Source organism: Streptomyces albus subsp. albus (assembly GCF_000725885.1).
Lineage (GTDB): Bacteria > Actinomycetota > Actinomycetes > Streptomycetales > Streptomycetaceae > Streptomyces > Streptomyces albus.
The window spans coordinates 57672-172381 of sequence record NZ_JODR01000007.1 but is presented as its reverse complement, the minus strand read 5'-3'; the positions used below and the strand labels follow the sequence as shown (position 1 = coordinate 172381).

The following is a 114710-nucleotide window of genomic DNA, read 5'->3' as shown; positions in this document are numbered from 1 at the left end:
GTCGTCCGCCGAGACGGCGGCTCCGCGCGGCTGTGGCATGGCGTCCCTTCGCTGCGTGGTCGAGGTGTCTCGTGGTGCTCGTGGTGTTCGTGCGCGCCGCATCGTGCGTGCTGCGGCGTGCCCGGCCAGTCTTTGAACTGACCGGTCAGTTCAAAGTATGCCGCAGTCCCGGCCCCGGCCGCCAATCGCCCCCGCCCCGTCTGGCCGCCGGTGGCCTTTGCGCAGGTCAGCGCGGATTGTCAGTGGCATGCTCCACGATGTGTGCATACGACCGGTTCGGCCGTACGGCGCCGAACCGGCAACCGCCGACGGGAGGTTGATGCAGCGATGCGACCTTCGACGCGACCCACCGCGGGAGCCCGCCACGCGGCCCCGCAGCCCATGACGCCGTCCAACCCCGCACCCGTCCCCGCGCCCACCCCCGCACCCGTCCCCTCGTCCGGTCCCGCGTCCACCCCGCAGCCCACGACACCGCCCCCGGGTGCCCCCGGCCGGCCCCGCGACCCCCACGACATCCACCCCGTGCTCCGCCGCGCGAGCGCACCGCCGGCCGCCCTCGACCTGCTCGCCCAGGCCCAGCACGGTCTCGACGAGGCCGCCGCCATGGAAACCGCCAACGAGCGGTACGCCACGGCACACCTCGCGGCGCTCCGCACCGCCGCCGCCGTCCTCGCCGTCCGCGGCAGGCCCGAGGCGCGGACCGCCCCCCGGCGCGGCGCCCCCGCCCGCCGTCCCCGCCGCCCCGCCATCCGCAGCGCCTGGGAACTTCTCCCCGAAGTCGCCCCCGAACTCGCCGAATGGAGCGCTCTGTTCGCGGCCGGCGCCGCCCGCAGGGCCCGCGCCGAAGCCGGTATCACGGGCGCCGCCACCTGGGCCCAGGCCGACGAGCTCCTCCACCACGCGGGCATGTTCCACCGCCTGGTGGAGCGCATGCTCGTCACCCAGCCCGCCTTCCCCCACCCACGCACCGCGCCCGGTGACGAGCCCGCGGCCCGCGCCCCGCACCCCGGTGACCGCCGTGCCGGGTGAGCCGGAGCGGCCCGGCCGGCGCACCGGCCGGGACCGGGCCCCGCCCTGGGGCCCCGCCGGGCGAGTGCGCGGGCGAGGAGGCAATAGGCTGGGATCCGCCCGTCACTGAGCCGAGGAGCAGCCGCATGTCCCGCCCGAGCGCATCCCTCCGTACAGCAGTGGTCTGGGACGTCCTGCGAGGAGCCCTCGACCAGCGCGCCAAGCTGTCGGACCGCGCCGAGCTGTCCGTCCTCGACACCGGAGGCGGCACCGGCAACTTCGCCGTGCCCGTGGCCCGTCTCGGCCACCGCGTCACCGTGGTGGACCCCAGCCCCAACGCCCTCTTCGGCCTGGAGCGCCGCGCCGCCGAATCCGGCGTCGCCGAACGGGTACGCGGCGTGCAGGGCGATGTGCGCGGCCTCTTCGACGTGGTCGAGCGCGGCGCCTACGACGTGGTGCTCTGCCACGGCCTCCTGGAGTACGTCGAGGACCCGGCCGACGGGCTGCGCAACACCGTCGCCGCCCTGCGGCCCGAGGGCGGCACCCTCAGCGTGCTCACCTCCGGGCTGGGCGGCGCCGTGCTGGCCCGGGCGCTGGCCGGCCACTTCACCGAGGCACGGCACGCCCTCACCTCGCCCGGCGGCCGGTGGGGCGAGGGCGACCCCATGCCCCGCCGCTTCACCCCGGAACAGCTCACCGCGCTGATCACCAGCACCGGGCTGGAGGTGATCTCCCTGCACGGGGTGCGGGTCTTCGCCGACCTGGTGCCCGGCGCCCTGGTGGACACCGAACCGGACGCGCTGGAAGCCCTGGCCCGGCTGGAGGCGGCTGCCGCGGAGCTGCCCGACTTCCAGTCCGTCGCCAGCCAGCTCCACGTCCTCGCGGAGGTCCCGCCCCGGCCCACCGCCGGCCCCGCCGCCTGACGGCCGCCGGGCCACCGTCCCCGCCCGCCGGGGCAGTGGGCCCGGTCCCGTCCGTCGCGCGCGACGCCGGGCCGCCGGCCGTTTCCGCGGGCGGGGTGCCACCGCCGCGCGCCGGGGAGGACCGTCGTGGCAGGGGCCTTTCTTCGCCGGCCCGTTCCGTGGCTACGCCCCGTATGATCGAGGTACACCGTCCGGCATGGCGGAAAGGGGGCGCGGGAATGTACGGAACACGCCTTCGCCACCCCCGTCCGGCATGTCGGGTGTGGTGGGAGGAACTGGCGGAGAGGGGCGGGTTTCACGGGGGCGATTCCCTGCCTATCCTTGAAGGGTCGCATCCGGTCGCCCCCGCGACCGACGAGTAGGAGGACTCCGTGCCGCTCTCTGAGCACGAGCAGCGGATGCTCGAGCAGATGGAGCGAGCGCTGTACGCCGAAGATCCCAAGTTCGCGACAGCGCTCGAGGGAAGTGAGCTGCGCCGGTACACCCGCAAGCGGGTCTACCAAGCGGCGGCGGGCTTTCTGGTGGGTATCGCCCTCCTCATGGCCGGCATGGTCGCCCAGCAGCCCTGGATCAGCGTCGTCGGCTTCCTCGTGATGCTGGGGTGCGCCGTCCTCGCCGTGACGAGCTGGCGGAAGGCGCCTAAGCAGGGCGAGGGCGCGGGCAGCCCGGGTCCGGCCTCGGGCCGCCGGCAGCAGCCACGGGCCCGCAGGTCGATGATGACCCGCATCGAGGAGCGCTGGCAGCGCCGCCGTGACGAGGGGCACCACTGAGACGCCGCTGAGTCACCGCCGAGCCCGGTGGCGTCACACCCGTCGCGCCCGGCACGCTTCCCGCCGTACGGCGGGACGGCTTTCCCTTCCTCGTTGACTTTCCGCTGACGTCCCCTCCCGTCCCGTGACCGAAGGCGCCGGATTCCGGAGTCCACCGGCGCCCGGTTCACGGTCTCGCAGGGAGGGCCCCGGCGGAGGGAACAGCGTTCACCGGCCCCGGCCGGTTTGAGACAGCCCCCGGTCACCACGACCGGGGGCTGTCTCGTTTCCTCATTTCGCGAAGCGGGGTGTCAGCCGGGACCGGACCGCCCGCAGCCGGCCGGCGGCGGCCCAGCGCAGCCGGGCCGTGGACGGCGGCAGCAGCAGGGCGCGGAGCCGTACCCGGCGGGGCGCCGCGGCCCGCAGCCCGGCGTGCACGCGCCGTACCTCGTCGGCCAGTCCGGGAGTGGCGCGGGGTACCGGGGCGTAGAGCACCTGCTCCACCGCGAGCGCCACCCGGTGCGCCGCGGCCGTCTCCTCCGGGCCCAGTTCACCGATCCGGGCGATCCGGGCGGCGGCGTTCCGCGGGGTGGCCGCCTCCTGCGGGACCACGCCGTAGTCCCAGGCCGTGTCGATCATCTCCTGCCAGGCGTCGCGGACCTGAGCGGTGGCGGCGGCGATCTCGTCGTCGTGCGTGCCGGCCGGGGACCCGTCGGCCGGGGACATGCGGCCCGGCGGCGGTTTCTCCCCGGCGGCGGACGCCCCACGTGCCGGCCGGGCTGCGGGCCGCAGCCGCCGGGCCCGGCTGCGCAGCCGCAGCAGCATCGGCAGTACCAGCAGCAGGAGCAGCACCAGCGCCCCCGCGGCGATGCCCACGGCGGCCGGGAGGGGGAATCCCTTCTCGGAGCCGCCGGAGCCGGGCAGCGGGTTCGCCAGTCCGCACTCGGGGTCGGACCGCTTCTCCTGTGCGGTGCACCGGTCGTCGTCCGACGGGCTCGGCGCGGGCCGGTCGGCCTGGCCCCGGTCGGGCAGCTGCTCGCCGGTGTCGCCGTCGGAGTCCGGGGTGTTCGGCTGGGCGTAGGAGGGGGTGGTGCCCCGGGTCGGGGTCGGCTCGAAACGGGTCCAGCCCACGCCCTCGAAGTACAGCTCCGGCCAGGCGTGCGCGTCCTGGAGGCCGATCTCCATCTTGCCGTCGCCCCGCGCCGTGCCGGGCGTGAAACCGACGGCGACCCGCGCCGGGATGCCCAGGGTGCGCGCCATGGAGGCCATGGCGAAGGAGAAGTGGATGCAGAAGCCCTCCTTCTCCTGGAGGAACTTGGTGATCGCGGCGGTGCCGCTGCCGGCCTGCACCTGGGTGTCGTAGCTGAAGCCGCCCTTGACGGCGAACCAGTCCTGGAGCAGTACCGCCCTGTCGTAGTCGTCCTCCGCGCCCCGCGTGACCCGGCGGGCGGTCTCCCGTACGACATCGGGCAGCGAGTCGGGTACGGCCGTGTACTCGCGGCGCAGCGCCGCGGGCGGCTCGGGTGCGTTCCGCAACTGCTCGGCGGTGGGCCGCACCTGGATGCTCTCCACGTCGTAGCGCACCCCGCGGGTGGTCTGTCCGTCGTAGCCGACCAGGGTGCGGCCCTCGGGCTCGAAGCGCCACTTGCCCTCGATCCGTACCCGGTTCGCCGGGTACGGCATGGGCAGCCAGTCCTGCGCGTACCACTCGCCGGCCTTGACGGTGCTGCGCACCTTGTCGGTCCGCACGCCCGGGGCCAGCCCGCGGGGGGTGGGCATCGGGTCGGGCACCTCGCCGATGCGCCGCTCCGAGGGCTTCCACGCGGAGCCGTCGAACTTGTCGAGGGCGACGATCCGCATGTAGAGGTCCTGGGTCTCCTCGCTGTCGGTCGAGTACACCAGGGCGGTGCGGTTCTCCGGCTGGTTGAGGCTGTCCTGGAGGGCCACCAGCGGATTGACGGCCGAGATCGTCCCGCCGCCCTTCCCGCCCTGGCCGCCCGAGTCACGGGCCGCCTCCAGCAGCCCCCCGCCGAGCGAGGGCAGCGCCGCCGGCACCAGCAGCGACAGCCCCAGTGCGAGCACTCCGATACGGCGTCCGGTCCGCACGGGCACTGTGGCCGCCCCGCGGACGGAGCCGGGCTGGTACGGGGCGGAGCCGGGCCGGGACCTGTCGGTGAAGACGCGGCCCCACTGGGACAGCCGCTCCCGGCCCTCCGCCAGCAGGAGCAGCAAGTAGCCGCCCGCGGCGCACAGGAACCACAGCCAGCGGGCGCCCGACTCGGACAGGCCCGCGGCCACCGAGTAGAGCGCCAGCAGCGGCAGTCCGGCGGGGGCCGCGCTGCGGAAGGTGACGGCCAGCATGTCCACCAGCAGCGCGATGACCAGGACACCGCCCACCAGCATCAGCCGGATGCCGTCGGTGACGGGCGCCGGTATGGCGTACTGGCTCACATCGTCGGCGCCCTGCCGCAGCAGCTCCCCGAACCGTACGAAGACTCCCGGGACGGGCACGAAGCCGCCCGGCGCGTACTGCCGGGCGAAGACGAGTGTGAGCAGCAGCAGGGAGACGACGGCCTGGGCCGCCACCGTGACCGCTCCGGGCAGCGGCACCCGGCGGGCCGCCGCGCCCACCCCCGCCTGGATGCCGACCAGCATCGCCGCCTGGAGCAGCCAGGTGGCCGGGTCCACCAGTGGCAGCAGCGCGCAGGCCGCGGCCAGGGTCGCCAGCGCGGCGCAGACCGCGAGCCGTGCCCGTCCGCTCATCACTCCCGCCCCCTCATGTCACTCCCGTCCGGCTCCGCCGGTGCGGCCGGCCTCCTGCCACAGCGCGGCCACCGAGATGCCGGGGCCGCCCGGCAGCGCCGTCCATCCGGCCTCGCTCAGCGCCCGCAGCGGCCCGTCGGCGCCCGGGTCCGCCGCGCCGCCGGAGCCCAGGCCCGCTGAGGTGCCGCCGGGGCCGGCCGCTTCCGGGGGCCCGGGGGCCGCCAGGAAGGCCACCGCCCGTCCGGCGCGCTGCCGCATCCGGGCCACGGCGAGCGTCTGCTCCTCGTCCAGTCCGCCGAGGAACGCGACGAGCAGCCCCTCGCGTCCCGCCGCCCCGCCGCGCAGCATCTCCCAGGCGCCGGACAGGTCCGGGCGTTCGGAGTGCGCGACCACGGCGAGCGTCTCCAGCAGCAGCCCCGCGGTGTTCGCGGTGTCGGCGATGCCGGCGCGGTCCGCCGAGAAACCTCCGCCGTCCGGGCCTGGCGCTGCGGCACCTGTGTCGGTCAGCAGCCGCACCGAGTAGCCGCGCTCCAGCAGATGGAGGCAGACCGAGGCGGCGCCGGCCACCGCCCATTCGAAGGGCGAGTCGGGTCCGGCCCCCGGGTAGGCGGTGCGGCGGGTGTCCAGCAGCACGGTGCAGCGGGGCTGCTGCGGCTGCTCCTCGCGGCGCACCATCAGCTCGCCGTAGCGGGCCGTCGAGCGCCAGTGGACGCGGCGCAGGTCGTCGCCGTGCCGGTAGCCGCGCGGGATCACGTCGTCGTCACCGGCCAGCGCCGGCGCGCGGCTGCGTCCCTCGCCCAGGCCGCTGGTCTCCCCGGCCGTCCGGCCGGCCGGGAGCGTCTCGGTCGGCGGCACCACGGTGAGGGTGTCGTAGGTGGAGAACGACGAGGTCAGCTCGCACATGCCGAACGGGTCGGTCAGCCGGAGCTGGAGCGGCCCCAGCGGGTAGCGGCCCCGCATGTCGGAGCGCACCCGGTAGGACACCTCGCGCCGCCCGCCCGGCTCGATGCGGTCCAGCATGAAGCGGGGGCGCGGGCCCAGCACGTAGGGCACCCGGTCCTGGAGCATCAGCAGTCCGGTGGGCAGCCGGGAGACGTTCTCGATCCGCAGCCTCACCCGTGCCTCGCTCCGGGCCGGCACCCGCGCGGGCGACAGTCTGCGGTAGGCGGCGACCCGGTAGCGGGTGCGGTGCAGTACCAGGACGCACACCAGGGGCAGCGCCGCCAGCAGGGCGCCCACCCGCAGCAGTTCCTGCTGGCCCAGCGCGTAGGCGCAGACGACCGCCGCGAGGCCCGCCGCCAGGAACGACCGCCCCCGGGTGGTGAGCCCGCCGAGCGCCGCGCGCAGCGATCCGCGCCGCGTCCCCTGCGCGCCGCCCGCGCCCTGCCCGGGGGCGCCGGGTGTGCCGGACACCCCGGCCGGAGCACCGTGCCCGTGCGGGGCCGGGGCCGGGCCGGGCTGCGGGCCCTCGGCGGTGCCGGGGGGTCTGCCGGGCGGAGGCGGGGGAGGGGACTGGGCGGGCATCAGTAGCCCCGGGTGCCGCCGTGCTGCGGCGGCTGCCCGTAGGGCGCGGGCGGCATCCCGGGGGCTGCCGGGGTGCGGCCGACGGCGGGGACCGGCACCCGCTGGACGATCTCCGTCACCACCTGCTCGGCGGTACGCCGGTTCAACTGCGCCTGGGCGGTGGGCAGCAGACGGTGGGCCAGCACCGGGGCGGCCAGCGTCTGGATGTCGTCGGGCAGCGCGAACTCCCGTCCCGCCAGCGCGGCGGCGGCCTTGGCGGCGCGCACCAGGTGCAAGGTGGCGCGCGGCGAGGCGCCCAGCCGCAGCTCAGGGTGTGCGCGGGTGGCGGCCACCAGCTCGACCGCGTAGCGCCGTACGGCGTCCGAGACGTGCACGCCCCGCACGGTCTCGATCAGCTTGACGACGTCGTGCGCGTGCGCCACCGGCCGCAGGTCCTGAAGCGGTGAGGTGCTGCCGTGCACGTCGAGCATCTCCAGTTCGGCGGCCGGGCTGGGGTAGCCGATCGAGACGCGGGCCATGAACCGGTCGCGCTGGGCCTCGGGCAGCGGGTAGGTGCCCTCCATCTCCACCGGGTTCTGGGTGGCCACGACCATGAACGGGTCGGGCAGCTCGTAGGTCTGCCCGTCGATGGTGACCTGTCTCTCCTCCATGGACTCCAGCAGCGCCGACTGGGTCTTGGGCGACGCCCGGTTGATCTCGTCGCCGATGACGACCTGGGCGAAGACCGCGCCGGGCTTGAACTCGAAGTCCTTGCGCTGCTGGTCGTAGACGCTGACCCCGGTGATGTCGGAGGGCAGCAGGTCGGGGGTGAACTGGATGCGCCGCACGGAGCAGTCCACGGAGGCGGCCAGCGCCTTGGCGAGCATCGTCTTGCCGACGCCCGGCACGTCCTCGATCAGCAGGTGGCCCTCGGCCAGCAGCACCGTCAGGGAGAGCCGGACGACCTCGGGTTTTCCCTCGATCACCGACTCGACACAGCGCAGCACCTCGCCCGCCGTGGCGCTCAGCTCACTCAGGTTCGCCCGCTCGTCATAGGTCGTCACCGGCCCTCCTCGGCCCCGTCCCCGTTCATACCGGCCCGCCGCGTACGCCGGCGCGTCCGCACCACCGGGCCCCGCATTGTGCGCTGTTGCTCATTCTTCACGGCGAGGGGGCCTCCCGTCACTCTCCCGGGTTATCCCGCGGGGTCAGCCGACCTCGCGGAGCAGGCCCGTCGTCACGTCGAAGACGAAGCCGCGCACATCGTCCCGGTGCGGCAGGAACGGCGAGGTCCGCACGCGTGCGAGGGACTGCCGCACGTCCTGGTCGATGTCCTTGAAGGACTCCACGGCCCAGGACGGGCGCTGCCCCACCTCCAGCTCCAGCTCGTGGCGGAAGTCCTCGGTCAGGTCGAGCAGCCCGCAGCCGGTGTGGTGGATGAGCACCACCGAGCGGGTGCCCAGGGCCCGCTGGCTGATGGTGAGGGACCGGATGGTGTCGTCGGTGATCACGCCACCGGCGTTGCGGATGGTGTGGCAGTCGCCCAGCCGCAGACCGAGGGCGGCGTGCAGGTCGAGCCGGGCGTCCATGCAGGCGACGACGGCGACGCGGCGCACCGGCCGGGCGTCCATACCGGGGTCGGTGAACTTCCGCGCGTACTCCTGGTTGGCGGTGACGAGCTCGTCGGTCACGGAGCCGGTGGACTCGGGCCGGGGCGCTGTTGTGGACATGGATACGACGGTAGACGCACCCCGGCGGCCCGGCCCGCGCGGAGGGGGTGGAAGTGGAGCGGCCGGAAGGGTGTGAGGTAACCCACAGGGGTCACCCGGAGCTCGTCCGTCCGTACGGCACCACCGGGCGGACCGGGCCGCTGGCCGTTCGCCGCGATCTTCGGCGGATCGTGTGTCAGCCGCGGTCAGGACGCGCCTGGTCCCGTAGTTGACCGAGGGGACGAGTGGACTAAAGTGGCGCGAAGTGGGAGGCGACATCTCTCCCCCAGGACCCCCGAATCCCCTCGCGTGCGCGGGCGCGCACGTGCGGCTCGGCCTCCTCCCGCTCCCGGCCTCCGGCGCTCACCGGCGCGGGCGGGCCACTCCCCTTCGAGCGGGCGGGGACCAAGGAGCATGTGCACGGTGCCCGCCAGATCTGAGAGGGCACAGTGACCACCAACGAGCGGCCCGTCGGCGAACTGCACACCCCGGTCATGCTCCGGCGCACCCTGGACCTGCTCGCCCCCGCGCTCGAAACACCCGGCGCCACCGTCGTGGACTGCACCCTGGGCATGGGCGGTCACAGCGAGGCCCTGCTGTCCGCCTTCCCCGCCGTCCGCCTGATCGGCCTCGACCGGGACCCGGCCGCACTCGAACTCGCGGGCGAACGCCTGGCCCCCTACGCCGACCGGACCAGCCTCGTGCACGCCGTCTACGACGAGCTGCCCGACGTCCTGGCGCGGCTGGGCGTCCCCACGGTCCAGGGCGTCCTCTTCGACCTCGGCGTCTCCTCCCTCCAGCTCGACGAGGCCGACCGGGGCTTCGCCTACGCGCAGGACGCACCGCTGGACATGCGGATGGACCAGACGAAGGGGCTCAGCGCCGCCGAGGTCCTCAACACCTACGCGCCGGGCGACCTCGTACGCATCCTGCGGGCCTACGGGGAGGAGAAGCAGGCCCGCCGCATCGTGGCGGCCGTGGTGCGGGAGCGCGAGAAGGAACCGTTCACCCGCAGCGCCCGGCTGGTCGAGGTGATCCGCGAGGCGCTGCCGCAGGCCGCCAAACGCACCGGCGGCAACCCCGCCAAGCGCACCTTCCAGGCGCTGCGGATCGAGGTCAACGGGGAGCTGGCGGTGCTGGAGCGGGCGCTCCCGGCGGCGCTGGACGCGCTGGCCGTCGGCGGGCGCATGGTGGTGCTGGCCTACCACTCGCTGGAGGACCGGCTGGTCAAGCAGGTCTTCGCGGGCGGCGCCAGCAGCACGGCGCCGCCCGGGCTGCCCGTGGTGCCCGAGCAGTACCAGCCGCGGCTCAAGCTGCTGACCCGCGGTGCGGAGCAGGCGTCCGAGGAGGAGATCGCCCAGAACCGCCGGGCCGCGCCGGTCAGGCTGCGGGCCGCCCAGCGCATCCGGGAGGCGGGTTGACCCCGACGTCCGCGCAGCAGCGTCTCGCCCGCCTGACCGGGCTGGTCCCGGCCAGGAACGCCCGCGTGGCGCGGCGCACCCCCTTCGTGCTGCTGATCGTCCTGCTGCTGGGCGTCGGGCTGCTCGCCCTGCTGCTGCTGAACGCCGCGCTCAACAAGGGCTCGTTCCAGCTGAGCAAGCTGGAGCGGGAGACCGAGGAGCTGACGGACCGGCAGCAGGCGCTCCAGCAGGAGGTGGACGGCTACTCGGCCCCCGACAGGCTGGAGAAGCGCGCCCGTGAGCTGGGCATGGTCCCCAGCGGCAACCCCGTCTTCCTCCGCCCGGACGGAACCGTGCGGGGCATCCCCGACAGCGCACCGGACAGCGGGAGGGTGGGCCCGTGAGCGAACGTTCCCGCGGACAGGGGGAGGGCGGCGGCCGGCGTGACCCGCGCCGTGTGCCGCGTCCCGCACAGCCGGGCCGTACCGCCCGTACGGGCGGCTCCGCGGCGGGCAGGTCCGGCGGCGGACGTCCGGCACCGGGCGGCCGGCCGGCGCGCGGTGCGGGGCAGCGTCCGCCGCAGGGCGGCGCGCTGCGGCTGGCCCGCCCCAGACCCCGGCTGCGGCTGGTCGCGGTCGGCCTGACGCTGGTGATGCTGGTCTTCACCGTCCGGCTGCTCCAGGTGCAGGCCGTGGACGCGAGCGCCTACGCGAGCAAGGCGGCCGTCAACCGCTACATCACCGTCCCGCTGGCCGCCGAGCGCGGCACCATCACCGCGCGGGACGGCTCGGCGCTGGCGACCACGGTGGACGCCTACGACATCACGGCCGACCCGTATCTGTTCACGCCCGAGCAGACGAAGATCAAGGACGCGCCCGAGCGGGCCGCCCGCATCCTCGCCCCGCTGCTGGGCGAGGAGCGTGCCGAGCTGGCCGAGAAGCTCTCCCGGCCCGACACCCGCTACGTGCTGCTCGCCCGCCAGCAGACCCCGCAGACCTGGCGCAAGATCAAGAAGCTCAAGCAGCAGCTCGCCGCCCGCGCCGCGCGCAGCCCGGAGGGTGAGCGGCCCAATGTGCTGGCGGGGGTCTACCAGGAGAAGCACGCCAAGCGCGTCTACCCGAACAAGGAGCTGGCCGCGCCCGTCCTCGGCTTCGTCAACGCCGAGGGCAAGGGCGGCGCCGGCATCGAGGTGATGCTCGACAAGAAGCTGGCCGGCGAGAACGGGAAGATCACCTACGCCCAGTCCGGGGGCCGCCAGGTCCCCACCGCGGGCGTCCGCGAACAGGCGGCCCGGCCGGGCTCCGACATCGAGCTGACCCTGGACCGGGACATCCAGTGGGCGGCCCAGCGGGCCATCGGCGACCAGGTGCGCGACTCGCACGCCGACAGCGGGTACGTCGTCGTCCAGGACACCCGCACCGGGCAGCTCCTCGCCATGGCGAGCGCACCGGGGTTCGACCCGAACGACATCGGCCGGGCCAAGGTGGACTCCTTCGGCGCGGCGGCGGTGCAGGACGCCTACGAGCCGGGGTCCACCAGCAAGGTCATGTCGATGGCCGCCGTGCTGGAGGAGGGCCGGGCGACCCCCAGGACGGCGGTGACCGTCCCCAACCGGCTCAAGCGCGCCGACCGCTACTTCGCCGACGACGTCGACCACCCCACCTGGCACCTGACCCTCAACGGCGTCCTGGCCAAGTCGAGCAACATCGGCACCATCCTGGCCACCGAACAGCTGGGCAGCACCCGCAAGCAGGCCAACAAGGTCCTCTACCACTATCTGCGCGAGTTCGGCATCGGCCGCCCCACCGGCCTGGGCTTCCCCGGCGAGACCGACGGCCTGCTGGAGAAGCCGGAGAAGTGGAGCGCGTCCCAGCAGTACACGATCCCCTTCGGGCAGGGCCTGTCCCTCAACGCCGTCCAGGCCGCCTCCATCTACTCGACGATCGCCAACGGCGGTGAGCGCATCGACCCCACCCTGGTGCGCGGCACCACCGGGCCCGACGGGCGCTACCAGCCCGCCGACCCGCCCGGCAAGCGCCGGGTCGTCAGCGAGAAGACGGCCAGGACACTCGCCCGGATGCTGGAATCCGTCGTCTCCGACATGGAGGGCACCGGCACCACCGCCAAGATCCCCGGCTACCGGGTCGCCGGGAAGACGGGTACGGCCAACCGGGTGGATCCCAAGACGGGCCGCTACCACGGCTACACCGCCTCCTTCGCCGGTTTCGCGCCCGCCGACAAGCCCCGGGTGACCGTCTACTGCGCCGTCCAGAACCCGAAGAAGGGCAGCTACTTCGGCAGCGACGTCTGCGGCCCCGTCTACAAGAAGGTCATGAAGTTCTCCCTCAAGACCCTCCAGATCCCCCCGACGGGGAACAAGCCCGCGCGGCTCCCCGTATCGGCCGGGAAGGACCGGAAGCACTGAGCCATGCGCCACGTGAGAACGATCACTGAGAACGACTGCAACCGCCAGGCGGGGGAAGGCCCGGCGAGCCCCTCGCTTCGCGGCACGGCCGCCCCGCCCGGTACGCTCACCGCCGTGCCACAAGCTGATCAGACCTCCCCCGAGTCCTTCCCCGGGCCGCCCCGCCCCGCGCGGGTCACGCCCGTCCCGCTCGCGGAGCTGGCCCGACTGCTGGATGCCGACGACCCCGGCGCGCCGGTGGGCGGCGCACTGGCCGAGGCGGGCGATGTGAAGGCGGTGTCCGTCACCGGTATCACCCATGACTCCCGTGCCGTCCGCCCCGGCGACGTCTACGCGGCGCTGCCCGGCGCCCGGCTGCACGGCGCCGACTTCGTGGAGCAGGCCCGCACGCTGGGTGCCGCCGCCGTGCTGACCGACCCGGGCGGCACCGAGCGGGCCCGCGCCACCGGGCTGCCGGTGCTCACCGTGCCGGACCCGCGCGGCCGGATGGGGGAGCTGGCCGCCGCCATCTACGGCAGGCCGGGCGAGGACCTGCTCCAGATCGGCATCACCGGTACCTCCGGCAAGACGACGACCGCCTACCTGGTGGAAGGCGGGCTGCGCAAGGCCGCCGAGAAGGAGGGCGGGCTGACCGGGCTGATCGGCACCGTCGAATCGCGGATCGGTGACGAGCGGATCAAGTCCGAGCGCACCACCCCGGAGGCCACGGATCTCCAGGCGCTGTTCGCGGTGATGCGCGAGCGCGGGGTCGGCTCCCTCGCCATGGAGGTCTCCAGCCACGCGCTGGTCCTGGGCCGGGTGGACGGCTGCGTCTTCGACATCGGGGTGTTCAACAACCTCAGCCCCGAGCACCTGGACTTCCACCCGGACATGGAAGACTACTTCCAGGCCAAGCGGCAGCTGTTCACCCCGCGGCGCTCGCGGGCCGCGGTCGTCAACTTCGACGACGAGTACGGCTTCCGGCTGCTGACCGAGCTGAAGGAGGAGGGCTTTCCCGTCGTCTCCTTCTCCGCGGAGGGCCACCCCGACGCCGACTGGCGGGCCGAGGACGTGGAGCTGGGCCCGCTGGGCTCGACCTTCACGGCCGTGGGACCCGACGGTCAGCGGGTGCCCGGCGGGGTGCCGCTGGCCGGGCCGTTCAACGTGTCCAACGCGCTGGCCGCGCTCACCGCGCTGGTGTCCGCCGGGATCGACCCGCACACGGCCGCCGAGGGCATCGCCTCGGTGCCCGGCGTCCCCGGCCGCCTCCAGCGGGTGGACGCCGGCCAGGACTATCTGGCCATCGTCGACTACGCGCACAAGCCCGACGCCGTCGAATCCGTGCTCTACGCCGTGCGCAAGGTCACCGACGGCGCCGTGCACGCCGTCCTCGGCTGCGGCGGCGACCGCGACCCGCACAAGCGCCCCGCGATGGGCGCGGCCCTGGCGCGGCTGTCCGACACGGCGGTGCTCACCTCCGACAACCCCCGCTCCGAGGACCCGCTGGCGATCCTCGCGGCCATGCTCGGCGGCGCCGCCGAGGTCCCGGCCCATGAGCGCGGCACCGTGCTGCTGGAGGAGGACCGGGCCGCCGCCATCCGCGCCGCCGTCGCCCGTGCCGAGCCCGGCGACAGCGTGCTGGTGCTGGGCAAGGGCCACGAGCAGGGCCAGGACATCGCCGGCGTCGTACGGCCGTTCGACGACGTGGAGGTGCTGCGCGAGGCCATCCGCGAGCGGACGCACTCCGCCGTGCCGGCCCCGGCGGCCTCCCCGCCGCCCGCCACCCCCTCGTCCCCCGTCCCTTCGTCTCCCCCTCCCCACCCCGACCTTCCCACCGAGAATCACCGGACAGACGACCAGAACCGATGATCCCCCTCTCCCTCGCAGAGATCGCCGCTCTCACCGGCGGACGGCAGCACGACATAACGGACCCGGACGCGCGGGTCACCGGGCCGGTGGTGATCGACTCCCGCCAGGTGGGCCCCGGTGCCCTCTTCGCGGCGTTCGCCGGTGAGCGCGCCGACGGACACGACTTCGCCGCCGCCGCCGTCGAGGCCGGCGCCGTCGCCGTGCTCGCCTCCCGGCCCGTCGGCGTCCCCGCCGTCGTCGTCGACGACGTCACCCGCGCCCTGGGCGCGCTGGCCCGGCACCTGGTGCAGACCCTCGGCACCCATGTGGTCGCGATGACCGGGTCCAGTGGCAAGACCAGCACCAAGGACCTGATCGCCCAGCTGCTCCAGCGACTGGGGCCCACGGTGTGGCCGGAGGGCTCCCAGAACAACGAGATCGGTCTGCCGCTGACGGCGCTGCGCGCCGACGAGTCCACCCGGCACCTGGTGCTGGAGATGGGCGCCCGCGGCATCGGTCACATCCGCTACCTCACCGAACTGACGCCGCCCCGCATCGGTGTCGTCCTCAACGTCGGCACCGCGCACCTGGGCGAGTTCGGCGGACGTGAGCAGATCGCCCAGGCCAAGGGCGAACTGGTGGAGAACCTGCCGGCCGCGGACGACGGCGGAGTGGCGGTCCTCAACGCGGACGACCCGTACGTACGGGCCATGGCGAGCCGTACCCGGGCCCGCGTCGTCTTCTTCGGCGAGGACCCCGAAGCGGACGTAAGGGCTGAAAACGTACGGCTCTCGGACCGCGGTACCCCGGCTTTCACCCTTCACACACCCACCGGGTGCGGTGATGTGACGATGCGCCTGTACGGTGAGCACCACGTGTCGAACGCGCTCGCCGCGGCGGCCGTCGCCCACCAACTGGGCATGCCCGCTGGGGACATCGCTGACGCGCTCTCCTCGGCGAGCACGCTCTCCCGGTGGCGGATGGAGGTCACCGAGCGCGCCGACGGCGTCACGGTCGTCAACGACGCCTACAACGCCAACCCCGACTCCATGCGGGCCGCGCTCCGTGCCCTGTCCGCCATGGGACAGGCGGTCAAGGCCCGGGGGGGCCGGACCTGGGCGGTGCTGGGCGAGATGGCCGAGCTCGGTGACGATTCGCTCGCCGAGCACGACGCGATCGGACGGCTCGCCGTCCGGCTCAACGTCAGCAAGCTCGTGGCAGTCGGAGGCCGGGAGGCCGCCTGGCTCGACATGGGTGCCAAGAACGAGGGTTCGTGGGGTGAGGAGTCGGTGCACGTGTCCGACACTGAGGCGGCCGTCGACCTGTTGCGCAGTCAACTGCGCGCGGGGGACGTCGTGCTGGTGAAGGCGTCCCGGTCGGTCGGCCTGGAGAAGGTGGCGGCTGCCCTGCTGGAGGGCGGGACCACCTCGGCGCACGAGGCCGGAGGCGCCGCCCGATGAGGCAGATCCTCCTGTCCGGGGTCATCGGACTCTTTCTGTCCCTGATCGGAACCCCGCTGCTGATCAAGCTGCTCGCCTCGCGGGGCTACGGCCAGTTCATCCGGGACGACGGCCCGCAGAACCACCACAGCAAGCGCGGCACCCCCACCATGGGTGGTATCGCCTTCATCCTGGCGACACTGCTCGCCTATGTGCTCACCAAGCTGATCACCGGGGAGGAGCCGTCCTTCTCCGGCGTGCTGGTGCTCTTCCTGTTCGCGGGGATGGGCCTGGTCGGCTTCCTGGACGACTACATCAAGATCGTCAAGCAGCGCAGCCTCGGTCTGCGGGCCAAGGCCAAGATGGCCGGCCAGCTCATCGTCGGTATCGCCTTCGCGCTGCTGGCGCTCAGCTTCGAGGACGCGCGGCAGCTCACCCCGGCCTCCACCAAGCTGTCCTTCACCCAGGACTTCGGCTGGGCCCTGCCGCCCGTGCTGTTCGTCGTCTGGGCGCTGTTCATGATCCTGGCGATGTCCAACGGCGTGAACCTCACCGACGGCCTGGACGGTCTGGCGACCGGCGCCTCGGTGATGGTCTTCGGCGCTTATGTGTTCATCTGCGTATGGGAGTACCAGGAGTCCTGCGCCAACCGGGCCACCGCGGGAGCCAGCTGTTACGAGGTACGCGATCCGCTCGACCTGGCCATCGTCGCGGCGGCCCTGATGGGCGCCTGTTTCGGCTTCCTGTGGTGGAACACCTCGCCGGCCAAGATCTTCATGGGTGACACCGGCTCCCTCGCCCTCGGTGGCGCGCTGGCCGGCCTGGCCATCTGCTCCCGCACCGAACTGCTGCTGGCCATCCTCGGCGGCCTGTTCGTGCTCATCACCATGTCCGTGGTCATCCAGGTCGGCTCCTTCCGGCTCACCGGGAAGCGCGTCTTCAAGATGGCACCGCTCCAGCACCACTTCGAACTGAAGGGGTGGTCCGAAGTCCTTGTGGTGGTCCGGTTCTGGATCATCCAGGGCATGTGCGCCATCGTCGGCGTCGGCATCTTCTACGCGGGCTGGGCGGCGAGCAAGTGAGCACCGGCAGCAGGGCGAACCTCGCGGACCTGACCGCGCAGCTGTCCGGCACGCACGTGACGGTCGCCGGGCTCGGCGTCAGCGGTATGCCCGCCGCCCGCGTCCTGCACCGTCTCGGTGCCCGGGTCACGGTCGTCAACGGCGGCGACGGCGAGGGGCCGCGCCGCCAGGCCGCCGAACTGGAGGAGCTGGGCGTCACCGTGCGGCTCGGTGACGACCGCACCCTGCCCGAGGGCACCGGGCTGGTCGTCACCACCCCCGGCTTCCGGCCGTCCGCGCCGCTCTTCGCGGCGGCGGCCGAGGCCGGGGTGCCGGTGTGGGGCGACGTGGAGCTGGCCTGGCGGCTGCGCGGGCCGGACAGTCCGCCCTGGCTCGCGGTCACCGGCACCAACGGCAAGACCACCACCGTCCAGATGCTCGCCGGGATCCTGCGCGCCGCCGGGCTGCGCACGGCCGCCGTCGGCAACATCGGCGTCTCCCTCATCGACGTCGTGCTGGAGGAGGAGCCGTACAGCGGTCTGGACGTGCTCGCGGTGGAGCTGTCCAGCTACCAGCTGCACTGGGCGCCCAGCCTGCGCCCGCACTCCGGCGCCGTCCTCAACCTGGCCCCCGACCACCTCGACTGGCACGGCTCCATGACGGAGTACGCCGCCGCCAAGGGGCGCATCTACGAGGGCAACCAGGTCGCCTGCGTCTACAACGCCGACGACGCCGAGAGCGCAGCCGCCGCCGGGGCGCCCCGCACCGAGGACCTGGTGCGGGAGGCCGACGTGGTCGAGGGCGCCCGCGCCATCGGCTTCACCCTGGGCGCCCCGGCGCCCTCCCAACTGGGTGTGGTCGAGGGTGTGCTGGTCGACCGGGCCTTCGTCGAGAACCGGCAGCGCCAGGCGCAGGAGCTCGCCGAGGTGAGCGACATCGACCCGCCCGCGCCGCACAACATCGCCAACGCGCTCGCCGCCGCGGCCCTGGCCCGCGCCTTCGGGGTGCCGCCCACCGCGGTACGCGAGGGGCTGCGCGCCTTCCGTCCGGACGCCCACCGCATCACCAGGGTCGCCGAGGTCGGCGGTGTCGGTTACGTGGACGACTCCAAGGCGACCAACACCCACGCGGCTGCGGCCTCGCTGGCCGCCTACGAGAAGATCGTGTGGATCGCCGGGGGACTGGCCAAGGGCGCCACGTTCGACGAGCTGGCCGCCGCCGCGGCCTCCCGGCTGCGCGGCGCCGTGCTGCTGGGCGCCGACCGGCAGCTGATCGCCGACGCCCTGGCGCGACACGCCCCCGATGTGCCGGTGGTGGACCTCGCACGCACCGACACTGGGGCGATGGCGGAGGCGGTCCGGGAAGCGACCGCGCTGGCCCGGCCGGGAGATACCGTACTGCTGGCCCCCGCGTGCGCCTCGATGGACATGTTCGTCAACTACAACGCGCGCGGCGACGCGTTCGCCGAGGCGGTCCGGGCCCTCGCCGCCGCCGAAGGCCACAGCGAGCAGTAACCCCGCGGTCCCGGCCGGCCCAGGGCGCGGGCGAGACGGAGGGGATACGGATGACGGCGCGATCCGCCAAACCGCCCACGGCCCGGCGCGCGGGCACACGCCCCGCGCCCGCGCGCCCGCCGGGGCGCCCCCGTACACCCCAGGGCACGTCCGCCCCGCAACGGCTCTTCCTGCGCGCCAAACGCGCCTGGGACCGGCCGCTGACCGCCTACTACCTGATCCTGGGCGGCAGCGCGCTCATCACCGTGCTCGGACTGGTGATGGTCTTCTCCGCCTCCCAGATCCAGGCCCTCCAGTCCGGCCTCCCCTCCACCTACTACTTCCGCAAACAACTGGTGGCCGCCCTCCTGGGCGCCGTACTGCTGCTGGCGGCCACCCGGATGCCGACGCGGGTGCACCGGGGGCTGGCCTACCCGCTGCTGACCGTCTCCGTCTTCCTGATGTGCCTGGTGCAAATCCCCGGCGTGGGGCAGGAGGTCAACGGCAACCGCAACTGGCTCTCCCTCGGCGGCCCCTTCCAGCTCCAGCCCAGCGAGTTCGCCAAGCTGGCGCTCGTCCTGTGGGGCGCCGACCTGCTGGCGCGCAAGGGCGAGAAGAAGATGCTCACCCAGTGGAAGCACCTGCTGGTGCCGCTGGTGCCCGGCACGCTGCTGCTGCTCGGCCTCATCATGCTCGGCGGCGACATGGGCACCGCCATCATCCTGGGCGCCGTGCTCTTCGGGCTGCTGTGGCTGGCCGGCGCCCCCACCCGGCTGTTCGGCACCGTGCTGGCGGTCGCCGTCGTCGCGAGTGCGTTCCTCATCACATCCAACCCCAACCGGATGTCCCGGCTCGGCTGCATCGCCGCCACCGATCCGGGGCCGCAGGACCAGTGCTGGCAGGCCGTGCACGGCATCTACGCGCTGGCGTCCGGCGGATGGTTCGGTTCCGGCCTCGGGGCGAGTGTGGAAAAATGGGGTCAACTCCCCGAACCGCACACCGACTTCATCTTCGCCGTGACCGGGGAGGAACTCGGTCTGGCGGGGACGCTGTCGGTGCTCGCCCTCTTCGCGGCTCTAGGCTATGCGGGTATCCGCGTGGCCGGACGCACGGAGGACCCGTTCGTGAGGTATGCCGCGGGAGGTGTGACGACGTGGATCACCGTGCAGGCGGTGGTCAACATCGGTGCGGTGCTCGGTCTGCTGCCGATCGCCGGTGTCCCCCTCCCGCTGTTCTCCTACGGTGGGTCCGCCCTGCTGCCGACGATGTTCGCCGTCGGAATGCTGATCGCCTTCGCGCGCAGCGATCCGGCGGCACGAGCAGCGCTGGCCGTGCGGCAGCCCGGCCTGTGGCAGCGCATGCCGCGGGGAGGGCTGGCAGGGCTGCTGCGTCCGGGGACCACCTCCGGCCGGAAGAGAGAGAAGACGATGAGACGGCGCACGAGGCGTGTGCCGTCCGGAGAGCGGTGAAACAGCGTGCACGTCGTACTCGCCGGTGGGGGGACCGCCGGCCACATCGAGCCCGCGCTCGCCCTCGCGGACGCCCTGCGGAGGCAGGACCCGACCGTGGGGATTACGGCCCTCGGTACGGAGCGCGGCCTGGAGACGCGGCTCGTGCCCGAGCGCGGCTACGCGCTTGAGCTGATCCCGGCCGTTCCGCTGCCGCGCAAACCCACGCCCGAACTGATCACCGTGCCCGGCCGGCTGCGCGGCACCATCAAGGCGGCCGAGCAGATCCTGGAGCGCACCAAGGCCGACTGCGTCGTCGGCTTCGGCGGCTACGTGGCGCTGCCCGGCTATCTGGCGGCCAAGCGTGCCGGGGTGCCCATCGTCGTGCACGAGGCCAACGCCCGGCCCGGACTCGCCAACAAGATCGGCTCCCGGTACGCGCACGCCGTGGCCGTCTCCACGCCCGACAGCAAGCTGCGCAACGCGCGGTACGTCGGCATCCCGCTGCGCCGCTCCATCGCGACGCTCAACCGGGCCGCCGTCCGGCCGGAGGCCCGCGCCGCGTTCGGGCTCGCCCCCAACCTGCCCACGCTGCTGGTCTCCGGCGGTTCACAGGGCGCGCGCCGGCTCAACGAGGTCATCCAGCAGGTCGTTCCGCACCTCCAGCGCGCCGGGGTCCAGATCCTGCACGCCGTGGGCCCCAAGAACGAGCTCCCCCACGTGGACCAGATGCCCGGTATGCCGCCCTATGTGCCGGTACCGTATGTGGACCGGATGGACCTCGCATACGCCGCGGCCGACATGATGCTCTGCCGCGCCGGCGCGATGACCGTGGCGGAACTCTCGGCCGTCGGGCTGCCCGCCGCCTATGTGCCGCTGCCCATCGGCAACGGCGAACAGCGGCTCAACGCCCAGCCGGTCGTCAAGGCGGGCGGCGGACTCCTCGTCGACGACGCCGAACTGACACCGGAGTGGATCCAGGGCAACGTGCTCCCGGTCCTCACCGACCCGCAGCGGCTCACCGCCATGTCGCGCGCCGCTGCCGAGTTCGGCCGTCCGGACGCCGACGAACTGCTCGTCGGCATGGTGCACGAGGCGATCGCCGCGGGCCACCGGCGCTGAGCCGTACCGGGGCCCGCAGCCGGCGGCTCGCCGACAACGCAGAAAGCAGGGTGGTCCGGCGTGGTCAGAGCTGCCAGAACGGCCAAGTCCGACAAGGGTGAGAGGACCGGCGGGACGGGCAAGGGCGCCGCGGCCGGCAAAGTGGCCGCGGCGGGCCGCGGGGCCGGCACGGCCCGTCCCGTACGGCCCCGGGGCGCGGCCGGGACGGCCGGCCGCGCGACGCCCCGCCCCGCGGCACCGTCCCGCGGCTCCGGTTCGGGTTCCGGTTCCCGGGGCGGCCGGGGAAACGGAAGCGGTGACGGCGAAACCCGTCCGGGACGGTGGCTGCCGAAACGCCGCACGCTGCTGCTCGTCCTGGCACTCCTCGTCCCACTGTGCGGATTCGGCCTGTGGGCCCTCTACGGCTCCTCGTGGCTGCGCGCCGAGAACGTCTCCGTCGGGGGAACCCGCGTACTGAGCGAGAACGACGTCACCCGCGCCGCGGCCGTTCCGCTCGGCGACCCGCTCATCAGCATCGACAAAGGCGCCGTGCGCGAGCGTGTGCGCCGGGCGCTGCCCCGGGTGCGTGATGTCACCGTCGAACGGAGCTGGCCGCACGACATCACCCTCACGGTGACCGAAAGACGACCTGAACTGGTCATGGAAAGCGCCGGCAAGTATGTGGAAGTGGACGTCGACGGCGTGCGATTCGCCACAGTGGGCAAGCCGCCGAAAGGCGTTCCGGTTCTCGTACTGCAAGGCGGATCACGACCGGCCCGGGAGCACTTCTCGGACACACGGTTGCGCCGCGAAGCCGCCCGGGTCGCCGCGGCACTGCCCGAACCGGTACGCCGGGCCACCCGTGTCGTCCGGGTGCGCTCCTACGACGACATCACTCTGGAACTGACCGGGAAACGCACCGTCGGATGGGGCAGCTCCGAACGAGCCGAGGCGAAGGCCACCGCGCTCACCGCCCTGATGAAAGCCGCCGAGGACGCCACCCACTTCGACGTCTCCGCCCCCAGCGCACCGGCCGCCTCGGACAGTTGACCCGGCGCCGGAGCCGCACCGCCCGGCCCGCGTACCGCCGGCCGGGCGCGGCGAACGGCTGGACTCCCGCCGTGCCGGGCCGCGTCAGTTGACCCGCGGGGTCTCGCGTGACCACGCTGATGCCTGCCCGTTGGCACCCGCCCGTCGGTTGACGGGCGTCGTGGCTGGTGAGCACCCTGGATGGCTACCGCTCAGGCTGATCACATAGGGTGAAAAGAAAAACGGGAGGTTCGGCGTGTTCGTTGAACACCCAGCGCTTGTCGACTTAGTGTCCGTTGCGAAGAGTCCAAGTAAGACAGGCACTGGTAACCCTAAACTTCACACTTAGGGTTCGGGTCGGCGTTCGAACCGCCCCACAGGGATACGTAACTCGAGGCGAGAGGCCTTCGACGTGGCAGCACCGCAGAACTACCTCGCAGTCATCAAAGTCGTCGGTATTGGCGGCGGTGGCGTGAACGCCATCAACCGGATGATCGAGGTCGGTCTCAAGGGCGTCGAGTTCATCGCGATCAACACTGACGCGCAAGCCCTGTTGATGAGCGACGCCGACGTCAAGCTCGATGTGGGCCGCGAACTGACGCGCGGCCTCGGCGCCGGCGCCAACCCGGACGTCGGCCGCAAGGCGGCCGAGGACCACCGCGAGGAGATCGAGGAGGTCCTCAAGGGCGCCGACATGGTCTTCGTGACCGCCGGCGAGGGCGGCGGCACCGGCACCGGTGGCGCACCCGTCGTGGCGAACATCGCCCGCTCGCTCGGCGCGCTCACCATCGGCGTGGTCACCCGCCCCTTCACCTTCGAGGGCCGCCGCCGGGCCAACCAGGCCGAGGACGGCATCGCGGGGCTCCGCGACGAGGTCGACACGCTGATCGTCATTCCGAACGATCGGCTGCTGTCCATCTCGGACCGCCAGGTCAGTGTGCTGGACGCCTTCAAGTCGGCGGACCAGGTGCTGCTCTCCGGCGTCCAGGGCATCACCGACCTGATCACCACCCCGGGCCTGATCAACCTGGACTTCGCGGACGTCAAGTCCGTGATGTCGGAGGCGGGCTCGGCCCTCATGGGCATCGGCTCGGCGCGCGGCGACGACCGCGCGGTGGCCGCCGCCGAGATGGCCATCTCCTCGCCGCTGCTGGAAGCCTCCATCGACGGGGCGCGCGGTGTGCTGCTGTCCATCTCCGGTGGCTCGGACCTGGGCCTGTTCGAGATCAACGAGGCCGCACAGCTGGTGAGCGAGGCCGCGCACCCGGAGGCCAACATCATCTTCGGTGCCGTTATCGACGACGCCCTCGGCGACGAGGTGCGGGTGACGGTCATCGCCGCCGGGTTCGACGGCGGCCAGCCGCCCTCCAAGAAGGGGGAGAAGGCGCTGGGCTCCCCCTCGGTCCCCGCGCCGGCTTCCGCCTCCTCGTACAAGGACGAGCCGTCCTCGGCGGCCGATCCGGAGCCGGAGCGCCCCACCTTCGGCGGCCTCGGCTCGGTCACGCCGCGCGAGGACGACGTACCGGCGGCCCGTCCGGAGCCCTCCCCGGTGGGTGAGGTGCCGCCGCCCCCGCCGACCACCCCGCAGGTGCCGCCGGCCCGTCCGTACCACGACAGTCAGGCGGAAGAGCTGGATGTGCCGGACTTCCTGAAGTGATAACCGCACAAGAGACGGTCCGCGGCGCGCACTTCGCCTTCACCGACAGGTGGGGCGGGGTGAGCGCCGCTCCGTATGAGGAGCTCAATCTCGGCGGCGCGGTGGGCGACGACCCCGAGGCGGTGCGGACCAACCGGGAGCGGGCCGCGCGGGCGCTCGGCCTGTCACCCGACAAGGTGGTCTGGATGCATCAGGTGCACGGGCGCGACGTCGCGGTCGTGGACGCTCCGTTCGGCGCGGACGCGCCTCCGCTCGACGGTGTGGTGACGGCGCGCCGGGGGCTCGCGCTGGCGGTGCTCACCGCCGACTGCACCCCCGTGCTGCTGGCCGACCCGGTCGCCGGGGTCGTCGGAGCGGCGCACGCCGGACGGCCGGGCGTCCAGGCCGGGGTGGCCGAGGCGACCGTCGAGGCGATGAGCCGGCTGGGGGCCGCTCCGGAGCGGATCGTCGCGCGCACCGGGCCCGCGGTGTGCGGCCGGTGCTACGAGGTACCCGCGCGGATGCGGGACGAGGTGGCGGCCGTCGTGCCGGAGGCGTACGCGACGACCCGGTGGGGCACGCCGGCCGTGGACATGGCCGCCGCGGTGCGGGCGCAGCTCGCCCGGGCGGGTGTCACAAGATGGGAACAGTCTTCCGTATGCACCCTGGAATCGGGTGATCACTTCTCGTACCGCAGGGAGAAGACCACGGGAAGGCTTGCGAGTTATGTCTGGATCGAGGCGAGCTGAACAGTGACGGCACAGATGTCCCCGGAGCCCTCCGGCGCCGACGAGGCGGCGCGCAAGGCGGAGCTGGCCGCCAATCTCGCCCGGGTGGAGGAGCGCATCGAGAGCGCTTGCGTCGCGGCGGGGCGTAAGCGGGAGGACGTCACCCTCATCGTCGTCACCAAGACCTACCCGGCCTCGGACGTGCGGCTGCTGGCCGGGCTGGGGGTGCGGAACGTGGCCGAGAACCGCGACCAGGAAGCCGCGCCCAAGGCTGCCGCCTGCGCCGATGCCCCGCTCACCTGGCACTTCGTCGGCCAGCTCCAGACCAACAAGGCCCGCTCCGTTGCCGGTTACGCCGACCGCGTGCACTCGGTGGACCGGGCCCGGCTGGTGACCGCGCTCTCCGGTGCCGCCGTCCGTGCCGAACGTGAGATCGGCTGTCTGATCCAGGTGGCGTTCGACGCGGAGTCCGGCTCGGTCGGCGAGCGGGGCGGAGTGGCACCCGACGGTGTGACCGATCTCGCGGAAGCGGTGACGGCGGCTCAGGGATTGCGGCTCGACGGAGTGATGACCGTCGCACCGTTGACGGGGCCGCTCGCCGGGCAGCCGGAGGCCGCCTTCGAGCGGCTGAGGGAAATCTCAACGAGCCTGCGTGCGGCCCATCCTGCTGCCACGATGGTTTCGGCGGGGATGAGCGCGGACCTGGAGGAAGCCGTGCGCGCGGGTGCGACACATGTGCGCGTCGGCAGCGCGATACTCGGTCAGCGACCCCGGCTCCGGTAACGTCGCCAAACGAGTTGGGCCACAGCAGAATATATGGTCATTTCCGCCGGAAAGGCCGGTCGGAGAGGGCGCGTGGATCATCCCAGGGCCACCGGTGACGGGGGCGGAGTCGATCCACCACAGAGCGGAGGACGCAGAGAATGGCCGGCGCGATGCGCAAGATGGCGGTCTACCTCGGCCTCGTGGAGGACGATGGGTACGACGGCCGGGGGTTCGACCCCGACGACGAGTTCGAGCCCGAGCCCGAGCCCGAACGTGACCGTCGGCGGTACGAGTCGGAAGAATCACATCATTCCCTCCAGAAGGCCGAACCGGACGAACCGGTACGGGTCGTTCACCCGCCGGCGCAGCGGGAACGGGAGCAGGAGCCAACTCCGGCGGTTGCTGCCGAAAGTGGACGACCTGGAAGAATCGCTCCGGTGTCATCCATCACACCTGAACGCCAGAACGTCGAGAAGAGTGCCCCGGTGATCATGCCCAAGGTCGTGTCCGAACGTGAGCCGTACCGGATCACCACGCTGCACCCACGCACCTACAACGAGGCCCGTACCATCGGGGAACACTTCCGTGAGGGCACTCCGGTGATCATGAATCTGACGGAGATGGACGACACCGACGCGAAGCGACTTGTCGACTTTGCGGCTGGTCTGGTCTTCGGTCTGCACGGCAGTATCGAGCGAGTGACGCAGAAGGTGTTCCTGCTGTCTCCTGCTAACGTCGATGTCACGGCGGAGGACAAGGCCCGCATCGCGGAGGGCGGGTTCTTCAACCAGAGCTGAGACAGGCAGAATCCAGGAACGGGCCGCCAGGCCGCACGAGCACCCCAGGGGAGAGGGACGCGTAGATGAGAACCGCATTGGACGTGGTCCAAATCGCGCTCTATGTCTTCCTGCTCGTGCTGATCTTCCGGCTGGTGATGGACTATGTCTTCCAGTTCGCCCGCTCATGGCAACCCGGCAAGGCGATGGTGGTCATCCTGGAGGCCGCCTACACTGTCACCGATCCGCCACTCAAGCTTTTGCGGCGGTTCATCCCACCGCTGCGCTTCGGGGGCGTGGCGCTCGACCTGTCCTTCTTCGTGCTCATGATCATCGTCTACATCCTGATCACCGTCGTGGGCTGGGTGTGAACGATCACATGGTCTTGCCGGTATGCCGACGACTTACGTTGAGGTGAAGAGATGCCCCTGACCCCCGAGGACGTGCGGAACAAGCAGTTCACGACCGTCCGTCTGCGGGAAGGCTATGACGAGGACGAGGTCGACGCCTTCCTCGATGAGGTCGAAGCCGAACTGACCCGACTGCTGCGCGAGAACGAGGACCTGCGCGCCAAGCTGGCAGCCGCCACGCGTGCCGCGGCGCAGAACCAACAACAGGGCGGCATGCGAAAGCCACCCGAACCTCAGGACCGTCAGCAGCAGCAAGGCGGGGCCCCCGTGCCCGCCGCCATATCCGGACCGCAGCCCGTCCCGCCCCAGCAGCAGGGCATGGGCGGTCCGCCGCAGCTTCCCGGCGCACAGGCGCAGCTTCCCGCGGGCCCCGGTGGGCCCGGCGGTCCCGGTGGCCCGGGCCCGCAGGGCGGTCCGATGGGCCCCGGCGGCCCCGGCCCGCAGCAGGGCGGCCCGATGGGCCCCGGCGGTCCGCAGGGCGGCCCGCAGATGCCCGGTCAGAACAACGACAGCGCCGCCCGCGTGCTGTCGCTGGCGCAGCAGACCGCCGACCAGGCGATCGCGGAGGCCCGTTCCGAGGCCAACAAGATCGTCGGTGAGGCGCGCAGCCGCGCCGAGGGTCTGGAGCGGGACGCGCGCGCCAAGGCCGACGCGCTGGAGCGGGACGCGCAGGAGAAGCACCGTGTCGCCATGGGCTCCCTGGAGTCCGCCCGCGCCACGCTGGAGCGCAAGGTCGAGGACCTGCGCGGCTTCGAGCGCGAGTACCGCACGCGTCTGAAGTCGTACCTGGAGAGCCAGCTGCGCCAGCTGGAGAACCAGGCGGACGACTCGCTGGCGCCGCCGCGCACCCCGGCCGCCGCGTCGCTGCCCGCGCCGTCGATGGCCTCGGCCGGTGCTCCCGCGGGTGCGGCCACCAGTGGTGGCGGCTCCATGGGCGGCCACCAGTCGATGGGTGCCAACGGGCACTCCATGGGCGGCCACGCCGGACAGGGCGGCCCGCACACCCAGGGCGGTGCCGGGCACTCGTACGGCGGGCAGCAGCAGATGTCGCCCGCGATGACGCAGCCGATGGCTCCCGTGCGACCGCAGGGCGGGCCGCAGCCGGCGCAGGCGCCGTCGCCCATGAGGGGTTTCCTCATCGACGAGGACGACAGCTGACACGCTGAACCCTTTCACCATCGGGCCGGGCCCGAGAGCGATTCCAGCTCTCGGGCCCGGCCCGTTTCGGTCGGGTTGAGCCCGGCTCGGAAAAGTTCAGGCGCCGGACGGACCTGCGGTGTCGGTCCGTCCGGCGCCTGGGGGGTGCCCGGGATGCCAGGGGGCGCGCGGCCCCCTGGCGGGGTTGTGCGGGGGGGCGCCCCGTCCGTCACGCCTTGCGGAGACGGAAGGTGAGGGCGAGGCCCTCGTCCTCGAAGGAGGGACCCTCCAGCTCGGTCGGGTCGCCCTGGGCGAACTCGGTGGCCAGAACCTCCTCGGCGATGAGGAAGGTGTGCTCGGCGAGGGCGCGGGAGACGTCCTCGTCGGTGGACTGCCAGCGAAGTTCGATCCGGTCGGCGACATCGAGGCCGGAGTTCTTGCGGGCCTCCTGGATGAGCCGGATGGCGTCCCGGGCCAGGCCCGTGCGCCGCAGCTCCGGGGTGATCTCCAGGTCGAGCGCGACCGTGGCGCCCGCGTCGGAGGCCACCGACCAGCCCTCGCGCGGGGTTTCGGTGATGATGACCTCCTCGGGGCTGAGGGCGACGGTCTCGCCGTTGACCTCGACCGAGGCGGTGCCCTCGCGCAGGGCCACGGCCAGGGCGGCGGCGTCGGCCTCCGCGATGGCCCGGGCCACGCTCTGGGTCTCCTTGCCGAAGCGGCGGCCCAGCGCACGGAAGTTGGCCTTCGCCGAGGTGTCGACGAGGGAGCCGCCGACCTCGGAGAGCGAGGCCAGCTCCTCGACGTTCAGCTCCTCGGTGATCTGGGTGCGCATCTCCGGCGACAGCGTCTCGAAGCCCTGCGCGGCGATCAGCGCGCGGGACAGCGGCTGGCGGGTCTTGACGCCGGACTCGGCGCGCGAGGCGCGGCCCAGCTCCACCAGACGCCGCACCAGCAGCATGTCCTGGGACAGCTCCGCGTCGATGCGGGTCAAATCGGCCTCGGGCCAGGCGGACAGGTGGACCGAGTCCGGCGCGCCCGGGGTGACGGGGACGATGAGGTCCTGCCAGACCCGTTCGGTGATGAACGGGGTGATGGGCGCCATCAGCTTGGTGACCGTCTCCACCACCTCGTGCAGGGTGCGCAGCGCGGCGGTGTCGCCCTGCCAGAAGCGGCGGCGGGAGCGGCGGACGTACCAGTTGGACAGGTCGTCGACGAAGGTGGACAGCAGCTTGCCCGCGCGCTGGGTGTCGTAGGCGTCCATGGCGAGGGTGACCTGGTCGACCAGGGCGTGCAGTTCGCTGAGCAGCCAGCGGTCGAGCAGCGGGCGCTGTTCCGGGGCCGGGTCGGTCTCGGAGGGGGCCCAGCCGCTGGTGCGGGCGTACAGCGCCTGGAAGGCGACGGTGTTCCAGTAGGTCAGCAGCGTCTTGCGGACGACTTCCTGGATGGTGCCGTGGCCCACCCGGCGGGCGGCCCAGGGGGAGCCGCCGGCGGCCATGAACCAGCGCACCGCGTCGGCGCCGTGCTGCTCCATGAGCGGGATGGGCTCCAGGATGTTGCCCAGGTGCTTGGACATCTTGCGGCCGTCCTCGGCGAGGATGTGGCCGAGGCAGACGACGTTCTCGTAGGAGGACTTGTCGAAGACGAGGGTGCCGACGGCCATCAGCGTGTAGAACCAGCCGCGGGTCTGGTCGATGGCCTCGGAGATGAACTGGGCCGGGTACCGCTTCTCGAACAGTTCCTTGTTCTTGTACGGGTAGCCCCACTGCGCGAAGGGCATCGAGCCCGAGTCGTACCAGGCGTCGATGACCTCCGGGACGCGGGTGGCGGTGCGCCCGCAGCCCTCGGCGGGGCAGGGGAAGGTGACCGCGTCGATGTAGGGGCGGTGCGGGTCGAGGCCGGACTGGTCGCTGCCGGACAGCTCGCTCAGCTCGGCGAGGGAGCCGACGCAGGTGAGGTGGTCCTCCTCGCAGCGCCAGATGGGGAGCGGGGTGCCCCAGTAGCGGTTGCGGGAGAGGGCCCAGTCGACGTTGTTGTCCAGCCAGTCGCCGAAGCGGCCGTGCTTGACGGACTCGGGGAACCAGTTGGTGGCCTCGTTCTCCCGCAGCAGCGCGTCCTTGATCCGCGTCGTGCGGATGTACCACGACGGCTGCGGGTAGTAGATGAGGGCCGTGTGGCAGCGCCAGCAGTGGGGGTAGCTGTGTTCATAGGCCACGTGCCGGAAGAGGATGCCGCGCTCCGCCATGTCCGCGACCAGGGCTTCGTCGGCCTTCTTGAAGAACTGGCCGCCGACCAGGTCCAGGTCCGGGTCGAAGGTGCCGTCGGCGCGGACGGGGACGACCGGGTCGATGCCGTTGGCGCGGGCCACCCGGAAGTCGTCCTCACCGAAGGGCGCCAGGTGCACCATGCCGGTGCCGTCCTCGGTGGTGACGTAGGTGTCGTTGACGACGAAGTGGGCACCCGGGATGTCCACCAGCTCGAACGGGCGCTGGTAGTGCCAGCCGTTCATCTCGCGGCCCGTGTAGCGCTGGCCGGTGATGTGCCACTCCTCGCCGAGCGCGGAGGCCAGCAGCGGTTCGGCGACGACGACCTTGTCGGTGCCGTTGGAGGCGACGACGTAGGTGACGTCGGGGTGCGCGGCGACCGCGACGTTCGACACCAGCGTCCAGGGCGTGGTCGTCCACACCATCAGCGACGCCTCGCCGGCCAGCGGGCCGGACGTCAGCGGCATCGTGACGTAGACGGACGGGTCGACGACCGTCTCGTAGCCCTGCGCCAGCTCGTGGTCGGACAGGCCGGTTCCGCAGCGCGGGCACCAGGGGGCCACGCGGTGGTCCTGGACCAGCAGGCCCTTCTCGAAGATCTGCTTGAGCGACCACCACACCGACTCGATGTACTCGGGGTTCATCGTGCGGTAGGCGTCGTCCATGTCGACCCAGTAGCCCATGCGGGTCGTCAGCTCGGCGAACGCGTCGGTGTGCCGGGTCACCGACTCGCGGCACTTGGCGTTGAACTCGGCGATGCCGAAGTTCTCGATGTCCTGCTTGCCGTTGAAGCCCAGCTCCTTCTCCACGGCCAGCTCGACGGGCAGGCCGTGGCAGTCCCAGCCGGCCTTGCGGGCCACGTGGTAGCCGCGCATGGTGCGGAACCGGGGGAAGACGTCCTTGAAGACACGGGCCTCGATGTGGTGGGCGCCGGGCATGCCGTTGGCGGTCGGCGGGCCCTCGTAGAAGACCCACTCCGGGCGGCCCTCGGACATCTGGAGGCTGCGGGCGAACACCTTGCTCTCACGCCAGAAGTCGAGCACCGCGCGTTCCATCGCGGGCAGATCGACCTGGGCGGGCACCTGGTTGTACTGCATCGTCGGGTCTTCTTCCTCCGGCGGGCATCGGGAAGGCGTCACGCGCCTTCACTACCGTCGGAGGGACGAGTCCGCCTGCCTGTGCGGCGGTGGGCCCGCGGTACCACCCTCCTTGGCGGCGGGCCACGGTGCGGCCCCCCGCCCCCTCATTGGGGCAGCGCTGCCGGTTCTACTCGCCCCGCGGACCGTGCCGCGGGGGTTTCTTCCGGCGGCTCCGGGGTGATCTTCACGCCGCGCTCGCCTCCGGGCTCCCACCGTCCCCGGATCGCTCTGGGCCGCTCACGGACGCTACTCGTCCCCTTCATCGCCTTTCGCTGCCCCCAGTGTAAGGGGCCCCGCGACGGGCGGCGGAGCGGTTTTCGAGCGGCCGGGCGGGGCACAACGGTTGCAGACCGGCGTGCCCCGTTGCCGTGCCCTTGGGGTCGATTTATCGTTCCGGGCACGTTTCGCGAGCAAGATCACAAAATGTGAAGGGGCCGCGGTCATGGTGGCGGAGGAGAGCGCCGCGAAGAAGACGGCAGCGTCGAAGAAGGCCACACGCAAGGCCGCGGCAACCGACCCGGCCGGTGAGGAGGAGGCACCGGCGAAGAAGACCGCCGCGAAGAAGGCGGCGAAGAAGACGGCGAAGAAGGCGGGGGCGAAGAAGGCGGGGGCGAAGAAGGCACCGGCGAAGGCTCCGGCGAAGAAGGCTCCGGCGAAGAAAGCCGCGGCGGACCAGGCCGCGGGGGAACGGCCCGCGGCACCACAGGCCGCGGCTGACGAGACAGCGGCCGGCGCGGCCGAGGACCGGCAGGACGCCCAGGCGGCGCCCGCCGCGCAGGCCGCGCCAACGACGACGGGAGCAGAGACGGTGGCTGCGAAGAAGACTCCGGCGGCGACGACCGAGGCCGTACCGCCGGCCAGGAACAGCGGGGGCGCGGCCCCCGGGGAACTGCCCGTACGCCCCGGTGAGGACCCCTGGTCCCCCGAGGAGGTCGAGGAGGCCCGCCGGGTGCTGCGGGACGAGGCCGAGCGGCTGCGGGCGGAAATCGTCACGGCCGACGAGGCGCTCAGCGGGCTGATGCGCGACTCGGGCGACGGGGCGGGCGACGACGAGGCCGACACCGGCACCAAGAACATCACCCGCGAGCACGAGATGGCGCTGGCCGCCAACGCCCGCGAGATGCTCTACCAGACCGAGCGGGCCATGGAGCGGCTGGACGCGGGCACCTACGGGCTGTGCGAGAACTGCGGCCGGCCCATCGGCAAGGCCCGGATGCAGGCCTTCCCCCGGGCGACGCTGTGCGTGGAGTGCAAGCAGAAGCAGGAGCGCCGCTGACCGGCGATGAACCACGCCGCCCCCGCGTGTCGTACCCTCAAGGCGTGACTGAGGTGGAGCGGACCGGGGGCAGCCCCGACGACGGCCCGGCCGGTGCGGTCGGCGAAGAGCAGGCCCCGGACCCGCATGACCGGCCGCCGGCTCCCGCCCGCAAGCGCCGGATCCTGGTGCTGATGTCGGTGGCCGCGTTCGCCTTCGTGCTGGACCTGGTCAGCAAGCTGGTGGTGGTCGCCGAGCTGGAGAACCACGAGCCGATCGAGCTGATCGGCACCTGGCTCCAGCTCAGCGTCATCCGCAACCCCGGTGCCGCCTTCGGCATGGGGGAGGCGCTGACGATCGTGCTGACGGCCATCGCGGTGGCCGTCGTCGTGGTGATCGCCCGGATCGCGCGCAAGCTCTACAGCACGCCGTGGGCCATCGCGCTGGGGCTGCTGCTCGGCGGCGCCTGCGGCAACCTGGCCGACCGCATCTTCCGGGCGCCGGGCGTGTTCCAGGGCGCCGTGGTCGACTTCATCGCGCCCAAGCACTTCGCGGTCTTCAACCTCGCCGACTCGGCCATCGTGTGCGGCGGCATCCTGATCGTGCTGCTCTCCTTCCGGGGGCTCGACCCGGACGGCACCGTCCACCGGGACTGACCCTTCCGTCCTGCGCTACCGGTCCGGCTCCCGCGGGACGTGGACGCGTATCCGGTAGCCGTCGCCGGCCTCCCCGGTGACCGTGATCCGCACCCCGTCGCGGAACGTGTGGCCGCGGCCCGGGGTGAAGGGCGCGTCCGACAGTTCGGCCAGTTCGGTGGGGAGCCGGTCGGCGCAGGCCGGGCCGCCGCCGCTGTGCGGCCGGGCGTCCACCACCCGCACCGGGCCCTCCCCGGTGGGCGTGCGGGAGTCGACGGTGTAGAGCAGCACGCCCTCCGCGCAGATGTCCCGGTCCAGCCCCGAACGGGTGCGGGTCTCGGCGACTATCGCCCGGTGCGTCCCGGTGCGGACGACGGTGATGGCCGCGTCACGGGAGCTGAGGGGCGCCAGCGTGTGCTCGGTGGTGCCGGCGGCGGTGACACAGCCGACCCGGGAGCGGTCCAGCCAGCCGAACTTCCACTTGTGCCAGCCCAGCAGGTCGGAGATGCCGGCCATGCTCATGGTGTCCCAGCCGCCGGCGTACTCCACCGAGGCGTTCTCGGCGACGTTGTACAGATCGGGCAGGCCGTAGAGGTGGTTGGCCTCGTGCACGAAGTTGCCGCGCTGCCACAGCGCCGAGTCGGCCGCCCGGCCGAAGATGAGCGCCGCTCCGTGCACCCGGGTGCCGCCCGCCTCCAGGCCGTCGAAGGTGTGGGCCTGCGAGACCGTCGGGGCGGCGGGGACGTTGCTGTCGGCGACGACGAAGACGAGATCGGCGCCGTGCACATCGGTGCCCTGCCGGTGCGCGGCCTCCAGCGCGTCCTGGACGTAGCCGCGCATCAGACTGGTGGGGATGCCGCGGGTGATCCCGTAGGAGGACCACGGCCGCGGCATGCGTATCCAGTCGGCGCTGGGCGAGGTCTCCAGCCGGTACTGGCCGAAGGAGGCGCGGTCGAGGTAGCGGTCCCCGTAGCCGGAGAAGAACCGGGCGCGCTCCCGGGCGGGGGTGGCCGCCGGAAGGTCGGGGAAGTCCACCATCAGCATCAGGGCCCGTTTGTGGCCCCACGGCCGGACGTAGCCCGGCGCCAGCGGGCCCTCGTCGGTGCCGTCCCCGGGCGCTATGGCGCACGGACCGGTGATCCCCTCCGCCGCCGCGGCCGGTACCGGTGCCAGGCACAGACAGGCCGTGGCCAAGGCGGTGGCCAGGGCCATCGCCCGGTGGCGTGCCGGGCGGCGGCGCGGTGGCCGGTCCTGCGGATCGTCGGCCGACCGTCGGCGGGGTATGCCGGGGCCGCCGGGCGGGCCGCCGGATATGCCGGAGCCGTCCTGCCCCGGTCGCGACCGGCGTGCCGGGTGCTTCGGTGTCCTGCGCGGCGTCATCGGGTGGTTCCTCCGCATTCGCTGGCCGGCCCCCGAGGCGCGTCCGGCGCGTCTTCCTCGTAACACGGTCCGCAGCCCGCACCGGCGCCGCACTCCGGGGCGGTCCGCGCGGGTGAGCGGAGCGGAGGAGTGGGCGTGCGGGCCGTACGGGCGCGTCCGGCATACTCGATCAGGTGAGCACGCTTCCTGAGACCCGCACCCTGCCCGTACCCGACGGCCTCGAAGGCGAGCGCGTCGATGCCGCACTCGCCCGGATGTTCGGCTTCTCCCGGACGAAGGCGGCGGAGCTGGCCGCGGGCGGGAAAGTGCTGCTGGACGGGGCCCCGGCGGGCAAGTCGGACCGGGTGCAGGGCGGTGCGTGGCTGGAGGTCGAGATGCCCCAGCAGGCGCAGCCGGTGCAGATCGTCGCCGAGCCGGTCGAGGGCATGGAGATCGTCCACGACGACGAGGACATCGTGGTGATCGTCAAGCCGGTCGGTGTCGCCGCGCACCCGAGCCCCGGCTGGAGCGGTCCCACCGTCATCGGGGGGCTGGCCGCCGCCGGCTACACCATCGCGACCTCCGGTGCGGCCGAGCGCCAGGGCATCGTGCACCGGCTGGACGTGGGCACCTCCGGGCTGATGGTGGTCGCCAAGTCGGAGCGGGCCTACACCCTGCTCAAGCGGCAGTTCAAGGAGCGCACCGTCGACAAGCGGTACAACGCGCTCGTCCAGGGGCACCCCGACCCGCTCAGCGGCACGATCGACGCCCCCATCGGCCGGCACCCGCAGCACGACTACAAGTGGGCGGTCACCTCCGACGGCAAGCCCTCGGTGACCCACTACGACCTGATCGAGGCGTTCCGCGCCGCCAGCCTGCTGGACATCAAGCTGGAGACGGGCCGCACCCACCAGATCCGGGTGCACATGGCCGCGCACCGGCACCCCTGCGTCGGCGACCTGACCTACGGTGCCGACCCGACGCTGGCCAAGCGGCTGAAACTCGAACGCCAATGGCTGCACGCGGTGCGGCTCGGCTTCGAGCACCCGGGCGACGGCCGCTGGGTCGAGTACGAGAGCGCCTACCCGGCCGACCTCCAGGCCGCCCTCGACAAGGTGCGGGCCGAGAGCTCCTGATCCATGGACCAGCTCGCTCTCTTCTTCGCCCTGCTGCTCGCCGCCGTCGTCATGGTCCCGCTGGGGGACAAGCTCAACCTGCCCTCGCCGGTACTGATGACGATCTTCGGCGGGGTGCTCGCGCTCATCCCGTCCATCCCGAACGTCTCGCTGCCGCCCGAGTTCATCCTGCCGCTGGTGCTGCCGCCACTGATCTACGCGGCGGCGCAGCGCACCTCCTGGCGGCAGTTCGCGGCGAACAAACGGCCCATCTTCCTGATGGCGGTCGCCCTGGTGTTCGTGACCACCGCCGCGGTCGCCGCCGTCGCCAACGCACTGGTGCCCGGACTCGGCCTCGCGGGCGCCGTGGCACTGGGCGCCCTGGTGGCCCCGCCCGACCCGGTCGCCGCCACCGCCGTGGCCGGCACCGTCGGGCTGCCCCGCCGGCTGGTCTCCGCGCTGGAGGGCGAGGGCCTCTTCAACGACGTGACGGCCATCACCCTCTACCACGTGGCCATCGCCGCCGCCGTCACCGGCACCTTCTCGCTGCCCGTCGCCGCCGGTGAACTGGTGCTCTCCGGCGTCGTCGCCGTCGTCGTCGGCCTGGCCCTCGGCTGGGTCGCCAGCAAGCTGATGAGCTACCTCGGTGACGCGACCCTCCAGACCGGGCTCACCCTGCTGGTGCCGTTCGCCTCCTACGTGCTGGCCGAGGAGCTGATGGGCTCCGGCGTGCTGGCCGTGCTGATGACGGCCTTGTACCTGGCCTCCGGACGCGCCGTGGACGCGGACGACGTGCAGGGGCGGCTGGCCGGGCAGACCTTCTGGCAGATCGTGGACACCCTCGTCACCGGGGTCGCCTTCGGGCTGATCGGACTGGAGCTGCACACCATCTTCGGCACCGTGCAGGACGAGTGGCGGCAGCTGCTGCCCGCCGCCGGGGCCGTGGTGGGGGTCGTGGTCGTCCTGCGGCTGCTGTGGCTGCTGCCCACCGCGTGGCTGGCGCAGCGGCTCCACCAGCGCAAGGACCTGGACGAGGACATCCCCCGCAACTGGCGGGAGACCGTCGTCGTGTGGTGGTCCGGGATGCGCGGAGTGGCCTCGGTCGCACTGGCGCTCGCCGTACCGCTGAGCGTGTCCGGCGAGGCCGGCGGCGGCGCCTTCCCCGGCCGGGAGGCGATCATCTTCATCGCGTTCGCGGTGGTGCTGGTCACCCTCGTCTTCCAGGGGCTCACCCTGCCCTGGCTGGTCAACCGGCTCAATGTGCAGGCCGACAGCGCCTCCGAGCGGGAGGTGGAGCGGCAGCTCGCGCTGCGGGTCGCCAAGGCGGCCCGCAAGCGCCTCCGCGAGATCGAGGAGGTCGAGGAGCTGCCCGAGGAGGTCTCCGAGGCACTCGCCCGCCGGGCCTACGACCTGGGTGCCCGCATCTCGCCCGACATCGTCGACGAGGAACGCCGCGTCGCCCACCGCAAGCGGGTCGCCCGCGCCCAGAAGATGCGGCGTCTCCAGGGCGAGCTGCTCTCCGCCGCCCGGCACGAGGTGCTCTCGGCGCGGAGCGAGGCCGGGATCGATCCGGAAGTGGTCGACCGCATCCTGCACCAGCTGGACGTCCGCAGCTTCCGCGTCGGCTGACGCGCCGCCCCTCCCTCACCCGGCCTCCCTCGCCGGGGCGCCCGGCCGGACGCGAACGCCCCGGCGAGGGCGCGGGCCGGGCCCGGTGGGCGGGTCCGGCTCAGAGGGCTTTCTCCTGCTGTCCGGTCAGCCGGATGCCCGGCAGCGCCTCCGGGTGGGTCTCCCGCAGCCAGGTCAGCAGGTTCTCGCGGACCGAGCAGCGCAGCGTCCACAGGTCGTCCGAGGAGCGCGCCGTCATCGCGACCCGCACCTCGATCGTGGAGGGCGTGCTGTCGGTGACCACCAGGCTCCAGCTGCGGCCGTCCCACTCGTCGCTCGCCCGTACCAGCTCCTCCGTCTTGGCGCGCAGCTCGGCGATCGGCGCCGAGTGGTCCAGCTGGAGGTAGACGGTGCCGGTCATCTGGGAGCCGCCGCGCGACCAGTTCTCGAACGGTTTGCTGGTGAAGTAGGAGACGGGCATCGTGATGCGGCGCTCGTCCCAGGTGAGGATCACCAGATAGGAGACGGTGATCTCCTCGACGGTGCCCATCCCGCCCTCGACCACGACCTCGTCGCCGATCCGCACCATGTCGCCGAAGGCGATCGACAGCCCCGCGAACAGGTTGCCCAGTGTCGACTGGGCGGCGATACCGGCGACGATGCCCAGCACACCGGCGGAGGCGAGCATCGAGGTGCCGAAGGTCTTCATGCCGGGGAACTGGAGCAGTACCGCGGCCACCGCGATCACCGTCACCACCGCGGTGATCAGCCGCCGGATCAACGTCAGCTGGGTGCGCACCCGCCGGCCCCGTGCCGGATCGTGGGTGGCCCCGGCGTACCGGGTGGCGATCGTCTCCGTTATCGCCGCCACCAGCCGCAGGATCAGCCAGGCCGAGGCCAGTACGAGGATGATCGTCAGCCACAGGTCGACGACTTCTCTGTGGTCCTTGGCCAGGTGCGTGGAGCCGAAGAATCCGCTGACGAGCGCGACGAAGACCACGGCCTGGAACGGGACCCGCCCGCTGCGCAGCAGCCCCCACATCGGGGTCTCCGGGTGCCGGGCGTCGAGGCGTACCATCAGGCGGTCGACGGCCCAGGCGAGCACGTACGAGAGCACGACCGCGCCACCGAAGACGATGACGGGCCGGAGCACGTTCTCCATGGTCGCCTTTCTCCTAGGGAATCCCCGCGGTCTCCGCGCCGGGGGCGGACGGCCGCGCCCGCGGCCGTCCGAGGACCACGGACGACCGTACCTGGCACCATGTGAGGTACCCGGCCCCCGGGCTCTCAGCGAGGGCTCTCTGTGAAGGAAGTGACATCCAGTGGCACCCGTATCGATCGTCCTCTTCCACTCCGTGTGCGGGCTCACCGCGGATGTGCACGCCGCCGCGGACCGGCTCCGTGCCGCGGGGCACGAGGTGATCACCCCCGACCTCTTCGAGGGCCGCACCGCGGCCTCCGTCGAGGAGGGGATGCGGATGCGGGAGAAGGACGAGAGCCCCTCGCGTGACGAACTTCTCAGGCGGGCCATCACCGCGACGGCGCCGCACCTGGACAAGGGGCTGGTGTACGCGGGCTTCTCGCTGGGCGGCTCCGTCGCCCAGAACCTCGCCCTGGCCGACGGGAAGGCACGCGGCCTCGTCCTGTTCTCCGGGACCTCCGACATCCCGGAGGAGGCGGCCGTGGACGAGCTGCCCGTCCAGCTGCACGTCGGCGACCCCGACGCGTTCGAGCCGCACGACTGGCTGACCGCCTGGTACCTGCGCATGCAGCGGGCCGGCGCCGATGTGGAGGTCCACCGCTACCCCGGTGCGGGGCACCTGTACACGCACGCGGGGCTGGAGGACTACGACGAGGACGCGGCGGAGGCCACCTGGCGCACCGTCCTGGGCTTCCTCGACACCCTGTAGGCCCCGCCCGCCGGGGGGAGCGCCCGCGGCGGCGCGCGCACGCTCCCCGCTGTCGCGTCAGCGCACGGGATCGGGGGCCCGCTCGATGCGCTGGGTGCCCGCCAGGGTGCGGTAGGAGCGGCGGTGCGTCGCGGTGGCGTGCTGGTCGCTCTTGTCGGACAGCACGTAGTAGTCCATCTGGGCCCGCTCGGCGGTGACGTCCAGCACACCGAAGCCGTGCGAGTCCATGTCCACCCAGCGCACATGCCGGTTCGCGGCGCGGACGGCGGCCTCGGCGACACCGGAGAGGGTGTCGGGGGCGACGTGCAGGATGTCGTCGAGGTTGTCCGAGGTGACCGAGGTGATGACGAACTCGGTGGCCACCGGCGGCACGCGCGGATGGTCGGCCGCGCGCAGCGGCACCTCGCTGGCCCAGTTCATATGGATGTCGCCGGTGAGGAAGACGGTGTCGGTGATGCCCTTGTCCCGCAGATGGGCGAGGAGTTCGCGGCGGTCGTCGGTGTAGCCGTCCCACTGGTCGGTGTTGACGGCCAGCCCCTCCCTGGGCACGCCCAGGCACTCGGCGAGGGGGCCGAGGAGCTTGGCGGGGACCGAGCCGAAGGCCACGGGGGAGATCATCACCGAGTTGCCGATCAGCTTCCAGCGGGCGGTGGAGGCGGCCAGGCCCTTCTTGAGCCAGTCCAGCTGTGCCCGGCCGGTCAGCGTGCGGTCCGGATCGTCGATGGCGCCGCCGTCACCGACGCGGGGCTGCGCGTCCCGGAAGGAGCGCAGGTCCAGCAGGTGCAGTTCGGCCAGCCGTCCGAAGCCCAGCCGTCTGAAGGTGGTGCCCGCCGTGGAGGGCCGCACCGGCAGCCACTCGAAGTACGCCTGCTTGGCCGCCGCCGACCGCTGCGCCCAGTCGCCCTCGGTGGCGGGGTCGTGGTTGCCGGCCCCGCCCGACCAGGCGTTGTCCGCGAACTCGTGGTCGTCCCAGATGGCGATGAGCGGGTGCGCGGCGTGCAGGGCCCGCAGATCGGGGTCCGTCTTGTAGTGGCCGTGGCGGGCCCGGTAGTCGGCCAGCGAGACGATCTCGTGGGTGGGCTGCACCGTGCGCACCACGTCGTCGCCGGTCGGGTACTCGCCGTGCCCGTACTCGTAGATGTAGTCGCCCAGGTGCAGCACCGCGTCCAGATCGCCGCGCGCCGCCAGGTGCCGGTAGGAGGCGAAGTAGCCGCCCTCGTAGTTGGCGCAGGAGACGACGCCGAAGCGCACCCCCGCCACCTGTGTGTCCTCGGCCGGGGCGGTGCGGGTGCGGCCGGTGGGCGAGTGGACGTCCCCCGCCGTGAACCGGAAGTAGTAGGTGGTGGCCGGGCGCAGTCCCCGTACGTCCGCCTTGACGGTGTGGTCGCCGGCCGCTTCCGCCTTGCTGCTGCCGTGCGCCACCGTCCTGGTGAACTCCCGGTCCTCGGCGACCTCCCAGACCACCTCGACGGGGAGCCCCTTGCCGGAGCCGGGCACCGCGTCGGGCTCGGGCGTCACACGGGTCCATAGCAGTACGCCGTCGGGCAGCGGATCACCGGAGGCGACACCATGCAGGAAGGCGGGGCGGGCCGGGGCGGCGCTCGCGCTGTCGGTCCCCGGCAGCGTGCCGGTGAGCGGCAGCAGCGCGGCGCCGGCCGCTCCGGCGGCGACGACGGCACGGCGGCGCGGCGTGGGTATCGCCCCTTCGGGCAGGGCCTGTTGGGTGCTCGCGGAGTGTGTAGGCGTCACGGGCGGTCATGCTACGCGCGAGTAAGGAAACGGGGCAGGCCCGCGGCCGGATCCCTCCGGCCCGGGCCCGCCCCGTTTCCGGCGGGAGTCACTTCTTCGTGGAGTCGCCACCCGTCTTCAGGCCCACGCCCATGTCCTTCAGCTTGGCGGGCAGGTCCTGCGGCTGCACCTGCTCACCGTCGATCTTGACGGTCGGAGTGCCCTGGATCTCCGCGCCGTTGAAGCTGGCGATCATGTCCTTCGCCCACTTGTTGTACTTCTTGGACTTGACGGCCTTCTCGAACTTCTTGTTGTCCTTCAGCTCCGGAACCGTGTTCGCGACCTCGAGCAGGTAGTCGTTGTCGGCGAACTTGTCGTCCTGCTCCTGCGGGTGCCACTTCTTCGAGTACAGCTGCTGCTTGTACGCGGTGAAGGCGTCCACGCTCACGGCCTTGGCGGCCCCCAGGGCACGGGCGGCGTTCTTCGAGCCGGAGCCGCCCATGTTGTCGTCGATGATCGAGCCCAGGTGGATGCGCAGCTTGTACTTGCCGTCCTCGGCGCCCTTCTGGAGGGACTCGCCCATCGCCTGCTCGAAGCTGGCGCAGGCCGGGCAGCGCAGGTCCTCGTAGACGTCGATCGTCTTCTCCGCCTTGGCGCCGCCGGTGGTCACCGCCATGTCGTCGCCGCTGGAGTCCTTGTCGTTCAGCTTCGCGACGGCGATGCCGATACCGGCCACCACGACCAGGACGCCGACCACGGTCAGGGCGACCAGCAGCTGCCGCCGTGTCCGGGCCTTCTTGGCCTGCCGCTCCCGCTCGATCCGCAGCCGCTCACGGGCCGCACGCTTGGCTTCCGGGCTGTTGCGCTTGCTCATGACTGTCTTCTCTTCTCCGTGTGTCCGTTGCGCGATGAGTAACCGAAAACGCTCACGCCGCCGGTGCGGCGGCCAGGAGCGCGGGCGGTCCGCGACGGGGCACGGAGTGGGTCAGCAGCGGCAGGGCGGGCGGCGCCCAGGCTTCGGGGGCGCGCGGCAGCGGCGCCGGGCCGCTGCCGCCGGCGGCGGTGTGGCAGACGGCCGCCGCGCGGCACAGCGGACGGAAGGCGGTGGCCGCCACGGCGCGCAGCAGCCGGGCGACGGCGGCCTCGCCGCGTCGCAGCCACAGGGCCGCCAGCAGGCCGACGCCCACGTGCGCGGCCAGCAGCAGCCACGGGACGGCCTGGCCGGGGATGCCGTGCAGACCGGGCGGGTAGGCACCGGCGCCGCCGCCGTGCGCGGCCATCCGCGCCAGGGGCGTGCCGACGCTGCCGCCGCCGCACAGCAGATCGACGCCCACCGAGCGCAGCGGGCCGGTCACCGGCCCGCCCGCCTGCCCGTAGCAGGCGTGCTGGCCGGTGGTGAAGACGGTGTCGGCCGCCAGCTCCAGTGGGATCAGCAGGGCGGCGATCCGCCCGAAACCGCGCTCCTGTCCGGCCAGTGCGAAGGCCAGTGAGAAGACGACGGCGGTCACCGCCAGCAGCGGGCGCAGCGGGACGGGGGAGCCGGACAGCAGGACGTGGGCGCCGCAGGACAGCGTGACGCAGAGGGCGGTGAACACCGCCGCCCTCGCCGTTCGTGTGCCTGCTGCTCCCATCGTCCCCGAGTCTGCCATGAGAGCGGGTAAGCGGTCCCTAAAGGGAGCGGAACGATGGCTTTCCGTGCTCCCCGGCCCGTCTCCCCGCCGCTGCCCGGCTCGCCTTCCCGCTGCTGCTCGGACCGTCTTCCCGTCGCTGCCCGGCCCGTCTTCCCGTCGCTGCTCGGCTCGCCTTCCCGCTGCTGCCCGGCCCGTCTTCCCGCCGCTCCCCGGACCGTCTCCCCGCCGCTGCCCGGCTGTCCGGGCCGCCCCACCGCCCTGTCTCTCGCGTCTCTCCAGCCGCTGCCCGGCCCGTCCTCCAGCTGCTGCCCGGCCCGTCCTCCCGCCGCTCCCCGGTCGTCCGGCCCGCCGCGCCGCGGGGGCGGGCCGGTGCCGGTGCGGCCCGGGGTGGTTCACACGCCGGTGATCTCTCCGTTGCGGAACAGGTCGACGAAGATCTGGTGGTCGCGGCGGGCGCGGGCGCCGTAGCTGTGGGCGAAGTCCACCAGCATCTCGCGGAAGCCGTCCTCGTCGGCCGAGACCGCCTCGTCGATGGCGCGCTCGGTGGAGAACGGCACCAGGCTGTGCCCGCTCTCCGCCTCGTCCGCCGCCGCGTGCATCGTCGCCGTCGCCCGGGCCAGGTCGGCGGTGACCTGGGCGATCTCCTTCGGGTCCGACAGGTCCGACCAGTCCAGGTCCACGGCGTACGGCGAGACCTCCGCCACCAGCTGGCCCCTGCCCGCCAGCTCGGTCCAGCCCAGCCACGGGTCGGCGTGTGCCTGGAGGGCGCGCTGCGAGATGACGGTGCGGTGGCCCTCGTGCCGGAAGTAGTCGCGGACCGCCTGGTCGGTGATGTGCCGGGAGACCGCCGGGGTCTGCGCCTGCTTCATGTAGATGACCAGGTCGTTCTCCAGCGCGTCGCTGTGCCCCTCCAGCAGGATGTTGTACGAGGGCAGGCCCGCGCTGCCGATGCCGATGCCCCGCCGGCCCACCACGTCCTTGACGCGGTGCGCGCCGGGGCGCCGTCGGCCCTCGCCCGCCGGCAGGGTCTCCAGATAGGCGTCGAAGGCCTCCAGGACGGCGTCCCGCGTCCCGGCGTCCAGTTCGACGGAGCCGCCGCCCAGGGTGAATCGGCGCTCCCAGCCGCGGATCTCGGTCATGGTGCCCAGCAGCCCGAACCGGGTGTTGGCGCGGGCGGCGCGCAGGGCGTCCAGCACGGGGCCCTGGGCGGTGTCCAGGCCCAGTGCCTCGGGCTCGCCGCGTCCGGCGCCGGCGGCCAGGGTGCGGATGCGGTCGCGGTAGGCGTCGGCGTAGGTGGTCACCAGGGAGGTGATCTGCTCGTCGCTGAGGGCCTTGCTGTAGCCGAGCAGCGCGATGGAGGCCACGAACCGCTTGAGGTCCCAGGTGAAGGGGCCGACGTACGCCTCGTCGAAGTCGTTGACGTTGAACAGCAGGCGGCCTTCGGAGTTCATGTAGGTGCCGAAGTTCTCGGCGTGCAGGTCGCCGTGGATCCACACCCGGCTGGTGCGCTCGTCGAGGAAGGGACCGCCGTCCTTCTCGTGGTGCAGGTCGGCGTAGAAGAGGCAGGCGGTGCCCCGGTAGAAGGCGAAGGCGGAGGCGGCCATCTTGCGGAACTTCGTCTGGAAGGCCGCGGGGTCGGCGGCGAGGAGGTCGCCGAACGCGGTGTCGAAGACCTCCAGGATGGTCCGGCCGCGCTCGTCGGCCTGGCCTGCCTTGGTCATGTGTGCGCTCCGTCGTGTGTTCGGTGGCGGGTGACGTGCTCAACGTACGCCCCGGGGGTGTGGGACCGGCCCGTGCGCCCCTGCTGTGACAGTGGTGGGTCGTAGACTCCTAGGCCGCCCCACAAGTCCCACGCCCCGGAGGTGGCTCTCGCCGTGAGTGACCAGCCGTTCACGCATCTGCATGTGCACACGCAGTATTCGCTCCTGGACGGCGCCGCCCGCCTCAAGGACATGTTCGCCGCGTGCAACGAGATGGGCATGTCGCATATCGCGATGACCGACCACGGCAATCTGCACGGGGCCTACGACTTCTTCCACTCCGCGAAGGACGCGGGCATCACCCCGATCATCGGCATCGAGGCGTACCTGGCTCCCGACCACCGCAGGAACGCCCGCCCGGTCAAGTGGGGCACCCCCCACCAGAAGCGCGACGACGTCTCCGGCAACGGCGCCTACACCCATATGACGATGTGGGCGCGGAACGCGACGGGGCTGCACAACCTCTTCCGTGCCCAGTCGCGGGCCAGCCTGGAGGGTTTCTTCCGCAAGCCCCGGATGGACCGCGAGCTGCTGGCCGAGTACGCCGAGGGCCTGATGGCCACCACCGGCTGCCCCTCCGGGGAGGTGAGCACCAAGATCCGCCTCGACATGGAGGACGAGGCCCTCAAGGCGGCGGGGGAGTTCCAGGACATCTTCGGCAAGGAGAACTTCTTCGTCGAGCTGATGGACCACGGCATCGACATCGACAAGCGGGCCCGGGACGGCCTGGAGCGGATCGCGCGGAAGATCAACGCGCCCTTCATCGTCACCAACGACTCGCACTACACGTACGAGCGCGAGGCGGCGGCGCACGACACGCTGCTGTGCATCCAGACGGGCAGCAACCTCTCCGACCCGGACCGCTTCAAGTTCGACGGCGCCGGCTACTACCTCAAATCGGCCGCCGAGATGTATGGCATCGACTCCTCGGACGCCTGGCAGGAGGGCTGCCGGAACACGCAGCTCCTGGTCGCCGAGCGCATCGAGACCGAGGGCATGTTCGAGCCGAAGAACCTGATGCCCAAGTTCGACGTGCCCGAGGGGTACGACGAGATCTCCTGGTTCCGCGAGGAGGTCCGCCGCGGCATGGCCCGCCGCTACCCGGACGGCGTCCCCCAGGACCGCCAGGAGCTGGCGGACTACGAGATGAAGGTCATCATCGACATGGGCTTCCCGGGGTACTTCCTCGTGGTCGCCGACTTCATCAACTGGGCCAAGGACAACGGCATCGCGGTCGGCCCGGGCCGCGGTTCGGCGGCGGGTTCGATCGTCTCCTACGCGATGGGCATCACCGACCTCGACCCGGTCACCCACGGGCTGATCTTCGAGCGGTTCCTCAACCCCGAGCGCATCACCATGCCGGACGTCGACATCGACTTCGACGAGCGCAGGCGCGGCGATGTGATCCGGTACGTGACGGAGAAGTACGGCGCCGACAAGGTCGCCATGATCGGCACGTACGGCACCATCAAGGCGAAGGCCGCCATCAAGGACGCCTCCCGCGTGCTGGGCTACCCGTACGCGATGGGTGACCGCATCACCAAGGCGATGCCCGCCGACGTGCTCGGCAAGGGCATCCCGCTCTCGGGCATCACCGACCCCAACCACCCCCGCTACAGCGAGGCGGCCGAGGTGCGGTCGATGTACGAGAACGAGCCGGACGTCAAGAAGGTCATCGACGCCGCCATGGGCATCGAGGGCCTGGTCCGCCAGATGGGCATGCACGCGGCGGGCGTGATCATGTCGAGCGAGCCGATCATCGACCACGCGCCGATCTTCTCCCCGAAGAACGACGGCACGGTCGTCACGCAGTGGGACTATCCCAGCTGTGAGGCGCTCGGCCTGCTCAAGATGGACTTCCTGGGGCTGCGCAACCTCACCATCATGGACGACGCGGTCAAGATGATCCGCAAGAACAAGGGTGTGGACCTCAAGCTCCTGGATCTGCCGCTGGACGATCCCAAGACGTTCGAGCTGCTCCAGCGCGGCGACACCCTGGGCGTCTTCCAGTTCGACGGCGGCCCCATGCGCTCCCTGCTGCGCATGATGAAGCCCGACCACTTCGAGGACATCTCCGCCGTCTCCGCGCTGTACCGGCCGGGCCCGATGGGCATGAACAGCCACATCAACTACGCCCTGCGCAAGAACGGCCAGCAGGAGATCACTCCGATCCACCCGGAGCTGGAGGAGCCCCTCAAGGAGGTCCTCGACATCACCTACGGCCTCATCGTCTACCAGGAGCAGGTGCAGAAGGCGGCCCAGGTGCTGGCCGGCTACACGCTGGGCCAGGCCGACCTGCTCCGCCGGGCGATGGGCAAGAAGAAGAAGGAGGTTCTCGACAAGGAGTTCGTGAACTTCCAGAAGGGCATGCGGGACAACGGCTACTCGGACGAGGCCATCCAGGCCGTCTGGGACGTGCTGGTGCCCTTCGCCGGCTACGCCTTCAACAAGGCGCACTCCTCCGCGTACGGTCTGGTCACCTACTGGACCGCCTATCTGAAGGCGAACTACCCGGCCGAGTACATGTCGGCGCTGCTCACCTCGGTGCGCGACGACAAGGACAAGTCGGCGGTCTACCTCAACGAGTGCCGCAAGATGGGCATCAAGGTGCTGCCGCCGAACGTGAACGAGTCGGAGGCCAACTTCACCTCGAAGGACGACTCCACGATCGTCTTCGGTCTCACCGCGGTCCGCAACGTCGGCCAGAACGTGGTCGACTCGATCGTCAAGTGCCGCAAGGCGAAGGGCAAGTACACCTCGTTCCCGGACTTCCTGGACAAGGTCGAGGCCGTCGTCTGCAACAAGCGCACCATCGAGTCGCTGATCAAGGCCGGCGCGTTCGACGAGATGGGCCACACCCGCAAGGGGCTCACCGCACAGTTCGAGCCGATGATCGACAACGTGGTGCAGGTCAAGCGAAAGGAGGCCGAAGGCCAGTTCGACCTCTTCGGCGACCTCGGCGGCGACACCGAGGACTCCGGCCCCGGCTTCGGCCTCGACGTGCAGTTCTCCGACGAAGAGTGGGACAAGACCTATCTCCTCGCCCAGGAGCGCGAGATGCTCGGTCTGTACGTCTCCGACCACCCGCTCTTCGGTCTGGAGCACGTCCTCAACGACAAGGCCGACGCGGCCATCTCCCAGCTGACCGGCGGCGACTACTCCGACGGGTCGATCGTCACCATCGGCGGCATCATCTCCGGCCTCCAGCGCAAGATGACCAAGCAGGGCAACGCCTGGGCCATCGCCACGGTGGAGGACCTGGCCGGCTCCATCGACTGCATGTTCTTCCCCGCGACCTACCAGCTGGTGTCCACGCAGCTGGTGGAGGACGCCATCGTGTTCGTCAAGGGCCGCCTCGACAAGCGGGAGGACGTGCCGCGGCTGGTCGCGATGGAACTGATGGTGCCGGATCTGAGCGAGGCGTCCTCCTCCGCGCCGGTCACCATCACCATCCCCACCGTCAAGGTGACACCGCCGCTGGTGGCGAAGCTGGGCGACGTCCTCACCCAGCACCGCGGCACCAGCGAGGTGCGGGTGCGGCTGCAGGGCACCCGCAAGACGACGGTCCTGCGGCTGGACCGGCACCGGGTGACGCCCGACCCGGCGCTCTTCGGCGACCTCAAGGAACTGCTGGGCCCGTCCTGCCTGGCGGGCTGACCCGCTGCCCGCCCGGCAGCCGGCCGGTGGAAGAGGGCGCCCGTCGCGGGCGCCCTCTTCCGGTGCGGGCCGTGCGCGGACCCCCGTCACCGGACAGGGGGCCGGGCCCGCTAGTTGTGGCCGAAGCGGCGCTCGCGGTTCTTGCGGGGGGTGTCCTCGGAGGTGACCCGCTCTCCCGAGCGGGCCCGCTCCCTCTCCTGCTGCTGCTCTTCCGCCGTCCGGTTCTGGCGGCGGGGCTGTTGGCGGTTCTTGTTCTTGGCCATGCTTGCCTCCTGGGGCTGGGCGTAGCCCCCTCGTTCAGCCTTGCACGACCGGAAAAGCTCTGCATGTCGGACAATTACGAAAAGTGAAACATGCGGCTCGGCGGCGGGCATCCGCGAGCGGCGGCCGTATCGTCGGCGCCACGCCGATGATCGAGACCGGGCAGATAACCCCGGTACGCTCGGGCAGACTCGAAGCAACGCGAAAGGACGGGGAACGGCAGGCACGCGAAGGCACAGCCTCGGCTGTAGAGCATGACCGAGAGTGGGTGGAACGTCGTGGACCGCTGCGTCGTCCTGGTGGACGCGGGTTATCTGCTGGGCGCCGCCGCCAGCCTGCTGGCGGGGGACCCCACCCGGTCCCGGATCAGCGTGGACCACGCCGGACTGATCCAGTCGCTGCGCCGCCAGGCGGAGGCCGACACCCAGTGCGACCTGCTGCGGATCTACTGGTTCGACGGTGCCCCCGACCGGGTGCCGCAGCCCGAACACCGCCGGCTCCGTGTGATGCCGAGAGTGACGGTACGGCTGGGGGCGCTCACCCGCAGTGACGGGCGGTGGGCGCAGAAGGGCGTGGACGCGGCCATGCACGCCGAGTTGACCGAACTCGCCCGCAACCGCGCCTGCTCGGACATCGTGCTGGTCACCGGCGACGGCGATCTGCTGCCGGGCCTGATGTCCGCCAAGGAGCACGGCGTCGCCGTCCACCTGTGGGCCGTCCAGGCCGCGGACGGCGACTACAACCAGTCCGAGGACCTGGTCGCCGAGGCCGACGAGCGGCGCGTGCTGGACCGCAGCTGGATCACCCCCGTCGTCCGTGCCAAGGACCTGACAGGGCCGTGCGCCCCGCAGCCGGCGCCGCGCCCCGAGATCGCCGCCATCCTGGCCGCGCCGCTGCCGGAGCCGGCCAAGAACGCCGACGGCGCCCCCGGCCCCGAGGCCGCCGCGTCCCCGGACGGGCCCGCCCGCCCGGCCGCCCCCGCACCGGCCGTGCCCCAGCCGCCGGTCGCCGGGCCCACCGCCGGGTCCACCACTGGGACGGCCACCGGGACCGCCCCCGGGCCCGCCACGGAAGGGGCGCCCGAGCCGGAGCCCAAGACGGAACCGGAGGCGCCCGGGGCCGCCGGCGGCACGGGTACGCCCCGCAGCGAGGGCGTGCCCACCCCCAAGGACCTGGCGGACCTGGGCCGTCACGGACCGCAGGCGGGCACCGTGACGGGCCCGCCGGGTGCCACGCTGCGCTGGTCCTCGGACCGGGGCTGGGTGGAGCGGGCCGGCCCGCCCGAATCGCCCGAGACGGCGGCACTGCCGACGCTGGCCCAGCTGACCACCGCCGAGCAGCGCTGGGCCGACCGCGAGGAGGACATCACCGCCGTCAGCGGCGACCCCTACGAGGTCGGCCAGGTCTTCGCCCGGCGCTGGATCGAGCGGCTGAGCAACGAGAGCCATCTGGCGCAGCTCTCGGGCGAGTACCCGCGCATCCCGCACCGCATCGACGGGGAACTGCTGCGCTACGCGGCCCGTTTCGGGCTGCTGGCCCACAAGGACGACCAGATCGACGAGCGCGACCGCTACGCGATCCGGGCCGGTTTCTGGCGCGAGGTGGACGCCCACTCCGGCGCCCCCGCCGAACAGGCCCCCACCGGGGACTGAACCCCACCGGGCGGCCCGGGCGTCAACCCGCGGCAGCGCCGCCCACCCGCCACCGGCAGGGCCGGACGGGAGCGGGGGAACCGGGACGCGTACCCTCATAGGTCGTGAGAACGGGCACTCGGCAGGCGGTGGACGGCTCGGTGACAGGAGCGACGACGCGGACCCGGGCCGGTACGCGTGCCGTACGCGTCACCGGTCTGGTCAAGACCTACCCCGCGGTGCGGGCCCGGCGCGGCACCCCGGCGGCCCCCGCCGTACGGGCCACCGACGGGGTGAGCCTGGAGGTGCGCCAGGGCGAGATCTTCGGTCTGCTCGGCCCCAACGGCGCCGGCAAGTCCACCCTCGTACGCCAGCTGACGGGACTGCTGCGGCCCGACGCCGGCTTGGTCGAGGTGCTCGGCCACGATCTGGTGCGGCATCCCGAGCGGGCCGCGCGGCTGCTGGCCTATCTGGGGCAGGAGTCCACCGCGCTGGACGAGCTGACCGTCTCCCTCGCCGCCGAGACCACCGCCCGGCTGCGCGGTATGACCCCGGCGGCGGCCCGCGGCGCACGGGACGAGGTGCTGGCCGAACTGGGCCTGGAGAAGCTGGCGGGCCGGGCGCTGAAGAAGCTGTCCGGCGGCCAGCGGCGGCTGGCCTGTGTGGCGGCTGCCCTGGTGGGGGACCGGCCGCTGCTGGTGCTGGACGAGCCCACCACCGGAATGGACCCGCACGCGCGGCGCGCGGTGTGGTCCGCCGTGGACCGCCGCCGCGCCGAGAGCGGCGCCACGGTGCTGCTGGTGACCCACAACGTGATCGAGGCGGAGACGGTTCTGGACCGGGTGGCCGTGCTGGACCGGGGCCGGGTGATCGCCTGCGACACGCCCGGCGGTCTCAAGGCCACCGTCGGCGACGAGGTACGGCTGGAGCTGGTGTGGCGGGAGCGGGCCCCGGTGGAGCTCCCGGACGTGGCGGCACTCGCCGCCGAGGCGACCGTCTCCGGCCGCCGCTGGACCCTGCGGCTGTCGCCGGAGGGCGCCCGCGAGGCGGTCTCCCTCGTCACCGGCGGCCCCGCCTTCCCGGCCCTGGACGACTTCCGGCTGGCCACCCCGAGCCTGGAGGACGTGTACGTCGCCCTCGGGGGCAGCGCCGCGGGACACAACGGCGCGGAGGGCCTGGTGAAGGCGTGAGGGCGGGCCGGCCCGGGGGCGCGGGGCGCGACGGGGCGGACGGTGGACCGACGGTGCGAGGGCGAGACGTGACGATGCGGCACGAGACGATCAGGCCGGGCGCGGGCCGGGCCCGGACGAGGGGCGGACACGGGTGAGGACCACAGCCCGGGGCCGCACACCGGCCCATGAGACACACGCGCCCGGGACACCCGCTCACGGAGCGCCCGCCCCCGGGGTACTGCCGCACGGGACGTCCGCGCCCGGGGCACCGGCCGATGGGGCACCTGCCCACGGGGCACCGGCTCAGGGAGCGCCCGTCCACGGGGCACTGCCGCACGGGACATCCGAGCCTGGGACGTCGGCCGATGGGGCGCCCGCCCGCAGGACGCCGGACCATGAGGCGCCCGCCCGCAGGACGCCGGCTGCTGGGACACCCGCCAGCGGGGCACAAGCTCACAAGGCACCCGCCCACGATGTGCCCGCCCACGGGGTGCCCGCTGGCGGGGGGTCGGTCCGCACTGCGGTGCGTGAGGCGGCGCCCCGCGACGAGGCGGTGTCTCATGGTGGGCCCGGCGATGAGCCGGCCGCGGACGGCGCCGGTGCCGGGCCGTCCGCCCGGGTGCCGCTGGCTCCCCGTGCGCGGCTGTGGCCGTCGCTGGGTGCCGTCTACCGGGCGCAGCTCTCGCGCGCCCGGGTGGCACGCATCCCGCTGCTGTTCGTGGCGACGTTCCAGTCGCTGGGGATCATGGTGCTGATGCGCGGCGTGGTGGACGGCGGCGCCGAGGCCCGGGCGGTGGTGGCCGGGTCGAGCGTGCTGGTCGTCGCCTTCGTGGCGCTCAACCTGCTGGCGCAGTACTTCGGGCAGCTGCGGGCGGGCGGTGGCCTCGACCATTACGCGACGCTGCCGGTGCCCGCCGCCTCCGTCGTCCTGGGGGCCGCCGCGGCCTACGCCTCGTTCACGGTGCCCGGTGTGCTGGTCACCGCCGTCGCCGGCTCTCTGCTCTACCAGTTGCCGCTGGGCGGGCTGTGGGTGCTGCTCGCCGTGGTGCCGCTGGCCGGTGCCGCGCTGGCCGGTCTCGGTGCGGCGCTGGGGCTGCTGGCGCCCCGCCCCGATCTGGCCACCCTGGGCGGCCAGCTCGGCATGTCGGCGGCGCTGCTGCTGGGCGTGCTGCCGGGCGGGGGGCTGCCGCTGGTGGTGCAGTGGGCGCGGGACCTGCTGCCGTCCACCTACGGCGTCGAAGCTTTCGCCCGTACGTTCGAGCCGCATCCGGACTGGGGGAGTGTCGCCGGGGACCTGGGCGTGTGCGCCGCCGTCGGGGTGCTCTCGCTCGCCGTCGCCACCCGCGCCTACCGCTGGGCCGCCACCCGCTGACCCGCCCGGCCCACGCCGCGGAGGGGTGGGGCGGCCCGCACCGCGCGGGCCTGGCACGATGGCCCGGTGACCGTACCGACGCCCTCTTCGAACAGCCCCGACCCGTCCCGTCCGGCCGCACCCGCGAAGTCCTCCGGTGACCGGCCCGGCACCGAGGCCGAGGCGCCGCCTCCCACGCCGCCGCACGGCTCCGTGCCCGGTTACGGCGGCGAGGGCCGGCCCCTGGTGCGGCGCGAGCTGCGGGACGCCGCCGTGTGCGCGGTGGCGGTCGCGGTGTGCGGTGTGCTGATGGGACTGCTGTGGCTGTGGCTGGCGCCCCGGGTGCCGCTCTACAACAACGGCCAGGCGGTGCTGTTCAAGGACCCGGAGGGCGAGGAGGCCATCGGCGCCGAGGGCGTCTTCGCACTGCTCGGCCTGGGCTTCGGCCTGGTGACGGGCGTCGCCGTCTTCCTGCGCCGGCGCATCGGCGGGGTCGGGCTCGTCATCGGGCTGGCCGTGGGCGGGCTGCTCGGCTCGCTGCTGGCCCAGGGCGTCGGCAAGTGGTTCGGCCCCGACTCCGATCTGGTGGCGGCGGCCCGCGCGGCCGGCAAGGGCGCCACCTTCGACGCCCCACTGGAACTCCACGCCTACGCCGTGCTGCTGGCCTGGCCCTGCGCGGCTGTCCTCGTCCACTTGCTGGCCACGGCGTTCTTCGGCCCCCGCGACGAGACGGCGGCCCAGGCCCCGGTCCCGCACGACTGGGGACGCTGAAGAGCTGGGGGCGCTGGAGGGCTGGAGGACTGGGGCGCTGGAGGACTGGGGCGTTGAGCGGCCCGGCGCCGGTCTCCTAGCCGCGGGCCACCGGGGCCAGCACCGCGCCGGTCAGCGCGGCCAGGTCCGCCGGTGCCAGTTCGATCTCCAGGCCCCGGCGCCCCGCCGAGACGCAGACCGTCGCGTGCTCCTGTGCCGAGGCGTCGATGACGGTCGGCAGCTGCTTGCGCTGGCCCAGCGGGGAGATACCGCCGCGCACGTACCCGGTCGTGCGCTCGGCCGCGGCCGGGTCCGCCATGGTCGCGCGCTTGCCGCCCACCGCCGCCGCCAGCGCCTTGAGGTCCAGCGAGGCGGAGACCGGTACGACGGCGACCGTCAGGTTCCCGTCCACGTCGGCCACCAGCGTCTTGAACACCCGCTCGGGTGCGACGCCCAGTGCCTCGGCCGCCTCCTCGCCGTAGGAGGCGGCGGCCGGGTCGTGCTCGTAGGCGTGGGTCTCGAAGGGGACGCCCGCCCGGGCCGCGGCGGCCAGAGCGGGGGTGCCCGTCGCCGCGCGCTTGTTCTTCTTCGCCATGGTTCCCGCCCCCGCGGTCGTGGTCGTGCTCAGTTGCGGCTGGTCGGCTGCCGGGTCAGGTCCGCGGCCGGCAGCGAGGGCAGCTTGCCGATGACCGCCGTCTCCCGGCGCAGTAGTTTCAGTTCGTCGGCGAGCCGCGTCGCGGTGTCGGGTGCCTGGAGGAGCCGCTGCTTGGCGGGGGTGTCCAGCACCGTCGCCGCCGCGACGAGGTAGGAGACGACGGACGGATCGTCCGGCAGGTCCTGTTCCTGGCCGGCGGCCAGCGTCCGCTCCCGGGCCCCGGCCAGCCGCTTCTGGTAGGCGCGGAAGGCCCGCAGCACCCCGGAGGCCAGCGCGCCCGCCTCGTCGCCCTCCTCCTCCGGCAACTCCTCGATCTGTCCGGTCAGATAAGGCCCGGAGGCGTCCACCGACAGCAGCCGGAAGCGGGTGGTGCCGGTCGCCAGCACCTCGTACCCGGCCGCGTCCGACTCCTCGTCCGCAGCGGCACCGGCCGCCTCCGCGGCGGCGTCGGCCGGGCCCGAGGTGCGTTCGCGGATCGTCGAGGCGTCGGCGACGCACCCGACGGTGTAGAACGACGTGATCGGGTCCGGGCCGAAGCCCGCGGCCGGGTCGGTGCCCTGCGGCGGCGCGGAGTCGGGCATGCCGGTGGCCGCCGGGGCGACCTCGCGGCCGTCCCGGATGGCGACGACACCGAAACGGCGTGGCGCGTCCTCGGGCAGCGCGAGCAGATCACGCATCAGCGCGCGATACCGCGGCTCGAAGATGTTCAGCGGCAGCACCAGCCCCGGGAACAGCACCGAGTTGAGGGGGAAGAGCGGAAGCGCGGTTGTCACAACCGGTAAGCCTAAAGCCTCCAGCGGCTGATGAGGGGGGCGGTGCGCCGTACTCACCTGTCCCGGGCACGCCCGCCCCGCCCTGCGGCGGGTTCGAGCGCCCGGTGCCGCGCCCGCTACTGGCGGCGCAGCAGCCGGGTGGCGCCCGCCGCGACCGTGGTCGCCAGCACCCAGCCCGCCATGATCATGGCCGCGGCGATCCACTGGTAGCCCCCGGCCGGGTCCCAGGCCGTGTCCTGCCCGAAGGAGATGACCGGCAGCAGCAGGTCGAGCGCGTACAGGACGGCGTTCCAGTGCGGGGCCTCGCCGTCCTTGAGCGGCGCCGGCCGGTGCGCCTCGAACAGCAGGGCGCCGGTCAGCCACAGCACCCCCATCCACAGTGCGGCCTGCGCGGGCCGGTACCCGTAGGCGACCGTCCAGTCCTGGAGGACGCCCCACACCTTGCCGGGCAGCGGCAGCGTCTCGCGGCGGCGGCGCTGCTTGGCCAGCAGCACGATGCGGGCGTTGGTGTCCTCGCCGGTGTTGCGGTACATCGCCGCGAGCTGCTCGTAGGGCTCGGGCGCGTACTCGGCGGTCGCCGCGTTGATCCACTGGAGGCGTTCGCGGACGTTGAAGTGGCCTTCCTTGGGGATGGCGTGCTGGTAGGTGAAACCGGCCATCCACAGCCGGTGGTCGGCGGGCCAGCTGGAGGCGCGGTCCATCAGTTTCTCCACCGTCGCGCCGGACAGCACGATCAGTCCGCGCTCGGGCAGTTGCGGGGTGAAGGTCAGCTCCGGGGTGTTGATGCGGCGCAGCGACAGCTCCTGGTCCCGCTGCATCTCCAGCCGGGCGTTCTCGATCACCAGGGAGGAGCCGAACCGTCCGTCGTCCAGCACCATGCCGCCGTGGCACTCGAAGTGCCTGGTGCGGTGCGGGTCCCACGCCGCGCGGCCGAAGCCCGGGGCGGCCGGCGGGGTCTCCGCGGGGGCGGCGAGGGCGTAGCGGGTGCCGGTCGGCGGGGTGGCGCCGTAGATCTGCGGGGCGCTGCCGCGTCCGGCGTCGGCGAAGCTGGCCACCTGCTCGACGGTCAGCTGCGGGGCGTACAGCGCGTAGCGGCCCGTGGGGTTGCGCAGACAGGAGCCGAACATGTGCAGGGAGCTGCCGACGGTGGCACCGCGCAGGCTGACCTGCCCGTCGGTGACCAGCAGACTGGCCTGGAGCTCCTGCGAGACGGTGATCCCGTCGGCGGCCAGCGCGCGGGCCCGCCGGCCGCTGCCGAGGACGGCCTCGTTCAGCAGCAGGTCGGTGCCGATGGTCGCGTCCGTCAGCCGGATGCCCTCGGGGACGGTGCACCGGGGCAGGTGCAGATCGCCCTCCGTGGTCAGCCGGGCCGCCTCCAGCCGGGGCAGCCGGCAGCCGACGAAGCGTGCGGTGTGCACCCGCGCCTCGGGCATCCGCACCTCCTCCGCGAACCGGCAGTGGCGCAGCTCGAAGTACGGTTCGACCGCGCCGCCCGACAGGTCGAGGCAGCCGGTGACGAACGCGCCGGTCAGGTGCAGCGAGGCCACCCGGCCCAGCAGGGGCGGCGGCCCGTGCAGGAGCAGCAGCGCGATGACGCGGGCCCGCACCGAGCGTTCCGGGCCCCAGGTGTGGTCGCCGTCCGGGTCGTCCAGTTCGGGCTCCCCGCTGCGCAGGTCGTGCTCCGTGCCGTTGCGGAACGCCTGCCACAGTCCCCATTCGGCAGTCGTCAGCCGCAGCCCGGCAGGCGGCTCACCGGATTCCGCCGGCTCGCTCACGCCGTTCCCCCTCACTCCCCGTGGTCGGTCACTGGCCCGCACGATGGTCGTACCGCTTCCATTCCCGCTCCGTGACCGGCTGAACGCGGGAGGCGACGATCGCCGGATGTGACCTGTATCAGCCTCTGATACGGGAGACGGACGCGCGTCGCGGGTCTGAGAGACTTGACGGTGTGATCTCCCGAATCGATCTGCGTGGTTCCTTCCCGGGCACCGGCCCGGCGACCGGCACCATCGACCGTGACCTGCTGCCCCGTGCCGAGCTCGACGTCGAGGCCGCCCTGCACAAGGTGCGCCCCATCTGTGACGACGTACGGCATCGTGGCTCGGCGGCGGTGATCGAGTACACGGAGAAGTTCGACGGCGTCCGGCTGGAGCGGCTGCGGGTGCCCGCCGAGGCGCTGGCCGAGGCCCTGGAGGGGCTGGATCCGGCCGTGCGGGCCGCGCTGGAGGAGTCCGTGCGCCGGGCGCGGATCGTCCACCGCGACCAGCGGCGCACCGACTCGACCGTGCAGGTGGTGCCCGGCGGCACCGTCACCGAGCGGTGGGTGCCCGTCGAGCGCGTCGGGCTTTACGTGCCGGGCGGCCGTGCCGTCTACCCGTCGTCCGTCGTGATGAACGTGGTGCCCGCGCAGGAGGCCGGTGTCGGCTCGCTGGCGGTCGCCTCCCCGGCCCAGGCCGAGTTCGGCGGTCTGCCGCACCCCACCATCCTGGCCGCCTGCGCGCTGCTGGGTGTGGACGAGGTGTACGCGGTCGGCGGCGCCCAGGCCGTGGCGATGTTCGCCTACGGCACCGACGAGTGCGCCCCCGTCCAGCTGGTGACCGGCCCCGGCAACATCTATGTGGCCGCGGCCAAGCGGCTGCTCAAGGGGGTCATCGGCATCGACTCCGAGGCCGGCCCCACCGAGATCGCCATCCTCGCCGACGACACCGCCGAGGCCGCGCACGTGGCCGCCGACCTCATCAGCCAGGCCGAGCACGACGTGGTGGCCGCCGCCGTCCTCGTCACCCCCTCCGAGGCGCTGGCCGGGGCCGTCGAGGCGGAGCTCGGCAAGCAGGTGCCCGCCACCAAGCACAGCGAGCGCATCGCGGAGGCGCTGGCCGGGCGGCAGTCGGGCATCGTCCTGGTGGACTCCCTCGACCACGGGCTGGCCGTCGTCAACGCCTACGCCGCCGAGCACCTGGAGATCCAGACCGCCGACGCCGCGGGCTGGGCGGCCCGGGTGGTCAACGCGGGTGCCGTCTTCGTCGGCCCCTACGCGCCCGTCTCGCTGGGCGACTACGCCGCGGGCTCCAACCACGTGCTGCCCACCGGCGGCTGCGCCTGCCACTCCTCGGGCCTGTCGGTGCAGTCCTTCCTGCGCGGCATCCACGTCGTGGACTACACCAAGGACGCGCTCGCCGAGGTCACCCACCATGTGGTCGCCCTCGCGGAGGCGGAGGATCTGCCCGCGCACGGCGCGGCGCTCAAGGCAAGGTTCGACTGGAAGGTCCCGGAGAACTCGTGACCGGCAAGCCCACTGTTTCCTCGCTGGACGACCTGCCCGTCCGGGACGAGCTGCGCGGCAAGTCCCCGTACGGCGCCCCCCAGCTGGACGTGCCCGTACGGCTCAACACCAACGAGAACCCCTACCCGCTCCCCGACGAGCTGGTCGCCCGCATCACGGAACGCGTCACGGAGGCCGCCCGCAGCCTCAACCGCTACCCGGACCGGGACGCGGTCGAGCTGCGCACCCGGCTCGCCCAGTACCTGACCCGCACCGCCGGGCACCCCGTGGACCACCGGCAGGTGTGGGCCGCCAACGGCTCCAACGAGGTGCTCCAGCAGCTCCTCCAGACCTTCGGCGGTCCGGGCCGCACCGCGCTGGGCTTCGAGCCGTCGTACTCCATGCACGCGCTGATCTCCCGGGGCACCGGCACCGGCTGGCTGTCCGGGCCGCGCAACGACGACTTCACCATCGACACCGAGGCCGCCGTGGCCGCCGTGGCCGAGCACAAGCCGGACGTCGTCTTCATCTGCTCGCCCAACAACCCGACCGGCACCGCCGTCGCCGAGGAGACGGTGCTGGCCCTGTACGAGGCGGCGCAGGCGGCCCGGCCCGAGCGTGGCGCGCTGGTGGTGGTGGACGAGGCGTACGGCGAGTTCTCGCACCGGCCCTCGCTGCTGCCGCTGCTCGCGGGCCGCCCGACCCTGGTGCTCTCGCGCACCATGTCCAAGGCGTTCGGCGCCGCCGGGCTGCGGCTGGGCTATCTGGCCGCCGACCCGGCCGTCGTGGACGCGGTGCAGCTCGTGCGGCTGCCCTACCACCTCTCGGCCGTCACCCAGGCCACCGCGCTGGCGGCGCTGGAACACACCGACACGCTGCTGGGCTACGTCGAGCAGCTCAAGTCCGAGCGGGACCGGCTGGTGCGCGAGCTGCGGGCCATGGGCCTGGCCGTCACCGAGTCGGACGCCAACTTCGTGCAGTTCGGCGGCTTCGACGGCGCGGCCGGCTCCCATGCCGTGTGGGAGGCGCTGCTGGCGCACGGTGTGCTGGTCCGGGACAACGGGGTGCCCGGCTGGCTGCGGGTCACGGCGGGCACGCCGGAGGAGAACGACGCGTTCCTCGACGCGGTGCGAGCCGTGACGAAGGAGCTGAAGGAGAAGAGCGAGGCATGACGCGCAAGGGCCGCGTGGAGCGCACCACCAAGGAGACGTCCGTCGTCGTCGAGATCGACCTCGACGGCAAGGGCGTCGTGGACGTGTCGACGGGTGTGGGCTTCTACGACCACATGCTCGACCAGCTCGGCCGCCACGGTCTGTTCGACCTGACGGTCAAGACCGAGGGCGACCTGCACATCGACAGCCACCACACCATCGAGGACACCTCGCTGGCGCTGGGCGCCGCCTTCAAGCAGGCCCTCGGCGACAAGCGCGGCATCGTGCGGTTCGCCAACGCCTCGGTGCCGCTGGACGAGTCGCTGGCCCAGGTGACCGTCGACCTGTCGGGCCGCCCCTACCTGGTGCACACCGAGCCCGAGGGCATGGCGCCGATGATCGGCAGCTACGACACGACGATGACCCGGCACATCCTGGAGTCCTTCGTCGCGCAGGCCCAGATCGCCCTGCACGTCCACGTGCCCTACGGGCGCAACGCGCACCACATCGTCGAGTGCCAGTTCAAGGCACTGGCCCGCGCCCTGCGGTACGCCAGCGAGATCGACCCGCGCCAGACGGGCATCCCCTCGACGAAGGGCGCCCTGTGAACCGGGGACACCGCCCGGCGGCAGCCGGGGGCGGAGAAGCGAACGACAAGGAGTTGCCGTGACAGGGCTGGCGGCTCTGCTGATCTTCGTCGGGCTGTTCCTGGCGGGCGGGGCGATCTCCTTCTGGAAGCAGCAGCTCCCCAAGGGCGTCGTCGTGCTGCTGTCGCTCGCCTCGGCCATGTGCCTGGTGGCGGGCATCCTGCGGCTGGACTGGTGGTCATGATGAGCAACTCCAAGAGCGTCGTGGTCTTCGACTACGGCTTCGGCAACGTCCGCTCGGCCGAACGCGCCCTGGAGCGGGCCGGTGCCCAGGTCGAGATCACCCGCGACTACGACAAGGCCATGAACGCCGACGGTCTGCTGGTGCCCGGCGTCGGCGCGTTCGCCGCGTGCATGGCGGGCCTCAAGGAGGCGCGCGGTCACTGGGTGATCGGCCGGCGGCTGGCGGGCGGCCGGCCCGTCATGGGGATCTGCGTCGGCATGCAGATCCTCTTCTCGCGGGGCATCGAGCACGGCCAGGAGGCCGAGGGCATGGACGAGTGGCCCGGCACCGTCGGGCCGCTGCGCACCGACGCCGAGCACCCGGTGCCGCACATGGGCTGGAACACCGTCGAGACCCCCGCCGACTCGCGCCTGTTCGCCGGGCTGCCGGCCGACGAGCGCTACTACTTCGTGCACTCCTACGCCGTGCACGAGTGGGAGATGGAGACGGCCAACCCCGCCCTCAAGCCGCCCGTCGTCAGCTGGACCACGCACGGCAGCCGCTTCGTCTCCGCCGTGGTGAACGGCCCTCTGTGGGCCACCCAGTTCCACCCGGAGAAGTCCGGCGACGCCGGAGCGCAGCTGCTGAGAAACTGGATCGAAACCCTGTGACCCCCACCTTGCCCGTGAGTCTGGAGAGCGAGAGCGCCGTGAGCAACCGACTGGAGCTGCTGCCCGCCGTCGATGTCCGGGACGGCCAGGCCGTCCGCCTCGTCCACGGCGAGTCCGGCTCCGAGACCTCCTACGGCGATCCGCTGGAGGCCGCCTTGGCCTGGCAGCGGGCCGGCGCCGAGTGGCTGCACCTGGTCGACCTGGACGCCGCCTTCGGCACCGGCGACAACCGGGCGCAGATCGCCGAGGTCGCCGGAGCCATGGACATCAAGGTCGAGCTGTCCGGCGGCATCCGCGACGACGCCTCCCTCGAAGCGGCGCTGGCCACCGGCTGCCGCCGCGTCAACCTGGGCACGGCCGCGCTGGAGAGCCCCGAGTGGGTCGCCAAGGTGATCGCCGAGCACGGGGACAAGATCGCCGTGGGTCTGGACGTCCGCGGCACCACGCTGCGCGGCCGGGGCTGGACCCGCGACGGCGGCGACCTGTACGAGACGCTGGCCCGCCTCGACGCGGAGGGCTGCGCCCGCTACGTGGTCACCGACATCGCCAAGGACGGCACCCTCAAGGGCCCCAACCTGGAGCTGCTGCGCAACGTGTGCGCCCGTACCGACCGCCCCGTGGTGGCCAGCGGCGGCGTCTCCTCCCTCGACGACCTGCGCGCCCTGGCGGCCCTGGTGCCCGAGGGTGTCGAGGGCGCCATCGTGGGAAAGGCGCTCTACGCCAAGGCGTTCACCCTGGAAGAGGCGTTGGAGGCGGTTGCCCGATGACCGGAGTACACCGAGTGGCGTCCGACGCCCCCTGGGAGGAGCGGTTCGGGTACTCCCGCGCCGTGGAACTGCCGAACGGGCTGGTGCTGGTGGCCGGATGCACCTCGGTGATCGACGGCCAGATCGCCGAAGGCGGCCCGTACGACCAGACGGTCAACGCGTTCAACGTCGCCTTCGAAGCGCTCAAGGGGCTCGGTCTGGGCCCCGACAGCGTCGTCCGTACGCGGATGTACCTCGCCCACGCACGGGACGTGGAGGAGGTCGGCCGGGCCCACAAGGAGCTGTTCGGCGAGATCAGGCCCGCCTCCTCCATGCTCATCGTCTCCGGGTTCGTGGACCCGAGCCTCGTGGTCGAGGTGGAGGTCGAGGCCTACCGCGGCGGGCAAGGAACAGAAGGAGCACACACGGCATGACCCTCGCGGTCCGAGTCATCCCCTGCCTTGACGTGGACGCCGGCCGGGTCGTCAAGGGCGTCAACTTCCAGAACCTGCGCGACGCCGGGGACCCCGTCGAGATGGCCAAGGTCTACGACGCCGAGGGCGCCGACGAGCTGACCTTCCTCGACATCACCGCCTCCTCCGGCAACCGGGAGACCACCTACGACGTGGTGCGGCGCACCGCCGAGCAGGTCTTCATCCCGCTGACCGTCGGCGGCGGGGTGCGCACCCCCGAGGACGTGGACAAGCTGCTGCGCGCCGGCGCCGACAAGGTGGGGGTCAACACCGCCGCCATCGCCCGCCCGGAGCTGATCCGCGAGATCGCCGAGCGGTTCGGCCGCCAGGTCCTGGTGCTCTCCGTCGACGCCCGGCGCCGCACCGACGGCGAGGGCTTCGAGGTCACCACGCACGGCGGACGGCGCGGCACCGGCATCGACGCCGTGGAGTGGGCGCACCGCGCCGCGGAACTGGGCGCCGGGGAGATCCTGCTCAACTCGATGGACGCCGACGGCACCAAGGACGGCTACGACACGGAGATGATCTCCGCCGTCCGCAAGCACGTCACCGTCCCCGTCATCGCCTCCGGCGGCGCCGGCCGGCTCGGCCACTTCCCGCCGGCCATCGGCGCCGGAGCCGACGCCGTACTGGCCGCGTCCGTCTTCCACTTCGGCGACCTGCGCATCGGCGAGGTCAAGCAGACGCTGCGGGACGCGGGGCACCCGGTGCGCTGAGAGCTGGCTACGATCGGCGCATGCCACGACCTTCGGTAGGAAAGCTGCTCCAGGTGGTCGCGATCGGTCACGGTGTGATCGGCGCGGTGCAGTACCGCGACACGCTCGCCGGCATGGTGCGCGGCGGCCTGGTGGCCACCGTGCCCGAGCGCGGCGACCGGGCCGCCGCCTTCTGGTTCATGACCGCGGCGCCCGCCCTGTGGATGGGCGGGCGCCTGCTGCGTTCCGCGGAGGAGCACGGCGACCTCGCCGCCCAGCGGGCCACCGGCGCCACCTTGCTGGCCGTGGGCGCGCTGGGCGCCGCGGCGATGCCCAAGGGCGGCTTCCCCGCCTTGGCCGGCCTCGGCGGGGTGCTCCTGCGGAGGGCTTGGCGGGGGTAGGGAGGGCTCCCGAGCAGGCGACGGGACTCAGGGCGCCCCCGGCACCGGCGTCACCACCCCGTGAACAACCCTTTGCATGGCCGCATTGCGCGTCGCTCTCGGCCTCACGTGACGGACGCTCGTCGCTGTCGTGCTCCGTCCGGGCAATGAGAAGCCCCATCGTGTCCCGCACGATGGGGCAGACCCGAACCGGATGGTCAGACGGTCCGGAGCTCGCCGGTTTTGACGCCTGCGACGAAGGTGGCGAAGGCGGTGGCGGGGATGGCGAGGGTGGGGCCGGTGGGGTTTTTGGAGTCGCGGATGGGGACGGTGCCGTGTGTGGGGGCGAGGTTGGTGGCGACCTCGATGCACTGGCCGCCGTTCTCGCTGTAGGAGGACTTGTACCAACGGGGAGATTCGGTGGTCACGGAGTGCCCTTTCGCAACTGGTTGATCAAGGCGACGGATTCGGCCTGGGAGGGGGCTTCGGCCTGTAGTTGATGGTAGGCCGTCAGCATCGGCAGTACGAATTTGCTGTCTTTTTCGAGATGACCCCGCTGTGCCGACTCGGCGTACGACATGAGTGAACGGTCCGACATCGTGAGGACGGTGACCGGCAGGCTGAGCGGGCGGCGAGCCCCCATGCTGAACGGAGCGATCTGGAGCACCGTGCTCGGTAGCTGTGCGAACTCGATCAGCCGTTCCAACTGCGCATTCATGACGGTGGCTTCGCCCACGGGGCGAAGCAAACAGCTCTCGTCCAACGCCGCGAAGACCAACGGCGGGGGTGTCCGGTCGAGTGCGGCCTGCCGCTCCGCCACGAGCGTGACCCGCTCATGTGCCTGCTCCTCGGTGATCGCCCCGCGCCTGACGGCACTGTCCGCCAGGGTCGTTGCGTACTCCGGGGTCTGAAGCAGACCGGGGATGACGCCCACTTCGTACAGCCGGATCTCCACCGCGCGCCCCTCGTAGTCGACGAACTGCGGGAAGCCCTCCAGCAGGCTGCCGTGGCGGATCTCGCGGTACTGGCGCTCGAACGTGTCCGTCGTGTCCGCGATGCCGAAGGCGATGTCCGCACTGCGCGAGAAGCGCAAGGTCGGCATCTTGCGACCGGTTTCGACGGCTGAAATGTGCGTGCTGGAATACCCCGTCTTCTCCGCCAGATCCTCCTGCTTCCAGCCGCGCGCCTCCCGCATGCTGCGTAAGCGTGCTCCGAAAGCTGCCTGGGGAGAGCTGTCCGGGTCCAACTCCTTGCGGTTCAACGGCTGTCACCGACCTTCCGTTCCCGTCTGACACGTTGAACGGTTCCTCACAGTACGCCACGCTGATTCCGCTCGGTAGTCACAGGACTACGGAGAGGAGTAGTCGTGGTCGGTAAGTATGACGCACGAGGCCGGGTCGGGGAGGCCGTGATTTCCACGTCCCCACGCCGGGCCGACATCGACCAGCTTCAGGCCGCGTACCTGTTGCACCGTCAGGAGTGTCACCGCTGTACGCGAGGGCGTTCGTGCGCGATGGCACGGCGGCTGGAGGAGGCGCGGCGCGCACCGGAGGCGGCATCGTGATCACGAAGGGCAGCGCGGCGGCCTGCGCGGAGTGCGCGCGGCTGGAGCGCGAGCGGGAAGCGGCGCGCAGGGTGGGGGACTGGAGCCGGGTCACCGACTGTGCCGTACTGCTGCGGCGGCACCCGTGGCATCCGCGGCACGGTGGCAAGCCGGTGGTGCGCGGGTGACCCGCGCGACCTACCGGTTCCGTGAGTTCCGGCTCGTGCCGGACGCGGAGCCGGACGCCGAGCCGGTGAGCTTCACCATGCAGTGCGCCGTCTGCGGCCGGACCGCCGCCCCGCACACCAGCCGGTCGGTACCCCGGAGCTGGGCCACCCGCCATCTGAAGCGGAACCCGGAGCACTTCACCTTCCGGGAGATCGTCACGCGCCCGTACCGGTTCGTACCGGGGGCGTGGCTGTGAACGGTCCCCGGGGAGTCCGAAGGAAGCATCCCCTTGGCCGGCGAGCCGAAGACGATCAGGAGAGGCCCTGCCGACACGAGGTGCCCCGAGGGGCGAAGCACTGCACGAAGTGCAAGAGGCAGATCTATCTGTAGGGCGCGGTCAGCCGTCGTCGGCGGTCCCCTCGTCCCCGTCCGCGTTCAGCGCTTCGTCGCCAGCAGCAGGCGGCAGCGTGGGGAGCCGTCTTCGCGGCGTCCCAGTTCGCCGAGGGGGTGCAGGGCGACGGCGAAGCCCGCTTCGATCAGATCGCGGTGGACCTCGGCCAGCGGCCAGGTGCGGTAGTACATGACGAAGGGGGGCCGCCGGACGGCGTTGCGCACGCGCATGGCCGCGTCGAATCCGAGCAGCGTCCAGTACGCCGCTGTGCCCGGGCGCGGCGGGGCCGCCATCGGGAACGCGAACGTGCCGCCCTCGCGCAGAACTTCGCGGACCCGCGTGAACAGGCGGGGGCGCTCGGCGGGCAGGAAGTGGCCGAACGCGCCGAAACTCACCACCAGATCGAAGGTGCCCGGGCGGAAGGGCGGTGCCAGAGCGTCGCCCCGTACCCAGTGCGGGCCGAAGCCGGGTGCCGTCGCGTACCGGTATCTGGCCTCGGTCAGCATGCCCGTGCTGAAATCGAGGCCCGCCGTCCTGCCCGAGCACACCTCGCGCAGCACGTGGATGCCGGCGCCGGTGCCGCAGCACAGATCGAGACCGTCGGTGAACGGGCCCAGCGTCTTCAGGGCCCGGGCGGTCGCGTCCAGGACGCTGTCCGGGGTCCGGTACCGCGTGTGGTCGAACTTCGGCGCCAGCAGGTCGTAGCCCCGCTGTACGGAGGAGAGGGCCTGGCGGGCCAGTTCGGGAAGGGTGGGGCGCAGCGGGTCACTCATCGTGGCCCGAGTCTAGGCGCCCCGCTTCCTGGTGGCGGCCCGCAGGTACTCGCGGTTCATCGCGGCGATGGAGGACAGCGGGATGCCCTTGGGGCAGGCCGTGGCGCACTCGCCGGTCAGGGTGCAGCCGCCGAAGCTCTCGGCGTCCATCTGCTCCACCATGCCCAGCACCCGGCTCTCCCGTTCGGGGGCGCCCTGCGGCAGGACGTTGAGGTGGTTGACCTTGGCGGAGGTGAACAGCATGGCGGAGCCGTTGGGGCAGGCGGCCACGCAGGCGCCGCAGCCGATGCACTCGGCGTGGCTGAAAGCCGTGTCGGCGGCGGGTTTCGGTACGGCGGTGGCGTGCGCCTCCGGTGCCGAGCCGGTGGGTGCGGTGATGTAGCCGCCGGCGCCGATGACCCGGTCGAAGGCGCCCCGGTCGACGACGAGATCGCGCACCACGGGGAAGGCCGCGGCCCGCCAGGGCTCGACGTCGATGGTGTCGCCGTCGGAGAAGTGCCGCATGTGCAGCTGGCAGGTGGTGGTGCGTTCGGGGCCGTGTGCCCGGCCGTTGATGACCATGCCGCAGGCGCCGCAGATGCCCTCGCGGCAGTCGTGGTCGAAGGCGACGGGCTCCTCGCCGCGTTCGGTCAGCGTCTCGTTGAGGGTGTCGAGCATCTCCAGGAACGACATGTCGGGGGAGATGCCGGACACCTGGTAGGTGCGCATCTCGCCGTCCGCCGAGGCGTCGGCCTGGCGCCAGATCCGCAGGGTGAGGTTCACGTGTAGCTCCGCTGGGTGGGGTGGACGTACTCGAAGTGGAGGGCCTCCTTGTGCAGCACGGGCGGCTCGCCGACGCCGGTGAACTCCCAGGCGGCGACGTAGGCGAACTCGTCGTCCTTGCGGGCGGCCTCGCCGTCCGGGGTGCGGGACTCCGCACGGAAATGGCCGCCGCACGACTCGGTGCGGTGCAGCGCGTCCAGGCACATCAGCTCGGCCAGCTCCAGGTGGTCGGCGATGCGGTGGGCCTTCTCCAGGGCCTGGTTGAACGCCCGGCCGCGGCCCGGGACCCGTACCCGCCGCCAGAACTCGGCGCGCAGTTCGGGAATGCGCTCCAGCGCTTTGCGCAGCCCTTCCTCGGTGCGGGACATGCCGCACTCGTCCCACATCAGCTGCCCCAGGTCGCGGTGGAAGGACTCGGCGGTGCGGTCGCCGTCCGCGGACAGCAGCGCCTCCAGCCGGCCGGTGACGGCGGACACCGCCTCGTGCACGGCCGGGTGGTCCGGGTCGGCCTCCTGGTGGGGGTGGCGGGCCAGGTAGTCGCCCAGGGTGGCCGGGAGGACGAAGTAGCCGTCGGCCAGGCCCTGCATCAGCGCGGAGGCGCCGAGCCGGTTGGCGCCGTGGTCGGAGAAGTTGGCCTCCCCGATGGCGAACAGGCCGGGGACGGTCGTCATCAGGTCGTAGTCCACCCACAGACCGCCCATCGTGTAGTGGATGGCCGGGTAGATGCGCATGGGGCGGGTGTAGGGGTCCTCGGCGGTGATCCGCGCGTACATCTCGAAGAGGTTGCCGTACTTCTCCTCGACGGCGGCCCGGCCCATGCGGGTGAGGGCGTCGGCGAAGTCGAGGTAGACGCCCTGCCCTCCGGGACCGACGCCGCGCCCCTCGTCGCAGACGTTCTTCGCGGCGCGGGAGGCGATGTCGCGGGGCACGAGGTTGCCGAACGAGGGGTAGAGCCGCTCCAGGTAGTAGTCCCGCTCCTCCTCGGGGATGTCCTGCGGTGCCCGGTCGTCGCCGGGCGCCTTGGGCACCCAGATGCGGCCGTCGTTGCGCAGCGACTCGCTCATCAGCGTCAGCTTGGACTGGTGGTCGCCGGAGCGCGGGATGCAGGTGGGGTGGATCTGCGTGAAGCAGGGGTTGCCGAACCAGGCGCCCCGCCGGTGGGCGCGCCAGACGGCGGTGGCGTTGGAGTTCTTGGCGTTGGTGGACAGATGGAAGACGTTGCCGTAGCCGCCGGTGGCCAGGACCACCGCGTCGGCGAAGTAAGTGTCGATACGGCCGGTCAGCAGGTCGCGGGCGACGATGCCGCGGGCCCGCCCGTCGATGACCACGAGGTCGAGCATCTCGGTGCGCGGGTGCATCTCGACCCGGCCGGCCGCGATCTGCCGGGAGAGGGCCTGGTAGGCGCCGAGCAGCAACTGCTGCCCGGTCTGGCCGCGGGCGTAGAAGGTGCGGGAGACCTGGACGCCGCCGAAGGAGCGGGTGTCGAGCAGTCCGCCGTACTCGCGGGCGAACGGCACGCCCTGGGCGACGCACTGGTCGATGATCTGGGTGGAGATCTCCGCCAGCCGGTGCACGTTGGACTCGCGGGAGCGGAAGTCGCCGCCCTTGACGGTGTCGTAGAAGAGCCGGTGCACGGAGTCGCCGTCGTTGCGGTAGTTCTTCGCGGCGTTGATGCCGCCCTGTGCGGCCACCGAGTGCGCCCGGCGCGGGGAGTCCTGGTAGCAGAACTGCACCACCCGGTAGCCGGCCTCCGCCAGGGTGGCGCCCGCCGAACCGCCGGCCAGCCCGGTGCCGACCACGATGACGGTGTGCTTGCGCCGGTTGGCCGGGTTGACGAGCTTCGCCTCGAACCGCCGCCGGCTCCACCGCTGTTCGACGGGGCCGCCGGGTGCCTTGGTGTCGGCGAGCGGGTCGCCGGTCGTGTAGTCGCTGTACTGCTTCCCGGAGGCGGCCATCAGTCCACCACTCCCGTCATGACGCCGAGGGGTACGGAGAGGAACCCGGCGGTGATGACCAGCGCCAGCGCGGTGGCCCCGCCCCTGAGGAGGCGCACCGCACCGGGCCGGGTCACGCCGAGGGTCTGCGCCGCGCTCCAGAAGCCGTGCCGGATGTGCAGCCCGACGGCGAGCATGGCGACGATGTAGATGACGTTGGCGTACCAGGTGCGGAAGCCGGCCACGATGTTCTCGTAGGGGTGGCCCGCCTGGCCGCGCGGATTGACGGTGCCGGTCGTCAGGTCGAGGACGTGCCAGACGACGAACAGCGCGATGATGACGCCGCCCCAGCGCATGGTGCGGGTCGCGTAACTGCCGCCGCGCCGGCGGTGCCGGTAGCCGACGGGACGTGCGGCGATGTCCCTGCGGCTGAGCTGGTAGGCGGAGACGCCGTGCAGGACGACGGCGGCCAGCAGGACGAAGCGGGCGATCCACAGGAACCACTCGTGGCGCAGCAGCGGCTCCCCGAGGGTGCGCAGCCAGTGCGCGTAGCCGTTCATCTCCTCGGGGCCGAAGAACACCTTCAGGTTCGCGAACATGTGGACGAGCAGATACGCCAGCATGATCAGCCCGCTGACGGCCATGACCGCCTTCTTGCCGATGGTGGAGCCCCACAGCGTGCGCAGGGGCCCGCGGCGTGGCCGGGGGCCCGCGTCCGGGGGCGCGGGGGTGGGGGTGCGGGTTGCCGTCGCCATGGTGGTGAAGGTAGGGACGGTCCCGGGCATCAGTCCAAGACATAGAATGGCTGCGGATGATAGGGGCCGCCTATCATCCGCGCTAGGCTCCCCGTATGCAGCTCCAGCAGCTCCGCTACTTCGTCGCCGTCGCCGACACCCGCCACTTCACCCGCGCCGCCCAGCGCGAGCACGTCGCACAGCCCTCCCTGAGCCAGCAGATCAGGGCCCTGGAGCGGGAACTGGGCGCCGAACTCTTCCACCGCGCCCGCGGGCACATCTCCCTCACCGACGCCGGGCAGGCCCTGCTGCCCCTGGCCCGGCGGGTGCTGGCCGACACCGAGACCGCCCGCCGCGAGGTGCAGGAGGTCGCCCGGCTGCGGCGGGGCCGGGTCCGGCTGGGCGCCACCCCCAGCCTGTGCGCCAGCATCGTCCCCGACGTGCTGCGCGCCTTCCACGACCGCTACCCGGGCGTCGAGCTGTTCGTCCACGAGGACGGCTCCCAGGACCTCGTGCGGGTGCTGGCCGCCGGCGAACTCGATCTGGCCCTGCTCATCACCCCGCTCGCCGGACAGGCCCCCGTGCTGACCACCGAGGAGCTGCTGCACGAGGAACTGGTGGTCGTCTCACCGCCCGACGAGCCCGCGCCGGTGCGCCGCACCCGCATCCGGGTCGCCGACCTGGAGGACCGGCCGCTGGCGATGTTCCGCCGCGGCTACGACCTGCGGGAGCTGACCGTCGCCATCTGCCGCGAGGCCGGTTTCGAGCCCGTCTTCGCCGTCGAGGGCGGCGAGATGGACGCGGTGCTCGGCTTCGTCCGCGCCGGGCTGGGCCTCGCCGTCGTCCCGCGCATGGTCGCCGACCGCTCCGGACTGCGCGTCACCCGCTTCGCCCAGCCCGGACTGCACCGCACCATCTCCGTCGCCCACCGCGGCGACGTCTCACCGACCCGCGCGGCCCGGGAGCTCCAGCACATCCTCACCGAACGCCTGACCGGGCCGGCGGCCTAGCGGCCCCCCGTGTGTCCCGGCCCCGGTGCGGGGCGGTGCCGGGCCGTCAGCGCATCGCGTCCTCGGCCGTGGCGTTCCAGTAGGAGACGGTGGACTCGTCGCTGAGGGCGAGGCCGGCGCCGGACGGTGCGTCGACCCGCGCGGTGGCACCCGTGCCGCGCGATTCGCGGTCGGCCAGCTCGACGGTGAGCTGCTTCTCCCGGTGCACCTCGGCGCCGTCGCCCTCCGCCAGACTGAGCGAGGCGTACGCGGACCCGCCCGGCTTCAGGGAGACCACGGACTGGGGCTTGCCGCCGCCGATCGCGACCGGTGCCTGGGCATCGGGGAAGCCCACCAGCGGATAGCCGTACAGGTCGCAGCGTGTGCTGCCGGTGTTGGTGGCCTTCAGCAGGACGGCGGGGGCGCTGCCGCCGGTCCGCCGGAGCTTCACCGAGACCTTGCCGGCGGTGCAGGTGGAGCCGTCCGCCTTCGGGGCGCCGGTGCCGCTGCGGGTGCCGGTGCCGGCGTCCGCGGAGCCCGGACCGGCCGATCCGGAGTCCGATGTGCCCGCGTCCTTCGTGCCCGCGTCCTTCGACGCACCGCCGGCGGGCGCGGAGCCGGCGGTCCCGTCGTCGCCGCCCACGCTGCCCTCACAGGCGGACAGCGCCAGGGCCGCGGCGGCGGCGACGGCGGTGAGGCAGGCGGCGGGAACGGGCCGGCGGGTACGGCGAGCTGTCTTCACAAGATCCCCCATGGGTGTCCAACGCGGCGTCCCGCTGCCGCGGGGCGCTCCGGCGTACGGGCACTGTGATGGCACCCGGAAGGGGCTTGTTCACCAGTTCGACCGTGACCCGTGTCACTGACCGGTGGTGCCCGTGGCCGCCGCCACGATCCGCTCGGCCATGGGCGAGGGGTCGGCCCCCGGCTCGACGGGGGTGAACGACCAGACCAGCCGGCGCTGTTGGTCACGGGTGGCGAACATCCCGCTCGCGTAACCGTGATGCTGCCCGGTCTTGCCCCAGAAGGTGACGCCGCCCACGGTGGCCGTCTGGAGCCCGGCGCTGTAGCGGGTGGGGGAGCCGTCCAGCATCCGCACATGCGCCGGCGGCAGGGTGAACATCCGGCGCAACTGCCGCTCGGGCAGCAGCGCGCCGGAGAACAGCGCCGCCAGGAAGCGGTGCATGTCGCCCGTGCTCGTGACGATCTCGCCGTCCGCGTACGAGCCGGACATGTCGAACTCGGTGACGTCCTGGAGCGAGCCGTCGCCCATCAGCAGACAGCCGTGCATGTGGGGCCCGTGGATGCGCCGCTCACCGCCCTGCGCGGAGGGGAAGAACGTGTGCCCCAGACGCAGCGGACGCAGGATGCGCTCGCGGATCTCGATGCCGTAGGGCCGTCCCGTCACCTGCTCGATCACCAGCGCGGCCAGCACGTAATTGACGCCCCGGTACTCCTGCGCGCTGCCGGGCCGGAACTTCAGCTCGCCGCCGGTGACGGTCGCCACGATCTGCTGCGGCGTCCACCGGTCGAACCGGTGGCGCAGCACCGCCTCGGGGGTGCTCAGCCCGGGCAGGCCCACGTGGTCGGGCAGCCCGCTGGTGTGGTCGAGCAGCTGGGCCACGGTGACCGCGCCGAACCGCTCGGGCAGCAGCCGGGGCAGATAGTGCCTCACCGGTGCCGTCAGCCGCAGCCGGCCCTCGTCGGCGAGCTGGAGGAGCGCCGTGGCCACGAACGGCTTGGTGATGCTGCCGGCCCGCACCTTGTCGTTCAGCCCGACGGGCCGCCCGGTCGCCGGGTCGGACACCCCGCAGGTGCCGTACCAGCGCCCGGCCGAGCCGGTGACCCGCAGCTGGACTCCGGTGGCACGGGGATGCGCCAGATCGTCGATGGCCGCCCGCAGCGCGGGGGCGTCGGGCGGGGGCAGTGCGGGCCCGCCGTCGTCGCGGGGTGCCGCCGCGGCGGCGACGGGCGTGCCCAGCGCGGCCACCGCCGCGCCGGAGGCGACACCGGCCAGGAGGGTGCGGCGCCCGGCACCCGCTCGGCGGGCCCGGGAGGCGGGGGCGGGGCAGGAGGGGGAGCCGTGACGGGAGGCGGAACCGGAGCGGGAGGGGCGGGCCTGGAAGAGGTGCGCGAAGGGGGACGTCATACCCCAACCCTCCCGCCGTCCGGCCGCCCCTCCCATCCGGGATGACCCTGAACGGCCCCTGGTACGCCGCGCGTTGGCCTCGGGGCCCGATGGGGGGCGGGCTCCGGCTACAGGCCGAGCCGGGCGGTGCGGACCCGGTCGACGGCGGCCTGCTCGCCGTCCAGGTCCACCTTGGCCTGCTCCTGGCGGCCGGAGGCGAACAGCAGCAGCTCGGACGGCTCGCCGACCGCGGTCACCACGGGTGTGCCGCGGCGCGCGACGGCGGTCTGCCCGTCGGGGCGCCGCAGGACGAGGCCCGTGGGCGCCTTGCGGCCGTAGAGCCGTGCCGCCGTCTCCAGCCGCCGCCACAGCGTGTCCTGGAAGACGGGGTCCAGCTCGCGCGGTGACCACTCGGGCTGGGCCCGCCGTACGTCCTCGGCGTGGATGAAGAACTCCACCGTGTTGGCCGCCTCGTCCACCTGCTTGAGCGCGAAGGGCGACAGCCGCGGCGGGCCGGTGCGGATCAGCTGGACGAGCTCGTCGTACGGCTTGGCCGCGAACTCGCTCTGGACCCGCTCCAGCCGGGCCGCCAGCGGCTTGATCACCAGCCCGCCGGCGGCGTCACCGCGGCGCTCCCGTACGACGACGTGCGCCGCCAGGTCGCGGGTGCGCCACCCCTCGCACAGGGTGGGGGCCTCGGGGCCGTGGGTCTCCAACAGGTCGGCGAGCAGAAGCCGTTCTCGCTTGGCATGGGTCGACATGCCCGCCAGCGTACGGCGGGCGAGCGGTGGGTGCGCGGCCGTGCGCGGGGTGTGTCCGCGCGGGTGTCCGCCGCGCCGGACGAGGGCCGGGCGCGGTGGGCGACAATGGAGCCATGTCCCAGGAGACCTCCCTCGACCCCGCCGTCGCCGCCCGCCTCAAGCGCAACGCGGACGGACTCGTGCCCGCCATCGCCCAGCAGTACGACACCGGCGAGGTGCTGATGCTGGGATGGATGGACGACGAGGCCCTGCACCGCACCCTCACCACCGGGCGGGCGACCTACTGGAGCCGCAGCCGGCGCGAGTACTGGGTCAAGGGCGACACCTCCGGGCATGTGCAGTGGGTCAAGTCCGTGGCGCTCGACTGCGACGCGGACACCCTTCTGGTGAAGGTGGACCAGGTCGGCGCCGCCTGTCACACGGGCGAGCGCACCTGTTTCGACGCGGATGTGCTGCTGCGCGGCTGAACCGCCGGTTGAAAGCCGCCCGGTGCGGCTCCCTCCGCCCAGTAGGGTGAGGGGCCATGACGGCGCCCGACCTCGAAACGTTCCGCAGGCTCGCCAAGGACCGGCGGGTCATCCCCGTGACCCGCCGCCTGCTCGCGGACGGCGACACCCCCATCGCCCTGTACCGGAAACTCGCCGCGGAGCGGTGCGGCACCTTCCTGCTGGAGTCCGCCGAGAACGGCCGCACCTGGTCGCGGTACTCGTTCATCGGGGTGCGCAGCGACGCCACGCTGACGGTGCGCGACGGACAGGCGCACTGGCAGGGCACCCCGCCGGTGGGCGTCCCCGCCGACGGCGACCCGCTGGCCGCCCTGCGGGAGACGGTCCAGATCCTGCATACCCCGCGCGACCTGCACGAGGACGGCGATCTGCCGCCGTTCACCGGCGGCATGGTCGGCTACCTGGGCTACGACATCGTCCAGCGGCTGGAGAAGGTCGGCCACCACCCCGGCACCGAGGACGACCTGGGCCTGCCCGAGCTGACGATGCTGCTCACCTCCGACCTGGCCGTCCTCGACCACCGCGACGGCACGGTGCTGCTCATCGCCAACGCCATCAACCACAACGACCTCGACACCGGCGTCGAGGAGGCGTACGAGGACGCCGTGCGCCGGCTGGACGCGATGTGCGCCGACCTGGCGCGGCCCGCGCCCGTCGAACCCGTCGCCCTCCCCGAATCCGCCCTCCCCGAGATCACCGCCAGGTCCGGCGGCGCCACCTACCAGGGCTGGGTCGAGGACATCAAGGAGCGCATCCGCGGCGGCGAGGCGTTCCAGGTGGTGCCCTCCCAGCGGTTCGAGGCCCGGTGCACGGCCAGTGCCCTGGACGTCTACCGGGTGCTGCGGGCCACCAACCCGAGCCCGTACATGTACCTGCTGCGCTTCGACGGCTTCGACATCGTCGGCTCCAGCCCCGAGGCGCTGGTCAAGGTGGAGGACGGGCACGCCATGATGCACCCCATCGCCGGGACCCGTCCGCGCGGCGCGACCCCGGGCGAGGACCAGGCTCTCGCGGAGGAGCTGCTGGCCGACCCCAAGGAGCGGGCCGAGCACCTGATGCTCGTCGATCTGGGCCGCAACGACCTGGGCCGGGTGTGCGAGCCGGGCAGCGTCGAGGTCGTCGACTTCATGTCCATCGAGCGCTACAGCCACGTGATGCACATCGTCTCCACGGTCACCGGCCGGCTGGCCGAGGGCCGCACGGCGTTCGACGCGCTCACCGCCTGCTTCCCGGCCGGCACCCTGTCCGGGGCGCCCAAACCCCGCGCGCTGCAGATCATCGAGGAACTGGAGCCGACCAAGCGCGGCGTCTACGGCGGCTGTGTCGGATATCTCGACTTCGCCGGCGACTCCGACACCGCCATCGCCATCCGCACCGCCCTGCTGCGCGACGGCACCGCCTACGTCCAGGCCGGGGCGGGTGTCGTCGCCGACTCGGACCCGGCGGCCGAGGACACCGAGTGCGCCAACAAGGCCGCGGCCGTGCTGAGGGCGGTCCGGACCGCCGAGCGGCTCGGGGGTAGCGTGGAGGGGTGACTTCTCCAACCCCCGCCCCGGACACGGACGGCGCGCAGCCCGGGAACGGCACCGCCGCGACCGCCCGGGACGACGGCCCCGCCACGGCCTCCGGCGGGGCCGCACGCTCACGTGCCTCCCGGGTCGCGCTCGCGGTGGCGCTGCTGGCCGGCGCACTGGGCGCCGCGCTCGCGCTGATCTCCGCCGGGCAGACCTGGAGCACCTCCACGGCCGGCTTCGCCCAGGGCCGGGTACCCGTCAGCGCCGAGGGCGGCGATGTCACGGGCCTGCCCAGCGCGCTCGGGCTGGTCGGCCTGGCCGCGCTGGTGGCCGTCTTCGCCGTCCGCCGCACCGGGCGCTACCTCGTCGCCGGACTGCTCACCCTCTGCGGTGCGGCCGTCGCCGTCTCCGCGCTGCTGGGCGCCGACGACACCGGGGCGCTGGCCGACCAGGCGGCCGAGGCCAGCGGACTGTCCGACAGCGGCATCGGCGCCGTGGACGTCACCGCCTGGCCGTACGTCTCGGCTGCGGGCGGCGCGCTGCTCGTCGTCGCCGGGCTGCTGGCCCTGCGGTACGGGCCGCGCTGGCCCTCCATGTCCGGCAGCGCCCGCTACGAGCGGGTACCGCTGCGCCAGCGGGCCGCACGTCCGCAGCGCGTGGACCCCGACCGGCCCGAGGACCTGTGGAAGGCGCTGGACCGGGGCGAGGACCCCACCACTTCCGGCACCGCCTGACTCCGCGCACCCGGCCGTGCGCTGCCCGTTCGGGCCACCCCCGTGCCGCGCCGTCGGCGGGTAGGAGGGAGAATGGTCTTGAACGGGCCGGTGGCCCCAACTTCATGTTGTGACTCAAGGAGTTTTCATGGCGCACAGCCACGGACACACCCCGGCCGCCTGGACCGGCGTGATCATCGCCTTCGTCGGGTTCTGCGTGGGCTCCGTCTTCACGGTGATGGCCAAGCCCGCCGGTGTGATCGCCGGGCTGGTCCTCCTCGCGGTGGCCGCGGTGGTGGGCGGCATCATGAGCGCGGCGGGGCTCGGACAGAAGAAGTCCAAGGGGCTGACCGCGGAGCAGGCCCGGGCCCACCGGGAGGCGCACCAGGCCCGCCACCCGGAGCGTCGGGACGGCGAGCAGCGGACCCACGCCCAGGCGCACTCCTGAGCGAACGGCAGGAAGCCGCGACCGTGCGGCACCGCCTCCTCGGTGCGGTGCCGCAGCTGGCCGCGCCCCTCGGCTGCGCGGCCGTGGCGGGCGCGGCTTTCGCGTATGTGGCCGCGGTCGACCCCAACCGGCCGGGCCACTATCCGGCCTGCCCCGTCCTGACGGTCACCGGGCTGTACTGCCCCGGCTGCGGTGGGCTGCGCAGCGCGCACGCCCTCGCCCACGGCGATCTGCCGGCCGCGCTGGGCGCCAATGCGATGGCCGTCGTCCTCGCCGTCCTGTTCGCTGCGGGCTGGCTGCACTGGGCCTGGCGCGCGGCCCGGGCCCGCCCCTTCGCGCTGCCGGTGCGCCTCCGCGTCCGGCACGCCTGGGCGGCGGGGGTGCTCGTTGCCGCGTTCACTGTTGTCCGGAATACGCCCCTGGGCGCCGCACTGGCCCCCTGACCGGCGGTGACATCGCATGGACGTGCCGTAACGGAACCTTCGGCGTCACAACGTTTTGTCCGCTATATGGAATCCCGTTCAACCGGATGCGGGCACCGGGCCCGTCGGCGGATACCATCGCAGTGCTCCGTCCGACTCCCTCGTCCGCGCGCGGGGGTCCGGCACCCAGCCAAACCCAGCCAGCAAGGAGGCCGCTCGGTGAGTGTGCTCGACGAGATCATCGAAGGCGTCCGTGAGGACCTCGCCGAGCGGCAGGCGCGCGTCAGCCTCGACGAGCTCAAGGAGCGCGCGGCCCGGGCGCCACAGGCCAAGGACGGGCTCGCCGCCCTCAAGGGCGAGGATGTCCGGGTGATCTGCGAGGTCAAGCGCTCCAGCCCCTCCAAGGGCGCGCTGGCGGCCATCGCCGACCCGGCCGGGCTCGCCGCCGACTACGAGGCCGGCGGCGCCGCCGTCATCTCCGTCCTCACCGAACAGCGCCGCTTCGGCGGCTCCCTCGCCGACCTGGAGGCCGTCCGCGCCCGGGTGGACCTGCCCGTGCTGCGCAAGGACTTCATCTTCTCCGCCTACCAGCTGTGGGAGGCCCGGGCACACGGCGCCGACATCATCCTGCTGATCGTCGCCGCCCTCGAACAGGAGGCGCTGGTCTCCCTCATCGAACGCGCCGAGTCCATCGGGCTGACCCCGCTGGTCGAGGTGCACGACGAGGAGGAGACCGAGCGGGCGCTGGCCGCCGGCGCCAAGATCGTCGGAGTCAACGCGCGCAACCTCAAGACGCTGGAGGTCGACCGCGGCAACTTCACCCGGATCGCCCCGGAGATCCCCGACCACATCGTCAAGGTCGCCGAGTCCGGGGTGCGGGGCCCGCACGACCTGATCGCCTACGCCAACGAAGGGGCCGACGCCGTGCTGGTCGGCGAGTCCCTGGTGACCGGCAAGGACCCCAAGGGCGCCGTCGCCGACCTGGTGGCGGCCGGTGCGCACCCCGCCCTCCGACACGGGAGGGCGTGACCGGCCGTGACCGCCTCCGTCTCCCTGTGCTCCCTCGCGCTGGCGCGCGGGTGCCGGCCGCGTGGCTGCCGGGCGCCCGCGCGGCGGGTACGGGGACGCTCGGTGCGGTACCACATCGGGTGCGAACCCGGTGTGATCCGTGGCCGCCGATGGCGCTGACTTTTCCCGGCCCAGCCCTACCGCCCTCCTGTCAGGGGCTTCCTCCTCTTCCTCGGCCTCCTCGGCCTCCTCGTTCGCGTCGCCCCGCTCGCGGTCATCCCGCGTGAGGGGCCTCGCCCGCCTGCCGCACGGCTGCCGCCGGGCCCGTCCCTCCGTACGCCGGGACGGCCGGGCGGCACCGCCTCCCGCAGCCGGGGGCGGGGTCGTCGCGCGGGCATCCGGACCGAGTGCGGGGACGAGAGATCCCCGGGGGAGCGGGTGGTGGGGCACGGCCGGGGCCAGGAACTCAGCAGGCCCAACCCAAGGAGCACTGTCGGCATGCCATCCGACTACTTCATCCCCGACCCCGAGGGTCGCACCCCCGACGCCACCGGCTATTTCGGCGCGTTCGGCGGCAAGTTCATCCCCGAGGCACTCGTCGCCGCCGTCGACGAGGTGGCCGCCGAGTACGAGAAGGCCAAGGCGGACCCGGCCTTCGCCGCCGAGCTGGAGGAACTGCTCGTCAACTACACGGGCCGCCCCAGCGCGCTGACCGAGGTGAAGCGCTTCGCCGAACACGCGGGCGGCGCCCGGGTGTTCCTCAAGCGCGAGGACCTCAACCACACCGGCTCGCACAAGATCAACAATGTGCTGGGCCAGGCCCTGCTCACCAAGCGCATGGGCAAGCCCCGCGTCATCGCCGAGACCGGCGCCGGCCAGCACGGGGTCGCGACCGCCACCGCGTGCGCCCTCTTCGGGCTCGAATGCACCATCTACATGGGCGAGATCGACACCGAGCGCCAGGCGCTGAACGTCGCCCGCATGCGGATGCTCGGCGCCGAGGTCGTCCCCGTCACCTCCGGCAGCCGCACCCTCAAGGACGCCATCAACGAGGCGTTCCGCGACTGGGTGGCCAACGTGGACCGCACCCACTACCTCTTCGGCACCGTCGCGGGACCGCACCCCTTCCCGCAGCTCGTCCGCGACTTCCACCGCGTCATCGGCGTCGAGGCACGGCGGCAGATCCTGGAGCGGACCGGCCGGCTGCCCGACGCGGTCGCCGCCTGCGTGGGCGGCGGCTCCAACGCCATCGGCCTCTTCCACGCCTTCCTGCCCGACGAGAGCGTCCGCATCGTCGGGTTCGAGGCGGCCGGAAACGGCGTGGAGTCCGGTGAGCACGCCGCGACGCTGACCGTCGGCGAGCCCGGCATCCTGCACGGCTCCCGCTCCTACGTCCTCCAGGACGACGAGGGCCAGATCACCGAGCCGTACTCGATCTCGGCGGGCCTCGACTACCCGGGCATCGGCCCGGAGCACGCCTACCTCAAGGACAGCGGGCGCGGCGAGTACCGCCCGGTCACCGACGCCGAGGCGATGCGCGCCCTGCGGCTCCTCTCGGAGACCGAGGGCATCATCCCGGCCATCGAGAGCGCCCACGCGCTGGCCGGCGCCCTCGACCTGGGCAAGGAGATCGGCCCGGAGGGCATCGTCCTGGTGAACCTCTCCGGCCGCGGCGACAAGGACATGGACACGGCCGCGCGCTACTTCGGCCTGTACGACGGGGAAGACCAGGGGGAAGGCGCATGAGCGGCACCACGGGCAACATCGCACTGCTGGAGCGGACCCTGGCCCAGGCCAAGGCCGAGAACCGCGCCGCGCTCGTCGGCTACCTGCCCGCCGGCTTCCCGACGGTCGAGGGCGGCGCCGCCGCCTGCACCGCGCTGCTGGAGAGCGGCTGCGACATCGTGGAGGTCGGACTGCCGCACAGCGACCCCGTGATGGACGGCCCCGTCATCCAGACCGCCGACACCATCGCCCTGCGCGGCGGCGTACGGATCGCCGACGTGATCGAGACGGTCCGCCAGGCGCACGCCGCCACCGGCAAGCCGGTGCTGGTGATGACCTACTGGAACCCGGTGGACAGGTACGGCGCCGAGCGGTTCGCCGAGGAGCTGGCCGCCGCGGGCGGCGCCGGCTGCATCCTGCCGGACCTGCCCGTCGAGGAGTCCGACGGCTGGCGGAAGGCCGCCGAGCGGACCGGGCTGGCCACCGTCTTCGTCGTCGCGCCCAGCAGCCGCGACGAACGGCTGGCCACGATCACCGCGGCGGGCAGCGGATTCGTCTACGCCGCCTCGCTGATGGGCGTCACCGGCACCCGCGAGTCGGTGGGGAACGAGGCACGGGAACTGGTCACCCGGGTACGCGCCACCACGCCGCTGCCGGTGTGCGTGGGCCTCGGCGTCTCCAACCCCGAGCAGGCCGCCGAGGTCGCCGAGTTCGCGGACGGGGTGATCGTCGGCTCCGCGTTCGTCAAGCGGCTGCTCGCCGCCGACACCCTGGAGGCCGGACTCGACGGCGTGCGGGAACTGGCCGCCTCCCTGGCCGAGGGCGTCCGCCGCGGATAAACGTCCGCCGCCAGGACCTGGCCCCGTCCCCTCCCCGGCCACCGGGCAAGCGCGCTCTTTCGGGTGAAAGAGGGTGCGAGGGGGCGGGGCCCTCTCGTTGGCCCTGACGTGAGCAGCCAGAACACCAACGAAGGCGGCAGGAATTCGGCCCGCGAGCGGCTGCGGGCCGAACGGGAGCGGCAGAAGGCGGCCGAAAAACGCCGCCGCTCCCTGAAGGTCGGCGCGGCCGTCGTCGGCGTGCTGGCCGTCGCCACGGGCATCGGCGTGGCCCTGGCCGGGCAGGGCGACGACGACGGCGGCACCGCCTCCGCCAAGCCGATCACCGTCGGCCACGAGAGCGCCCCGGCCAAGCTGACCGTCTACGAGGACTTCCGCTGCCCGGCGTGCGCGCAGTTCGAGAACGCGTTCCGGGGCACCGTCCGCAGCCTGGAGCGGGCGGGCAAGCTCAAGGCCGAGTACCACCTGGTCACGCTCATCGACGGGCACATGGGCGGCAGCGGGTCGAAGAAGGCGGCCAACGCGGCGGCCTGCGCCAAGGACCGGGGCAAGTTCTCCGCCTACCACGACGTGCTCTACCGCCACCAGCCCGCCGAACAGGACGACGCCTTCGCCAGCACCGAACGGCTGATCCAGCTCGCCCGCAAGGTGAAGGGGCTGGTCGGGCCCGCCTTCGAGAAGTGCGTGACCACCGGCCGGCACAACGACTGGGTCGAGCGCGCGAACGAGAGCTTCCGCAACTCCGACCACCAGGGCACCCCCACCGTCCTGCTGGACGGCAAGAACATCTACGCGGACCAGAACGATCCGCTCACCCCGCAGAAGCTGCGGAAGCTGGTCGAGCGGAAAGGCTGACCCCCGCCCGGCCACCGGCGGGCGCCAGGTGTTATCCAGCCGTTGTGCGGCCTGATTGCCCCCGGTGCCGCCGGGCACGGTAGCGTCGGGTGCGCCATGGAGACCCTTGCCTTTATCCCCAGCCCGTCGGCCAGCGAGATCCATCTCGGGCCGCTCCCGCTGCGCGGCTACGCGCTCTGCATCATCCTCGGCGTCTTCGTCGCGGTCTGGCTCGGCGGGCGGCGCTGGGTCGCCCGCGGCGGGCAGCCCGGCACCGTCGCCGACATCGCGGTGTGGGCCGTGCCCTTCGGGCTGGTCGGCGGCAGGCTCTACCACGTCGTCACCGACTACCAGCTCTACTTCGGCGAGGGACGCGACCCGGTCGACGCCCTGCGCATCTGGGACGGCGGCCTCGGCATCTGGGGCGCGATCGCGCTCGGCGCGCTCGGCGCGTGGATCGGCTGCCGTCGCCGGGGCATCGCCCTGCCCGCCTACGCGGACGCCGTGGCCCCGGGCATCGTGCTGGCCCAGGCGCTGGGCCGCTGGGGCAACTGGTTCAACCAGGAGCTGTTCGGGCGCCCGACCGACCTGCCCTGGGCCCTCAAGATCGACCCGGCGCACCGCCCTGTGGACACCCCCGACGTGGGGACCTACCACCCGACGTTCCTGTACGAGTCGCTGTGGTGCGTCGGCGTCGCACTGCTGGTGATCTGGGCGGACCGGCGCTTCAAGCTGGGGCACGGCAGGGCGTTCGCGCTCTACGTCGCCGCCTACACGGTGGGCCGGTTCTGGATCGAGTACATGCGCGTGGACGACGCCCACCACGTGCTCGGCATGCGGCTGAACAACTGGACGGCCATCGTCGTCTTCCTCGCCGCCGTCGCCTACATCGTCATCTCGGCGAAGAAGCGGCCCGGCCGGGAGGAGAAGGTCGAGCCGGACAGCGGTGAGGGCGGCGGGGACGCCGCCGCGCCCGCCGAGGACGGCGAGCCGGTGAAGGACGCCGGGCCGGGCGAGGCGGACGCCGGCGCGAAGGGCGCGGGCTCGGTGAAGGAGGGCGACTGCACCAAGGGTGCCGGTTCCGCGAAGGAGGGCGGCTCCGCCGAGAGGGCCGCGTCCGCGAAGGCGGGCGGCTCCACGAAGGGCGCCGGCTCCACGAAGGAGCCCGGCTCCACGAAGAAGCCCGGTTCTGCCAAGGGCACCGAGCGCGCCGAGGGTGCCGGGCGCGCCGAGGGTGCCGGGGCCGCGAAGGACGCCGGGGCCGCCGAGGGCGCGGGAGGCGCTGGGGCGGGGCAGGCCGCCAAGAGCGGGAAGTCCGCCGGGGCCGAGGCCGTGGAAGGACCCACCGCCTAGCCCACCGGGCCGCCCGCCCGCACGGCGGGACAGGGCAACCTGTCCGAATTGCATGGTTATGTATGCAATTCTCTGTGCGTGCTGTGGTTGATCGCCGTCCACTTCGCCGCCGCCTGCTGCGCGCCGCCCCTGGTGCGCCGGCTCGGGCGGCGGGCGTTCTGGGCGCTCGCGGCGGCACCCGCAGCCGCCGCGATCTGGGCGGCGGTGCACTACCGCACGGTCGCCGACGGCGGCGAGCTGCGCGAACACACCGAGTGGATCGGCTCCCTCGGCGTCTCCCTCGCCCTGCGCTGCGACGCGCTCGCCCTGGAAATGGTGCTGATCGCCGGGGGCATCGGCGCCCTGGTGATGATCTACTGCGCCGGCTACTTCGCCGACGACGAACCACGGCTCGGCGCCTTCGCCGGATCGCTCACCGCCTTCGCCGGGGCGATGCTCGGCCTCGTACTCGCCGACGACCTGATCGTCCTGTACGTCCTGTGGGAACTCACCACCGTCTTCTCGTTCCTGCTCATCGGGCACGACCCCGAACGCAGGACCAACCGGCGCGCCGCGCTCCAGGCCCTGCTGGTCACCACCCTCGGCGGGCTCGTCATGCTCGTCGGCTTCCTGATGCTCGGCCACGCCGCCGGCACCTTCCGCATCTCCCGCCTGCTCGCCGACCCGCCGGACAGCTCCGCACTCGTCGCCGCCGGACTCGTCCTCGTACTCGCCGGGGCCCTGTCCAAATCCGCCGTGTGGCCCTTCAGCTTCTGGCTGCCCGGCGCGATGGCCGCACCCACGCCCGTCTCCGCCTATCTGCACGCGGCGGCCATGGTCAAGGCCGGGGTCTACCTCGTCGCCCGGTTCGCACCCGCGTTCGCCGACGTGACCCCCTGGCGGGCCGTGGTGCTCCTCCTCGGCAGCGTCACCATGCTGCTCGGCGGCTGGCGGGCCCTCCGCGAGACGGACCTGAAGCGGCTCCTGGCCTTCGGCACCGTCAGCCAACTGGGCTTCCTCACCCTCCTCGCCGGTGACGGCACCCGCGACGCGGAACTCGCCGGCACCGCGATGATCCTGGCGCACGCCCTGTTCAAGGCGTCCCTCTTCCTCGTCGTCGGCGCCATCGACCACCTCACCGGCACCCGCGACCTCGAACGGCTCTCCGGACTGGGCCGCGCCCTGCCCGCGCTGTGCGCCGTCGCCTGCGCCGCCGGACTGTCCATGGCGGGGCTGCCGCCCCTGCTGGGGTTCGCCGCCAAAGAAGCCGCCGTCTCCGCGCTGCTCCACGGGGACACCGCCGAGACCTGGGCGCTCGCAGCCGTCATCGCCGGGTCCGCACTGACCGTCGCCTACACCCTCCGCTTCCTGTGGGGCGCCTTCGCCACCAAGCGCAACCCCGCCCCGCCACTGCGACCCGTCCCCGTCCCCGCAGGCACCACCACCGGGGCACTCCTGCTGATGCCGCCCCTGCTCTGCGCCTTCGCCGGGCTCCTCCTCGGACCGGCGGCACCCTGGCTCGACCCCCTGCTGGCCCGCCACGCGGAGACCGCACCCGGCGGTGCCGCCCCCTTCCACCTGGAACTGTGGCACGGCTGGGGACCGGCGCTCGGCCTGTCCGCCCTCTCCTGGCTGCTGGGCGCCGCCCTCCACCTGGCCCGGCGCCCCCTCGCCGCGGCCGGCGACCGGCTCTCCCAGGTGGACGGCGACCAGGTCTTCGCCCGCTCGCTGTGGGGCCTGGAAAGACTCTCCCTCCAGGTCACCGGATCCGTGCAGCGCGGCTCACTGCCCGTCTACCTGGGCACCGCACTCGTCGTCCTGCTCGGCTTCGAGACCGCCCAACTGCTGGCCGGCCGGCCATGGGCCACCGCCGGGCCCGTGCGCTGGTACGACTCGGTCCCGCAACTCGTCGTCGCCATCGGCGTCGCCGCCGTCGCCGTCCTGTGCGTCCTCGCCCGGCAACGGATGAAAGCGGCCGTGCTCGCCGGGGTCACCGGCTACGGCGCCGGCCTCCTCTACGTCCTGCACGGCGCCCCCGACCTGGCACTGACCCAGTTCGCTGTCGAAACCGTCTCGCTCACCGTCTTCGTGCTCGTCCTGCGCCGGCTGCCGGCCCGCTTCCCCGACAGCAGCCGCACCTGGCGGCTACGGCGAGGACTGCAAGTCGTCTTCTCCGTCGCCGCCGGCGGGCTCGTCGCCGCCCTCCTCGTCTTCTCCCTCGCCGCCCGCTCCGGCCCAGCCGCCGGCCCCCAGCTGCTGCCCGCCACCGCCCACGAAGGCGTACGGAACGTGGTGGCCACCACCCTCGTCGACCTGCGGGCCTGGGACACCATGGGGGAGTCCGCCGTACTGGCCGCCGCAGCCGTCGGCGTCACCAGCCTCGTCTACCTGCGACGGCGCGCCCGGGTGCCCGTCGCCCAGCCGGTGCCCGGCTCCGAGGGACCCGGCGGCGGACGGCCACCGGCGCCCGTCGTCGGCCCCGGAGCGCCCCCCGGCTCCGCCGCCGCCGAGTCCGCCGCCGGGTCCGCGAGCATGGCACTGGACCGCGACGCCGGAGCCCAGGCGCCCGAACCCCCCGGCCCCGCCGGCCGCTGGGACGCGTGGAAACAGCCGGTCCGGCTCGGTACCCGGCCGCACGGCTCACCCGTCGCCCCGCGCCGCACCTGGCTGGCCGCCAGCTCCACCCTCGCCCCCGAAGGGCGGTCTGTGATGTTCGAGGTGGTGGCCCGGCTGGTCTTCCACCCGATCCTCGTCCTCTCCCTGTACCTGCTCTTCTCCGCCGAGAACCTGCCCGGCGGCGGCTTCACCGCGGGCCTCGTCGCCGGGCTCGCCCTGGCGGTGCGCTATTTGGCCGGCGGCCGGCTCGAACTGGCCGCCGCCGCACCCGTCGACGCGGGCTTCCTGCTCGGACTGGGCCTGCTCATCCTCACCGGCACCGGGCTGGCCGGACTCTGGCTGGGCGGCAGCGTGCTGGCCTCCGGCAAGGTGACCGGCGAGATCTGGCTCGCCGGTCACTTCCACGCCGCCAGCCCCGTGCTGTTCGACAGCGGCGTCTACCTGCTCGTCGTCGGCGTCGTCCTGGACGTACTGCGCAGCCTCGGCTCGGAGATCGACCGGCGCATGGAACGCGACCGCGCCCGGCAGGCGGCGGAGGAGGAGGACCAGCGCGAACGCCGCGCCCGGCAGGGCGGTGGTGCGTCGGGGGGTGACACCTCCGGCGGTGGTGCGTCGGGCGGGGGCGCCTCGCCGGGCGGCGGTCCGCAGGACGGCGGAGGGCCGCAGGGTGGTGGTGCTTCGCCGGGCGGCGGCCGACATGGTGGTGGCGGCCCGCAGGATGCCGGCTGGCAGGACGGGGGCGCACAGGGCGGCGCCCCGCAGGGTGAGGGCCGTTCATCCGGTGGTGGCACTCAGGGGGGCACCCCGCAGGACGGCGGCGCCCCGCAGGGCAGTGACGGCCGGCAAGGCGGCGGCGCCTCGCCCGGTGGCGCGTCAGACGGCGGCGGCCCGCAAGGTGGTGGCGGCCCGGAGGGCGACGGTCCGCAGGACGGTGGCCCGCAAGGTGGCTCCCCGCGGGAAGGCGGCGGCCCGCAAGGCCGTGGCCCGCACGGTGGCACTCCGCCGGAAGGGCGCGGCCCGCAAGATGGCTCCCCGCAGGACGGGCGTGGCCCGGAAGGTGGCTCCCCGCGGGACGGGCGTGGCCCGGAAGGTGGGGCCCCACGGGACGGCGGCGGCCCGCACGGCGGCGCCCCGCACGGCGGCGCCCCGCAGGACGACAGTGGCCCGCAGGGCAACCACGGCCCGCAGGGCGGTCGGGGCCCGCAAGGTGGTGGCGGATGAGTGCGACGCTCGCTCTCGTGGCGTGCGGCGGCGTGCTGTTCGCCGCCGGCACCGCACTGCTGCTCGCCCGCCCCCTCACCCGCATCCTGCTCGGCGCCGTCCTCATCGGAAACGGCGTCAATCTGCTGGTGCTGGCCACCTCCGGCCCCGCAGGCCAGGCCGCGCTGCTCCATCCCGGTTCCGACCCGAAGGACATGGCGGACCCGTTGCCGCAGGCGTTCATCCTCACGGCCATCGTCATCACCCTGGCCGTCACCGCGTTCCTGGTCACCATGGCCTACCGCTCCTGGCAGCACTCGGGCAACGACGACGTGCCCGACGACATGGAGGACATCCGCGTCGTACGCCGCGCCACCTACGCCGAGGAACGCGAGAGGCTGCGCGCCGCCTACCGCAGACACCGCCTCGAATACCGGGCCCTGGCCCACGACCAGGAGGAGCTGGCGGCCCGCGAACACAGCGCCTACCAGCGGATGGGCACCGTACGCGACCGGTACAAGGAGATGCGCCGGCGGGCCCGGGCCGACGCGCGGGCCTTCCGCGCCCGGCAGGCCCGGGCCGAGGAGACCGCCGAGGAGACCCTGGGGGAGGACGACCCGTGGCAGACCATTCTGGGTGCCGACCGGTGACCGGGGCCGCGCGTCCCGTGGCGGGAGCCGAACGGTGAGCGGCGGGGCGGGACCGCCCGCCGCCGCGGCCGTCGCCGCCGGGCTGGTGCCCCTGCCGGTGATCCTGCCGCTGTGCGCGGCCGGGCTGAAACTGGCGATCGGTGCCCGGCTGGAGCGGGTGCAGCGGTTCATCAGCGCGGCGGTGCTGACCGCCGTACTGGTGGTCTCGCTGCTGCTGCTGGTGGCCGCCGACCGGCACGGCCCGCAGGTGATGTTCGCGGGCGGCTGGGCGCCGCCGGTGGGGATCGTGCTGGTCGCCGACCGGCTGTCGGCGCTGATGCTCGTGATCTCCTCGTCCGTGACCCTGTGCGTGCTGGTCTACTCGGTGGGCCAGGGCATGGCCGACAACGACGAGACCACTCCGCTGTCCGTCTTCCACCCGTCCTATCTGGTGCTGGTCGCCGGGGTCTCGGACACCTTCCTGGCAGGCGATCTGTTCAACCTGTACGTCGGTTTCGAGCTGATGCTGACCGCCAGCTACGTCCTCATGACCATCGGCGGTACCCAGGCCCGTATCCGCGCGGGCGCCATCTACGCGATCGTCTCGCTGCTGTCGTCCATGCTCTTCCTGGCCGCCGTCGCCCTGGTGTACGCCGCCGCCGGCACGGTCACCATGGCGCAGCTGCCCGCCCGGCTCGACGCGTTGCCCGACAGCGTCGGCATGGTCATCCAGATCGCGCTGCTGGGCGTCTTCGCCATCAAGGCCGCCGTCTTCCCGATGGCGGCCTGGCTGCCCGACTCGTACCCGACCGCGCCCGCGCCCGTCACCGCCGTCTTCGCCGGGCTGCTGACGAAGGTCGGCGTCTACGCGATACTGCGCACCCAGACGCTGCTCTTCCCCGGGCACCGGGTCGGCGACGTGCTGATGACGCTCGCGCTGCTGTCCCTGCTCGTCGGCATCCTGGGCGCCGTCGCCCAGACCGACCTCAAACGGCTGCTGTCCTTCACCCTCGTCAGCCACATGGGCTACATGGTCTTCGGCATCGGACTGGCCACCCACGGCGGCATCTCCGGCGCCGTCTTCTACGTCGCCCACCACATCACCGTCCAGACGACCCTGTTCCTGGTGGCCGGGCTGATCGAACGCCGCAGCGGCACCACGGACCTGCAGAGCCTCGGCGGGCTGGCACGGCTCTCCCCGCTGCTGGCCGTCATGTTCTTCGTCCCCGCCATGAACCTCGCCGGCATCCCCCCGCTCTCCGGCTTCCTCGGCAAACTCGGACTGCTGCGGGCCGGCGTCGCCGACGGAGGAGCTCTCGCCTATGTGCTGGTGGCGGGCGGTACGGCCACCAGCCTGCTGACCCTCTACGCCCTCGCCAAGGCGTGGAACCTCGCGTTCTGGCGCGCGCCCACCCCCGAGATGTGCGCGGCCGGCACCGTGCTGGAGGGCGCCGAGGAGGACGACACCGGCCCGGACGAGGCCGACTCCACGCACCGCCCCCGCCGGCGCCGCCCGCCGCGCCGGCGCCCGATCCTCACCCGCAGCGGGGGCGCCGCCACCTTCGGCGGCCAGGAGATCACCACCAGCGCCACCCTGCCGCTGAGCATGACCGCCGCCACCGGGGCGCTGGTCCTGTTCGGACTGGCCTTCACCGTCCTGGCCGGCCCCCTGTTCGGGCTGACCGACCGCGCCGCCGACGAACTGATCGCACGCACCCCCTATGTGGAGGCGGTGAGAGAAGGATGACCTCTCCCCAACGGCTGCCCGAGACCAGCAGGCTGCGCGCCACGCAGTGGCCCATGGTGAGCGGACTGACACTGCTGTGGATGCTGCTGTGGGGCACCCCCACCCCGGCGAACATCGTCACCGGCGTCGTCGTCGCCCTGTTCGTCGTGCTGGTCTTCCCGCTGCCGCCCATCGAGAAGCAGGCCCGCGCCCATCCGCTGGGCATCCTGCGCTTCACCGCCCGCTTCGCCCTGGACATGGTGGTCTCCAGCTGGCGCATCAACCGCTACATCCTCGGGCCCGGACGCCCCCGCTGCGCCGTGCTGGGGGTGCGGATGCGCTGCCCCGGCGATCTGATGATGACGGCCACCGCGGTCGCCGTCACCGCCGTGCCCGGCAGCACCGTCCTGGAGGTGGACCGGCGGGCGGGCATCCTCTACCTGCACGTGCTGGGCGCCGAGCGGGAGGCCGACCGCCGGCGTGCGCGGCAGGACGCGCTGCGGCTGGAGGCCCGCGTCGTCGCGGCGTTCGGCACCCGCGCGGACAACGACGCCATCCGTGCCGCCGGGGACGTCGAGGAGGTGTTCGGCCGGTGGGGGTGAGCATGGCTCTTCGGCCGACTGCGGTGGGTGCGGGAGCCCGACCGCTGGCGGCGGGCACGGAGCTGAGCGCCTACGACGTGACAGCGGTCGTGATCGCCGCCCTGCTGGTCGGCGCCGGACTGATGGTCACCCTGCGGCTGGTGCTCGGTCCCACCACTCTGGACCGCGCCGTCGCACTGGACGCGCTGGTCGCCGTGGTGATGGCCGGGGTCGGTGTGCAGACGGCCGTGCAGGGCAACGCCTTCTACCTGCCCGTCCTGCTCGTCCTCTCCTTCCTCGGCTTCACCGGCTCCGTCGGCGTCGCCCGCTTCATGGCGCTGCGCGACGAGGCCGGTACGGGGGACGTGGACGAGAGCCAGGACACCGGCGAGGAGTCGGGCGGACCCGGGGAGGTGCGATGAGCTGGACCGTGGTGGCCGATGTGGCGGGCGCCTGCTTCATGCTGGCCGGCGCGCTGCTGTGCGTGGTCGCCGGTATCGGGCTGGTCCGGCTGCCCGACGTCCTCACCCGGATGCACGCCGCGACCAAACCGCAGTCCTTCGGCCTGCTGCTGGTCCTGATCGGCTCGGGACTGTGGCTGCGCAGCGCCGTCGACCTGGGCATCCTGCTGCTGGTCGGCCTCTTCCAGCTGACGACCTCCCCGGTGGCCGCCCACATGGTCGGCCGCGCCGCCTACCGGACGGGCCGGCTGGACCGGGAGGACATCGTCGTCGACGAACTGGACCAGGCGCTCCGGAAGGCCGCCGCCGAACAGGGCTCCGAGGAAAACCGCAGGTCAACGGGGTAAGTACGGCCTTCCTTGCTGGCAGCCCGGGGCGTTTCGTGCCTACTCTTCGAACGTCAGCGCGCGCCCGAAGGGCGCACGGTCCGACGCCGTCCGACGCTGTCCGAAACGTAAGGAGCCCAACCGGCCATGTCCGAAGCCGGGGTCTCGGACCCGACCCACGTCGCCCACCGCGACAACCACACCCACCGCGACGTCAACGGCGGCTGGCTGCGGCCCGCCGTCTTCGGCGCGATGGACGGACTGGTCTCCAACCTCGGGCTGATGACCGGCGTGGCGGGAAGCGCGGCCTCCCCGCAGACCATCGTGATCTCCGGCCTCGCCGGGCTGGCCGCCGGCGCCTTCTCCATGGCCGCCGGCGAGTACACCTCCGTCGCCTCCCAGCGCGAACTCGTCCTGGCCGAGCTGGAGATCGAACGGCGTGAGCTGCGGCGCAGCCCCGGCGAGGAGATCAAGGAACTCGCCGCGCTGTACGAGGCACGCGGCGTCGACGCCGACCTGGCCCTCCAGGTCGCCGAACAGCTGCACCGCGACCCGGAGCAGGCGCTGGAGATACACGCCCGGGAAGAGCTGGGCATCGACCCCGCCGACCTGCCCTCGCCCACCGTCGCGGCCGTCTCCTCGTTCCTGTCCTTCTCCCTGGGCGCCGTCCTCCCCGTCCTCCCGTACCTCTTCGGCACCACCGCCCTGTGGCCCGCCGTCGTGCTGGCGCTGATCGGCCTGTTCGTCTGCGGCGCCGTCGTCGCCCGCGTCACCGCCCGCCCTTGGTGGTACAGCGGCCTGCGCCAGCTCGGCCTGGGCGCCGCGGCAGCGGGCGTCACCTACGGCCTGGGCACCCTCTTCGGCGTCGCCGTCGGATAGCGGCTCCCGTCGCGCCGCACGGATGCCGACCGCCCGGATGCCGACCGGCACCATCGGCGACTCCCGCGACCCGGGCGAGTGGGGTCGGTGGCTCCTCCGGGGCGCGTCGATTGCGCGGAGGGTGGTCAAGTCCGAGCCCGGAGGATGCTGAGTCGCGGGTCAGGAGGCAGTCAACGCGCCGGAAAACCCGCCGACAATTCCACAGACACCGATCAGTACCGCCGCCCACCCCACGAGACGAATGTTCCACGGTTGGGCACTGGGACGTGTGTAGTGAGTCCGGGACAAATGGTGGAAATACTTTCCGGTCAGGCCTTTGTAGTTCAACCCAAGGGGAAGGCCGACGAGAACGAGCAGTATTCCAATGACGCCGGGGAGCATGCTATTTCCTGCCCTTCTTGGATGATTCCCGCAGGGCGGCCCCGGATGTACGGGTGACGCCTGTGTTCACCACGCGACCAGCACGTACGCAGGGAGATGACAGTTTGGTGTTGACCGATCAGTCAAGGGAGCGCTGCCCAAGAATCTACGCGGTTTGACGGCGGTGTTTCTTGTGACGCCCGCGTCTGCCTCCGTGCGGCGTACCCACCCCGAAAGTGGACAGGTGGCCGGCAACGCTTGCAGCACGTTGGTCACCTGTCTCCGCCGCTTTCCGTCACTCGCGTGACCGGGACATGTGAGCAAGCTTGGCTCGATCGTCAGGGGAGGGGGGCTGTAGGGCGCGCCGGCCGGACGCGCGGATGGGATCGGAGCTACGTGCCGCAGACGCTCGCAGCCTGTGCCCCAGGTGTGGCCGCTATGAGAACGCAGCGCCGTTGATCACGTCCCCGCCCAGAGTCCGTGCGCTCTGCGAGTTCATCTCTTGGCCGAGCCGTGCAGTGGAAGCCCCGCTGGTGCTGTCGGGATGGCCGGCGGTGTGCACCGGGCTGCCCCGCGGGGGTCGGGGGATGGGAAGGTGTGGGGGCTCGTTGGGGTGTGATGGAAAGGAATCCTCGACATGGCCGTGATCCACCAGACCGTTCTCAAGCCGACCAAACTGGAGCTCCTGACCGCGTGGCTGCCCTCGCGTCCGTGGTACCGCGGGGGTGTGGACGGGCCCGAGCCGGTCAATGCCGGAGGGTTCCGGCTGGACGACCCGGAGGGCGAGGTCGGGATGGAGTTCATCGTGGTCAACGACGCCTCCGGCGCCGAACCGGCCACCTATCTGGTGCCGCTCACCTACCGGGGCGCCCCGCTGGAGGGGGCGGAGCACGCCCTCGTGGGCACCATGGAGCACGGCGTGCTGGGGCGGCGCTGGGTGTACGACGGGTGCCACGATCCGGTGCTGGTCGCCCAGTTGCTGGCTCTGTTCGAGGGGCGGGCGACGGCTCAGGACCAGAACGTCAGCGACGCCCCCGACCGGGAGATCACCGTCTCCCATACGGGCGCCGTGCCGCCCGCCGCGGACTTCGCCGCCGGCGTCGACGACCAGGCCGGCACCGAGCTGGCCACCGCGCAGGGTACGGTCCTGCGTCTGCACCGCGTCCTGCGGCCCGCCCCGGACGGGCCGCAGGTGCCTGAGCAGGGCGCGGCCGGGCACGTCTCGGGTGCCTGGCAGTCGCCCGACGGCTCCCGGGCCCGCGGGGTGTTCGCCGTGCTGCAGGCGGGGCAGCGGTAGCGGCGGGGGCATGCGCCCGGGGCCGGCGCCGGGTTGTGCCCGGCGTCGGCCCCGGCGCGTAGTGGCCGGTTTTTCCGTGACGGCCGGTGGTGAGGGGCCGGGGGCTGGTGCCCCTCGCCACCGTGCACTTTCCCCTCGCCACCGTGCACTTCCCCGTGGCCGGTCCGGGGCGGGTCCCGGGAGCCGTCGGGCCGCTGCCGGCCGGCTCGCTCACAAGGGGGGCAGGGCGGGTGCGGCGGGGGCGCGTACGGGGCCGGCGCCGCCCCGGGAGGGGTCGTCGCACCCGCTTCTTTCCGTCGGCAGTGGCGCAGGTCACAGCACGGTGGGCGGGTCCCGGTGCATGATCCGCGTGTTACCCGGCGGTTTCATCGTGCGCCGGGGCGGGCATTAGTCCGTAACGCCGTCGGCAACGACGCCGCGGCGATCTGTTTCTCGCGCGACGACGCGCGAGGGAAAATCCGCTCGTTCTTCACGGGGCCGACCCCAGCCCCGAACCCACTGTGCAGGTCCCGCCGGTCCCATAAGGGCCGGTGTTGCCGCGTCGGCGTAACCGGACGCCTCTGTGCGCGGTCCGTTGGAGTGACGTTCTCCGCGTCCACATGGCGAGACATGGCTTCCACTTTCCGGGAAGTCGCCGACCATGTAACCTGCACGAACATTTCAGCCATATGAGGGCCAACGTCGTCCCTCGGTACGTACCACTGCCACGAGACGACGGGAGCTGCCGATGCGTGCTGTGCCGACAGCGGACTGGGCCGCCCACCGCCCTGCCAAGCAGGGGATGTACGACCCCCGATACGAGCATGACGCCTGCGGTGTCGGCTTCGTGGCGACCCTGACCGGCGAGGCCAGTCACGATCTGGTCGACAAGGCGCTGACCGTGCTGCGCAATCTTGAGCACCGGGGCGCCACGGGGTCCGACCCCGACACCGGTGACGGCGCCGGAATCCTGCTCCAGATCCCGGACGCGTTCCTGCGCGAGAACGTCCCGTTCACCCTGCCCGAGGCCGGGAAGTACGCGGTTGGTACCGCCTTCCTGCCCCACGAGGACGACGACGCCGAGGCCACCGCCGCAGCCGTCTCACGCATCGAGACGCTGGCGTCCGAAGAGGGGCTCACCGTCCTCGGCTGGCGCGAGGTGCCCGTCGCACCCGGGCTGCTCGGCCCCGGCGCCCGCGCCACCATGCCCACCTTCCGCCAGCTGTTCGTCACCGACGCCGAGGGCGAGCGCGAGGGCATCGCGCTGGACCGGCCGGCGTTCGTCCTGCGCAAGCGCGCCGAGCGCGAGGCCGGCGTCTACTTCCCCTCGCTGTCCGCCCGCACCCTCGTCTACAAGGGCATGCTGACCACCGGGCAGCTGGAGCCGTTCTTCCCCGACCTGTCCGACCGGCGCTTCGCCACCGCCATCGCGCTGGTCCACTCGCGGTTCTCCACCAACACCTTCCCGAGCTGGCCGCTGGCCCACCCCTACCGGTTCGTCGCCCACAACGGCGAGATCAACACCGTGCAGGGCAACCGCAACTGGATGCGGGCCCGCGAGTCGCAGCTGAGGTCGGAGCTGTTCGGCGGCCACGAGACGCTGGAGCGGATCTTCCCCGTCTGCACCGAGGGCGCCTCCGACTCGGCCACCTTCGACGAGGTGCTGGAACTCCTCCACCTGGGCGGCCGTTCGCTGCCGCACTCGGTGCTGATGATGGTGCCCGAGGCGTGGGAGTCCGCCGAGTCGCAGGACTCCATGGACCCCGCCCGCCGCGCCTTCTACCAGTACCACTCCACGATGATGGAGCCCTGGGACGGCCCCGCCTGCGTCACCTTCACCGACGGCGTCCAGGTCGGCGCCGTTCTCGACCGCAACGGGCTGCGCCCCGGCCGCTACTGGGTCACCGACGACGGACTCGTCGTCCTCGCCTCCGAGGTCGGCGTCCTCGACATCGACCCCGCCAGGGTGGTGCGCAAGGGCCGCCTCCAGCCCGGCCGGATGTTCCTGGTGGACACCGCCGAGCGCCGCATCATCGAGGACGACGAGATCAAGGCCGCCCTCGCGGCCGAACACCCCTACCAGGAGTGGCTGGACGCCGGCCTCGTCGACCTGGCGGACCTGCCCGAGCGCGAGCACATCGTGCACACCCACGCCTCCGTCGCCCGCCGCCAGCAGACCTTCGGCTACACCGAGGAGGAACTGCGGGTCCTCCTCGCGCCGATGGCCCGCACCGGTGCCGAGCCCATCGGTTCCATGGGCACCGACTCGCCCATCGCGGCGCTCTCCACCCGGCCGCGGCTGATCTTCGACTACTTCACCCAGCTGTTCGCGCAGGTCACCAACCCGCCGCTGGACGCCATCCGCGAGGAACTGGTCACCTCCCTGCACTCCCCGCTGGGCCCGCAGGGCAACCTGCTGGAGCCCACGCCGGCGTCCTGCCGCAGCGTCACCCTGCCGTTCCCCGTCATCGACAACGACGAGCTGGCCAAGCTCATCCACGCCAACGCCGACGGCGACATGCCGGGCTTCAAGTCCGCCACGCTCTCCGGGCTCTACCGTGTCGCCGAAGGAGGGGACGGCCTCGCGGCCCGGATCGAGGAGATCTGCGCGGAGGCCGATGCGGCGATCGAGGCCGGAGCCCGGCTCATCGTGCTGTCCGACCGGCACTCGGACGCCGAACACGCGCCGATCCCGTCCCTGCTGCTGACCTCCGCCGTGCACCACCACCTCATCCGTACCAAGCAGCGCACCCAGGTGGGGCTGCTGGTGGAGGCCGGTGACGTGCGCGAGGTCCACCACGTGGCACTGCTCATCGGCTACGGTGCCGCCGCCGTCAACCCCTACCTGGCCATGGAGTCCGTCGAGGACCTGGTCCGCGCCGGCACCTTCCTCCCGGGCGCCCCCGGCACGCCGGGCCCCGGCGGCACGGAGCCCGGGGAACAGCTCGCGCCCGAGCAGGCCATCCGCAACCTGATCTACGCACTCGGCAAGGGCGTGCTGAAGGTGATGTCCAAGATGGGCATCTCCACCGTCGCCTCCTACCGCGGCGCCCAGGTGTTCGAGGCGGTCGGGCTCGACCAGGCGTTCGTGGACCGCTACTTCCACGGCACGACCACCAAGATCGGCGGCGCCGGGCTCGACGTCATCGCCCAGGAGGTCGCCGCCCGCCACGCCAAGGCGTACCCCGCCTCCGGCATCGCCCCGGCCCACCGCACGCTGGACATCGGCGGCGAGTACCAGTGGCGGCGCGAGGGCGAACCGCACCTGTTCGACCCGGAGACCGTCTTCCGCCTCCAGCACTCCACCCGGCAGCGCCGCTACGACATCTTCAAGCAGTACACCCGGCGCGTCGACGAGCAGTCCGAACGGCTGATGACGCTGCGCGGCCTGTTCTCCTTCAAGAGCGGCCGGCCCTCGATCCCCGTCGAGGAGGTCGAGCCCGCCAGCGAGATCGTCAAGCGGTTCTCCACCGGTGCCATGTCCTACGGCTCCATCTCCCAGGAGGCGCACGAGACGCTGGCCATCGCCATGAACCAGCTCGGCGGCAAGTCCAACACCGGCGAGGGCGGCGAGGACCCCGAGCGGCTGTACGACCCGGCACGGCGCTCCGCGATCAAGCAGGTGGCCTCCGGCCGGTTCGGCGTCACCTCGGAATACCTCGTCAACGCCGACGACATCCAGATCAAGATGGCGCAGGGCGCCAAGCCCGGCGAGGGCGGCCAGCTGCCCGGCCACAAGGTCTACCCGTGGGTGGCCAGGACCCGGCACTCCACACCCGGCGTCGGCCTCATCTCACCGCCGCCGCACCACGACATCTACTCCATCGAGGACCTCGCCCAGCTCATCCACGACCTGAAGAACGCCAACCCGGCCGCCCGCATCCACGTCAAGCTGGTCAGCGAGGTCGGCGTCGGCACGGTGGCCGCCGGGGTGAGCAAGGCACACGCGGACGTCGTCCTCATCTCCGGACACGACGGCGGCACCGGCGCCTCACCGCTGACCTCCCTCAAGCACGCCGGCGGCCCCTGGGAGCTGGGCCTGGCCGAGACGCAGCAGACCCTGCTGCTCAACGGGCTCCGCGACCGGATCGTCGTACAGACCGACGGCCAGCTCAAGACCGGCCGCGACGTGGTGATCGCCGCGCTGCTGGGCGCCGAGGAGTTCGGTTTCGCCACCGCCCCGCTGGTCGTCTCCGGCTGCGTCATGATGCGGGTCTGCCACCTGGACACCTGCCCGGTCGGTATCGCCACCCAGAACCCCACGCTGCGCTCGCGGTACAGCGGCAAGGCCGAGTACGTCGTCAACTTCTTCGAGTTCATCGCCGAAGAGGTCCGCGAACTCCTCGCCGAACTCGGCTTCCGCACCCTGGAGGAGGCCGTCGGCCACGCCGAACTCCTCGACACCTCCCGCGCCGTGGACCACTGGAAGGCCCAGGGCTTCGACCTGGCACCCCTGCTGCACGTGCCCGAACTGCCCGACGGCGCCGTCCTCCACCAGGCCACGGCCCAGGACCACGGGCTGGAGAAGGCGCTCGACAACCAGCTGATCAAGCTGGCCGCCGACGCGTTGCAGGCCGACACCGCCGAGGCCGCCCAGCCGGTCCGCGCCCAGATCGCCATCCGCAACACCAACCGCACCGTCGGCACCATGCTCGGGCACGAGGTCACCAAGAAGTTCGGCGGCGCGGGACTGCCCGACGACACCATCGACCTCACCTTCACCGGCTCCGCCGGCCAGTCCTTCGGCGCCTTCGTCCCGCGCGGCATCACCCTGCGGCTGGAGGGCGACGCCAACGACTACGTCGGCAAGGGACTGTCCGGCGGCCGGATCATCGTCCGCCCCGACCGGGGCGCCGACCACCTGGCCGAGTACTCGACCATCGCCGGCAACACCCTCGCCTACGGCGCCACCGGCGGCGAGATCTTCCTGCGCGGCCGGGTCGGGGAACGCTTCTGCGTCCGCAACTCCGGCGCGCTGGTCGTCTCCGAAGGCGTGGGCGACCACGGCTGCGAGTACATGACCGGCGGCGCGGCCGTCGTCCTGGGCTCCACCGGCCGCAACTTCGGCGCCGGCATGTCCGGCGGCGTCGCCTACGTCGTCGACCTCGACCCGGGGCACGTCAACGCCGGGCTGCGCGGCGCCGTCGAGGACCTCACCGACGAGGACAGGACGTGGCTGCACGAGGTCGTGCGCCGCCACCAGGAGGAGACCGGCTCCACCGTGGCCGCCGCCCTCCTCGCCGACTGGGACGGACCCGAAGGAGCCGCACGCCGCTTCCGCAAGGTCCTCCCCGCGACGTACAAGGCCGTGCTCGCCGCCAAGGACGCCGCCGAGCGAGCGGGACTCAGCGAGACCGAGACCCACGAGAAGATGATGGAGGCGGCGACCCATGGCTGACCCCAAGGGCTTCCTGACCACCGACCGCGAGGTCGCACCCACCCGCCCGGTCGAAGAACGCGTCAAGGACTGGAACGAGGTATACGTCCCCGGCGCCCTGCTGCCCATCATCAGCAAGCAGGCCGGGCGCTGCATGGACTGCGGCATCCCCTTCTGCCACAACGGCTGCCCGCTGGGCAACCTCATCCCCGAGTGGAACGACTACGCCTACCGCGGCGACTGGACGGCGGCGGCCGAACGGCTGCACGCCACCAACAATTTCCCGGAGTTCACCGGGCGGCTGTGCCCCGCGCCCTGCGAGTCGGCGTGCGTCCTGGGCATCAACCAGCCGCCGGTCACCATCAAGAACGTCGAGGTCTCCATCATCGACAAGGCGTGGGAGACCGGCGGCGTCACCCCCCAGCCGCCCGAGCGGCTGTCCGGCAAGACCGTGGCCGTCATCGGCTCGGGCCCCTCCGGTCTGGCCGCCGCCCAGCAGCTGACCCGCGCCGGCCACACCGTCGCCGTCTACGAACGCGCCGACCGCATCGGCGGACTGCTGCGCTACGGCATCCCCGAGTTCAAGATGGAGAAGCGGCACATCAACCGGCGCATCGAGCAGATGCGCGCCGAGGGCACCAAGTTCCGCACCGGAGTGGAGATCGGCCGCGACATCGACGCGCGGAAGCTGCGCAAGCGGTACGACGCGGTCGTCATCGCCGCCGGCGCCACCACACCGCGCGACCTGCCCGTACCCGGCCGCGAACTCAACGGCGTCCACCAGGCCATGGAGTACCTGCCGCTGGCCAACAAGGTGCAGGAGGGCGACTACGTGGAGCCGCCGATCTCCGCCGCGGGCAAGCACGTCGTCGTCATCGGCGGCGGCGACACCGGCGCCGACTGCGTCGGCACCGCGCACCGGCAGGGCGCCGCGTCCGTCACCCAGCTGGAGATCATGCCCAGGCCGGGCGAGGAGCGGGACCCGGCCCGCCACCCCTGGCCCACCTTCCCCCTGCTCTACAAGGTGACCTCCGCCCACGAGGAGGGCGGCGAGAGGGTGTACTCCGTCAACACCACCCACTTCGAGGGCGACGAGGACGGCAACGTCCAGTGGCTCCACCTGGTGGAGGTCGAGATGACGGACGGCAAGCCGGTGCCCAAGCCCGGTACGGAGCGCCGCATCCCCGCCCAACTGGTCACCCTCGCCATGGGCTTCACCGGCGTCGACCGGGAGAACGGTCTGGTCGAACAGTTCGGCGTCGAACTCGACGCGCGGGGCAACGTCGCCCGCGACGGCGACTACGCCACGAACGTCCCCGGCGTCTTCGTCGCCGGGGACGCCGGGCGCGGCCAGTCGCTCATCGTCTGGGCCATCGCGGAGGGCCGTTCCGCCGCCAAGGCGGTGGACCGTTACCTCACCGGCGAGGCCAGCACCCTTCCCGCCCCGATCCGCCCCACGGACCGGGCACTGACGGTCTGAGCCTTCTCTGGTACTTCGGTACTTCGGTACTTCGGTCTTCGGTACTTCCGTACAAGGGCGTACGGACACACACGGCGCCTGCCAGTCCCCGACCGGGTTTCGGCAGGCGCCGTGGCGCGTTTTCGGTAGCCGCTGCCGACGCGGCTACCTCCTGCACTGATCGGACTGGGCAACGCCCTTCGCGTAATTCTTGGTGAATGCCTTGACGTCCGCGACGTCAGGCTTCTGTGGGCCTGGGATGCGGGGGATGGCGAAGAGGTCGCGACCGGGCTTCTTGGGGGTGCGGCAGTCGACTCTCATCGCGGCCCCTTTCTCCGAGTACTGGAAGTGCCAGCCTCCATGCAGTATCTCGGGTTCCATCTCGGGCTGGATCATGGCCATCGACAAGGCGCTGTTTCCTCTGTCCCGCCAGGTCTGAGTGGCGATGAAGACTGTCTTCCCGTCGACTATGACGTTGCAGTGGATGTTGCCATGGTTCAGCAGCGTGTCTTCGCGATCCAGCTTCACAGACTTCCCTGGAGGAAGGAGAGGGGAGAGAAGTCTTGCCGAGACCTTCACCCCGCACAGTGAGCCGGGAACGGCATACTCTTTTTTCTCGTCGGTACCGCATCCTGCGCTGAGCGCGGCAGCACACAGGATGAGGGCGACCGTACTTCCTCTAACCGTCCGTTCGGATGTCACGCGTCATCTCCTCGACGTCCGAATGCGCCCTCTGGAATCCGTCCCCCGTGCCATCTTGTGCCCAGTCGGCCACGTCGGCTTCGTAGGGCGATTTGTGGGCGCGAGCAGCCAGAATGGCGGCACGCTGATGGATCTCCGAGTGGTCGTCCTGGGTCGACTCCCACTTACCGCCTGCGATGTAGCCGACATTTTCCTGATTCTTCGTCTCGTTGGCTTCGAAGATCTCTTCCAGGACCATGCTGCTCACGGTTGAGGCCGTTGCCCCCGTGGCGGCCCCGACAGCCGGGCTGCCGACGAAGGAGGTTCCCACGCCGATGCCGGTCCCGATGGCGCCGGACACGAAGTTCTTTCCCTGTGCCAAAGAGTGGGTGAAAGACTCGTCGTCCTCCTTGGCCTTTCCCAGCACCGCTTCCTCCCGGCCGGCTGCCAGGGTTCCGCCAACCTGCCCGGATTGCTCGGCGATCCGGCGAACGGCTTCCTGGGGCGAATCGGACGTCTGGATGAGCCGCTGGTCGGCAGGAAGATCGGGGTTCAAGTGATAGTCCATGAGGTTGGCGGCGTACTGTTTCTGACCCAGTTGGACCATCGCGTATCCCTCGGGGTTCTGCCCCAGGGTGAACAAAAACCGCGTGGCGTCTCGTTTTGAGAGGTCCGCCTGTGCCCCCGAGATCGGGTACAGCTTGGGGGTGTCCCCGAGTGGATCGTTGGCCAGAGCGCGGTTGATGTCCGGCAGGTAGTGCGCCGTCATCTTGCCGAAGCTGTCGGACATGTATCCGTTGTCCGCCAGCTGTTTGTTGTCCTTGGAGACGGTCTTGACGACGTCCTCGAAGAGACGGGCCTGGTCCTCGGTGTGGGGCGGCAGGTTCTTGGGGATCGGCTCGCCGGCGGGCGTTCCCGTCGCGCCGGCGGCGATGGCTTGTGCCAGGTAGTTCTTGCCGGTGTGCAGCTCTTTGCCTCCGGGGCCGTAGTCCTTCGGCCACTCACGGTCCTTGAAGAGGTAGTCGAAATTCGTCCGGTCGGGCGTGTGGCTGGGGCTCCTCGGGCCTTCGTGGTCGCCGTTGAGGAATTCGGTCGCGGCGTCCGGGCTGTGGGCGAGCGCTTTCATATAGCCCGTCATGGGGTCGAGACCGCCGTCCGGACCGTTCGGGTTGAGGCCGTGGGAACTGTCCGTGTCCCAGCCGGGGTCCTCGCCGTTGTGGCTGCGGCGTCTGTCCTCGGCGACCAGCGCGGTCCCGTACTTGTTGAGGAACGTGTCGTCGTAGTCGCCGGTGCGCATGAGGTTGCTCATCACCTGGAACCCGACCGGGCCGCCCGGCTCGCCGCCGACGGCTCCCGGCCCGGCCTTGATCAGGTTTCTCTCCCAGCGCTCCATCGCCGGGCTGTCGGACTGGGTCGCCAGGGCGAGCGTCGTGCTGATGTTCTTCTGAAGGGCTTTCTGCACCGCCGGTTCGGGGCCGTCGGGGCCGCTGGCTCCCGCCCAGAAGGCCAAGGTTCCGTCCGGCCCGAGTTTCGTGGCGAACCGCTCGGCGAACAGGCTGTCGCCGCGATGCTTCTTCAGCAGCCGGTTCAGTTCGTCGGCCTTCGTGGGGTCCTTGGCCAGTGCGGCGGCCCGTTCGCCCTCCCGCAGTGCCTTCGCGGCTTCGTCCCGGTCCTTGTAGCGCGCGTCCGAGAAGCCGTACTTGCTCTGGTCGACGAGAGCGCAGAGCGCTTCCTTCGCGCTGTGGTCCGACGTGGTGGCCTTCTTCAACAGGTCGGCGATGTCGTCCCGGAAGCGGTCGAGGGTCGGCAGCGGAACGTCCGCCCCGTCTTTGGCCCGGACTTCGAACGAGCCGTTCCCTGTGTCCCTGACCCGGATGTGCTGCGCGTCGGCTTCGAGCAGCTTGAATTCCAGGGAGTCGCGGTAGCGGGTCAGCTCGGCGCAGGTGTCCTTGAGGATGTTGTGGATGGTCTCGGCCTGGGTCCGGGCGTCTTCGATCTCGCCGACCGTCTTGTCGATGAACGGGCGCGTCACATCCGAGTTCACGCCCTTCCAGTTCGCCCTGTCGGCGCGGGTGCGTAACTCTCTCCGGGCGTCGGAAGCGAGGGTTTTGAGTTTGTCCCGCATCTGACGCCAGTCGGTGACGGCTTCGCCCAGGGCTTTGAACTTCGCGTCCCGCAGTGCCTCGAGGTCCATCAGGCCCCACCGCCCGAGGGCCGCCCGGAGCGCGGCTGCGGCCGGGTGCTCTCGTCGAAGCCCTTGTCCAGTTCGGCGATCTTGCTGATCTGGACGCGAATCCACTCCTCGTCGCCCGCGTGTGCCTTCCGCGTGTAGTCGAGGTGGTTCGAGATGTGGGCGCATGCGTCGAGCACGGTCTGCAACTGGCTTTCCCAGCGTGCGTTGACGTGCCCGAGTGCCGCGGCCAGTTCGAAGTCACCCGACAGAGAGGTCTTCGCCGCATCGGTACTCGCGTGAGCGTGGCTGCCGTCCTTCTTGAGGCGGTGGTAGATCTTGTACGCCTCGTTGCCGACAGCTGCCAGATCCTTCTGGCTGACTTGCAGGTCTCCGCTCGGTGACGAGCCGCCCCGGCCCGGACGGAAGCTCCCGTCCGGAGCTTGGTTCAGCTGCATGTGGGTCGAGCTTTGCCCTGCGTCCTTCTTGAGCTGCTCCCAGTCGTTCGCGAACGACATTGCATTCCCCCCAGCTACGTGCTGTTAGCGGGAGGGACACTAGCAGTCATGGCCACGCTGCGTGCGGCGATGATTACGAACTGGAATGGCGGCCTTCCGGTTGTGGGCATGCACCGGGGGCTGCCGGCGTCTGCCGGCAGCCCCCGGTGAAAGAAGCTCAGTCCCGCACCACGGACTGGATCTCCCTGACGGTGACGTCATGGGTCGTGCTGAACGAGCCGGCGGGCAGCTCGCCGCCGGGGCCGTCCGTGCTCGTCCAGGAGATCTCCCAGGTGAGGGTCGCCTTCAACGGGTACGCGCCGTTGCCGCTAGTCGCCCGCAGATAGCGCACCCCGCACGGCGGCGTCTCGTCCTTCCTGCCCGCCGAGTACGGCTCGCCCAGCTTGCACTTCCCGGACGCCGGAAACGTCCTGGCCTCGTCCGTGCCCGGCTCCAGCGTGAGCGAGACGGGCTTGGCCGTGGTCGTCGCCGACATCGCCGGATTGTCCAGCGAGGCCGTCACGCTCACCGGCTTGAACTTCCCCTTGTCCGCCCACACCCAGGTGTCCAGATTGACCGTCTGCTTGCCCTCCGGGTTGAGGGATATCTCCGTACGGGGGATCGGCAGTTCCTCGTAGGCGTACTCGGCCAGCACCTTGGGGCTCACCGCGAGCGGCACGTTCTTCGGGGCGGGGTCACCCTCGTCCACCCAGTAGGCGTGCCGGCTGCACTTGTCGGCCTCCGGGTCGTCCTTGCGCCGGGGGTTCTTCACCCCCTCCCAGAACATGCCCTTGCCCTGCTTGGCCATGTTGTAGTTCTTGTACTTGTCCGTCTGGTAGTAGTCCTCGTACAGCCGGACCACCTGCTTGGAGAGACCGTCCGCGAGATTGTTGTGGGTCTCGTTGAGATCGTCGAAGATGGTGCCCGTCTTCTTCGCGGGCTTCCGCTTCTTCGGCTTGGCGCTCTCGATCTTCTCCTTGAGCTCTTTCGGAGAGGTCTTCGGCTCGTACCAGCAGGCGGGTGCCTTCCAGCCGGGATTCGCCGGAGTGAGCTGGACGGTGTTCCCGCCGCCCTTGGAGCTGCCGCCGGTTATGCGGATGCGGGAGACCCCGGCGGAAATCCCCGGCTTCTCCTCGCTGCCGGAAAAAGCTCCCTGCCCGGCCCCTTTGCCGACGGGGTCCGGATCCAGTGCTTGAGCTGTCTGCGTGACGGTGAGGAAGAGTGCTGCCGTCAGCCCCACCGTGGTGCCTCTCCGAATCAACTCATGCATTCACTCGCCCCCGATTTTTCGGTTCCGGCTGTTGCCTGCCAGACACCTTCCTTGTTCCGCTCCATGCGCATCGTGGTGCGGATGTAGTTCTTGTCGCCGCCGTTGTTCGGCTCCAACTCGCCGGTTTTCACGATCTTGTTCCGGGCTTTGCTCTCATCGGCGCAGAAGATCACTTGCGCCGCGTCGTCGCCCTCCAGCTTCACCGACTGGTTGTAGTAGCGGGTGACACCGGCCCAGCTCTTCCCTGCCCGGGAGAAGCTCAGGATGTACTCGGACGCTGAGATGCCGGCCTTGCCGGTGGAATAGACGGACACCAGGTCGACGTCCTTGCCCGTGGTGATCACCCGGTCGATGGAGTTGATCCGTCGCCGGTTGTCCGCCAGGACGGCGTCCTTCTTCGGGTCGCCCGTCTCGGCGTCCTCGAAGACGTTCTTGGCGTCCTTGGCCAGCTTGATCTCGGAATCCTTCGGCCCGGACGGGGCGGAGCTCTTGCGCGGTGCTGCGGTCTTCGACGGCTTGGCGTCGTCCGCGCCCTTGATCTCGTCCTTGGAGTCGCCGTCACCGCCCCCGCACGCACCCAGCAGCAGGGCCGCGGTCACGGCTGCTGCGGTCCACATCGCTGTGCTCGCCTGCTTGTTCATACGCGCCGGTTCTCTCAGCTCTCTGTCCGCAGTGTGATCACTTTAAGTTACTACAGGGAAAGAGGAGGTGACAGCCTCTTTCCCTGGGGCTGTTCCTCATTCCTCCGCTCCCACTTGGCTCAAGCCGTGATCGTTCAACCGTTGTTGGACGTCTTGCAGCAGGACACGCAGAAGGTGGGCCAGTTGGTTCTGTTGTTCGGCGTCGAGGCCGGTGAGGAGGTCGGCTTCGCGGGTGAGGACCTGGTCGACGGTGGACTCGATCAACTGGTGGCCGGTGGGGGTGAGTTCGACGATGACGGAGCGGCGGCGCCCTTCGCCGGGGCGGCGGGTGACGAGGCCCTCGCGTTCGGCGCGGGCCACGCGCTGGGAGATGGCGCCGGCCGTGATGAGGGAGCGGGCGGCCAGTTCGCGGGTGGTGAGGGCGTACGGTTCGCCCGCCCGCCGCAGGACGCTGAGCAGGTCGAGTGTGGCGGTGTCCACGCCGGCGCGGGCGAGCACGCGGCGGCGGTCGTCGCCGAAGAGTTTGGCGAGCCGCCACAGGGGGGTGACGATGCCGATGGAGGAGACGGGGGTGCCGGGGCGTTCGCGCTGCCAGGCGGCGGCGATCTCCTCCACGGGGTAGGGGGGAGTCTCGTTCGCGGGCCGTTGGGCGGGGTGGTCCGCCCGGGTGTGGTCGTGATCGCTTGTCATGCGTACCTCCGAGGAGTACGTTCAGGTCTAAATTTAGCTCTGAACAACCAGTGGAGGACACTGTATGGCACGCGGCATCCTGGTCACCGGGGGCGCGACCGGCATCGGTCTGGCCGTCGCCCGGCACTTCGCCGACGAGGGGGAGACGGTCGTCATCACGGGGCGCCGGCAGGCGCCGCTGGAGGCGGCGGCGAAGGAGATCGGCGCGACGGCCGTGGTCTGCGACCACACCGACCCGCAGGCGGTGGCACGACTGCTGCCCCGGTTGCCCGGCCGGCTCGACGTGCTGGTCAACAACGCGGGAGGGAACACCGATTTCGACACCCCGGCCGGTGCGGCCGAGGAGACGGGCGGGGACGGCGGGGACGGAGCGACCCCCGAGGCGCTGGAGGCGTTCGCGCGGGCCTTCCGCGCCAACCTCGACGCGAACCTGCTGAGCGCGGCCCTCACCACGAAGGCGGTCGAGGGCCGGCTCGCACCCGGTGGTGCGGTGGTGAGCATCGGCTCCATCGCCGCCGACAAGGGCTCGGGCGCCTACGGTGCCGCCAAGGCGGGGCTGGCGTCCTGGAACCTGGGGCTCGCCCGCGAGCTGGGGCCGCGCGGCATCACGGCCAATGTGGTGGCCCCCGGTTACATCGCCGACACGGAGTTCTTCCGGGACCACCTCACCGCCGAACGGCGGGCGCAGCTCATCGGTTCGACGGCGGTGGGCCGTGCGGGCACTCCCGGCGACATCGCCGGCGCCGTCGCGTTCCTCGCCTCCGAGGCGGCCCGCGACATCACCGCGCAGGTCCTCAACGTCAACGGCGGTGAGCGCGGCACCCGCTGAATGCGCAGCCGTTGGGCGCCGGGGCCTGCTGTGTGCTCAGGGGCGCAGCAGGCCCCGCGCGACGGCCGCGTCGCGGACTTCCTCGTACAGCGCCGTCAGGACGGGGCTGACGCTCACCCGGGGGAACTGGAGCGCGTCCAGCGCGGCAGTGTCGGCGTGCACGTCCGACCAGCCCTGGCCGGTCAGCAGACGCATCAACGCCGGGTTGAGCCGGTCCACGCCGCGGACCAGGCGGGCCTCGGGTGAGGCGGCCTCCTCGTACTCCTGCCACAGCGCGAGGAGTTCGGGGCCGAGCGGGGCCGGGAGCGCGCCGAACCGTTCGCGGGCGACGGTCTCCTCGGTGCGGGCCTTCCGGGCGCGTGCTTCCGCGCCGGCGTCGCCGTCGGTGTGCCACGCCGACGGATCCCCCGCCTCGATCTCGACCACGTCGTGCAGCAGGCAGAGTTTCAGCATCCGCGCCAGATCGAGACGCAGCCCGCTCTCGCGTTCGAACTCGGTGTGCAGGACCCAGCAGACCATCGCCAGGTGCCAGGAGTGTTCCGCGACCGACTCGGGGCGGGTGGCGGTGGCCCGGTTGTGGCGTTCCACCTCCCGCAGCCGGGCGGTCCAGGAGATGAAGTCGAAGAGTGCGCGTGTGTCCGTCATGGCGCCTCGCACTGTAGTCGGGGGAGTTTGCGGGGGGGGGGGCGCGGGGGAAATCCGTCGACGCCGCGGCACCGTCCCGCTAGGGTGCGGGCATGTCCAGCCCCGAGGCTTCCAGACCGTAGCCACCGGTCACCCGGTGGCTGCTTCGTGCTGTCCGCGTTCCGCGTGCGTCGAGTCGCTCCGCACGCGGCGGGCGCCATGCCATCGGGTCTCCGGGTCACGGGTCGTTCCGCGGTAGCGCCGCTGCCGAGTGCCCGGCTGGACGCCTCCCTCCCGCACGCGAACCCCTGATGCCGCGCGCTGTCCTGCGGGCCCCGCTTGTCGTGGGGTGCCCGCCGGACGCGCGCGGCCGGGGGTGTCACGCCGTACGACGTGCGTGTGCCGGGGCGCGCCCGGTGCCGGGTGTGCCGGTGCGTCTACCGCTGTCCTCTTCCGTTCGGATTCCTGTGAATCCTCCAGGATTGCGGAGTTTCGCATGCCATTTTTGTTGTACGTCCTCGCGCTGGCGGTGTTCGCGCAGGGGACCTCGGAGTTCATGCTCTCCGGGCTGATTCCGGATCTCGCGGCCGACCTGGGCGTGTCCGTCTCCTCGGCCGGGCTGCTCACCTCGGCGTTCGCCGTGGGGATGGTCGTCGGCGCGCCGCTGATGGCCGCGCTCGGCCGGCGCTGGGACCGGCGGCGGGCCCTGCTCGGTTTCCTGACAGCGTTCGTCGTGGTGCACATCGTCGGGGCGGTGACCGACGATTTCGCGGTGCTCGTCGTCACCCGCGTGGCCGGTGCGCTCGCCAACGCCGGGTTCCTCGCCGTGGCACTCACGGCCGCCGCCGCCATGGTGGCCCCCGACGCCAAGGGCCGGGCCACCTCCGTCCTGCTGAGCGGCGTCACCCTGGCCTGCGTCGCCGGGGTGCCGGCGGGGGCCCTGCTGGGACAGGTGTGGGGGTGGCGCTCGGCGTTCTGGGCCGTCGCACTGGTGTCCCTCCCGGCGCTGGCCGCCCTCGTACGCGCCCTGCCGCAGGGTGCTCCCGGCGCGGCGGAGCCCGGCCGCACCCGTGGTGTCCGCCAGGAACTGCGGGCGCTGCGCCGCCCCCGGCTCCTGGTGACGATGGCACTCGGTGCCCTGGTCAACGGTGCGACGTTCTGCACCTTCACCTATCTCACCCCGCTGGCCACCGAGGTCGCCGGGTTCGGCGGTGGCTGGGTGCCGCCCCTGCTCGCGCTGTTCGGCCTCGGCTCCTTCCTCGGCGTCACCGCGGCCGGCCGGCTGGCGGACAGCCGGCCCCTGCGGCTGCTCGTCGCGGGCGGGGTTGCCCTCTGCGTGGGCTGGGCCGTGTTCGCCGCGACGGCGGGCGACCAGGCCGCGACCGTGACGCTCGTCCTCGTCCAGGGCACCCTCTCGTTCATGGTGGGCACCACCCTCATCGCCCAGGTGCTGTACGCGGCGGGCGAAGCCCCCACGCTTGCCGGGGGCTTCGCCACCGCCGCGCTCAACGTCGGTGCGGCGCTGGGCCCGTGGGCCGGGGGCGTCGCCCTGAGCGGCGGCTTCGGCTACCGGGCGCCGCTGTGGGTCAGCGCCCTGCTGGTGGCGCTCGCCCTGCTGGCGGGCGGCACCGCGTGGGCCGTCGCCGCCCGCCGGGCCGGCTCCTCCGCCCCCGCGGGCGACCGTGGCCGTACGGGCGGCGCCTCCCTCACGGAGTGAACAGCTCGCGCCAGCGCCGGGCCACCGAGGGGTCGCCCTCGACCATCAGCTCGGACAGCGGGCGCCGGTTCCACAGCGCCAGATAGAGGTCGGCGGCCGTGCCCTCGTACACACAGTCGGGTGCGGCCGGCGGTTCGGCGGACCGGCGAACCGCCGCCGGGTCACCGAGGCGGACCGTCCACGCCGCATCCGGTACGTCCGTGGCCCGCACATGGACGGTACGGGGCGCGTCGGCGGAGTCGTCCGGGGTCGCACGCCGCGGATAGAAGTCGCACAGCAGCTCGTCCACGCCGTCCGCCGCGAAACCGGCGGGCGGCGTGGTGGGTGCCACGCCGAGCGCCAACTCGGCGTCCGCGCGGTGCACGGCCGTCTCATGGGCCTGCCGCCGGGCCCAGAAGACCAAGGGGGAGGCAGCGGGCAGGAACGTCCAGCAGGACAGGTCGTCCGGCGCCGACTCCAGCGCCTCGACCAGCAGCCCGTGCCCTTCCCGCAGCCAGGGCACCAGCGCGTCGTCGGCGAGCGGACCGGGCGCGTCCGGCCGCACCGCTTCGGTGCGGCGCTCCCGCACGAACCCGGCCGCCCAGCGGTGCACCGAGCCGAGGTGTGCGGCCAGGTCCCGGACCGCCCACCCGGGACAGGTGGGCACCGGGGCGGACGGATCGGCGCGGGCCACCGTGTCGGCGAACAGCTCGCCCTCGCGGCGCAGCGTCTCCACGAACTCGACAGTCTCCATACGGGGGTTCCTTCCTGCTTTCATGCGGGGAAACCTTCCTGCGGAACCGTCGCTTCCCACCGTGTTCCGCTGTGGGCGATCCCGCCGACAGCGGAACACGGCCGGACGCCGGAACGTTCCCGTCCGGGGCCTGGTGGTCGGTACTTGGGGCCGACGTCCGGTGTCTGGGGCAGGTGTCTGACGTCGCGTTCGGTGTCCGGCGCCTGGCCTCCGGAGTCCGGCGTTCGCTGGCCGGTGTCTGGCGTCCCACGCCCGGCGCCCCGTCCGGTGTCCGGCATCCCGCGTTCCGCGTTCCGCGGAAGCGGAGGGGGTCGGTGCCGGGGCGGCGGGTGCGGGCGGAGGCCGGTGTGCAGTGGGTCGGTACGGTGTGCAGCGGTGGCCCGCGGCGCGGGCGGGGAATGCACTGCAACTTGGGGGAGACATGCCGTCAGACCATGCCCAGGCCACCGGGACCGCCGTTCCGCCGCCGGGCCCTACGCCGCCGGCCGGACAGTACGAGTCCGGCATCGTGCTCGCCGGCCGGGCCCGCCGGCTGGCGGCCCGCGTCCTGGACATGGCGGTCTGGGCCGTGGTGAGCGCTCCCGTGACCGGCTTGGTCACCACTGTTACGCAGCAGGGCGACACCCGGGCCGTCGCCGGGATGGGCGCCGCCGCCCTCGTCTGGCTGGTACTCCACCCCCTTGCCCTCTCCCGGTTCGGTTCCCCCCTCGGCAAGGCGGCGCTCGGGGTGCGGATCGTCCGGATGCGGGACGGCTCCCGGCCCGGATTCCTCCAGGCCCTGTCGCGGGAGTGCTGCTATCTGTTCCTGACCGTCATCCCGCTGGTGGGCCTGGTGAACGCCGCCTCCTGTCTGTGGGACGAGCCCTACCACCGCTGCTGGCACGACAACATCGCCGGCACCCTGGCCGTGGACCGCAAGGCGTTCGCCGCCCGCCGGGCCGCGGTGGGGTAGCCACGTACTTCGCGTCTCAGCCGGAGACGCGCTGCGGGACGCCCCACGGGTTGTCGTCGCGCAGTGGGGGCGGCAACAGCTCCTGCGGGCAGGACTGGTAGGTGACCGGCCGCAGGAAGCGTTCCATGGCCGCCGTGCCCACCGACGTGGTGGCGGGCGCCGTCGTCGCGGGGAACGGGCCGCCGTGCTGCATCGCGGGGGTGACGGACACACCCGTCGGCCACTGGTTCCACAACAGCCGTCCGCAGCGTGCCGCCAGCGCTCCGGCCAGTGCGGAGACGCTTTCCGCCTCGGCCGGCTCCGCGTGCAGGCTCGCCGTCAACTGGCCGGGCAGGACCGCGATCACATCGTCGAGCGCGGCGGCGTCGTCGTACGTCACCACAAGCCCCAGTGGGCCGAAGCACTCCTCGGTGACGGCTTCACCGGCCGCGGTGAACGCCGCCAGATCCATCGTCAGCAGCCGCGGTCCTGGTGCCGCCGCGTCCTCCGGTCCCTGCGGCCGTACCAGCGTCCGCACCCCGGGCTGTTCCGCGAGCCGGCGCGCCCCCGCCAGATACCCGTCGGCGATCCAGCCGCCCAGCATCGGCGCGGCGGGCACCTCGCGCAGCCGCGTCGCGATCTCCTCCACCAGCATCTGCCCGGCGGGGGTGGCGGGAACGAACAGCAGGCCCGGATTGGTGCAGAACTGTCCGGCGCCCTGGGTGAGGGAGCCGACGTACCCCTCGGCGATCCCGGCCGCGCGTGCCTCGGCCGCACCCGGGGTGACGACCACGGGGTTGATGCTGCCGAGTTCCCCGTAGAAGGGGATCGGCGTGTCCCGTTCGGCGGCGACCTTGGCCAGGGCCAGGCCGCCGCGCTGCGAGCCGGTGAACGCGGCGGCGGCCAGCGCAGGATGCCGCAGCGCCGCGACGCCCTCCGCCTCGCCCTCGATGAGTGCGAACGTCCCTGCGGGGGCGCCCGCCTCGGTGAGCGCGCGGTGCAGGACGGCGGCGGTGCGGCGGGACAGCTCGGGGTGGCCGGGGTGGGCCTTGACGACGACGGGGCAGCCCGCGGCCCACGCCGAGGCCGTGTCGCCCCCGGCGACGCTGAAGGCGAAGGGGAAGTTGCTCGCCGCGAAGACCAGCACCGGGCCGGCAGCCGTGCGGTAGCGGCGCAGATCCGGACGGGGTCCGGTGGGCCACTCGGGGTCCGGCCGGTCCAGGCGTACGTCGTAGAACGCCCCGGTGCGCACCTCGTCGGCGAACAGCCGCAACTGGAAGGTGGTGCGGGTCAGTTCGCCGCCCAGCCGGGCCGTGCCGAGCGAGGTCTCCGCGTCGGCGGCGGTGACCAGGGCGGCGCGCTCGGCCTCCAGCGCGTCGGCGACGGCCGTCAGCATGCCGGCCCGGGCGGTGGGGGTGGTGCGGGCGCAGGGACCGGCGGCGGCAGCGGCGGCCCGCAGGGCTTCGTCGACGGAAGTGGTGGTCATCGCGCGGGATCTTCCTTCTCGTTGCCGGGGGACGTGGACGGTGTCGGGGACTGTGCGGGTTCGGAGGGCGAGCGGGGAGCAGGTGGTGCCGGGCTCGCGCCCGGCGGGGGAGGGCCGGCGCCGGGAGCCGGACTCGCCGCCGCGCCCGCCGGGCCGTTCTGCGCCGAGTTGCGGAAACCGAAGAGGCCGTAGACGACCATGCCGAGGACCATCCAGCCGGTGAACCGCAGCCAGGTCACGGCATCCAGGTGGGCGATCAGCCAGCAGGAGAAGGCCACGCCCACGGCCGGCACCAGCGGCACCAGCGGGGTACGGAAAGCGCGTGGCAGGTCGGGGCGGGTGCGGCGCAGCACCACGACGGCGACCGCCACCACGATGAACGCCACCAGGATGCCGATGTTGGTCAGATCCGCGGCCTCCCGGATCGGCAGGAAGCCGGCGATCACGGCGGAACCGATGCCGACCGGCCAGATCACCCGGGTGGGAACGTGACGGCGGGGATGGTTGCGGGCGAACCAGCGGGGCAGCAGCCCGTCCCGGCTCATCGAGAACCACACCCGGGAGACGGCGAGCATGTTGGCGAACGCGGAGGTCGTCACCCCGATCACCGCGCCCACCGCGACGAGCAGGCCCAGCGCGCCCAGCCCCACCGACTCCAGGGCGCTGGAGAACGGGCTGGCGGTGTCGATGTGCCGGTGGTCCTGCATGCCCAGCAGTACCACGCACACCAGCAGATAGACCACGGCGGCGATGCCCAGGGAGATCATGATGGCCTTGGGCAGCAGTCGTTTGGCCTCGGCGCTCTCCTCGGCGGCGGCACTCATCGCGTCGTAACCGTAGACGGCGAAGAACGCGGTGGCCGCGCCGGTGAACGCGCCCCCGAGGCCGTACGGCAGGAACGGTGAGAAATGGCCCGCGGAGATGTGGAAGGCGCCCGCCGCCACCACCAGCGCGACGATGCCCAGCTTCACGGCGACCAGCACCGTCTCGAACCGGGCCGCCTCCTTGGTGCCGCGCGAGAGGACGAACGCCAGCAGCAGACACAGCAGCGCCGCGAACAGATCGACCCGGTGGCCGGATCCGGTGCCCGGCGCTCCCAGCATCCAGTGCGGCAGATCGATGCCTACCCGCTCCAGGATGTAGGAGAAGTAGCCGGACACCGCGATGGCCACCACCGCGACGATCGCGGTGTACTCCAGCAGCAGGTCCCAGCCGATGGCCCAGCCGACGACCTCGCCCAGCGCCGCATAGGTGTAGGTGTAGGCCGAGCCCGCTTTCGGGATCATGCCGGCGAACTCGGCGTAGCACAGTGCGGCGGCGCCGCTGGCGACGATCGCGATCAGGAAGGAGAGCATCACGGCCGGGCCCGCGTCCTCGTGGGCCACCACACCGGCCAGCGAGAAGACACCGGCGCCGACCAGCCCGCCGAGGCTGAGGGCGACCAGCTGCCACAACCCCATGGTGCGGCGCAGCCCGCCCGCCGTCTCCGCCTCCGAGGAGTCGACGGGCTTGAGGCGGAAGACACCGGCGCGGGTGAACAGCCCGGCGCCGCCGGGGGACGGCCGCGGGGGCCGTACGGGGGTCGTACGGGACATGAGGGGTCCCTCCAATCCGGCCTGCGGCCTCGGGCTACAGCACGAAGCCGTACGGGAACGGATCGCTCGGATCCAGCAGGTAGTTCGCCGTGCCGGTCAGCCATGCACGGCCGGAGAACTCGGGCACCACGCCGGGCAGCCCGCCGACCTCGACGGTCTCCAGCAGCCGCCCCACGAACCGGGTGCCGATGAACGACTCGTTGACGAACTCGGCGTGCAGCGGGAGTTCGCCGCGCGCGTGCAGCTGCGCCATCCGCGCCGAGGTGCCCGTGCCGCAGGGGGAACGGTCGAACCAGCCGGGGTGGATGGCCATGGCGTTGCGCGAGTGCCGCGCGTGGGAACCCGGCGCGAGGAACTGCACGTGCTTGCAGCCGGTTATCGCCGGGTCCACCGGGTGCTCGGGGCGGTTCTGCTCGTCGACCGCCCGCATGATCGACAGCCCGGCGGCCAGGATCTCGTCCTTGCGGGCGCGGTCGAAGGGCAGCCCGAGCCGGTCGAGTTCCACGATGGCGTAGAAGTTGCCGCCGTACGCCATGTCGTAGCGGACCTCGCCCAGGCCCGGCACGGTCACCTTCGCGTCCAGCTCCAGTGCGAACGCGTCCACGTTCCGCAGGGTGACCTTCTCCGCCACCCCGTCCCGCACGGTGACCCGGGCCTCCACCAGGCCCGCGGGGGTGTCGAGCCGCACGGTCGTCTCCGGCTCGGTCACCTCCACCATGCCCGTCTCCACCAGCACCGTCGCCACCCCGATGGTGCCGTGCCCGCACATCGGCAGGAAGCCGCTCACCTCGACGTAGACCACGCCCCAGTCGGCGTCCGGGCGGGCCGGCGGCTGGAGCAGCGCGCCGCTCATCGCCGGATGCCCGCGCGGCTCGTCCACCAGGAACCGGCGCAGCTCGTCCAGGTGCTCGACGGCGTAGCGGCGGCGCTCGGCCATCGTGGCGCCCGGGATCGGCGGCACCCCGCCGGTGACGACCCGGGTGGGCATCCCCTCGGTGTGCGAATCGACGGCGCTGAGCGTACGGACCGACCGCATCAGACGTCCCGCCGCTCAAGGGCGGCGATCGCCCGCGCCATGTCCGCCTCGACCTGCGTACGCATCGCGTCCGTCAGCGGGCCGCGCGGCGGGCGGCACGGGCCGCCGTACCGGCCGACCTGCTCCATCCCGAGCTTGATCGCCTGGACGAACTCCGTGCGCGAGTCCCACCGGAAGGCCGCCACCAGCGGTTCGTACAGCTCACGGGCCTCGGCGGCCCTGCCCGTCGTCGCCAGCTCGAACAGACGGGCCGAGGCGGCGGGGAAGACGTTCGGGAATCCGGCGAACCAGCCCGTCGCGCCCATCAGCAGGCTCTCCAGCACCACGTCGTCGGCGCCGCTGATCACGTCGAGACCGGTGCCGGCGGTCCGCTCCCTGATCTCCAGGACGCGGCGCACGTCGCCGGAGAACTCCTTGACCGCCACGACGTTGTCGATCTGCGCGATCTCCGCGATCAGCTCCGGGGTCAGGTCCACCTTCGTGTCGATGGGGTTGTTGTAGACCATCACCGGCAGTCCCACGGAGGCCACCGCCGTGAAATGTGCCAGTATTTCGCCCTTGTTGGCGCGGTACATCGTCGGGGGCAGGCACAGCACCCCGTCCGCGCCGTCCTCCGCGGCGATCTCGGCCCAGTGCCGCGCCTGGTGCGAGCCGACGCCGTGCACACCGACCACCACCTTGCCCGCGTCGCCCACCGCCGCCACGGCGGTGCGGGCCACGGCGCGGCGCTCCGCGTCCGTGAGCGAGGAGTACTCGCCCAGCGAACCGTTGGGGCCGACGCCGTGGCAGCCGTTGTCCACGAGCCAGCGGCAGTGCTCGGCGTAGCGGTCGAGATCGACGGCGAGGCCCGCGGGGGCGGACGGGTCCTCGCGGTAGGGCAGGGCGGTCGCCACCACGACGCCGCCGAGGCCCCCTCCGGTCTGCGCGTGCTCACTCATGACTGCTCTCCCTCTCATCGGTGGGTGCGGACGGTGCGGCCAGCTCGCCGAGGCGGATCGGCTGGGCGACCGGTCTGCGGTGCGGGCCGGCCGGCGGCAGGCCCTCGTGCGGCTCCCCGTCGGGCGGAGCGCCGGCGAGCCGTGCGGTCAGCTCGGCGACCGTGGGCCCGCACACCCGGCCCTGGCACGGGCCCAGCCCGGCGCGGGTCGTCAGCTTGGTGACGCGCGCGGCGCTCCCCGCACGGTCGGTGACGGCCGCGCACAGGGCGCCGTAGTCGGTGCCCTCGCACCGGCA

Annotated in this window: 103 protein-coding genes (2 of these 103 cut by a window edge); 65 read left to right on the top strand and 38 right to left on the bottom strand. The window is 72.4% G+C overall.

All coding sequences use genetic code 11. The annotated features are described in order from the left end of the window. Positions 1 to 39, bottom strand: the start of a protein-coding gene (locus IO40_RS0109070) for an ATP-binding cassette domain-containing protein (protein WP_016468471.1). The gene continues 786 nt to the left of window position 1, outside the view; only the first 39 of its 825 coding nucleotides appear in the window; the start codon lies at positions 37 to 39; its stop codon lies off the left edge, out of view. A 342-nt stretch (positions 40 to 381) separates the two neighbouring features. Between IO40_RS0109070 and IO40_RS0109065 the strand changes: the two genes are divergently transcribed. From IO40_RS0109065 to IO40_RS0109055, 3 genes are all read left to right on the top strand, one after another. Then, positions 382 to 1029: an SAV_6107 family HEPN domain-containing protein gene (locus IO40_RS0109065; RefSeq protein WP_041968637.1), complete on the top strand. Its 648-nt coding sequence runs from the start codon at positions 382 to 384 to the stop codon at positions 1027 to 1029. Positions 1030 to 1154: 125 nt separating this feature from the next. Further along, complete coding sequence (locus IO40_RS0109060; RefSeq protein WP_016468469.1) at positions 1155 to 1931, top strand: methyltransferase; 777 nt, start codon at positions 1155 to 1157, stop codon at positions 1929 to 1931. A gap of 371 nt (positions 1932 to 2302) precedes the next feature. After that, on the top strand, positions 2303 to 2701 hold the full coding sequence (locus IO40_RS0109055) for a DUF3040 domain-containing protein (protein WP_016468468.1): 399 nt from the start codon (positions 2303 to 2305) through the stop codon (positions 2699 to 2701). A 270-nt stretch (positions 2702 to 2971) separates the two neighbouring features. On the opposite strand, the gene IO40_RS0109050 is transcribed toward IO40_RS0109055, so the two are convergent. The 4 genes from IO40_RS0109050 to IO40_RS0109035 form a co-directional block, all read right to left on the bottom strand. Continuing rightward, complete coding sequence (locus IO40_RS0109050; RefSeq protein WP_031175228.1) at positions 2972 to 5443, bottom strand: transglutaminase TgpA family protein; 2472 nt, start codon at positions 5441 to 5443, stop codon at positions 2972 to 2974. 18 nt (positions 5444 to 5461) lie between these two features. Next, a complete protein-coding gene (locus tag IO40_RS0109045) occupies positions 5462 to 6967 on the bottom strand; it encodes a DUF58 domain-containing protein (RefSeq protein WP_031175227.1) in 1506 nt (501 codons plus the stop codon). Then, positions 6967 to 8010: an AAA family ATPase gene (locus IO40_RS0109040; protein ID WP_016468465.1), complete on the bottom strand. Its 1044-nt coding sequence runs from the start codon at positions 8008 to 8010 to the stop codon at positions 6967 to 6969. The genes IO40_RS0109045 and IO40_RS0109040 overlap by 1 nt, the downstream gene beginning before the upstream one ends. 144 nt (positions 8011 to 8154) lie before the next feature. Further along, a complete protein-coding gene (locus IO40_RS0109035) occupies positions 8155 to 8676 on the bottom strand; it encodes a beta-class carbonic anhydrase (protein ID WP_016468464.1) in 522 nt (173 codons plus the stop codon). A 428-nt stretch (positions 8677 to 9104) separates the two neighbouring features. Between IO40_RS0109035 and rsmH the strand changes: the two genes are divergently transcribed. From rsmH to IO40_RS0108955, 16 genes are all read left to right on the top strand, one after another. Beyond that, the gene (gene rsmH / locus IO40_RS0109030) at positions 9105 to 10076 is read left to right on the top strand and encodes a 16S rRNA (cytosine(1402)-N(4))-methyltransferase RsmH (protein WP_030406146.1); all 972 of its coding nucleotides are present in this window, start codon (positions 9105 to 9107) and stop codon (positions 10074 to 10076) included. Then, positions 10073 to 10459 (top strand): cell division protein FtsL, encoded by a 387-nt coding sequence (gene ftsL, locus IO40_RS0109025; RefSeq protein WP_016468462.1) that lies wholly within the window; start codon positions 10073 to 10075, stop codon positions 10457 to 10459. Before rsmH ends, ftsL begins: the two co-directional genes overlap by 4 nt. Beyond that, positions 10456 to 12480 (top strand): peptidoglycan D,D-transpeptidase FtsI family protein, encoded by a 2025-nt coding sequence (locus IO40_RS0109020; protein ID WP_106967404.1) that lies wholly within the window; start codon positions 10456 to 10458, stop codon positions 12478 to 12480. The genes ftsL and IO40_RS0109020 overlap by 4 nt, the downstream gene beginning before the upstream one ends. Before the next feature lie 12 nt (positions 12481 to 12492). Further along, positions 12493 to 14328 (top strand): UDP-N-acetylmuramoyl-L-alanyl-D-glutamate--2,6-diaminopimelate ligase, encoded by a 1836-nt coding sequence (locus tag IO40_RS0109015; RefSeq protein ID WP_078565695.1) that lies wholly within the window; start codon positions 12493 to 12495, stop codon positions 14326 to 14328. After that, positions 14325 to 15767, top strand: coding sequence for a UDP-N-acetylmuramoyl-tripeptide--D-alanyl-D-alanine ligase (locus tag IO40_RS0109010; protein ID WP_016468459.1), 1443 nt, complete (start codon positions 14325 to 14327; stop codon positions 15765 to 15767). Before IO40_RS0109015 ends, IO40_RS0109010 begins: the two co-directional genes overlap by 4 nt. Next, on the top strand, positions 15764 to 16828 hold the full coding sequence (gene mraY, locus IO40_RS0109005) for a phospho-N-acetylmuramoyl-pentapeptide-transferase (RefSeq protein ID WP_016468458.1): 1065 nt from the start codon (positions 15764 to 15766) through the stop codon (positions 16826 to 16828). Before IO40_RS0109010 ends, mraY begins: the two co-directional genes overlap by 4 nt. Positions 16829 to 16914: 86 nt before the next feature. Beyond that, positions 16915 to 18321 carry a UDP-N-acetylmuramoyl-L-alanine--D-glutamate ligase gene (gene murD, locus IO40_RS0109000; protein WP_234315497.1) on the top strand — a complete coding sequence of 469 codons (1407 nt, stop codon included), beginning with the start codon at positions 16915 to 16917 and terminating at the stop codon, positions 18319 to 18321. A 50-nt stretch (positions 18322 to 18371) separates the two neighbouring features. Beyond that, the gene (gene ftsW / locus IO40_RS0108995; protein WP_016468456.1) at positions 18372 to 19769 is read left to right on the top strand and encodes a putative lipid II flippase FtsW; all 1398 of its coding nucleotides are present in this window, start codon (positions 18372 to 18374) and stop codon (positions 19767 to 19769) included. 6 nt (positions 19770 to 19775) lie between these two features. Beyond that, on the top strand, positions 19776 to 20870 hold the full coding sequence (murG, locus tag IO40_RS0108990; RefSeq protein WP_016468455.1) for an undecaprenyldiphospho-muramoylpentapeptide beta-N-acetylglucosaminyltransferase: 1095 nt from the start codon (positions 19776 to 19778) through the stop codon (positions 20868 to 20870). 60 nt (positions 20871 to 20930) lie between these two features. Then, positions 20931 to 21899, top strand: coding sequence for a cell division protein FtsQ/DivIB (locus IO40_RS0108985; protein WP_016468454.1), 969 nt, complete (start codon positions 20931 to 20933; stop codon positions 21897 to 21899). Between the two features lie 391 nt (positions 21900 to 22290). Further along, entirely contained in the window at positions 22291 to 23535 is a 1245-nt protein-coding gene (gene ftsZ / locus IO40_RS0108980; protein WP_016468453.1) for a cell division protein FtsZ, read from the top strand. Continuing rightward, positions 23532 to 24263 (top strand): peptidoglycan editing factor PgeF, encoded by a 732-nt coding sequence (gene pgeF, locus IO40_RS0108975; protein ID WP_016468452.1) that lies wholly within the window; start codon positions 23532 to 23534, stop codon positions 24261 to 24263. Before ftsZ ends, pgeF begins: the two co-directional genes overlap by 4 nt. A gap of 15 nt (positions 24264 to 24278) precedes the next feature. After that, positions 24279 to 25025 (top strand): YggS family pyridoxal phosphate-dependent enzyme, encoded by a 747-nt coding sequence (locus tag IO40_RS0108970; RefSeq protein ID WP_041968640.1) that lies wholly within the window; start codon positions 24279 to 24281, stop codon positions 25023 to 25025. 140 nt (positions 25026 to 25165) lie between these two features. Then, positions 25166 to 25804: a cell division protein SepF gene (locus tag IO40_RS0108965; RefSeq protein WP_031175223.1), complete on the top strand. Its 639-nt coding sequence runs from the start codon at positions 25166 to 25168 to the stop codon at positions 25802 to 25804. Positions 25805 to 25869: 65 nt separating this feature from the next. Continuing rightward, on the top strand, positions 25870 to 26154 hold the full coding sequence (locus IO40_RS0108960; protein ID WP_016468449.1) for a YggT family protein: 285 nt from the start codon (positions 25870 to 25872) through the stop codon (positions 26152 to 26154). 51 nt (positions 26155 to 26205) lie between these two features. Then, positions 26206 to 27351: a DivIVA domain-containing protein gene (locus tag IO40_RS0108955; protein WP_016468448.1), complete on the top strand. Its 1146-nt coding sequence runs from the start codon at positions 26206 to 26208 to the stop codon at positions 27349 to 27351. Between the two features lie 208 nt (positions 27352 to 27559). On the opposite strand, the gene ileS is transcribed toward IO40_RS0108955, so the two are convergent. Next, complete coding sequence (ileS, locus tag IO40_RS0108950; protein ID WP_016468447.1) at positions 27560 to 30688, bottom strand: isoleucine--tRNA ligase; 3129 nt, start codon at positions 30686 to 30688, stop codon at positions 27560 to 27562. A gap of 484 nt (positions 30689 to 31172) precedes the next feature. On the opposite strand from ileS, the gene IO40_RS0108945 reads away from it, so the two are divergent. Both IO40_RS0108945 and lspA read left to right on the top strand, forming a co-directional pair. Continuing rightward, entirely contained in the window at positions 31173 to 32006 is an 834-nt protein-coding gene (locus IO40_RS0108945; RefSeq protein WP_031175222.1) for a TraR/DksA family transcriptional regulator, read from the top strand. A gap of 44 nt (positions 32007 to 32050) precedes the next feature. Next, a complete protein-coding gene (gene lspA / locus IO40_RS0108940; RefSeq protein ID WP_030406156.1) occupies positions 32051 to 32641 on the top strand; it encodes a signal peptidase II in 591 nt (196 codons plus the stop codon). Positions 32642 to 32656: 15 nt separating this feature from the next. Here lspA and IO40_RS0108935 read toward each other — a convergent pair whose 3' ends face one another. Continuing rightward, positions 32657 to 34000, bottom strand: a complete 1344-nt coding sequence (locus tag IO40_RS0108935) for a metallopeptidase domain-containing protein (RefSeq protein WP_031175221.1) — start codon at positions 33998 to 34000, stop codon at positions 32657 to 32659. A gap of 173 nt (positions 34001 to 34173) precedes the next feature. On the opposite strand from IO40_RS0108935, the gene IO40_RS0108930 reads away from it, so the two are divergent. Together IO40_RS0108930 and IO40_RS0108925 are read left to right on the top strand one after the other, a co-directional pair. Further along, the gene (locus IO40_RS0108930; protein ID WP_031175220.1) at positions 34174 to 35115 is read left to right on the top strand and encodes an RluA family pseudouridine synthase; all 942 of its coding nucleotides are present in this window, start codon (positions 34174 to 34176) and stop codon (positions 35113 to 35115) included. A 3-nt stretch (positions 35116 to 35118) separates the two neighbouring features. After that, a complete protein-coding gene (locus tag IO40_RS0108925) occupies positions 35119 to 36723 on the top strand; it encodes a Na+/H+ antiporter (RefSeq protein WP_016468442.1) in 1605 nt (534 codons plus the stop codon). Positions 36724 to 36823: 100 nt separating this feature from the next. On the opposite strand, the gene IO40_RS0108920 is transcribed toward IO40_RS0108925, so the two are convergent. Beyond that, entirely contained in the window at positions 36824 to 37864 is a 1041-nt protein-coding gene (locus IO40_RS0108920; RefSeq protein ID WP_033228578.1) for a mechanosensitive ion channel family protein, read from the bottom strand. A gap of 160 nt (positions 37865 to 38024) precedes the next feature. On the opposite strand from IO40_RS0108920, the gene IO40_RS0108915 reads away from it, so the two are divergent. Beyond that, a complete protein-coding gene (locus IO40_RS0108915) occupies positions 38025 to 38612 on the top strand; it encodes a dienelactone hydrolase family protein (protein ID WP_031175218.1) in 588 nt (195 codons plus the stop codon). 57 nt (positions 38613 to 38669) lie between these two features. On the opposite strand, the gene IO40_RS0108910 is transcribed toward IO40_RS0108915, so the two are convergent. From IO40_RS0108910 to IO40_RS0108895, 4 genes are all read right to left on the bottom strand, one after another. Continuing rightward, positions 38670 to 40361 carry an alkaline phosphatase D family protein gene (locus tag IO40_RS0108910; protein ID WP_016468439.1) on the bottom strand — a complete coding sequence of 564 codons (1692 nt, stop codon included), beginning with the start codon at positions 40359 to 40361 and terminating at the stop codon, positions 38670 to 38672. An 88-nt stretch (positions 40362 to 40449) separates the two neighbouring features. Beyond that, complete coding sequence (locus IO40_RS0108905) at positions 40450 to 41214, bottom strand: thioredoxin domain-containing protein (RefSeq protein WP_033228577.1); 765 nt, start codon at positions 41212 to 41214, stop codon at positions 40450 to 40452. A 52-nt stretch (positions 41215 to 41266) separates the two neighbouring features. After that, positions 41267 to 41971 (bottom strand): hypothetical protein, encoded by a 705-nt coding sequence (locus IO40_RS0108900; protein ID WP_033228572.1) that lies wholly within the window; start codon positions 41969 to 41971, stop codon positions 41267 to 41269. A 392-nt stretch (positions 41972 to 42363) separates the two neighbouring features. Beyond that, entirely contained in the window at positions 42364 to 43692 is a 1329-nt protein-coding gene (locus IO40_RS0108895; protein ID WP_016468436.1) for a DUF2252 domain-containing protein, read from the bottom strand. 153 nt (positions 43693 to 43845) lie between these two features. Between IO40_RS0108895 and dnaE the strand changes: the two genes are divergently transcribed. Then, complete coding sequence (dnaE, locus tag IO40_RS0108890) at positions 43846 to 47388, top strand: DNA polymerase III subunit alpha (protein ID WP_031175214.1); 3543 nt, start codon at positions 43846 to 43848, stop codon at positions 47386 to 47388. Positions 47389 to 47498: 110 nt separating this feature from the next. Here dnaE and IO40_RS37945 read toward each other — a convergent pair whose 3' ends face one another. Continuing rightward, on the bottom strand, positions 47499 to 47651 hold the full coding sequence (locus IO40_RS37945) for a hypothetical protein (RefSeq protein ID WP_016468434.1): 153 nt from the start codon (positions 47649 to 47651) through the stop codon (positions 47499 to 47501). Between the two features lie 276 nt (positions 47652 to 47927). Here IO40_RS37945 and IO40_RS0108880 point away from each other — a divergent pair, with 276 nt between their 5' ends. The 4 genes from IO40_RS0108880 to IO40_RS0108865 all read left to right on the top strand — a co-directional run bounded on the left by IO40_RS0108880 (position 47928) and on the right by IO40_RS0108865 (position 52574). Beyond that, positions 47928 to 49301, top strand: a complete 1374-nt coding sequence (locus IO40_RS0108880) for an NYN domain-containing protein (RefSeq protein ID WP_031175213.1) — start codon at positions 47928 to 47930, stop codon at positions 49299 to 49301. A 140-nt stretch (positions 49302 to 49441) separates the two neighbouring features. Next, positions 49442 to 50470 carry an ABC transporter ATP-binding protein gene (locus IO40_RS0108875; protein ID WP_041968647.1) on the top strand — a complete coding sequence of 343 codons (1029 nt, stop codon included), beginning with the start codon at positions 49442 to 49444 and terminating at the stop codon, positions 50468 to 50470. Between the two features lie 535 nt (positions 50471 to 51005). Beyond that, complete coding sequence (locus tag IO40_RS0108870; protein WP_418952569.1) at positions 51006 to 51824, top strand: ABC transporter permease; 819 nt, start codon at positions 51006 to 51008, stop codon at positions 51822 to 51824. Between the two features lie 66 nt (positions 51825 to 51890). After that, positions 51891 to 52574 carry a hypothetical protein gene (locus tag IO40_RS0108865; RefSeq protein WP_016468430.1) on the top strand — a complete coding sequence of 228 codons (684 nt, stop codon included), beginning with the start codon at positions 51891 to 51893 and terminating at the stop codon, positions 52572 to 52574. Positions 52575 to 52650: 76 nt separating this feature from the next. Here IO40_RS0108865 and ybaK read toward each other — a convergent pair whose 3' ends face one another. The 3 genes from ybaK to IO40_RS0108850 all read right to left on the bottom strand — a co-directional run bounded on the left by ybaK (position 52651) and on the right by IO40_RS0108850 (position 55756). Next, entirely contained in the window at positions 52651 to 53148 is a 498-nt protein-coding gene (gene ybaK / locus IO40_RS0108860; RefSeq protein WP_016468429.1) for a Cys-tRNA(Pro) deacylase, read from the bottom strand. A 29-nt stretch (positions 53149 to 53177) separates the two neighbouring features. Further along, positions 53178 to 53981: an LON peptidase substrate-binding domain-containing protein gene (locus tag IO40_RS0108855; protein WP_016468428.1), complete on the bottom strand. Its 804-nt coding sequence runs from the start codon at positions 53979 to 53981 to the stop codon at positions 53178 to 53180. A gap of 116 nt (positions 53982 to 54097) precedes the next feature. Further along, positions 54098 to 55756: a hypothetical protein gene (locus IO40_RS0108850; protein WP_031175210.1), complete on the bottom strand. Its 1659-nt coding sequence runs from the start codon at positions 55754 to 55756 to the stop codon at positions 54098 to 54100. Positions 55757 to 55929: 173 nt separating this feature from the next. Here IO40_RS0108850 and hisD point away from each other — a divergent pair, with 173 nt between their 5' ends. From hisD to IO40_RS0108805, 9 genes are read left to right on the top strand one after another with little or no spacing between them, the layout of a single operon-like run. After that, a complete protein-coding gene (gene hisD / locus IO40_RS0108845; protein WP_016468426.1) occupies positions 55930 to 57264 on the top strand; it encodes a histidinol dehydrogenase in 1335 nt (444 codons plus the stop codon). Beyond that, a complete protein-coding gene (locus IO40_RS0108840; protein ID WP_016468425.1) occupies positions 57261 to 58415 on the top strand; it encodes a histidinol-phosphate transaminase in 1155 nt (384 codons plus the stop codon). The genes hisD and IO40_RS0108840 overlap by 4 nt, the downstream gene beginning before the upstream one ends. After that, complete coding sequence (gene hisB / locus IO40_RS0108835) at positions 58412 to 59002, top strand: imidazoleglycerol-phosphate dehydratase HisB (RefSeq protein ID WP_016468424.1); 591 nt, start codon at positions 58412 to 58414, stop codon at positions 59000 to 59002. The genes IO40_RS0108840 and hisB overlap by 4 nt, the downstream gene beginning before the upstream one ends. A gap of 58 nt (positions 59003 to 59060) precedes the next feature. Continuing rightward, a complete protein-coding gene (locus tag IO40_RS37940; protein ID WP_016468423.1) occupies positions 59061 to 59225 on the top strand; it encodes a hypothetical protein in 165 nt (54 codons plus the stop codon). Continuing rightward, entirely contained in the window at positions 59222 to 59875 is a 654-nt protein-coding gene (gene hisH, locus IO40_RS0108825) for an imidazole glycerol phosphate synthase subunit HisH (RefSeq protein ID WP_031175209.1), read from the top strand. Before IO40_RS37940 ends, hisH begins: the two co-directional genes overlap by 4 nt. 38 nt (positions 59876 to 59913) lie before the next feature. Then, positions 59914 to 60642 (top strand): bifunctional 1-(5-phosphoribosyl)-5-((5-phosphoribosylamino)methylideneamino)imidazole-4-carboxamide isomerase/phosphoribosylanthranilate isomerase PriA, encoded by a 729-nt coding sequence (gene priA, locus IO40_RS0108820; RefSeq protein ID WP_030406173.1) that lies wholly within the window; start codon positions 59914 to 59916, stop codon positions 60640 to 60642. Then, on the top strand, positions 60639 to 61055 hold the full coding sequence (locus IO40_RS0108815) for a RidA family protein (protein ID WP_016468420.1): 417 nt from the start codon (positions 60639 to 60641) through the stop codon (positions 61053 to 61055). The genes priA and IO40_RS0108815 overlap by 4 nt, the downstream gene beginning before the upstream one ends. Beyond that, positions 61052 to 61810 carry an imidazole glycerol phosphate synthase subunit HisF gene (gene hisF, locus IO40_RS0108810; RefSeq protein WP_016468419.1) on the top strand — a complete coding sequence of 253 codons (759 nt, stop codon included), beginning with the start codon at positions 61052 to 61054 and terminating at the stop codon, positions 61808 to 61810. Before IO40_RS0108815 ends, hisF begins: the two co-directional genes overlap by 4 nt. 20 nt (positions 61811 to 61830) lie before the next feature. Beyond that, positions 61831 to 62190 carry a DUF6463 family protein gene (locus IO40_RS0108805; RefSeq protein ID WP_030406174.1) on the top strand — a complete coding sequence of 120 codons (360 nt, stop codon included), beginning with the start codon at positions 61831 to 61833 and terminating at the stop codon, positions 62188 to 62190. A 197-nt stretch (positions 62191 to 62387) separates the two neighbouring features. Here the strand turns inward: IO40_RS0108805 and IO40_RS0108800 are convergent, their stop codons facing one another. Both IO40_RS0108800 and IO40_RS0108795 read right to left on the bottom strand, forming a co-directional pair. After that, on the bottom strand, positions 62388 to 62597 hold the full coding sequence (locus IO40_RS0108800; RefSeq protein ID WP_031175208.1) for a DUF397 domain-containing protein: 210 nt from the start codon (positions 62595 to 62597) through the stop codon (positions 62388 to 62390). Next, positions 62594 to 63430, bottom strand: coding sequence for a helix-turn-helix domain-containing protein (locus tag IO40_RS0108795; protein ID WP_031175207.1), 837 nt, complete (start codon positions 63428 to 63430; stop codon positions 62594 to 62596). The genes IO40_RS0108800 and IO40_RS0108795 overlap by 4 nt, the downstream gene beginning before the upstream one ends. Positions 63431 to 63729: 299 nt before the next feature. On the opposite strand from IO40_RS0108795, the gene IO40_RS36855 reads away from it, so the two are divergent. Then, positions 63730 to 63900 (top strand): hypothetical protein, encoded by a 171-nt coding sequence (locus IO40_RS36855; RefSeq protein ID WP_167344767.1) that lies wholly within the window; start codon positions 63730 to 63732, stop codon positions 63898 to 63900. Further along, positions 63897 to 64136, top strand: a complete 240-nt coding sequence (locus IO40_RS0108785; protein WP_030406177.1) for a DUF7848 domain-containing protein — start codon at positions 63897 to 63899, stop codon at positions 64134 to 64136. The genes IO40_RS36855 and IO40_RS0108785 overlap by 4 nt, the downstream gene beginning before the upstream one ends. Positions 64137 to 64315: 179 nt before the next feature. Here IO40_RS0108785 and IO40_RS0108780 read toward each other — a convergent pair whose 3' ends face one another. The 4 genes from IO40_RS0108780 to IO40_RS0108765 are packed head-to-tail and all read right to left on the bottom strand — an operon-like array spanning position 64316 to position 68495. After that, positions 64316 to 65044, bottom strand: a complete 729-nt coding sequence (locus IO40_RS0108780) for a class I SAM-dependent methyltransferase (RefSeq protein WP_031175206.1) — start codon at positions 65042 to 65044, stop codon at positions 64316 to 64318. A gap of 12 nt (positions 65045 to 65056) precedes the next feature. Beyond that, the gene (locus tag IO40_RS0108775) at positions 65057 to 65806 is read right to left on the bottom strand and encodes a succinate dehydrogenase/fumarate reductase iron-sulfur subunit (protein ID WP_030406179.1); all 750 of its coding nucleotides are present in this window, start codon (positions 65804 to 65806) and stop codon (positions 65057 to 65059) included. Beyond that, complete coding sequence (locus tag IO40_RS0108770) at positions 65803 to 67761, bottom strand: fumarate reductase/succinate dehydrogenase flavoprotein subunit (protein ID WP_031175205.1); 1959 nt, start codon at positions 67759 to 67761, stop codon at positions 65803 to 65805. The genes IO40_RS0108775 and IO40_RS0108770 overlap by 4 nt, the downstream gene beginning before the upstream one ends. After that, a complete protein-coding gene (locus IO40_RS0108765) occupies positions 67761 to 68495 on the bottom strand; it encodes a succinate dehydrogenase cytochrome b subunit (protein WP_031175204.1) in 735 nt (244 codons plus the stop codon). Before IO40_RS0108765 ends, IO40_RS0108770 begins: the two co-directional genes overlap by 1 nt. A 95-nt stretch (positions 68496 to 68590) precedes the next feature. Here IO40_RS0108765 and IO40_RS0108760 point away from each other — a divergent pair, with 95 nt between their 5' ends. Continuing rightward, positions 68591 to 69484, top strand: a complete 894-nt coding sequence (locus IO40_RS0108760) for a LysR family transcriptional regulator (RefSeq protein WP_016468409.1) — start codon at positions 68591 to 68593, stop codon at positions 69482 to 69484. A gap of 46 nt (positions 69485 to 69530) precedes the next feature. Here IO40_RS0108760 and IO40_RS0108755 read toward each other — a convergent pair whose 3' ends face one another. The 3 genes from IO40_RS0108755 to IO40_RS0108745 all read right to left on the bottom strand — a co-directional run bounded on the left by IO40_RS0108755 (position 69531) and on the right by IO40_RS0108745 (position 72349). Next, complete coding sequence (locus IO40_RS0108755; RefSeq protein ID WP_051173456.1) at positions 69531 to 70205, bottom strand: DUF4232 domain-containing protein; 675 nt, start codon at positions 70203 to 70205, stop codon at positions 69531 to 69533. A gap of 114 nt (positions 70206 to 70319) precedes the next feature. Continuing rightward, entirely contained in the window at positions 70320 to 71609 is a 1290-nt protein-coding gene (locus IO40_RS0108750; protein WP_030406183.1) for a serine hydrolase domain-containing protein, read from the bottom strand. Between the two features lie 107 nt (positions 71610 to 71716). Continuing rightward, a complete protein-coding gene (locus tag IO40_RS0108745) occupies positions 71717 to 72349 on the bottom strand; it encodes a TIGR03085 family metal-binding protein (RefSeq protein ID WP_031175203.1) in 633 nt (210 codons plus the stop codon). 113 nt (positions 72350 to 72462) lie between these two features. Here IO40_RS0108745 and hisI point away from each other — a divergent pair, with 113 nt between their 5' ends. From hisI to IO40_RS0108645, 21 genes are all read left to right on the top strand, one after another. Further along, the gene (gene hisI / locus IO40_RS0108740; protein WP_016468405.1) at positions 72463 to 72816 is read left to right on the top strand and encodes a phosphoribosyl-AMP cyclohydrolase; all 354 of its coding nucleotides are present in this window, start codon (positions 72463 to 72465) and stop codon (positions 72814 to 72816) included. Between the two features lie 56 nt (positions 72817 to 72872). Continuing rightward, positions 72873 to 74390 (top strand): anthranilate synthase component I, encoded by a 1518-nt coding sequence (locus IO40_RS0108735; protein WP_016468404.1) that lies wholly within the window; start codon positions 72873 to 72875, stop codon positions 74388 to 74390. Then, positions 74387 to 75103: a TIGR02234 family membrane protein gene (locus IO40_RS0108730; protein WP_030406184.1), complete on the top strand. Its 717-nt coding sequence runs from the start codon at positions 74387 to 74389 to the stop codon at positions 75101 to 75103. The genes IO40_RS0108735 and IO40_RS0108730 overlap by 4 nt, the downstream gene beginning before the upstream one ends. A 127-nt stretch (positions 75104 to 75230) precedes the next feature. Continuing rightward, positions 75231 to 75530 carry an HGxxPAAW family protein gene (locus tag IO40_RS0108725; RefSeq protein WP_030406185.1) on the top strand — a complete coding sequence of 100 codons (300 nt, stop codon included), beginning with the start codon at positions 75231 to 75233 and terminating at the stop codon, positions 75528 to 75530. A gap of 23 nt (positions 75531 to 75553) precedes the next feature. Next, on the top strand, positions 75554 to 75973 hold the full coding sequence (locus tag IO40_RS0108720; protein WP_030406186.1) for a DUF2752 domain-containing protein: 420 nt from the start codon (positions 75554 to 75556) through the stop codon (positions 75971 to 75973). A gap of 198 nt (positions 75974 to 76171) precedes the next feature. After that, positions 76172 to 76981, top strand: coding sequence for an indole-3-glycerol phosphate synthase TrpC (trpC, locus tag IO40_RS0108715; protein ID WP_016468400.1), 810 nt, complete (start codon positions 76172 to 76174; stop codon positions 76979 to 76981). A gap of 6 nt (positions 76982 to 76987) precedes the next feature. Next, positions 76988 to 77140, top strand: a complete 153-nt coding sequence (gene trpM / locus IO40_RS39780) for a tryptophan biosynthesis modulator TrpM (RefSeq protein WP_369126522.1) — start codon at positions 76988 to 76990, stop codon at positions 77138 to 77140. A gap of 318 nt (positions 77141 to 77458) precedes the next feature. Next, a complete protein-coding gene (trpB, locus tag IO40_RS0108710) occupies positions 77459 to 78706 on the top strand; it encodes a tryptophan synthase subunit beta (RefSeq protein ID WP_016468399.1) in 1248 nt (415 codons plus the stop codon). Next, a complete protein-coding gene (gene trpA / locus IO40_RS0108705; RefSeq protein WP_016468398.1) occupies positions 78703 to 79524 on the top strand; it encodes a tryptophan synthase subunit alpha in 822 nt (273 codons plus the stop codon). Before trpB ends, trpA begins: the two co-directional genes overlap by 4 nt. Before the next feature lie 108 nt (positions 79525 to 79632). Next, positions 79633 to 80376 (top strand): DsbA family protein, encoded by a 744-nt coding sequence (locus tag IO40_RS0108700; protein WP_016468397.1) that lies wholly within the window; start codon positions 79633 to 79635, stop codon positions 80374 to 80376. 96 nt (positions 80377 to 80472) lie between these two features. After that, positions 80473 to 81708, top strand: a complete 1236-nt coding sequence (lgt, locus tag IO40_RS0108695; protein WP_031175202.1) for a prolipoprotein diacylglyceryl transferase — start codon at positions 80473 to 80475, stop codon at positions 81706 to 81708. A 78-nt stretch (positions 81709 to 81786) separates the two neighbouring features. Then, the gene (locus IO40_RS0108690) at positions 81787 to 85524 is read left to right on the top strand and encodes a Na+/H+ antiporter subunit A (protein WP_031175201.1); all 3738 of its coding nucleotides are present in this window, start codon (positions 81787 to 81789) and stop codon (positions 85522 to 85524) included. Then, entirely contained in the window at positions 85521 to 86153 is a 633-nt protein-coding gene (locus IO40_RS0108685; RefSeq protein ID WP_016468394.1) for a Na(+)/H(+) antiporter subunit C, read from the top strand. The genes IO40_RS0108690 and IO40_RS0108685 overlap by 4 nt, the downstream gene beginning before the upstream one ends. Positions 86154 to 86187: 34 nt before the next feature. Further along, entirely contained in the window at positions 86188 to 87879 is a 1692-nt protein-coding gene (locus tag IO40_RS0108680; protein WP_016468393.1) for a Na+/H+ antiporter subunit D, read from the top strand. After that, the gene (locus IO40_RS0108675; RefSeq protein ID WP_016468392.1) at positions 87876 to 88460 is read left to right on the top strand and encodes a Na+/H+ antiporter subunit E; all 585 of its coding nucleotides are present in this window, start codon (positions 87876 to 87878) and stop codon (positions 88458 to 88460) included. The genes IO40_RS0108680 and IO40_RS0108675 overlap by 4 nt, the downstream gene beginning before the upstream one ends. Before the next feature lie 2 nt (positions 88461 to 88462). Beyond that, positions 88463 to 88861: an MrpF/PhaF family protein gene (locus tag IO40_RS33360; protein WP_078565652.1), complete on the top strand. Its 399-nt coding sequence runs from the start codon at positions 88463 to 88465 to the stop codon at positions 88859 to 88861. Further along, positions 88858 to 89247: a monovalent cation/H(+) antiporter subunit G gene (mnhG, locus tag IO40_RS0108665; RefSeq protein WP_016468390.1), complete on the top strand. Its 390-nt coding sequence runs from the start codon at positions 88858 to 88860 to the stop codon at positions 89245 to 89247. The genes IO40_RS33360 and mnhG overlap by 4 nt, the downstream gene beginning before the upstream one ends. A gap of 126 nt (positions 89248 to 89373) precedes the next feature. Next, complete coding sequence (locus tag IO40_RS0108660) at positions 89374 to 90105, top strand: VIT1/CCC1 transporter family protein (protein WP_016468389.1); 732 nt, start codon at positions 89374 to 89376, stop codon at positions 90103 to 90105. A gap of 997 nt (positions 90106 to 91102) precedes the next feature. Beyond that, positions 91103 to 91762, top strand: a complete 660-nt coding sequence (locus IO40_RS0108655) for a maltokinase N-terminal cap-like domain-containing protein (RefSeq protein ID WP_031175200.1) — start codon at positions 91103 to 91105, stop codon at positions 91760 to 91762. Positions 91763 to 92489: 727 nt separating this feature from the next. Next, positions 92490 to 97139: a glutamate synthase large subunit gene (gltB, locus tag IO40_RS0108650; RefSeq protein ID WP_078659698.1), complete on the top strand. Its 4650-nt coding sequence runs from the start codon at positions 92490 to 92492 to the stop codon at positions 97137 to 97139. Further along, on the top strand, positions 97132 to 98598 hold the full coding sequence (locus tag IO40_RS0108645) for a glutamate synthase subunit beta (RefSeq protein ID WP_016468385.1): 1467 nt from the start codon (positions 97132 to 97134) through the stop codon (positions 98596 to 98598). The genes gltB and IO40_RS0108645 overlap by 8 nt, the downstream gene beginning before the upstream one ends. A 144-nt stretch (positions 98599 to 98742) precedes the next feature. Here the strand turns inward: IO40_RS0108645 and IO40_RS0108640 are convergent, their stop codons facing one another. From IO40_RS0108640 to IO40_RS0108615, 6 genes are all read right to left on the bottom strand, one after another. Beyond that, a complete protein-coding gene (locus IO40_RS0108640) occupies positions 98743 to 99279 on the bottom strand; it encodes a hypothetical protein (RefSeq protein WP_016468384.1) in 537 nt (178 codons plus the stop codon). Continuing rightward, positions 99257 to 101452 carry a DUF6571 family protein gene (locus tag IO40_RS0108635; protein WP_016468383.1) on the bottom strand — a complete coding sequence of 732 codons (2196 nt, stop codon included), beginning with the start codon at positions 101450 to 101452 and terminating at the stop codon, positions 99257 to 99259. The genes IO40_RS0108640 and IO40_RS0108635 overlap by 23 nt, the downstream gene beginning before the upstream one ends. Then, positions 101452 to 101886 (bottom strand): hypothetical protein, encoded by a 435-nt coding sequence (locus IO40_RS0108630; protein WP_225842210.1) that lies wholly within the window; start codon positions 101884 to 101886, stop codon positions 101452 to 101454. Before IO40_RS0108630 ends, IO40_RS0108635 begins: the two co-directional genes overlap by 1 nt. A 217-nt stretch (positions 101887 to 102103) precedes the next feature. Further along, positions 102104 to 103195: a hypothetical protein gene (locus IO40_RS0108625; protein ID WP_031175198.1), complete on the bottom strand. Its 1092-nt coding sequence runs from the start codon at positions 103193 to 103195 to the stop codon at positions 102104 to 102106. Continuing rightward, entirely contained in the window at positions 103183 to 103836 is a 654-nt protein-coding gene (locus IO40_RS0108620; protein ID WP_031175197.1) for a hypothetical protein, read from the bottom strand. The genes IO40_RS0108625 and IO40_RS0108620 overlap by 13 nt, the downstream gene beginning before the upstream one ends. Before the next feature lie 96 nt (positions 103837 to 103932). Further along, on the bottom strand, positions 103933 to 104526 hold the full coding sequence (locus tag IO40_RS0108615; protein ID WP_016468379.1) for a MarR family winged helix-turn-helix transcriptional regulator: 594 nt from the start codon (positions 104524 to 104526) through the stop codon (positions 103933 to 103935). Between the two features lie 64 nt (positions 104527 to 104590). On the opposite strand from IO40_RS0108615, the gene IO40_RS0108610 reads away from it, so the two are divergent. After that, the gene (locus IO40_RS0108610) at positions 104591 to 105355 is read left to right on the top strand and encodes an SDR family NAD(P)-dependent oxidoreductase (RefSeq protein ID WP_016468378.1); all 765 of its coding nucleotides are present in this window, start codon (positions 104591 to 104593) and stop codon (positions 105353 to 105355) included. Positions 105356 to 105391: 36 nt separating this feature from the next. On the opposite strand, the gene IO40_RS0108605 is transcribed toward IO40_RS0108610, so the two are convergent. After that, a complete protein-coding gene (locus IO40_RS0108605; RefSeq protein ID WP_016468377.1) occupies positions 105392 to 106000 on the bottom strand; it encodes an HD domain-containing protein in 609 nt (202 codons plus the stop codon). 475 nt (positions 106001 to 106475) lie between these two features. Between IO40_RS0108605 and IO40_RS0108600 the strand changes: the two genes are divergently transcribed. Continuing rightward, positions 106476 to 107696, top strand: a complete 1221-nt coding sequence (locus tag IO40_RS0108600; RefSeq protein WP_031175196.1) for a Cmx/CmrA family chloramphenicol efflux MFS transporter — start codon at positions 106476 to 106478, stop codon at positions 107694 to 107696. On the opposite strand, the gene IO40_RS0108595 is transcribed toward IO40_RS0108600, so the two are convergent. Further along, positions 107686 to 108429, bottom strand: coding sequence for a maleylpyruvate isomerase family mycothiol-dependent enzyme (locus tag IO40_RS0108595; RefSeq protein WP_016468375.1), 744 nt, complete (start codon positions 108427 to 108429; stop codon positions 107686 to 107688). The two genes, IO40_RS0108600 and IO40_RS0108595, sit on opposite strands and share 11 nt — an antisense overlap. Positions 108430 to 108850: 421 nt before the next feature. On the opposite strand from IO40_RS0108595, the gene IO40_RS0108590 reads away from it, so the two are divergent. Further along, on the top strand, positions 108851 to 109381 hold the full coding sequence (locus IO40_RS0108590) for an RDD family protein (protein ID WP_031175195.1): 531 nt from the start codon (positions 108851 to 108853) through the stop codon (positions 109379 to 109381). A gap of 16 nt (positions 109382 to 109397) precedes the next feature. Here IO40_RS0108590 and IO40_RS0108585 read toward each other — a convergent pair whose 3' ends face one another. The 5 genes in view from IO40_RS0108585 to IO40_RS0108565 are tightly spaced (at most 34 nt apart) and all read right to left on the bottom strand, a layout consistent with a single transcriptional unit that may run on beyond the window. After that, entirely contained in the window at positions 109398 to 110846 is a 1449-nt protein-coding gene (locus IO40_RS0108585; RefSeq protein WP_031175194.1) for an aldehyde dehydrogenase (NADP(+)), read from the bottom strand. Further along, positions 110843 to 112441 carry an amino acid permease gene (locus tag IO40_RS0108580; protein ID WP_030406200.1) on the bottom strand — a complete coding sequence of 533 codons (1599 nt, stop codon included), beginning with the start codon at positions 112439 to 112441 and terminating at the stop codon, positions 110843 to 110845. Before IO40_RS0108580 ends, IO40_RS0108585 begins: the two co-directional genes overlap by 4 nt. 34 nt (positions 112442 to 112475) lie before the next feature. Then, on the bottom strand, positions 112476 to 113477 hold the full coding sequence (locus IO40_RS0108575; protein WP_031175193.1) for a proline racemase family protein: 1002 nt from the start codon (positions 113475 to 113477) through the stop codon (positions 112476 to 112478). Further along, positions 113477 to 114415: a dihydrodipicolinate synthase family protein gene (locus IO40_RS0108570; protein ID WP_031175192.1), complete on the bottom strand. Its 939-nt coding sequence runs from the start codon at positions 114413 to 114415 to the stop codon at positions 113477 to 113479. The genes IO40_RS0108575 and IO40_RS0108570 overlap by 1 nt, the downstream gene beginning before the upstream one ends. Next, positions 114408 to 114710: the 3' portion of an FAD-dependent oxidoreductase gene (locus IO40_RS0108565; protein WP_031175191.1), read on the bottom strand. The gene runs 1197 nt beyond the window's last position; only the last 303 of its 1500 coding nucleotides appear in the window; the start codon falls outside the window, past its right edge; its stop codon occupies positions 114408 to 114410. Before IO40_RS0108565 ends, IO40_RS0108570 begins: the two co-directional genes overlap by 8 nt.

Excerpts from the sequence above, each read along its gene's own strand:
- IO40_RS0109065 (WP_041968637.1), top strand. The coding sequence starts at position 382 with ATGACGCCGTCCAACCCCGCACCCGTCCCCGCGCCCACCCCCGCACCC.
- hisH (WP_031175209.1), top strand. The coding sequence starts at position 59,222 with ATGATGAGCAACTCCAAGAGCGTCGTGGTCTTCGACTACGGCTTCGGC.
- IO40_RS0108595 (WP_016468375.1), bottom strand. The coding sequence starts at position 108,429 with ATGGAGACTGTCGAGTTCGTGGAGACGCTGCGCCGCGAGGGCGAGCTG.
- IO40_RS0108965 (WP_031175223.1), top strand. The coding sequence starts at position 25,166 with ATGGCCGGCGCGATGCGCAAGATGGCGGTCTACCTCGGCCTCGTGGAG.
- trpB (WP_016468399.1), top strand. The coding sequence starts at position 77,459 with ATGCCATCCGACTACTTCATCCCCGACCCCGAGGGTCGCACCCCCGAC.
- IO40_RS0108770 (WP_031175205.1), bottom strand. The coding sequence starts at position 67,761 with ATGGCCGCCTCCGGGAAGCAGTACAGCGACTACACGACCGGCGACCCG.
- IO40_RS37945 (WP_016468434.1), bottom strand. The coding sequence starts at position 47,651 with ATGGCCAAGAACAAGAACCGCCAACAGCCCCGCCGCCAGAACCGGACG.
- IO40_RS0108630 (WP_225842210.1), bottom strand. The coding sequence starts at position 101,886 with ATGCAGCTGAACCAAGCTCCGGACGGGAGCTTCCGTCCGGGCCGGGGC.
- IO40_RS0108765 (WP_031175204.1), bottom strand. The coding sequence starts at position 68,495 with ATGGCGACGGCAACCCGCACCCCCACCCCCGCGCCCCCGGACGCGGGC.
- IO40_RS0108725 (WP_030406185.1), top strand. The coding sequence starts at position 75,231 with ATGGCGCACAGCCACGGACACACCCCGGCCGCCTGGACCGGCGTGATC.
- IO40_RS0109045 (WP_031175227.1), bottom strand. The coding sequence starts at position 6,967 with ATGCCCGCCCAGTCCCCTCCCCCGCCTCCGCCCGGCAGACCCCCCGGC.
- IO40_RS0108605 (WP_016468377.1), bottom strand. The coding sequence starts at position 106,000 with ATGACGGACACACGCGCACTCTTCGACTTCATCTCCTGGACCGCCCGG.
- IO40_RS0108620 (WP_031175197.1), bottom strand. The coding sequence starts at position 103,836 with ATGAACAAGCAGGCGAGCACAGCGATGTGGACCGCAGCAGCCGTGACC.
- IO40_RS0108600 (WP_031175196.1), top strand. The coding sequence starts at position 106,476 with ATGCCATTTTTGTTGTACGTCCTCGCGCTGGCGGTGTTCGCGCAGGGG.
- IO40_RS0108920 (WP_033228578.1), bottom strand. The coding sequence starts at position 37,864 with ATGGAGAACGTGCTCCGGCCCGTCATCGTCTTCGGTGGCGCGGTCGTG.
- IO40_RS0108675 (WP_016468392.1), top strand. The coding sequence starts at position 87,876 with ATGACCTCTCCCCAACGGCTGCCCGAGACCAGCAGGCTGCGCGCCACG.
- lgt (WP_031175202.1), top strand. The coding sequence starts at position 80,473 with ATGGAGACCCTTGCCTTTATCCCCAGCCCGTCGGCCAGCGAGATCCAT.
- mraY (WP_016468458.1), top strand. The coding sequence starts at position 15,764 with ATGAGGCAGATCCTCCTGTCCGGGGTCATCGGACTCTTTCTGTCCCTG.
- IO40_RS0108615 (WP_016468379.1), bottom strand. The coding sequence starts at position 104,526 with ATGACAAGCGATCACGACCACACCCGGGCGGACCACCCCGCCCAACGG.
- IO40_RS0108575 (WP_031175193.1), bottom strand. The coding sequence starts at position 113,477 with ATGCGGTCGGTCCGTACGCTCAGCGCCGTCGATTCGCACACCGAGGGG.
- IO40_RS0109035 (WP_016468464.1), bottom strand. The coding sequence starts at position 8,676 with ATGTCCACAACAGCGCCCCGGCCCGAGTCCACCGGCTCCGTGACCGAC.
- IO40_RS0108745 (WP_031175203.1), bottom strand. The coding sequence starts at position 72,349 with ATGTCGACCCATGCCAAGCGAGAACGGCTTCTGCTCGCCGACCTGTTG.
- ybaK (WP_016468429.1), bottom strand. The coding sequence starts at position 53,148 with ATGGCGAAGAAGAACAAGCGCGCGGCGACGGGCACCCCCGCTCTGGCC.
- IO40_RS0108655 (WP_031175200.1), top strand. The coding sequence starts at position 91,103 with ATGGCCGTGATCCACCAGACCGTTCTCAAGCCGACCAAACTGGAGCTC.
- IO40_RS33360 (WP_078565652.1), top strand. The coding sequence starts at position 88,463 with ATGGCTCTTCGGCCGACTGCGGTGGGTGCGGGAGCCCGACCGCTGGCG.
- IO40_RS0108580 (WP_030406200.1), bottom strand. The coding sequence starts at position 112,441 with ATGTCCCGTACGACCCCCGTACGGCCCCCGCGGCCGTCCCCCGGCGGC.
- trpA (WP_016468398.1), top strand. The coding sequence starts at position 78,703 with ATGAGCGGCACCACGGGCAACATCGCACTGCTGGAGCGGACCCTGGCC.
- IO40_RS0108955 (WP_016468448.1), top strand. The coding sequence starts at position 26,206 with ATGCCCCTGACCCCCGAGGACGTGCGGAACAAGCAGTTCACGACCGTC.
- hisB (WP_016468424.1), top strand. The coding sequence starts at position 58,412 with ATGACGCGCAAGGGCCGCGTGGAGCGCACCACCAAGGAGACGTCCGTC.
- mnhG (WP_016468390.1), top strand. The coding sequence starts at position 88,858 with ATGAGCTGGACCGTGGTGGCCGATGTGGCGGGCGCCTGCTTCATGCTG.
- IO40_RS0109010 (WP_016468459.1), top strand. The coding sequence starts at position 14,325 with ATGATCCCCCTCTCCCTCGCAGAGATCGCCGCTCTCACCGGCGGACGG.
- IO40_RS0108895 (WP_016468436.1), bottom strand. The coding sequence starts at position 43,692 with ATGACCAAGGCAGGCCAGGCCGACGAGCGCGGCCGGACCATCCTGGAG.
- IO40_RS0108760 (WP_016468409.1), top strand. The coding sequence starts at position 68,591 with ATGCAGCTCCAGCAGCTCCGCTACTTCGTCGCCGTCGCCGACACCCGC.
- IO40_RS0108625 (WP_031175198.1), bottom strand. The coding sequence starts at position 103,195 with ATGCATGAGTTGATTCGGAGAGGCACCACGGTGGGGCTGACGGCAGCA.
- hisI (WP_016468405.1), top strand. The coding sequence starts at position 72,463 with ATGTCCCAGGAGACCTCCCTCGACCCCGCCGTCGCCGCCCGCCTCAAG.
- IO40_RS0108960 (WP_016468449.1), top strand. The coding sequence starts at position 25,870 with ATGAGAACCGCATTGGACGTGGTCCAAATCGCGCTCTATGTCTTCCTG.
- IO40_RS0108925 (WP_016468442.1), top strand. The coding sequence starts at position 35,119 with ATGGACCAGCTCGCTCTCTTCTTCGCCCTGCTGCTCGCCGCCGTCGTC.
- IO40_RS0108685 (WP_016468394.1), top strand. The coding sequence starts at position 85,521 with ATGAGTGCGACGCTCGCTCTCGTGGCGTGCGGCGGCGTGCTGTTCGCC.
- hisF (WP_016468419.1), top strand. The coding sequence starts at position 61,052 with ATGACCCTCGCGGTCCGAGTCATCCCCTGCCTTGACGTGGACGCCGGC.
- IO40_RS0108750 (WP_030406183.1), bottom strand. The coding sequence starts at position 71,609 with ATGACGTCCCCCTTCGCGCACCTCTTCCAGGCCCGCCCCTCCCGCTCC.
- IO40_RS0108945 (WP_031175222.1), top strand. The coding sequence starts at position 31,173 with ATGGTGGCGGAGGAGAGCGCCGCGAAGAAGACGGCAGCGTCGAAGAAG.
- IO40_RS0108805 (WP_030406174.1), top strand. The coding sequence starts at position 61,831 with ATGCCACGACCTTCGGTAGGAAAGCTGCTCCAGGTGGTCGCGATCGGT.
- IO40_RS0108590 (WP_031175195.1), top strand. The coding sequence starts at position 108,851 with ATGCCGTCAGACCATGCCCAGGCCACCGGGACCGCCGTTCCGCCGCCG.
- IO40_RS0108900 (WP_033228572.1), bottom strand. The coding sequence starts at position 41,971 with ATGGGAGCAGCAGGCACACGAACGGCGAGGGCGGCGGTGTTCACCGCC.
- ileS (WP_016468447.1), bottom strand. The coding sequence starts at position 30,688 with ATGCAGTACAACCAGGTGCCCGCCCAGGTCGATCTGCCCGCGATGGAA.
- IO40_RS0108610 (WP_016468378.1), top strand. The coding sequence starts at position 104,591 with ATGGCACGCGGCATCCTGGTCACCGGGGGCGCGACCGGCATCGGTCTG.
- ftsW (WP_016468456.1), top strand. The coding sequence starts at position 18,372 with ATGACGGCGCGATCCGCCAAACCGCCCACGGCCCGGCGCGCGGGCACA.
- IO40_RS0108645 (WP_016468385.1), top strand. The coding sequence starts at position 97,132 with ATGGCTGACCCCAAGGGCTTCCTGACCACCGACCGCGAGGTCGCACCC.
- IO40_RS0109050 (WP_031175228.1), bottom strand. The coding sequence starts at position 5,443 with ATGAGCGGACGGGCACGGCTCGCGGTCTGCGCCGCGCTGGCGACCCTG.
- IO40_RS0108635 (WP_016468383.1), bottom strand. The coding sequence starts at position 101,452 with ATGGACCTCGAGGCACTGCGGGACGCGAAGTTCAAAGCCCTGGGCGAA.
- IO40_RS0108780 (WP_031175206.1), bottom strand. The coding sequence starts at position 65,044 with ATGAGTGACCCGCTGCGCCCCACCCTTCCCGAACTGGCCCGCCAGGCC.
- murD (WP_234315497.1), top strand. The coding sequence starts at position 16,915 with ATGCCCGCCGCCCGCGTCCTGCACCGTCTCGGTGCCCGGGTCACGGTC.
- IO40_RS0108970 (WP_041968640.1), top strand. The coding sequence starts at position 24,279 with ATGTCCCCGGAGCCCTCCGGCGCCGACGAGGCGGCGCGCAAGGCGGAG.
- IO40_RS0108660 (WP_016468389.1), top strand. The coding sequence starts at position 89,374 with ATGTCCGAAGCCGGGGTCTCGGACCCGACCCACGTCGCCCACCGCGAC.
- IO40_RS0108815 (WP_016468420.1), top strand. The coding sequence starts at position 60,639 with ATGACCGGAGTACACCGAGTGGCGTCCGACGCCCCCTGGGAGGAGCGG.
- IO40_RS0108570 (WP_031175192.1), bottom strand. The coding sequence starts at position 114,415 with ATGAGTGAGCACGCGCAGACCGGAGGGGGCCTCGGCGGCGTCGTGGTG.
- IO40_RS0108905 (WP_033228577.1), bottom strand. The coding sequence starts at position 41,214 with ATGAGCAAGCGCAACAGCCCGGAAGCCAAGCGTGCGGCCCGTGAGCGG.
- IO40_RS0108935 (WP_031175221.1), bottom strand. The coding sequence starts at position 34,000 with ATGACGCCGCGCAGGACACCGAAGCACCCGGCACGCCGGTCGCGACCG.
- IO40_RS0108585 (WP_031175194.1), bottom strand. The coding sequence starts at position 110,846 with ATGACCACCACTTCCGTCGACGAAGCCCTGCGGGCCGCCGCTGCCGCC.
- IO40_RS0108735 (WP_016468404.1), top strand. The coding sequence starts at position 72,873 with ATGACGGCGCCCGACCTCGAAACGTTCCGCAGGCTCGCCAAGGACCGG.
- gltB (WP_078659698.1), top strand. The coding sequence starts at position 92,490 with ATGCGTGCTGTGCCGACAGCGGACTGGGCCGCCCACCGCCCTGCCAAG.
- IO40_RS0109060 (WP_016468469.1), top strand. The coding sequence starts at position 1,155 with ATGTCCCGCCCGAGCGCATCCCTCCGTACAGCAGTGGTCTGGGACGTC.